Genomic DNA, 115,343 nt, shown 5'->3' on the forward strand with positions numbered 1-115,343 from the left:
TTACGGTGTGGAAAGAGCTGCGGATATAGGGCGATAGGCCCACTTCCGCCCTGAAAGGGGCGAAAGTTGTTGGAAAAAGCAGTATATGGTTGGGCCAAATGCACAATGGAGAGGGATATTGGGATAACTATGGGTTATTCAGAGGTTCCTTAGGTCTTCTAATATGTAGCCCATGTATTTCCCAAATTAGGTTTTATGAATGCTTTTATAATATTCTTTGACTGTATGCTTTAAAAATTGTTCTCTAGCCAAAAGGGCAGGCGGACTGGTGTGAGCCGAACATGGAAACCCAGGTAACTATGTGTTATGCTGAGGTTCTCTAAATTATGTCGTAAATTTTTTTCCACTACCACTACCAAGCACATTAGATATGCGCTACCATCTCTCCCTGTTTCCCATAGGGCTCAGTAAATTCATTAATCCCAGTTACACCGTTTGATTTTAAAGTATTAAACATAGTTCCGTTAATGTATAGAGCAGAGCCTACTGCATAGGCTTGGTCTATGTGCTTCCAGAGAGGAAGTAGCTCTATGAACTTACGGATGGAGGCGTTATGTTGAATAGAAGGGATAAATTCCTTCTCTTGCAGGGAAGGGGAAAAATCCACATCCATTAGTGATTTATGGTGATTAGTAATCGTCAAGTATCGGCGCATATTCATATGATAAAAAGGCGTATCTGTAACATTTTTTCCATTTTCTCCTAAAATTTCAATAGGCCAAAATTGATGGCCAAAAGGATCATTTTTTTCGATTAATAATTTAACTTTATCTGATACATATATGTGATCAATTAGCACTAATATGTCTGGTATGTCTTTTTCTGTTGCGTTTGTTTCAATAGGAACGTTTATTCGCCATTCAGAAAGTAAAGGCGCTTTATAAAGTTTGCAATGATGGCATTCGCTGGAGGTGAATTCTTCGAAGCTATATTTATACTCGCTGGGTCCTGGTCGTCTATCCATTTTAAAAGGCATTGGTTTTTCAGCAGAAAAATATATTCTTTCTGGTAGGTTATTGAAGTCTATTTCAAGTCTGTAAATCATTACATTTCGACCTTAAATTTGTGTTTGGCTATTGCTCGTTGATGGTTTCAAATAGCGCACAAAGACTCCTCTCCCTTGCCATACTTTTCGCTGTATAGATCCATGCCATTAATACCCTTTATATGAAATGCATCTATGAGGTTTTGATTTAAGTAAAGGACTGTGCGTGCTTTCAAATGCCGTTGATCAATATCAGCTATGCAATGTCGCCACAAAGGGACTTGTCCCAACTGCTCCCTTAACGTAGGGGAGTCCTTAACCCTGGCCATAAAGTCTTCTTCCTTTGGTATAGGATAAAAACCAAGCTCAGCAGCTGTGGCTACTCGATTAGACGGCGTAATAGTTAGAAAGCGTCGCTCATTAAACCAGTAATAAGCTTGTTCAGGAGCAACTGGCTCTTCCTTGTGGTTGAGCAATTGCACGGGAAAGTACTCATGCTCCATTGTGTCTATACTTTCGATCACAGTTTTTGCTCGCTCGGAGATAAATAGGTAACCACCAACACCCCACAAATCCGGTATTGGTTCCACCTCTTTTCCTTGGTGAAAACGTAAGCAGGCGATGATTGGACGATCAGATAAAAGCGGCGCTTGAAAAAAATTTACGCCAAGCTGCTGAAAGACTCCTGGGGTGGGGGTAAATTTTCTCTCGTAATGTATTAATCCCACTCCCCAGCGCTCTTTGGCGTCGCTTCCGGGGCGAGGAACAGGGAATGCTTCCAAACGATCTTGCGTCGCCAGCTTCGACAAAAATCTATAAAACATGATTTGAATTCATACAGTCTGTTTTAATTAATTCATAGTTTCCATTTTCATCGCCCAAACATCTGGCTGCGAATCATTGGCGGGAATTCTACGCATACTAAACGGTTTTGATCCTTCTATGCCGATAGTGTTACCTTCAACGAAGATAGGTCCGTTAGCCAGGACATAACCGACCATGCAGTATAAGTGCTTGGCGACCTCGGAGGGTTTGCATTCAAATGGGTCGATTTGGATTTCAAATCCTGATAAAGCCTCAAGTCCTTGCGTAACTGCTCCAACTTTGTTTTTCTCTTCCAGAGAAAAAAATCGAATACCAGTCAAGTAGGGAATTGGTAGCCCGTACAAGGCGATGGGGCCGTGATCATTGAAATCCGCCATTGCTTTGCCTGCACTGCTAATCGTCATTGCGTATTGTTCTCTGTCTTCCAACATATCAGAACAGGGCCAGTAGAATGCTAATGGAGTCGCGCATTGAGCTAGTAAGTCAGTTATCGTCATTACACACAAAGCTGAAAAGATTGCCTGTAATTGGTCATCAGCCGACAGTCCTGGCGATATGATCAGATGAGCTTTATGGTTACTAACTAACTGCTCTCCATTTACCAAGTTATAGCTTGTATGCAATGCCGTATCGAAAGTGTTTGAAGGAACTGGTTGGTCAATGGATAAGACAGTATATGGACGCTCATTCCACATTATAATGAGCCCATCACTAGCATTTTCTGCGCCATGGACTGTTATGTTTGAGTTGTCTATTTTATCTCTTAATAATTGCTCAAGTTCCGTAATTGGTAAGTCTATTGGGCGCTCAAGTAATATTATTTGCATGATAGGCGGGAAAGTGGCTTTCTGGTGCGACTCTTTTTTGTTCACGGTTTCCTCAATGAAAACGTTGTTATATGCTGTGAGATAAACAGCTGGATTGCCTTCAGTATGTATAAATGCTAGTGTCAGTCTTTTATCTATTAAGAAGGATGATCTTCTTATGTGAAATCATGAACGACTAGCACTCTCTTTAATCGGGTGCAGAAAAAGAAATGGACTTGAGCAAGAAGGCCTGCATACACTCCCGCTTCAACGAATCCAAGATAAGTGTACTCATTTCCATCACCACTATATAGAGAAACTAGCTTTTCATTTCCATTTTTATTGCCTGGTATTTCGGAAAGCTTATTTCTAACATGCTTCTTCAATTTATTATACCAGTTGCAATAGTTGGTTGTTTCATCACCTTTATTGAAAAGCATCTTATGCCCAGGCGCCCCGTTTTTGTGACAGATATGGCCGCTTTCTAAAAACTCGTCTCTTCTTTGGTTAAATTTTATTTTGGCTTCACTTAAAACGAGATCAAAGGGAAGCAGGTCGCTTGGCGAACAGTCTAATGACCATCTGCCATCTCTTTGGGTATAGGTGAGCCAAGTTTCACCGCATGTTTCTCCAAAATTATCGACGCCTATTAACCCTTCATCATCACCGATAGGGATCGCCAAAAGGATGTCATATTCTCCGTCGCTTTCTTCTAAGTGATAAATTCCTACAGGGAGGAGCAAGTCTTTTTCAATCTCCGAAGCGAAGACCGCGTCAGCATCCGGGAAGGCCGTAAAGAAGTCGCTGTTCTCATAAATTCCCCTTTCACCCATATATCACTCCTTATACTGAATGCGAAGTAGTTTCTCTGTTATAAGCGTTTTTCGATTTATCGTCAGCGTTTTGGCTTCAGCTAAATTCATGTACAACCATTACTCGTTGCTTTCCTGGATTGAAAAAGAAGCGTAAAAATGCCAAAAGTTCACCCGAATAATGACTTGCTGCTACAGCACCTAAATACAAGTATTCATCTCCGTCACTATCTAATATTGTTACAGCCTTTTCAGGCTCACTTTCTTTTCCTGAAATATGTTTAAGCATAAAAGGGACGCTGTTAGAGAAATCTGATGAAAACCAGTTTCCATAGTTAGTTGCTAGACCGCCATAACGAAATAGCTCAAATTGGATGGGATCGCTACCATGCTCAGGTGTTATCTCTATTTTTCCCGCTTTTAAAAATTTCTCTCTAGTTGATGCATAAGAGTAATGTGCGGAACCGCGCATCGCGCTAAAGGATTCAAGGTCTCGCACGCTGCAGTCGAGAGCCCATTTACCATTTTGATTAGAATATGTTAACCAAGTTTCTCCGCAAAATTCACCAATATTACTCTTTCCTAACATTCCTTCTTCATTGCCGATAGGTATTGCCAAAAGAACATCGTGCTTTCTTTCGTCTACTTCTAGGTGATAAACCCCTAAAGGGAGGAGAAACTCTTTCTCAATTTCTGATACGAATACTTCATCAGCACTTGGAAATGCGGTGAAGAAACTGCTGTTTTTGTATAACTTCTTCTCTAGCATGCTTGGCTTTTATAGTGAAAGTTAAGTTTGACTGTTTGATGGCCTCTTTAGATGAAAATAATCGCTACCTATCGTCCTGAAAATAATACCTCCCACGATTAAGCACGTCTAAGGCTTTAATTGCTTCAGACTTAACCCAATTCTTTTTCTCGTTGTCTTCGATTGCCAGCGGTTTAAGGGTGCGGGTCTGATATTCGGTTTCGAGGAGGTATTTTTCTCCATCTAAATATAAGAAAACTCTACCCACGCCCAACACATAAACAATCTCTACGGCATAGTGATTTCTCGATGTATCTGTTACCCAAGGATTGAGATGACAGACGGCTCCGTAGGGCGTTGCATATTCAAAGCTTATTCCAGGTGTTGGTCCTGCTGAAGTGGCCAAATGAGAAAGGTGTTCTGGCAAATCTTCGTTGAGATCACGTTGAATTTTTATGCAGTCCTCAGGTTTGAGGCGATGGAGTATGTAATTCATAGTAAAAGCCCAGTGGGTGCGTGATTAGCCATTCAGCTTCGCCCCACAGTTAAAACAACTTATCGCCCGAGCGCTGACTTTTCGTCCGCATTCGTCGCAAACCAGGGAGGTTTTCCCGCCTGAGGTTTGGGATTTCTTTTCAACTTCCGCCAGTTTGGCTTTTAGTCTGGCGCTGGAGCAGCCGTCTTCTTCCATGATTTCCCACATGGCCTGACAAAGGTGGGATAGTTTTTCCACTTTTTTCTCTAACAGGCGCACGTCTACGGCGATGCCTTCCGCCCTGGTTTTGGCATTGCGTGCTTCGCCATGGGCTCGGGAGATTTTGAAGTTTTGAAAAAGGTCATAGAGGTTCATGGGGAATTCCAACTGCCTGTTACTACTGTTTTGCTAACGATTATTGGGTCGGGGAGGCGAACAGGTCCGCGGCGTCAGGGAAGGTGTTGAATAAGGCGCCGTTTTTGTTGATGGGATGTTCGTCCATGGGGGTATCCGGATGGTCCTGTTGCTGGGCGATTGTGTTCCCGGCGAGGAGCCGGTTCGCTGATAGGGCGCTATCTTACTCATTTTGAGTCTCCAATCCCACTTTCTGTAGGCGTTCTTGTTCTCTAATCCTGCAAAGACTGGCGCATTGGCGCCCCAGTCTGGGTGAAAAATCACCCAGTGCGGGTCAGCGTTACTCCAATGCTGATTCTGGCTTGGCGAATCTGGCGAAAGTTGGGGCTGGATACTGATAGCTGTCTGGTTTTTGCGGGTCGGAATAGACCCGCTTTCCGCTCCAAATCTTTGCTTGGATTTAACGTGAAACGCGTGTGTCTCCCGGCGCGTTCGAACGTTGCTGATTGTCTGGAAAAGTGGAATGAAGCTTGCTCACGCATAGCTCACCGAAATCAGTGATCGTATGCGCAAGAATTCAGCGGATCGAATCTATAACAATGAAGAACCACGTGCGTATCAAATTGCGGCGGCCGGTGGCGGCGCTGGAGGATCTGCCTCATTGGCAGCAGTTGCTGGGCAATCGGCGGCTGGAGCATGAGCGTTTTCTGCCGGACGTTGATCGTATCTTTCATCGACATCGACTGTCCTTTTTCGCCACACGGGAATATCAGCCCGCCGGGCCGGACTGGTCTGAAGACGAGATCGCCAGCGGCTTGAACCGCGTCTATCGGTTGGTCCTGTCTCGCGACGGTGACATTCCTCCCGACATGATCGCGGAAATTCGTCTGCTGCCGGAGGTGGAGGAAGCCGCGCCCGGCGATATCGGGCAAATGGAGCTGAATCCACGCAGCGCAGCTATGAGCGCGCGCACTGACCGCGCCTCGCGGGAGGCCATCTTTCTGGAAGAGGCGCAGGCGTTCAGCCAGGGCGACAGCGACATTGTGGTGGCGGTATTGGATACCGGCGTCGAGCTGGATCATCCCGAACTGCGCCATGCTATCCGCGGCGGTTATGACTTCGTCAACATACTCGACGGGGCCAGTGAGTTTATCGGCGACTATATCGACGCAGACGCCATCGCCGATGACGAAGTCGGCCACGGCACCCATGTGGCGGGCATTATCGTGGGTAAAGGGCAGGGCATGCCGGGCGGTGTGGCGCCCCGTTGCAAACTGATCCCCGTACGCGTGCTGGCCGCCATGGAAAAACAGGGACGTCGGGTCGGCGCCGGACTCATCGAAAATATTAACGCTGGCGTTAAATATGCGGTGGATCAAGGCGCGCATGTGATCAACATGTCATTAGGCGTAAGACATGAGGGCGGCGGCCTACCTCACCAGGAAGTTATCGACTACGCTTATCGGAAAGGAGTCACCATCGTGGCGGCGTCCGGCAACGACGGGTTACAGGAAATGTATTACCCCGGCGCGTTTGAAACAGTCATCGCTGTCGGCGCAATGGACGCGCAAGGGCAAGTTGCGGACTTTTCCACCTACGGAGACCAGGTCTCCTTTATCGCTCCCGGCGTTGACGTCTACAGCGCCTATCTGGACAACGAATACGCGTTTTCAACCGGCACCTCCCACGCCGCGCCCTTCGTAACCGGCGCTGTGGCGTTGCTGAAATCCTATGCCCGCAAAGCCGGACGCACGCTGTCCGACGGGCAGATCAAACATATCCTCAAGCACACCAGCGACAAAATCGACAATCGCTTCAAACACCGCAAAGCCGGATACGGGAGACTGAATCTGGCGGATGCGATGCGTTATCTCGAGTTCAAGCTTGGCCAAAGGAGAGAACGATATGGCTACCACTGAAGAGAAGAAAGAGTCCTCCGCCCGCACTGCGGCGGGAACCACCGTCACGGCGTCGTCCGCTCTCGACTTCGGCGACTTGAAGAACGAGTGGAGCAAATTGCTGGAGAAGCAGCGGCCGGACGCGGAGAGCAACCTGCTCAAGGTGAACGTCCGCGCCGGCAAGATCGACCCGCTGGCGGAAGCGGCGCTCAGCAAGGTGAAAGAAGTCTATTCCACCAATGAGAACACGCTGCGCAAGCTTATCACCCGCAAGGGCTGGGCGACGGAGCTGGACCGGGTGATCAAACGCATCAACAGCCTGCGCATCAGCGAAAGCAAACGCGTGGTGTTGGCGGCGGTGTATCCGGCGCTGTTGAACAAGTTGCTGAGTTGCAACGGCGCGGATGAGGAAGTGAAGGACGAAATGGGATTCACCGATTCGGTGTTGTTCGAGCTGGAGCGCGAAGACGGCCCCCTCGACCGATTCGCCCAGGAGGTGGTGAAACTGGTGGGGGCCAAGCACCGCATCAATTTTGCCGAAGACAATGTATTGTGCGACCTGATTGCGCATCAGGTTCGCGCCGGCCTGTAATCAGCGAACGGGACGTCAACCATGCCTAGCAACACAAAAATCTCGCTTAACCCCGGCGCCTTGGAGGCCGCGGTATTAAAACTGATTAATTCGGTGAACGAGCAGGGGCAGTTGCCGGCGTTGCTCGAAATCTACATCGAGAGCAACGAGATCGAGAAGTCCCGGTTCACGCCGGAAGTTAAAGCCGCGATGATCGACTATCTGCTGGATCGGGGCGTACAGATCGACGACATCGACAAGCTCAAAAAGGGCGGCTACGACGAACATTTCGCGCTCGCCTATGATTACGCGCTGAGCACCGCCGGCGGCGAGGAAGATCCTCTGGACGCGGCGCGGCGTAAAGGCGGCGGACGTGGCTTCGGACAATGGGACTTCAGCGTCGATCACTTCGAGGACGTCGAAGAACAGGGCGTCGTCAAAGAGAACATTCTCGCGGCGGGCGCGCTGGATTACATCTTCGAATTCGGCGAGCGCCTCGGCGTGTTCCGTCTGGTGGATGCGCTGGTGCTGAATTGGGCCGCAGGCTCCATCGATGTGGTGGAGGGTCCGGCGGCCGCCCGTCTATACCGTTACTGGAAGCTGCGGGAAGAGCGCGCTTCGCTCGACGAACGCGGCATGGTGTATCGCCGGGTGTTGAGCAAGGGCTCCACCGAAGTGCTGTCGCGCATGGTGGTCAACGAGCCTTTCCCCTTGCTGTGGCGCAACCTGATGGCGGAAGTGGCGGAATACATCGACAAGACCGAAAAGGTCGACGATGGCGCCGGGGAGTTTTCTCCTGTGTCCCGCTCCCGTATCTACCAGGCTACTCGCGAGCTGCAATACAACCTGACCGAATACTGTACCGGCATGGCTCACGTGCAGGCGCGGGAGTTCTACGCGCAACTGCAGGAATGTTTCGAAATCCTGAAGGATGACGAAATCATGTCCTACTTCGGCGGCAATCGCCGTAAGAGCCTGTGGACGGTGATCGAACGGCTGTCCAAGGAAGAATTCGGCGCTTCCCCCAATATCGCCGCGCATCGTTCTCTGGCGGTGGACGGCAACCGCATCTTCCAGTGGATCGCCAACTTCAATGAAGCGGCGGTGCGGCAGGAGGATTTCATCGCCTTCCTGCAGGCGGCTGAGTCCTACATCCTCAATTTCACCTCCGCGTCGGATCAGGAAATTGACGAATTTTCGGAAGAGGATGACTTCGAGTTCGCCGACGAGGACGACGATTTCTAACCCAGGCCAACAGGGAGCCCAGTCGCATGAGTGAACAGGCTATCAAAGACATTGCAAGAGAATATACGCGCAGGACTTTGGCCCAGTCGGCCACATTTCACCAGTTGGGGATTGAAGACCAGAAGGCCTTGTATCTGGACGTTTACCGGCAGAACTATCAGCAGCTGGCGCTGAACGCCAATGGCGGCGCGCATCATCCTGCGCCCTATGGCCGTCAGCAAAGCCTGCAGAGTCAGGCCATGGCCGATCCCAAAAAAGCCAGCGACATGATCGACGACGATCGCCATAAAAACGAGCGCATCGATCAGGCTGGCGAACTGGCGGGCGGCTTTATTGACGAGGTGGATTTTCCCGGTTTTGTCAAAGATCTGCTGAAAGGCGTGTTCGACGCCAATCTGGAAGTCACCCTGGCGCAGATGGAGTCCTATCAGAAGCTGTTGAAGGCGGCGACCCAGTCGGTATCCAAATTCATCAACGCCATCGACGACACCGCTTCGTTTGGTTATCTGGCGGAGAATAATGGCGATGAATTCGGCCTGGATTTCAGCGATGAGGAAAACGCCGACGGCTCGCGCAAAGTGGTGTTGACCGACAGAAACGGCGATCCGGTGGACCTGGGAGATAATCAGGTCAAAGCCCGCATCATGGACGCCAAGATTCAAATGGCGAAAGAACAGCGCGCCATGCTGCGCGAGACCATCCTGATGGGCATCACCCGTCTTGTGGTGGAGCGCGGCAACGTGAAGGCCTCCGTGCTGTTCGACATCAAGGCCACCGAACAGGTGCAAAAGGCGGACAAGGCGGCGTTGCAGGAACTCAAGTCCTCCAGCAACAGCGTCAGCGCCAGCGGCGGCTTGATCGGCGCCATCTTCGGCGGGCCCAAGGGCGGTCATACCTCCAGCACGCGCAAAACCAAAATCTCCGTGGCCAGCGCCAAGAGTGTGGCGAATACGGAGCTGGCGGCGAAAGTGGCGGGCTCGGTGGATATCACCTTCAAATCCGACTACTTCAAGCTGGATAACTTCGCCGCGCTGTATCAGGGCGGCAATGACGGTGGCGCGCGCCTTGGTCCCTCGCAGCAGGTGGCGGCGCAACCGGGTGCGCAACCGGGTGCTGCGCCGGCAGCCGCTCCACCAGCGCCGGTAGCGGGAAGATAAACCGTGGCGCTGGCGCTGATCCTGGCGATACAGCCCGGACCCGAAGGCGTCGCAGTGCGGTTCGACATTGGTCATAACCGTTATCTGCGTTGGAGCCTGGGGGAGGGTGAGAGCGAGACCGCCAACGGACTGCCGCGTCTGACCGGCGCGGCCGGGCGATCCAGCCTGATCGGTCCGCTACGGCCGGAGGCGAGGGGGCGCGGCGAGTTCGTCATCCCCCGCGCCATGCTGTCGCGGGAGAAGCGCGCGCTGCAAATCACCAGCTACCGGGATGACAACGGCGCCGGTCCCGCTATCTCTGCGGTGGAGACCTTGCCGGTCTCCCTGCTCAGCGATCTGGGCGGCGAGCCGCCGCCACCGGCGGGACTAGCGTTAGGGGCGACACAGGCAAGTAAAAAGGACAGCATCATGACAGCCGTATCCCCTGCATATCAGAGACAGACAGCCATGGCGCGGCAAGTGGATAACGCGCCTTTTCATCTACGGGAAAGGCGCTTGAGCCGACCAATGTTCATCGATGCGATTGTGGGCGCGCTGCCCAGCCTGTTGCCTATGCTGGCGCCGGCGATCGGCTCTTTACTGGCCGGCGTGGCGCCGGCAGTGGGACAAGTGGCGGGACAGGTCGTGCGCAGCGTATCCGGCGGCGGCGCGCCGCGTGCGGACGCGGGAACCCAGACCGCGGTAGCGCAAATCGCCAATCTGGCGGAACAGGCTCTGCGTGCGGCGGGCCCTGCCTCGCAACAAATACTCACTCCCGAAAACATGCGCCAGATCATGCAGTTGATTCAGGCCGGCGCCGCAGCGCAAGGCGGGGCGACCGCCAGAGCCAGTGGGCTATCGCTGCATGGACCCAGACGCCGTCATCTGAGTCTGGCGCGCTCTCAATACAGTCAGGCTCAAGTCGCTCCGGCGTTACTGGCGGCGCTGCCTGCGTTGATGCCTTTGCTGCAACAGGTGCTGAGCCCGCAGACGGTGCAGAGCATCATTGACGCGCCGCAGCGCATGACCGGCCAGATTATCAACGGCATCACCGACTTCGCCCGCCTGGGCCTCCAGGCCGACCAGCAATTGCAGGAACACCTGCGCGCACTCAATCCGGGAGTGGACGATCCTGCGCTGCATCAATTGCTGGCGGGTTTGAGTCTGGGTATGACCGCCCGGCGCGGACGCGCCTATAAACGTGTCAGCAGCGTGCGTCTGATGTTGGATCATACGCCGACGCAAGTGGTGTTCGGGCGGGAAGTGTCCCTGTATCAGCAAGGCGCGCCACTGCAGTTTCCTCTGTCCGTGGAGACGCCTCAGTCTATTCGCGACGCTGAGCTGATGTTGCAGATCAAACAGGCGGACGACCTGCGCATTGTGCACGAGGACGCCGAGCCCATTGGCGACGTCAGTTCCGGCCCGCTGGAGATCATTCCTCGCGTGGAGGCGGACGTCTCGGCGCGCTTGTCGCCGCAGAAAGACTATATCGTCGTGCTCTCCCTGATCTGGCGCAACAGCAAGGGACAGAGCCGGGGAACCTCCGTGCAGCACAGCATCAGTCTGATGGGGGATTATCGTTTTGACAGGGTGGAGGAAACCGGCGAACTCATCCCCCTGAGCGACCGGGAAACCTATCGGGATTACTGGCATCGTCTGTGGGAGGCGCCGTTTGACAGCGATACGCGGCGAGTGGATATCCAAAGCAGATACTTCCTGACCCTCAACCCGGAACGCAATCGCAACGCCCGACTGGATTCCGACGTGCGCACGGAACAGGAAGGGCCGCGGGCTACTATTCGTTTGCGCAGCGGTTACGAATATAGCCTGTATGCGCTGAATCATTTGATGACGCGCCTGGCTCCGGATCAGGAAGCGCTGAGCGACGCGGCGCTGGAGGCGCTTAACGGCGCGGATTTCGTTGAGCGTTTCAATCAGGCGGCGCAGCATCAAGGTCAAATCCGCGGACGTCCCGGCGAGTCCGCCGCATTATGGGCGTTTCCCGTCTTCAAGATGCAGACCCTGGTGATGGTGAGAGCGGAAAATGTGGACGAAAACGGCGTGATCGGCGGCCTGTCGGAAGAGCGCATACGCTTCCCCATGCCCGCCATGGTGCATTTTGTGGGAGTGAAACAAGCATGAAGAACAACAATCCCCGGACACGCCCCCGGCTTCGCGCCAGGTCGTTATCCGAGCGCGATATCGCGGATCAATTCCAGGGACTGGAAGTGGAGTTCAACGACAAAGTGACGCTGTTTCCCGTGCAGGTGGAGCGAAATACGCCGCCGCAGCGCAGACGCTCACTAAGAAGCAGTCTGCACTAAGGCTGGAGCTTAATGGCGATGAATGACGCAATGACCCCGGACCCGAATGCGGCGACCAATGCCCCAGAGGAGACTCTGGAGTCCTGGCTGGCGCCCGATCAGCAGGGGCTGGTCGAGGAAGATCGGTTTCCTGGTCTGGCGGACATGCTGGAGGATTTTCTGACGCCGCAACTGGCGCTGGATGTCGACCCGACCCAGCCGGATCAGTTGCTGGGGTTGTATGTCGAACGCCTGGCGCTGGATCTGCCCATTGAGCTGCAGCCGCGACGGGATGAGCATGGTGTTCTCACTGTGGGCGTAGCGCCGCCGACCCAATGGATCGAAACCAGCGTGCAACCTGTGTTGCACAGACTTCGCGTCACTCTGGAGTTAAACGACGATGACGACGCGTGAAACCAAACCCTGGAATCTGGAGCAGTTTCTGGACTCCCTGATTCTGGAGCTGGACAAGGCGCAAGACACCCTGTCCCTGAAAGGGTTGACGCGCAAACTGACTTACACCGTCAAAGACGTGGCGCTGGACTTGAATATTTTCCCGGTGCTGGAGGACGGCAAGGTGAAATTCCAGATGGCGAAGCCCGGGGAAACCGGCGGCTCGCGCATCTCATTTCAACTTGGCTCCATTACTGATCGACAGATTCGCGAAAACGCCAATGAGCCGCCCAGCAAGGACGACGTGCAGCTGGATACGCTGGAAGATGTGGATGACGAGGTGAAGGAAAGCCTGCGCAAGGTGGGCGTCACCTCGACGCGGGATCTGGAGAAATTGAATCAGCGCAATGTGAATATTGAGAACGTGGTGAAGGAAAAGACCGGCGGCGAAAAAAGCCTCGACTATTCCGACCTCGCCAATCTGATCAACAAGGCGCGTCGGCGCAAACTGTCGCCGCAACTGTCGACGCTGAGCGCGAAAGAGCAGGAAGAAGCGGTGGAGCTGACCCTGCGCGGCAGCAACTTTGTTTTGCAGCAAAGCGCCAGTTATCCGGCCGCCATGGTGAACAACCAGAAAGCCGAAGTGCTGCATGCGGACGCCGGCGAGTTGAGGCTGAAAGTGCCGCGACAGGCGCTTAAAGACGGCGACAACGCCCTGGCCATCGCCCTGGACCCCTATGCGGTGATGCAACTGAATCTGCAGTCCTGAGGATAACGTTGCGTTCAGAGGAAAAAGACCAACGGAGGCGTGGTAGCAATACCCGCCAGACAATTATTGACTGGATACGAACCATCGGAGAGGACGCCTCTATGGGACGAAGTCTACGGTCACTGGAGCAATCGCTGGCGCGGGACGCCCATCCTGAACGCAGCGACGCCAGACGACTCAAACGTGAAGACGTACGACGGGGTGCTGGCATGTCAGCGCCGCCATCTGGGTATCGGGAGCAAATCGAGGTCGTGCGCGGTCAACGCGTCGCGCAGCCGACCCGTAGCCTCAGAGCGCTGGAGGATCGCGTGCTGGGACGCCGACCCGCTGCGCCGGCGATGACGGATAAACCGCCGCAACGCACCATGTTGCGAATGGATCAGGAGCAGGCGCCATCGCTTCCGCTTCCTGTGAATACGCCAGCGGCGCAGTCCTGGAGCGCTTCGCAAAGTTATCAGCCCGATTACCAGACAAGCTATCAAACAAGCTACCAGACAAGCTATCAGGCAGGCCATCCGCAGAGCTATCCGCAACCGGCGGTGAATTCTCTGGCTTACGCTCCCGAATTCTCCGCTCCGGATACCGGACGTTTTCGGGTCGAGCCTTTTGAAGAGCCGCAGGCGCTGTCTCAAAGTCGGGCATTGAGCGGACCCACTTCACCGGATGATTTGTTCCGGCCTGATCCCGCTGTGGCCTCGCCAGCGCCTTCCACCTCTACGCCTATCTATGCGCCGTCGTCCCAGCCGAGTTTAAGGACAGAGTCGCCCAATGGCGGTCAAGCCGCGCCTCCCGCTGTCGTCAGCCGACAGGAGGAAGAGGATGACCTTAACTGGCTGGCGGAGTCGCAACCGCAGCGGGTGACGGCGGCGAGCAAACAGGCGCTGGATGCGGGACTGGCGTTGGCGAAAGACGATTTTGAACGGGATCTGGCCGCCATCCTCGGGCAACCGGCGCCAGCCGCTTCCGCGCCTGCTGAACCGCCGCTGACGTCGCAGACGCAACCCCCATCGTCTCCGACGCCAAACGCTCCGGGGACGCCGCCAAACGAGGAGCCCGCGCCCGCCCATCCCACTCATGACGTTTTTGATCAGATGGGGCTGGCCATGCGTTACGCGAACAGCTTCGACCTGGGGGCGGTGCCCCTGAAGGAGCGTTTCGATCATTTTGAGAGAGAGCTGCAGGGAACGCCTCCGCAGCCATCGCAACTGTCGGCGCCGCCGACTGTGCAAAGTCCTTTTGTGGACCCCATGAATCTGGATGAGTTTGATCTGGTGGCGGAACTGGCGGAGATCGGCGCTGAGCGCCCACCGCAGCCCCCCATCACGGAAACCGAAACAGACAACAAGGCAAACCGCACTGAAGAAACAGCAGGTGACGACAATGAGCAACCGACTGGCTGATCTGGAACAAACACTGGCGCCGCGCGCGCCCGCTCGCTCCAAACCCAACAAGCAACAGAAAATGCGTAGCGCGCTGGATCGTATGCAGCAGCCACAACCCACTCCGCAAGCGCCCAGTACGCCGCCTGTGGGGCAGGGGCTCAGCGCCCGGGTATCCCGTTGGCCGGGGCGGGGACGTCACGCCGCGCGCAGCTTTTCCGCCATCAGCTATGACGTGCCCGGAAATTTCTGGGTCATGGCCCAGCCTTCCGGGATGACCTGTTGGGCGACGGTCTTCACCATGCTGAAAAGCTGGCGTTCGCAACGACAGTTGACCATTGAGCAGGCGCTGGCGACGGTGGGCGAGCGCTGGGTGAATATATTCCGCGCCAATGGCGGTCTGGCTGGCGACGATAAACCCACTTTTATCTCCACCTCCGGTCTGGTGGCGGAGCCGCCGCAAAGCTATAGCCTGGAGGGCTGGGAAGGTCTGTTGCGCAACTACGGACCGGTGTGGGTGACTACTGACGAAGCCCCGGGAGAGCCCTGGGCGATACACGCCCGCATCATTACCGGCATTCACGGCGACGGCACGCCGGAGAACACCAAGTTCAAAATTGTCGATCCGGCGGGCGGCAGACGCTATGAAGAATCGATCGCCGTGTTCATTCCCAAGTACGAAGAGGAAGTGCGCCGCACAGGTTATATGCGCATTCAGGTCGTACACTGGCAGGCTGACGCGGTGAGCGAACAGCGGGCGATGTCCTACGGTCGCAGTCTTCCAGCCCCGTCCCGCAGCTTCAGTGCGCCGGCGGCTTTTGGACACAGCCGCGCCTTTGACTATACCGACGCGCTGGCTGCGCACCGGCAGGCGATGGCGATGAACCAGTCTTTCGATGTGCGCTACAACGTGCAGCTGGTGCCGCAACAAACCGGTTTCTCATGCTGGGCGGCGGGTTTCGCCATGATAGTCGGCTGGCGCGAGCAAATGAGCATTGATCCCTCCGAAATCGCCAGAGCGGTAGGCTATTGGTCGCAGTATCAGAACGGCCTGCATCCCGAAGATCTGCGGGTGATGAACGTGTGGGGCTTCACCCCGGAAGCGCCGCAGTCCTACATGATCGAAGCTTTCGTCGACTTACTGCGCAACTACGGACCGCTATGGATCGCCACGGCGGAGCCCGGCCCGCATATCCGGGTGATCACCGGCATTCATGGCGACGGTACGCCGGATGGCACCATTCTGCATATCAACGATCCCTGGGAGCAGGGCATGAGCAGCTTCCGTCCGTCCAATCGCGGTTCTCAATACACGGAAACCTATCGCCAGTTTGAACAGAAACAGGCGACCCTGGCGGGCCAGGAGATGAGCTACAAAGCGCCCATCTACATCGCCCACTTGCCCAGTCTGCCAGACTGGATGCGCAACCCGGCGGCGCAGAGTTTCTCCGCCTATGTGGGCCACTCCATCGCCATGGAAGCGCCCAGCAATCCCGCCAATTATCGGCTGCTCACCTCGGGCACCTGGAACAGCAATACCTCGCTGCGCGTGCAGGGCGGGCAGGGCATGTGGTTCAAAATCCGCAACGCCAACGTATTGGGAACCACCATCACCATTACCGATCAGGCGGGACAGACCAAACAGTCCATCATCCTGCCAGCCTCCAGCGTCGAATTCGTCTTCGCCATCTTCGGCTCAGAACCCATGGGCTGGCGCTTCGACATCTCCACCAACAGCGACGCCTTCATCGTCACCTGGGAACTCTGGAGCACCTGGGTTCCTGGTATGCCGCCGAATGGGTGATGAGTAACTAGAAACAACCTGTTGGCTAACACCCCTCACCCCTCAAGTTCAATGCGCTGAATATCGATTAGAGACGAACATTCAGCGCATTGAGTACTTGGCGATCCCTGCTTAATGTCCATCCACACTCCGTACAGTTTTCCAGGTAAGTGCTAACCTGTTATTTTCTGTGCTTGTCAGATATATCGAACGAAGTATGAGTAGGCGAGAGTGACTGGACTGTACGAGTGGAACCCCATGCCTCATGTCGTGGATATCCGTTGTCCCGAATGTGGCGATAAAGCTCAATTTGAGTTTGCTGAGGTGGTTCGGATCAGAAAAAGGGAAGAGGTCGCCTTCTTCCAACAAAATAATGCTTTCGAATACCGCCAGTTCACGGATAGCTGTGGCCACAAATGGCATGCGGCGATCTATTACGCAGGTATGCATGGCGGCTCGGTGAATGCCATTACCACTCTACCAAATGGGTATGAACCCGATGACTGGTCTCATTCAAAATTTCTTGTTCGCGATCATGGAACGGATATGGGCTCAATATTCTGTGGAAACTGCCATCTGAATCGGCTGCATAACCTGAGTTGGCCGGGCGATGCATACTTCTCAATTGAGCATCGGGGTAATGTCTTATGGGCCTTTAATCAAGAATCTGCGGGCGATCTGTACCACTTTATAAGCAGCCATGAAAGAAAGGTCGATGCATACAAATGGAGTCACTTTTTGATGCATATACCGACAGTATTTAAGACGAAGGCGGCGCGTGAGCCAATCGCCAAGAAGTTGGCGAAACTATTGCGCCCTGACTAGAAACACCCGGTTTATTACATCGGCTCTGGTAAGAGGCAAATGGGGTGATATGACCGTCTCCGTGTGATGATAAATGAAATAGCTTCAAGGAGATATCGCATGTCTGGAAACATCGTCCGCCTCCACCGCGTATTACGTTCGACGCCGGAAAAAATCTATCGCGCTTTTCTTGATCCGGATGCGATGGCCAGGTGGCTGCCGCCGAATGGATTTGTGGGTAAGGTGCACGCTATGGACGCCAAGGTAGGCGGTGGCTACAGGATGTCCTTCACCAATTTTTCCACTGGGCATAGCCACTCTTTTGGCGGCGTTTACCATGAGTTGGTTCCTGGGGAGCGTATTCGCTACACCGCGTCTTTTGATGACGCTAATTTGCCAGGCGAGATGCAGACTACGGTTACTTTGAGACAGGTCGCCTGCGGTTGCGAGTTGCACATTGTCCAGGAAGGCATTCCTGACATGATACCCGTAGAGGCCTGCTACCTGGGCTGGCAGGAGTCTCTGGAGCATCTGGCGAGGCTGGTGGAGCCCGAGATACCGGACTGATCCTGATTCCCGTCGCCGGGGGCTCCTTTCCAACGAAATTGTCCGATATAGTGATTTCCAATTCGCGCAGGCTAGGTCGCGTCTGCAAACTCATTCAAGGAAACGCTATGTCGGAAAAGATGAAAATGCTGGCGGGTCAGCTCTATGACCCGACTGATCCTGAACTGGTGGAAATGCGCCTGAGCGCGCGCTTGTTGACGGAACAGTTGAATGCCGCCAGCGCAGTAGAGCCGGATGCGCGCAGGCGTCTGGTCAAAGAGCTGTTTGGGAGCACCGGGGAGAACATTTTCATCGAGTCTTCTTTCAACTGTGACTATGGCCGTCATATCCATGTGGGCGAAAACTTTTACGCCAATTTCGGTTGCGTGATTCTGGATGTGGCGGAGGTGCGCATTGGCGATAACTGTCTGATTGCGCCACAGGTCGGCATCTACACCGCCACCCATCCTATCGATCCCGTGGAGCGCAACAGCGGCAAAGAATACGCCTTGCCCGTCACCATCGGCCACAACTGCTGGATTGGCGGACACGCTACGATTAACCCGGGCGTCACTTTGGGCGATAACGTGGTCATCGCCTCCGGCGCGGTGGTGACTAAAAGCTTCGGGAATAATGTGGTGATCGCGGGAAATCCGGCTAGAGTGATAAGAGAAATACCGTAGGTTCGAGGCGCTACCTCGTCCCAATACAGTAAGAACAACATGCGCGCACAGGCGCTGGCGCCGGAGGGGGAATATTATGCTGGAATTGAATCGGGAACGATGGGCGCAGTTATCGCATGCATTCGGTGAAGCGGGGGATATCCCGGACATGCTGCGGGAGCTGGCGAAAATGCCGCCGTCGGATACCTTTGAGTCGGAACCCTATTTCTCGCTTTGGAATGCGCTGTGTCACCAGGGGGACGTTTATACTGCGTCCTATGCGGCGGTTCCTCATATCGTGGATATCCTGAGCCGGAATCCCCAGGAGGCGCCGATAGACTTCTTTCTGTTGCCCGTATCAATAGAAATCACCCGGCTTCATGGCCATGGACCTGATTTGTCGGCGGAACTGGAGGAGGGCTATCACAACGCCATCGCCATGTTGCCGGGTCTCGCCGCCAAGGCGAAACCGAAGGATGAAGTCGGCGTGAGAGTATTGGCCGCTGTCATGGCTGTGGTACATGGTGAGGCGGCTATGGCGGAAGCGATTATGGAATTAAGTCCGGAAGTGATTGAAGACTTTATGGAAGAGATATAACGGACTCTTATTGGTGGTGAGTTTTTTAAATATATATTTCTACTTGCCACAATTAAGACATTGTTGAGATAAATCGGCGCTTAGGCTTGAATACCGAAAAAGCAGAGACGAATATTATCGACTCTGCTTTTTTCATTTTATAGATCCAGTCTGGATCTAATCATTAATCCAACCAGTAAACGTCTTGTACTGTGATTAAAGTGCCTGCTTGAGAGTTCATGGAGCCTTCGCGCAGATACACTTTCTCACCCACGATTTCCACCCACAAACCGTCCAGCTTCATCGCGTCCTGTTGGTTGATGCTGAAGTTCAGCAGGTAGTTGCCGCCCTCTGGCGTACGCAGGCTGATATCGGCGAAACGAATATCTTTGGCGGGCTTGGTGACCACCAGCTTGCCGCTCAACGTAACGATGTTTGGCGTTACGTCAGTCACGCAAGCGCCGCTTTCTTCAGAGTAAACGCTGCCTTCCTCGCAAGAACAGTGGCTGGGAGCGCCCCAGGCGCCCAGGTCACGGGTGCAGACCTGAGGATAACGGCCTTGTCTGCCAAGGTCGTTGTAAGCAGTCTGAGTCAGACAGGTGCCAGTGACTTCGCTGTACACCTCGTCTTCAGGGCACTGACAGATACTGGCGTTGCCCCAGACGTTGATATCCATGGTGCAGATCAACGCATCGGTTTTACCTTCCGCAAAAGCGGGCAGAGTGAAAATACAAAGACATGAAAGCAGAGCCAGTTTAATTAATCTCATTGTTACCTCTAACCTGTAATTTTAATTTCCATATATTGAAATATTTTGGCAATAAATGAGCAGAATATAGTCTGATCAGAACAGGACTTAGAATATATAAAACCCATTGACTGCAACGGCGCGCATTGTAGGAAGGGAAAGTAACTCCGCCTATCGTATTTTCTACGAGTCGCCGAAAATAAATGACGAAAAATTAAAAATATGGGGCGATATAAAAGGCGAATTGATGTGAATCAATTATGAAAAATGATATGTGGTAATCATGTAAATATATCGGTTTTAACGTATTGTATATGGATGTTTAAATATTGATTGGCGTAAGTGCGCCAAAGAAGACGCGGCGCTCTGTGCGAGCGCCGAAAAGGAGTCGTTATTGTCCTGCTACGCCAATAACGGATTTGCCATTGCACTGGGCGCCGTCGGCGCCGCAGATCAAATTCGTGTTGGCCTGCTCATAAACCATTCCGAACAAAATCTGATTATTACCAATGGGAGAAGCCGCGGGGATATGGGCGGACTGGTCGGCGCGGAATTCGGTGAATCTCAGCTTTTTCGCCTCATTTGTAACCTGCAGCAACAGGCCGGCGGTGACGCCGTCAGCGGCGCCTGTCGCGCCTGCAAACAGGAACTTACCGATGTCCAGCGCCTGGAAGTCGATAGCTACCTCGTTCTGCTTATGGTCGATCAAGTTGTAATTACGCAGACTTCCATCTGGTGAGAACTCCGCCAAAAAGAAGTCTCTCTCAACGCCGCCGCCCGGTTTTTGCACGGCGGCGTCGCCGCCAACCCAAATTTCGCCATTTTGCACGACAACTCCGCCCAGGGACTCGTCAAACTGTTTATCCAGCAGCAGCGTGTCCAGATATTGGCCTTGAGTGGTCAATAAGGTGACGGCGATGTCTTCATCATTATCGCCTTCATTGTGGTTGCTTTGTTGCAGCATACGGCCAAAGTGCTGGTCATAGACGGGTATGAAGGCGTCTTTGGTCTCAAAGGCGACGGCGATGCGATCATCTCCTTCCGAGACCGCTATTCTGGCGTGCAGCGGTCTGACTCTTCTCCACATCGCGAAATGGGTGGGCATAATCTGATGATCCCAGGATTGGGATAAGTTCAGGTTCATGGCGTAAACCTTGATCCCGTATGTATAGGCCAGAAGATAAACGGAGTTAGCCTCCACTTTGAGGGAAAGTAATGCGTTATTGGGAAGTGTGGGGTTGTTTGCGTAGTACAAATCCGTGATGGGAAACGAGGTGATCGTACCGTCTTCATTAACGTCGTACTCAATCAGATCCGCTGCATCCGGCGCGTCGACCAGTCGGGTCTGCGCCAAGATGTCGCCCTGCATGGAGAACTTGCTGAGCACTACATAGCTGCGTTCGGGATTGGCTGGCAGCTCAGGACCGACAGGTTGCAGTCCCACCGCTATCAAGCTCCCAAGAGGGGTAAAAGCGATGTCTTTGAAGGCGGTCAGCCCATCTTGCTCTTTGCTGAACAGTAAGTCTCCTTGCGGGGCCAGGCACTCCAGCTTACTTTTCCATGTATTGTCAGCGGTGTTTTGGGCATAGGTGTAGCAGACGGAGCCGTCAGGTCCGTGCGCGACCTTCGTTATCTGATTTTTGAAATCAGAAGAAATAGTGCGGTAGTTCGCACGGCCGGACCACATGGCGCTGTCAGGAAACTGACCTGTCGCCGGACCGGGGTCGACCACTTCAGCGGGGTTTGGTGTATTTGTCTGACCCGAAGCTCCGCCTGAGCTTCCAGAGCCTCCGCCGCACGCGGTGAGCGAAAGCAGAGAGAGTAGGGAGGCGAAAGTAACGATGCCTTTTGTCACAGAAGTACTCCTTGTATTAAGCGGCGGCGATACAGGAAATGTATGGTTCTGTGGGCGCCAACCGCGATGGGAAGGCGCATCAATCTACCGTCTAGTAGCTTGAATAACAAGAAGAATGTCAAATAAATGACCTGTGGTCACTATGTGCGCAAGAGCTGTAGTTTCAGAAAAATAGAAGGAAGCTGTTTGTCTGTCTGGTTAATAAGTCAAGCGCCGGCCGCTGACACAATCAGTGTAAGTAGTAACGGAACGCCAACCAGCAGGGCCGGTAAAGTCAGCGCGTAAAAAACAGGCCTTGCTACGACTGATCTGGCGTTGGAGGCGAATAAAGCGGACAGGATCAGCAACCCTTCTGTCAGCAGTAAATTGCTCCCTATGCTTTTGGCGGCGCCGACGCTCTCGTCAAAAAATAACGCGTTTATGCTGTGGGCGGCGGTGACCAACGCGAGGCAGGTAAACCCAACCGCGATGACTACTCGTAACCTGGCCAGGATGGATAGATAAACGTTTGCTTTGGACATGGACAAAAGGGGCTCCAATTCGCTTAAGAGTGACTGTATGCAATGCATGCCTGGGATGGGGCGCATTCTATCGCGTGAGGTCGCGATCATTGAAAAAGAGATTATAATCGCTTCGCTTTTTCACTCATAAAGGAATGCCATGATGACCAAGGAAAAATTCGATGGTCTTGCAGAAGACTATGATCTGTATCGTCCCCGTTATCCTCAGGCGTTAATGGCGATTATCAGGGACGCCTTGCCTGAGCGTGACTCCTTGAACATCGCTGATGTCGGGGCGGGAACGGGCATCGCATTGGAAGGGCTGATGCCGATACTGGGTAATCAGCATTGTTATTATGCGGTGGATATTTCCGCTGACATGATTGCGCAAGGGCGGCGCAAGTTTCCTAATGTCGATTGGCGCTTAGGAAAGGCGGAGGAGGTCATCCCGACGCTACCAGAGCTTGATCTGATTCTGGCGGCGCAATCCTTTCAGTGGATGGACCGTCCCCAAATGCTTGCGGCGACTCGACAGGCGCTGTCTTCCGATGGCGTATTCGCCGTCATTCAAAACAATCGCCACTATCAAAACAGCCGATTCCTGGACGGCTACGAAAGTCTGCTGGAGACATGCAGCCCAGGCTACAGCCGCCACTACCGGAGCTTCGATTTCCAGGGCGAAATCGCCGACGCGTATACCCGTCCGCGGGAGGCGGTGACGTTCCATTCACATCATTGGACAATGTCCTTCCCCGCCTCAGCCTTCGTCGGCATGAGCCGCTCATCGACACAGGCGCAACGCGCACTGGCGGCGGACGAAACACGCTTTCTACAAAGGCTGGATGCGTTGCTGAACCAGTATATGCAAGATGGAAATATCGAGTTGAGCTATGAGAGTCAGTTGTTTCTTGTTGGGATGGGGTAATCGAGTAAGGCTTAGGTGGGGTAAATTAAAAGGAGCCGAAACAAATTTCGGCCCCTTTCTTTTTTACTTAAACGTCCATGCCCTGAGAGCGCAGGTATTCATCATAAGTGCCTGCGAAATTGATCACGCCGTTAGGTGTGATGTCGATGATTCGCGTGGCGAGTGAGGAGACGAATTCGCGGTCGTGGCTGACGAAAACGACGGTGCCTTCGAACTTCTCCAGAGAGAAGTTGAGGGATTCGATGGATTCCATGTCCAAGTGGTTGGTGGGTTCGTCCATAACAATAATGTTGGGACGTTGCAGCATGATCTTTCCGAATAGCATGCGGCCCTGTTCACCCCCGGAAATTTTGGTGACGGACTTTTTGATCTCATCGCCGGAAAACAACAACTGTCCCAGGATGCCGCGAATCACCTGATCGTCATCTTTAGGCTGGCGCCATTGGCTCATCCACTCGAATAAGCTCATGTTTTCAGCGAAATCAGCCGCGTGATCCTGGGCGTAGTAACCAATCGACGCGCCTTCCGACCACTTTACGACGCCAGCGTCCGGTTCGACTTCATTCATCAGGCAGCGCATCAGTGTGGTTTTACCCGCGCCGTTAGCGCCCAGAACCGCCACTTTTTCGCCAACTTCAACCATCATATCCAGCTTTTTAAACAGGCTGAGGTCTTCATAGCCTTTGCTGAGGCCTTCCACTTCCAGCGCCAGACGGAACAATTTCTTTTCCTGGTTGAAGCGGATGTAGGGGTTAACCCGGCTGGAGGCTTTGACTTCCGCCAGCTGGATTTTCTCCATCTGACGAGCGCGGGATGTCGCCTGCTTGGCTTTGGACGCGTTGGCGGAGAAGCGGGCGACGAACTGCGCCAGATCGTCCAACTGCGCCTGCTTCTTCTCATTCTCAGCCAGTAGCTGTGATCGGGCCAGAGTCGAGGCGGCCATGTATTGGTCATAGTTGCCAGGGTAGAGGCGAATCTCGCCGTAATCCACATCCGCCATGTGCGTGCAGACGCTGTTCAGGAAGTGACGGTCGTGGGAAATAATGATCATGGTGCTGTTTCTGGCGTTCAACACATCTTCCAGCCAGCGGATGGTGTTGATGTCCAGGTTGTTGGTTGGCTCATCGAGCAGCAGAACATCTGGATCGGAAAACAGCGCCTGCGCCAGCAGAACCCGTAACTTCCAGCCGGGAGCGACAGCGCTCATCAGACCATAATGCTGTTCGACGGGAATGCCGACGCCAATCAACAATTCACCTGCGCGGGATTCGGCGGTGTAGCCGTCCATCTCTGCAAAGGCGCCTTCCAGGTCGGCGACTTTCATGCCGTCCTCGTCGCTCATTTCCGGCAGGCTATAGATGCGGTCCCGCTCACGCTTTACTTCCCACAGCTCGGGATAGCCCATGATGACGGTGTCGATGACAGAGTAGCTTTCATAGGCGAACTGATCCTGACGCAGCTTACCTACGCGGGCGTTGGGCTCAATGGACACGACGCCGGCGGTGGGGCTCAAATCGCCGCCGAGGATTTTCATAAACGTCGACTTCCCGCAACCATTAGCGCCGATCAGGCCGTAGCGGCCGCCGGGAGAGAACTTGACGGAGACGTTTTCAAACAGCGGCCGGGAGCCGAATTGCATGGTAATGTTCGCGGTACTAATCACAGCATTGTCCAGGAAATAAACAGAAACGGTCGCGCATGATAGAGCAATCGCCGCTTAGGGCCAAGTGTGGCGGTGTGATATTAAGGGAAATCCGCTGACCACTGCTGGGTTTGGGCGTGAAATGTCGGTAATTTACAAGCTGCTGGAAATTGACGGGCGTACAATCAATTGCTGTCCGCTTGAAGTCCTGCTTTTTATATCCAACCAGCACTACGAGAGTTGAAAATGGCGCTAGGTAGTCATTCGAACGTACACAATACATGTCTAAATATTCTTAAAAAGCAAGGTTACAGGCTATGGCTTCACTATGACGATGAGGACCTCCCGCTTGCAGAAGCAGATCTTTCAATGTGTCTTTGGTGCGCGGAAAAAAATGGTTACAAGTTCATCGCCAGTAATCCAATCGAGTTATTAGGTTTAGCAAAAATATATGAGTTTAAAGGCGAGCCGAAGACGGATGAGATCCCGTATTGGTGGCGTGTGATTGATGAGAAAGTAAGAGATGAACTTATAGAAAAATTATTTCTCGATGATTGAGCATCAAGCATAGACCCCATGTAAACTCCATGGGGACATGCAAGTCTGCATGATTTGACCCAGGTCGCAATTCTCCCACCCTCAGCTAAAAAGCTTTTGCCTGGGTTCACGGCAAGGGTGCATGATCTCTTCTGAATAACGTTAAGTTAACTGTTTTTGTCGGCCTGCGTCTGGCCGGTCATAACCTGCAGTATTGCGGACATCCAGTATTCAGCCGCCGCGATAGGTTTTTTGAAGCTATCGATAACAACAATGGAAGGGGGCAGGGAGTACTGTGAACGCAATATCTAAGGAGTTGGAGCAGGGGTTTTTCACGCAGTCGGTGATCGGCGATCAGCCTTATCCCAGTTATGAGTTACGCAATATTCTGGCGTGCCTGGGGGAATGGGGCGACGTCGAGTTTGTGGAGTCTGTTTTGAAGCGGGTGGGGCTGGATTGGGAGCGCTTGTGGGAAGAGCCTTCCATGCCCACTCATAGATTGCTGCAAACGCTGGATCTGGTGCGAGAGCGCTACGCTACTCCCGGCCTGGGGTGCGCTATCGGGCAATCCTACACGCTGGCCAGTCTGGGAGAAATCGGAGTACAGGTGGCGACCTGCCGGACACTGGGTGAAGCCCTGGTGTTGGTGGAGCGCAACTATGATCAGCTTGGCGTTGTGATGGATAAATCGCTCACCTTACAGGGCGATCAGGTGGTGGTGCGGCACTACAACGTCAGCGGTCTGGATCATGAAACGCTCGATTTTCTGATGGAGATCTGTATCGCCGCTTTTTTCACCGTCGCCAGAGAAGTGGCGGGATTCGACTTTCCCTTGCGTTATGTGTCTTTTACGCGAGAGCCTCCGACGGACCAAAAAATATATCGTCTGGTATTCGGCGATCAATTACGTTTTTCCCAGCCCTTCATCGAATGGGCGTTTGACGTGCGCTTGCTGGAAGAGCCGGTGCGGGTGCATCTAGCCGACGCGACGCCGATGCGGGAACAGCCGACCTATCTGCAGTTCACCGCCTGGGATGAAACCAGTCTGGTGCAGCGCATCAGCGACATGCTATACGCCAGCCGCGGCTTCCCTGAGCTGCCGGAAATCGCCAAGCGGCTGAATATGAGTCCACGCACATTGCGGCGCCGGCTGGCGACGGCGGGGATCAATTATCAGCGGCTGCTCAATCGAATTCGGTGTCAGCAGGCGATTGCGTTATTACAGGAGGAGGCGCTGGCGGTGGATGATATCGCAGACAGGCTGGGATTTACGGAGGTCGCCAACTTTCGGCATGCGTTCAAGAAATGGCTAGGACTGCCCCCGGGGGCAGTCCGTTCGGTTTAGCGTCTAGGGTGTCGCAAAAGCTGGTTTAGCGACTGTTTTTATAAAGTTTTTTGTCGTTTGGCGCGTATGTGCAGCCTGTTGTCAGGTTGTAACCTGAATTATCGACGCGCGCAAGGGCTTAATCTACGCAGTCGTTGGTCGCCATCCGCGCAATCCATTCATGTATCAGGGCTTGTCCTTCCTGGTGCACAAGCTGCCGGCCGATTTCCGGCATCTTATCGCCAGGCTGGTCGGACGCCATTCTGAAGTTGATGATGGAGGCGTCCGGCGATCCCGGCTCTATGTCGTAACTCAGTGCGCCGCCGCCGTAAGCCACGGGTTGTTTGCAAATGCCGTGCTGACTTTGGTAGTCCGCGAAGCTGCGCCAGAACTCCAGGCTGAGGCCGGTGTTCGAGGCGCTGCCTTCAGGACGGTGGCAATGCGCGCAGTTAATGTCCAGGTAGCCTTTCGCCAGACGATGGATCTGATCGTCGGAATAGCCCGCCAGATTGGAAGCGTCCGCGTCGCTATAGTTGGGCACGCTGTCTATGCTGGACAGATCATCCGGCAGACCGAAAAGAATGCCTTTCTGGCGCCAGTAGGCAAGCTGGTTGGCGGCGCCGTCGGCGTAAGTGTAAGTCCAGTTAAGCTGACGCGCTTTGGGTCCCAGGGGAACAAAGCGGGAGCCGGACTCCGTCTTGAACTGGTGACACTGCTTGCACTTATTAGTGTCGGGAACCTGATAAGTGAAGCTTTGCTGCGCCCCGTTATGCACCACCGTTGCGGCGTAGTTGCCTCCCGCCACGCTCAGCTCCGCGTCGTCCTCGTTAGCGTCCCAAATATAGGGCAGCGCGACCCAGCCGCTGGCGCGCCGGATCAACAGGCGGGTTTCCAGTAAGCGCTCATTGTCCAGTCCGCGGTTCGCCGTGTCCGTCGGCAGCGCGAAGGTTTTGGTAATGACGGTTCCTTCGGGAAAGTCGATGATTTCCTGTTCGCTGTATTGGGCCTGTTTGCCTTCAGGAACGTACACCACCCGGTATTTGCTCGCATAATCCGTGAACAGTGGGGTGGCGAGATCATATACTATGCCGGCCCCGCCGGTGGTCTGCGTTGGGTCCGCACCGCTGAACAGACGATAGCTGGACAGGTAGCGGCAATTGGTGGAAGCCAGCGCGCTCCAGTTCACCCCATCGCCGCTTTCGCCGCACACGCCTGCTTCTTTGGAGGTGGAGCCGCCACTGTCAGCGGTTCCGTCGCCACCGCTGCTGCAGCCGGCGATCACTCCGGCCATTATCCACAGCACGCCGCCACAAATAGCGGCTTTTTTATTGTTTTGCATAAGCGCCTCAACTCTTTACTGATGTGTCTAGCCTTGGTGTTTACAGGCTGCAAGCCGCATGGGCGTCATCCTGACCGCATCCGTGCACTTTGCCGGCGACCGTGGCGGTGGCGGCGGGAAGCCGGTCCAGATCGCAGACCAACAGACTGGCGCCGACGCCAGTGGTGGCGTCAGGTTCGCCGTCGGCGGGATCTGCGTCAGTAAATGTGGTTGGGTCCGGGTTATAGAGGAAACCCTTGGTGGCGTCGCCATTGTTGAAGACGCAAATGTTCTCCGATCCATCCGAAGCGAATGGTTCCTCAGAAAATGGCGCGCCATAGCCTGCGCGGGCCAGTAACTCTCCAAAGCCGTCGTACAGCACGCTGGGCAGGGTGGTCTCCCCAATGGCCTGAAATGCGGGGAGCACACCCTGTATTAAATCGCCTCGCGGACTGGCGCCTGAGTCGCTGATGCTGTTGTCGTGAATGGAGATGTTACGAGGAACGGAGCGCCAGCCGTCAGCCATGATGCCGTCCATGACATATTGCGCCATCTCCGTCTGGGTGGCGGCGATGAAGAAAGAAGAGACGGTGACGGAGGTGGTGTCGTGATTGCTGATGGCGTTGTTATAAACCTCCACATCCGCGGTGGACAGCACGATCACGCCGGTGCCGGGAGGCACGATATGCACGCCAGCGGGATTGCTGCTGGCGTTGGCGAAGTTATCGGTATTGTTATCGCGGATGATGTTGTTGAACACCCTTACGGTGGAGCCGTATTTGTGATTGCCGATGGGCAGGTCGAACACGAGGATGCCGCCGGTGTTGCTTTCCGCCACATTGTTGTAAACATCCGCGTTGTGAGAGTTTTCGATTTCAATGCCCGCGACGTTCTCCTTGGCGATATTGCGCCGCACCACGATATTACGGGACTGCCCGACGTAAACGCCGGCGTCCGCCGAACCGCGCACATAGGAGTCTTCGATCAGGATGTTGGAGCATTCCACGGGGTACAGGCCGTAGGCGCCGTTGTCCGAGTTTAATTCGCCTTTCCACTCTGTGCGGGTGTATTGCAGACGAATGCCGTCGGAGTCCTTCAGCTTGATGCCATTGTTGGCGGCTTCCTCCACGGCGAGGTTGCGGACAGTGATGTCCTTCATGTTCTGAATGAATATGCCGTCGCCGCCCAGAGAGCCGGAAAAGTCCAGGATGGTCTTATCCATGCCGTACCCGGCGATGGTGATATTCTCCAGTGACGTCCCATCGCCGTCGGGATCGCCGTCCAGGGTCAGAGTGTCGGTGATTTGCAGGCGTCCTTCAGGCAACACCAGATAATCGCCGGACTGCGCAGTGATAAACGCAGTCTTGATTGCGATGGTGATGTCGCCGTCGGCGCTGATGAATTTTGCGTTGTCGGGAAAGTTGGCGCCGCTGGAGCTGTCGCCGCCAGTGGTGTCGCTACTGCATCCGGTCAACGCTGCGATAGAAAGACAAAGAGCCGGCGCAAGGCCGGCGGGGATGAAATTGGGTTGCATAGTGTCCCTCGCGTTCTTTTTATTATTGGGCGGCCAAATAAGAGGACAGGTTGTCCGCTTTTTGGGTGTTTTCTGTTATGCCGTAAAAGCGGGGAGGGTCACAATGTGCAAAGTGGCCAGCGGTAATTTTATTCTGATTAATGCTGGCGTAGAATCGACGTCCGGGAAGGCGAAGGCGGGTGATCGGCTGTAACCGTCTGTATAAAGTTATTTTTTCTTAACAATGTGAGAAAAATACCAGTTTTGGGAGAAAAGTCTTATAGCATATCCGCTGGCGATGGCGGAGATTAAGGCGATGGGCTCCCCGGAGGAAATACGCTTTTTAGCGCTATTGGAATTCCCCATAATGCCGTAGCCCCCGATTTTCAGGACACAGGACAACACCTAACAAGGACTTGATGGGCAGAGAAGGATGATCAGACGCCAGATTCACCCCCTTAGACCCTTTAAAATCGGAGACTGGTGGGTCGACCCGGAAGCCAACAAGCTGGCTGACCAGGATTGTGAAATTTCTCTTAATCCCAAAGCGATGGCGGCTCTACTTGCGCTGGTGGAAGCGCAGGGCCGAGCGCTGGGGGAGGCGCAACTGCAGGAAAAAATCTGGCCGTCGTTCGCGCAGCCGGATGCTTCCGTCGATCAGATTATTTCTCAATTACGCAAGGCCTTTGGCGACAATGGCAGACCGCGTCGTTACATAGAACGAGACGGCTCTACTTATCGTATTGTGGCGCAAATGTCGCAGCCGGATGTGGACGGTCTGTGTCCCCACACTGACGCCCAGGGCCGTCGGCGCGGTTTGTGTAAGTGGGGGATCAGTGTCGGCGCGCTCGCCTTGGTGTTCGCATTAGGGTTCGGCGTTTTTTATCCCAAACCCCATGCTCCCAGCCAAATCATTGTTTACCCGATTCAATTGGTGGACGCCTCCCACCATCGTGATAGCGCGTATCTGGCCACCAGCGTCACGGACGCCATTCGTTCGCGACTGGTTACCCTGCATGGCGCGCGGGTGGTGTTCAGCGAGACGGCGCCCTGGTCGCGGCCTGACCGGGGCAGTGCGGTCAGCGGCAGTTTGCAGGTCACCGGCTCCAGCTTGAGGTTGATTCTCAATATTACCGATCTGGCGGGCAGAGATTCCCAGTGGAGCGGCCTCATTGAAGGCGACGTCAGTAAGCTGTATGCATTTCACCAGGATCTGACGGAGACATTGATGTCTCAACTCAACGCGCCCAGTGACGAGTTCAGTGACCGCCGCGAGCCGGACCCGGAAGCTTACGATTATTACTTGCAGGGACGTCACTATTGGTCCCAGCGCGACGTGCTCTCGCTGCAGCGCGCGCTACAGAATTTTTCTCAGGCGATCAGCCTCGACGGACAGTTCGCGCCAGCCTACGTCGCCCTGTGCGACAGTTACCATTTCCTGAGTGTCTATTCGGATCTGCCCGCCAGCACGGTCTCGGAAAAGTGCGCGCCTCTGCTGGACCGGGCCTTCGCTCTGGACCCCGGCATGCCACAGGCCTATGCATCCCGCGCTTTGCAGTTTTCGGAGCAGGGCAGAGAGAGTGAGGCGGAAGGCTTCTATAAAAAAGCCATGGAGATGGCGCCGAATTACACGCCTGGCTATCTATGGTACGGGCAGTTGCTGCGCACCCAGGGACGCTATATTCAGTCTCTGGCCATGTATGAGCAGGCGTTAGAGCTGGAGCCTTTTTCCGGCGGCATCAATCGGGGGAAAGCCTATACTCTGCTGCGTATGGGGCGGCTTGAGCAGGCCCGCGACACTTATCAACGCGCTCTGGCGCTGGAGCCGGATTACCTGTACCGGCCTTTGGACCAACTGGAATTCCTGCCAATTACGGTGGACACGGCGACGGATTACTTCAACTGGTCGCGCATGTATCCCCATGTGATCGGGCGGCAACCCAACAATAAGGTAACCGAGGCGATTCTGTGGATGGCGCTTGGGGATATGAAGAAAGCGCAGGAATTACTGATTCAGGTGCCGCCGGGCATGCGCACCGGCGCCAACTATCTCTACGCGCGCGGCCTGCAGTACTCTATCAACCGGGACTATGAGGCGGCGTTGTCTGTATTTCAGCAACGGCGTAGCCAACAACCGGGGAATCGCTCCTACGCGCTGCCGGTGGCCGCCACGCTCATCAAGCTGGGACGGAACGAGGAAGCGCTGGAGGAGCTGGACCGCTATTATCCCAAGCTCGGCAATAATAAAACCTCAATCGATTCTGAAAACCGCTTCCCCTACCTGATCGCCTGCTATTTGCGGCATATCATCGGGCAGAAATCGCCACAGTATCTGCATGATGAACTCAAGCAATCCGTGTCCTATAAGATTGTCGAAGCCATGGATATACCGGAATGGTTTGTGTACGAGAACCCCGCCAAGTTGTTTGAAATCTTACGGGCGCAATTGATGTCGGGCTGGCTGCCGGATTACAACCAGTTCCTGTGGGCGCCGGAGCAGTGGCCGGAGTGGAGTTCCTTTACCCGGGATCAGCAGGAAGAGGTGACCGGTCTGTTGCGTCGCAACCGCCAATCGGTGCTGAGGGAGAGCGGGCGTGAGGACAAGCTCAATGCGTCTCTGGATAAGCGCAGCGTCAAAGAGGCGGCGGCGCTTAACTGATCCGTCGCCATAGTCTGTAAAGACGTTACCGCGCGCCCCAATCATAATCCTGAATTTGATGTACGCGCTCCCTTTGTTCCTCGGTGAGCACTTCCTGCATTTTTCTGCGCGCCTGCAATTGAATTTCCAGCATTTTGAGATGGGCGTCCGCCATGGCGCGATGGGCTTCCAGAATGGCTTTGTCGTCCATTTCGTCTTTGTTGAACAGGCTCTGCATGGCGGCGTGTTGTTTGTACATCTCATGAAAATGAGTCCACTGCTGTTCGCCCAACTGCTTTTGAATTTCTTCAATCTTGTTGCGCTGCTTATCATCCAGCCCCAGCAGGCCAGCCATCCGCGGTGTGCTTAAATCCATCATGCCGCCCATCATAAAGCCATCGCCCATCATGTACCCGTGACCGAACCTGTGATCAGACCCCATCATGGAATGGCGACCGTAGCCGCTCCAGTTGGATGCGCTCCAGTCGTCGCCTGTGAACATGCCGCCGCTTCCCATCATATGCCCGCTCCTCATCATGCCCTGACCGCCGCCGGCGCAGTCTTCACAATCGCTATCGGAAGCGCTTGAGCCAAAGAAACCGTGGCCAGAGGCGGAGGCGGCCAGGCTAAGCATCAAGGCGACAGTAAGAGGTTTTAGGGGAGCGAGGATATGTCTGTGGTTCATGGCGGCGTCTCCTTTTGGGTTGGAGTAGGTGATCAGTACCCCTGCTGCTCAAGGTGATTCATTGAGCCCTTGGAGTGTAGATAGTCTGGTTGAAACTCATCCAATTTCCATGACTATTTTTAGTCGGTTTGACAGTCATCAATTCATTTGGCTTTTATTGCGCCCCACTAAGGCAAAATCGCGGTCTTGTGCTAGTTTCCTTTATAAAAAAACAACAAAGCCGCTACTGGCGGACATGCGAAAACCTGGGAAGATTCCACAGCGTGCGCTTGATACATCTCAAAAGTCATATTCGTTCCTACCTCCGACGTTTACTCGTCTTCTCCTTGCTTGGCGCTGGCCTGCTCTCCACGGTATTTTTGTGGGCTGATTATCAGATGATGGAGGCGTTGCCCGCCGCGCAGAAAGCGGAACTGTCTCTGCAAAGCGCCATGTTGTATCTCCTGATCGCCTGTGTCGTTCTGATCGGCGCCGTGGTGGCCTGGATACTCACTTCCAATGAGGCTCGCAATGAGGCATTGCGCGAGAGCCGCAACAACCTGGATAAAGCGCAGCAAATCGCCCGGCTGGGCAACTGGCTTTGGGATCTAAAATGCAACGAGGTGTATTGGTCGGATCAGGTCTATCGCAATCTGGGCCTGTCGCTCCACAACAACAAGGCCTCCTATGAAAAGTTCCTGGAATGCGTGCATCCAGATGACAGGGCGCGCGTGGTCAAGCTCGTGGATGAGGCGTTGGAGAATAAGCAGGTGTACGCCATCGAACATCGCGTCATCTGGCCCGGAGGCGAGGAGCGCATCATGTGCGGGGCGGGCGAGGTGATCTTTGACGCTCAGGGACACCCTGTGCAAATGCACGGAACCATTCAGGACATCACTGAGCGTAAGCGCGATGAAAATCGCAAGAATGAATATGCGCACCTGATCTACGATCTCTATAACAATGCGCCATGTGGCTATCACTCCCTGGACCCTCAAGGACTGATCGTGGACATCAACGAGACGGCGCTACGCTGGCTGGGCTATTCACGTAATGAGCTGGTCGGCAAAGTTATGTTTTGCGATCTGCTGTCGGAAGACTGCGTGCAGTTGTGCTGGGATAAGCTGGGGCAACTGAAGAAAGGCGGCACGCTGAGCAATCTGGAGTTGAATGTTCGCTGCAAAGACGGCCGGTTATTCTGCGTTTTACTGAGCAGCACGGCGCTGCAGAGTGAGGACGGCGAGTTTCGGGGCAGCCGCTGCATATTGGTGGATTACACGGAACGTCGTCGCCACGAGAAGGAGCTGCAGCAGGCGGCGGTGGTGTTCGACGCCATCCGCGAAGCGGTCATTATCACAGACGACGCGCGCAATATCGTGGCGGTGAACAACGCCTTCACCGAGATTACTGGCTACACCCTGGAAGATGTCTACGGACGCAACCCCCGCCTGCAACAGTCCGGCCGCCATGACAAAACCTTTTACCAATCCCTGTGGCGCTCCATCACCGAGCACGGCCACTGGCAGGGCGAGATCGAGAACAAGCGGCGTAATGGCGAGATCTATCCCGCCTGGCAGAACATCAATGTGGTCTACGATAGAAACGGTAAAATCGCCAACTATGTGTCGGTGTTCTCTGACATCAGCGTGATCAAAGAGAAGGAAAAGCAACTGCGCCATCTCGCCAACCATGACTCGCTGACCGGGTTGCCCAATCGACTGCTGTTCTTCAACAGCCTTGAGATTTCCCTGGAGCGGGCCAAGCGGCGGCGTATGCAAGTAGCGCTGATGTTTATCGACCTGGATCGCTTCAAGATTATCAACGACACCATGGGGCATGAGGCTGGCGATATCCTGCTGAAAACCGTGGCGCGACGGTTGTCGGAAGCGGTGCGGGGCGAAGATATGGTGGCGCGCCTGGGGGGAGACGAGTTCACCATCAGTCTGGAAGAGCTGTCCAACACCGAGGACGCCGCCGCCATGGCTGGCAAACTGATCGAAACCATTCGTCAGCCCATTCACATCGGCGGCCATGAAATTGTCTGCTCCGCCAGTATTGGCATTGCTATTTTCCCTCATGATGCGGATAGCGCGCAGAATCTGGCGCGGGCGGCGGATGCGGCCATGTATCGGGCCAAAGAGCTGCACCGCAATACCTTTGAGTTCTACACCAGCGAATTGACGGAAAGGGCGATAGAGCACCTGACTCTGAGCAGTGAGATGCGGCAAGCCCTGGAGCGCAATGAGTTTGAACTCTACTACCAGCCGCAATTCAATCTGGCCAGCGGCAAGCTGGTGGGAGCGGAGACGCTACTGCGCTGGCGGCATCCCACGCGGGGACTGATAACCCCCTACTGTTTCATCAATATTGCGGAAGACAGCGCTCTGATCGACCCCATTGGCAGGTGGGTGATCAATCAGCTGTGTCGGGATGTGGCGGGCTGGTTGAAGGAGGGGCTGAAGTTGCCACGTATCGCTTTTAATGTCTCAGGCAAACAGTTGGAGCATTACGATGTCAAAGGGCGCATCGAACATGCATTGCAACGCTGGGGGCTGGAGCCGTCCGACCTGGATCTGGAGCTGGAAGTGACGGAAGGCGCTCTACAGTATGAGGAACGCAGCGTGGAGGTGCTCAGACAGGTGCGGTCGCTGGGCCTGAGCGTGGCCATTGATGATTTCGGTACGGGATATTCCTCTCTCAGCCGGCTCAAGCGAATGCCGATAGATACGCTCAAAATCGACCGCATGTTTATTCGCGACTTACCGGAAGACCCCAATAATCAAGCTTTAGCCAGCGGCATTATTCTGCTAGGCCGGGCGCTGGGCCTCAAAGTGGTGGCCGAAGGCGTGGAGAATGTGGAGCAGTTGCGCTTTTTGCAGGAGCGCGACTGCGATGAGGTGCAGGGTTTTCTGCTCAGCAAGCCTCTGCCTAAAGCGGCGTTTGTAAAACTGTTGAAAGGGGAGGGGCTGCCTGTGATTCCGCCGGCGTCGCTGACAGTGGTCAGGAAGCCGGCGGCGTCGGATTAGCGGATGACTCCGCTTTAATGCTCAGTAGATACAGCCCCCGTCAGGGCCGCAGGTGACGCTGATTCCATGGCTGGGGTCGGATGAAATAAACCCCGAGGTGGTTCCGTCGCTGATTACCGAACCGCCACGGCCACTGTGACCCAGGCCGCGACTGCCGCCGCCCCGGTTGCTGAACATCGGCGCCAGATTAAATAGCGCCGGCCCGCCTTCATAACCGCCGACGCCTGCGGCGTTGAGCCAGTAACGCCCGGGAATCGCCTGGCCGAAATAGTTTCTCAGAGCCATGGCTTCGCTGGGGTGTATTTCCCGACCGTTGATAAAAATGCTGGTGCCGCCGCCGGAGATATCCGCGGGCAGGGGAGCGGAGATGGGAAGTCCAGGATAGGTGACGCCGACAGTTGGGCCGCCTTCAAAGCCCCAGGCGCCGGTGTGCGCGTCGTACCAGTATTGGCCCGGTTGCAGACGAATCCCTTGCTGCGCGAAGTAGTTGGCCACTTGGGCGTCGAGGGGCGCGCGATTCACGATCACCCCCTCCGCCATTGCCGTGACTGAAATCAGTAGTGTCAGAAGAATCGTGCATGAACGAAACATCGTCGTCCTCCCGCCATCGCTACAAATGACTTGATTGCAAGGCTTTCGCCGATAAAACACCTATGAGGGGGCGTTAAAAACAAGTAGCGCGTTTTTTGATCAGTTTCCGTCAATAAATTTTCACTTCCTGGATTAGCCTGCGCGCAGGCCATCCAGACTCAAGCCGTCGCCCGCCACCGGCGCAGTGCGGGAAATAAACTGCACGAAGCCGGCCACGGCGGGTGAAGTCTGTTCCCGATTATATAAAAGACGCATTTGCACGCCTGGCAAGGCGGGCAGATAGTCGCTGCTCTCCACCACACGCAACCCTTCCGGCACGATGCTTTTGCCCAGGACCGTGACCCCCAGTCCCGCCAGTACGCCTGCGCGTATGCCGCTGAAACTGGCGCAGGTGTAAACAATGCGCCAGGGAATGCTCATGGAGTCCAGGGCTTCAATAATGCGATGACGGTAAACGCAGCCCCGCGGCGCGACGATCAACGGCACAGGATGGCGGGTATGGCAGGTGTGATGAATGCTGGTGGCCCACACCAGATCCTCCATCCAGCCTTCTTCCGGGGAGATAGTGCGCAGGCTAGTATGCAGGGCGAATACCAGATCCAGCTCTTTAGAGCGATAACGCTCCACCAGATTGGAACTGAGATCGCAGGTGACCTCCAGCGTGACGTTAGGGTGCGCCTGGGAAAACTTGCCCAACACCTCCGGCAACGAGCTGGCGAATTCGTTGGGAATTCCCAGGCGCAGGCAGCCGGCCAGCTCCGGCTGCGACAGTTTGATCATGGCTTCTTTATTAAGGGCGAGAATGTCGCGGGCGTACTGCAACAGAATCAGCCCCTCCGGAGTGGGAGCCAGCGCCTTGTTGTTGCGCACGAGCAGGGTGGTTCCTAYTRACTCCTCCAGTCGCCGGATCTGCAGACTGATTGCTGGTTGCGAGCGTCCCAACGCGTCGCCAGCCTGAGTAAAACCGCCATAATCCGCTACGGCGACAAAGGTTTGCAGGAGATCGGTGGGGAGATAATTCACAGCGTTACCATAAATATTTTAAATAAATGCATTTTAACTATTAATTTCACAAATCAATAGCCCGGAGTTATGGTTCAGCTATATAAAAACGATATCGCTGTAGTCCTGTTTCGGCGGCGTCTCTCTCTGTCGATACGTCCTGAGGCGGGCTCAGAAGGATAATTTATTCCAACCGGTTCCAATTGAGGAGTATGTTACGTATGAGCGGTCTGAAATTCACCGAAGATCACGAGTGGTTGTCCATGGAGTCCGATGAAGTCGGTGTTGTGGGCATTACAGATTACGCACAGGCGCAACTGGGCGATCTGGTGTTCGTTGAGCTGCCCGAAGTGGGCCGTGAAGTCAGTCAGGGCGAAGATATCGGCGTAGTGGAGTCGGTGAAAACCGCCAGCGATATCAAGAGCCCCGTCAGCGGCGTCGTAGTCGCCGTGAACGAAGCGCTGAGCGACGAACCTGGGAAAGTGAACGAAGACCCCACAGGAGAAGGTTGGATTTACAAAATCTCTCTATCCAATGCTTCTGAAGTTGAGTCGCTGATGGATGACGCGGCTTATAAGGCGCTGACAGGAGAGTAAGATCATGAGCGATACACGCGAAACTCTGGCTGAACTGGAGCAGCGGGACGCTTTCATCGGTCGCCACATCGGCCCGGATGAAGCGGAAAAGACCGCCATGTTGAACGCGCTGGGCGTGGCCGACATGGAAACGCTGATCAGCAAAACCGTTCCTGAAACCATCCGCATCCAGGAAGGTCTCGATCTCGACGGCCCTTGCACCGAAGCACAGGCGCTGGCGGAGCTGAAAGCCTTCGCTGAACGTAACAAAGTTTTCAAAACCTACATCGGCATGGGTTACTACAACACCCTGACGCCGACGGTCATTCTCCGTAACGTATTGGAAAACCCCGCCTGGTACACCGCTTATACTCCGTACCAGCCGGAAATCTCTCAAGGCCGTCTGGAAGCGCTGTTGAACTTCCAAACCATGATAGGCGACCTTACCGGTATGGAAATGGCTAACGCCTCTCTGTTGGATGAAGGCACCGCGGCGGCGGAAGCCATGACCATGTGTCGTCGCGTCAACGCCAAGAACAAGAGCAATGTGTTCTTTGTTGCGGATGACTGTCTGCCGCAGACGATCGAAGTGGTTAAAGGCCGCGCTGAGCCTCTGGGCATTGAAGTGGTTGTCGGCGATCCGCAGAAAGACCTGCAAAACCATGATTACTTCGCAGTGCTGTTGCAATATCCGGGCGTTAACGGCGATGTCCGCGATTACCGCGAACTGATCAAAACCGCTCACGCAGCCAATGCGTTGGCGATTATGGCGGCGGATATTCTGTCTCTGACCCTGTTGACGCCTCCGGGCGAACTGGGCGCGGATATCGCCATCGGCAACAGCCAGCGTTTCGGCGTGCCCTTGTTCTTCGGTGGTCCCCACGCGGCTTACATTGCAACCAAAGATGAATACAAGCGCTCTCTGCCTGGCCGTCTGGTGGGCGTTTCCGTAGACGCCAATGGCGATAAAGCCTACCGCCTGGCGCTGCAGACCCGCGAACAGCACATTCGTCGTCAAAACGCGACCTCGAACATCTGTACCGCGCAGGCATTGCTGGCGATTACCGCCTCTATGTACGGCGCTTACCATGGTCCAGAAGGGCTCAAGCGCATCGCCCGTCGCGTGCATCGCCTGACCACTATTCTGGCGGAAGGCCTGAAGCAGGCGGGACGCACCGTCAACACGGCGTATTTCTTTGACACTGTGTCCGTCGCCACTGGCGGCGATACAGACGCGGTCTACCAAGCCGCTCTGCAGCAGAAGATCAACCTGCGGCGCATCGATGATAAAACCCTGGGCGTTTCACTGGACGAAACAACTACCCGCGAAGATGTCGCCGCACTTTTACATGTATTCGCCTCCGGCAAGCCGGTTGCGGATGTCGCGACGCTGGACGCCTCCGCCAAGGATGCGATTCCCACCGAGCTGCGCCGTCAAAGCGCGTTCATGACGCACACTGTATTCAACCGTTACCACTCCGAAACGGAAATGCTGCGTTATCTGCGTCGTCTGTCGGATAAAGACCTGGCGCTTGACCGTACCATGATCCCGCTGGGTTCCTGCACCATGAAGCTGAACGCCACCACGGAAATGACCCCGGTGAGCTGGGACGGCTTCTGTGCAATTCACCCCTTCGCGCCGCTGGACCAGACTGAAGGCTATCGCGCTCTGATCTCTGATCTGGAGCGTATGCTCAGCGCCGCAACCGGCTACGCCGCGTTCTCTCTGCAGCCCAATGCGGGTTCACAGGGCGAATACGCGGGCCTGCTGGCGATTCGCGCTTATCATCAGAGCCGCGGGGAAGGTGATCGCGACGTCTGTCTGATCCCCAATTCCGCACACGGCACCAACCCTGCGTCCGCGCAGATGGTGGGCATGAAAGTCGTGGCGGTGAAGTGCGACGACAACGGCAACGTGGACCTGAACGATCTGCGTTTGAAAGCCGAGCAGCACAGCGCCAAACTGGCGGCGTTGATGGCGACCTATCCGTCCACTCATGGCGTATTTGAAGAAGGCATCCGCGAAGTGTGCTCCATCGTGCATCAGCACGGCGGTCAGGTTTACATCGACGGCGCCAACCTCAACGCGATGGTCGGCCTGTGTAAGCCCGGTCAGTTCGGCGGCGACGTATCGCACTTGAACCTGCACAAAACATTCTGTATCCCGCACGGCGGCGGAGGTCCTGGCGTTGGCCCGATTGGCGTCGCGGCGCATCTTGCTCCGTTCCTGCCTGGCCACAGCGCCATGGGCGAGACAGCGGACAAAGCGATTGCGCCTATCTCCGCAGCGCCCTGGGGCAGCGCGGGCATTCTGCCTATTTCCTGGACTTATATCCGCATGATGGGCGGTGAAGGCCTGACCGAAGCGACCAAGTCGGCGATTCTGAACGCCAACTACATCGCCAAGCGTCTGGAGCCGCACTATCCCGTGCTGTATACCGGTTCGCAAGGTTTCGTGGCGCATGAGTGCATCATCGACGTACGTCCGTTCAAAGACAGCTGCGGCGTGACCGTTGACGATATCGCCAAGCGTTTGATCGACTTCGGCTTCCACGCGCCAACCATGTCATTCCCAGTTCCAGGCACGCTGATGATTGAGCCGACCGAGAGTGAGTCTCTGGCGGAACTGGATCGCTTCTGCGACGCCATGATCGCTATCCGCGAGGAAATCCGCGCAATTGAGAACGGCGAATACGACGTGGATCACAGCCCGTTGCACCACGCCCCGCACACAGCGGCGGACCTGGTGGGCGACTGGGATCGTCCATACAGCCGCGAGCGTGGCGTGTATCCGTTGAAGGCGCTGAAAGCGGACAAATACTGGAGCCCGGTAGGTCGTATCGACAACGTGTACGGCGACCGTAACCTGGTGTGCGCATGTCCTCCGATGACTGAGTACGAGGACTAAGCAGTACTGCGGGGCGCACACGCGTCCCGCTTCATCTGCGCAAAATAAGAATCTGAAAGAGGAACACGAGCCATGTTTACCGAAGATATGCGGATCGCTGATTACGATCCCGAGCTGTCGGCGGCCATCAACGCGGAAAAGCGCCGTCAGGAAGAACACATTGAATTGATCGCCTCCGAAAACTACGTCAGCCCACGGGTGATGGAAGCGCAAGGCGGCGTCTTGACCAACAAATACGCGGAAGGCTATCCCGGCAAGCGTTACTATGGCGGCTGCGAGCACGTCGATGTCGCGGAGCAACTGGCCATCGACCGCGCCAAGCAACTGTTCGGCGCTGATTACGCCAACGTGCAACCCCATTCTGGATCACAGGCCAACGCTGGCGTGTATCTGGCCCTGGCCAAGCCTGGCGACACCATTCTGGGCATGAGTCTGGATCATGGCGGTCATTTGACTCACGGCGCCAAGCCCAACTTCTCCGGCAAAATTTTCAACGCCGTGCAGTACGGTCTGAACCCGGAAACCGGCGAAATCGACTACGATCAAGTTGAGCGTCTGGCGAAAGAACACAAGCCTAAACTGGTTATTGCTGGCTTTTCCGCCTACTCGCGAGTCGTGGACTGGCAGCGTTTCCGTGACATCGCGGACAGCGTTGGCGCGTATCTGATCGTTGATATGGCGCACGTCGCTGGTCTTGTCGCGGCGGGTCTGTATCCGAGCCCGGTGCAAATCGCCGACGTCACCACGACCACCACGCATAAAACCTTGCGCGGTCCTCGCGGCGGCCTGATTCTGGCGAAGTCCAACCCAGAGATTGAGAAAAAACTGCAATCTTTGATTTTCCCAGGTATTCAGGGCGGTCCTCTGATGCACGTGATCGCCGCGAAGGCGGTAGCGTTCAAGGAAGCCCTGGAGCCTGCGTTCCGCGACTATCAACAGCAAGTCGTAAATAACGCCAGAGCCATGGCGGACGCTGTAAAGGCGCGCGGCTACAAAGTCGTCAGCGGCGGTACGGACAACCACCTGTTCCTGATCGACCTGATCGATAAGGGCGTAACCGGTAAAGACGCCGATGCCGCATTGGGTCGGGCTTACATTACCGTCAACAAAAATACGGTGCCGAACGATCCACAGTCGCCATTCGTGACTTCCGGTCTGCGTATCGGTACGCCAGGCGTCACCACTCGCGGCTTCAAAGAGAAAGAAGTCGTGGAGCTGGCGAACTGGATTTGCGATGTGCTGGACAATATGGGCGATGAAAGCGTTGTAGAGAAAGTCCGCGAGAAGGTGCTGAGCATCTGTCGCGATTTCCCTGTCTACCGCGCCAACGCCAAATCCGGAGCCGCCCTATGAGGCGCTCCGGTCTCTCCGTCCGCTTAGCGGGCGGGTTTCTCAAAATTTCACAGCTCCGTTGCGAGTGATGATTTATGGCTGTAAGCGTTTTTGATTTGCTCAAAATAGGCATTGGTCCTTCCAGCTCCCATACCGTGGGACCCATGAAGGCGGTGCGTCAATTCCTGCAGGGATTGCAGCGGGACAGCCTGCTGGAGCAGGTTATCACTATCAAGGCGGAATTATTTGGCTCTCTGGCCGCCACCGGTAAGGGGCACGGCTCCGATAAAGCGGTGATGCTGGGCCTGGAGGGAGAAACACCTGAAGACGTCGATACGGATGACGTGGAAGCGAAGATCGAACGTATTCGCACCCGCCGCCGCATTCGTCTGTTGGGTCTGCACGAAGTCGACTTCGTGGAGAAAGAACATCTGCTGATGAACAAGCGCGCGACCTTGCCTTATCACCCCAACGGCATGCGTTTTACGGCGTTTAATCATGGTGCGGTGGCTTTGCGTACGCGGACTTATTACTCCGTCGGCGGCGGCTTCGTTCTGGACGAGGACGCGGTGGGCGAAGACAAGATCGTCCCCGACACCACGCCGTTGCCATATGCTTTCCGCACGGCGTCGCAGTTGCTGGAGCACTGTCGCGCCACCGGTTACAGCATCAGCCGCATCATGATGGAGAACGAAAAGACCTGGCGCAGCGAAGAAGAAGTGCGCAAGGGGCTTCTGCGCATCTGGCAGGTAATGCAGGATTGCGTCGAGAACGGCTGCCGCAAAGAGGGCATTTTGCCTGGCGGTCTGAAAGTGAAGCGTCGCGCGGCGGAACTGCATCGCGCGCTGTCCAGACGGCCGGAGTCCGCCATGAAGGACCCGCTCAACGTTCTCGACTGGGTGAATTTGTATGCGCTGGCGGTGAATGAAGAAAACGCCGCGGGCGGCAGAGTAGTGACGGCGCCGACCAACGGCGCGGCGGGCATCATTCCTGCGGTATTACACTACTATGACCGTTTTGTGGGCGGCGCCAATGACGATGGCGTCGTGCGTTTCCTGCTGACAGCGGCCGCTATTGGCGTGCTGTACAAAGAAGGCGCATCTATTTCCGGCGCCGAAGTCGGCTGTCAGGGCGAAGTGGGCGTGGCCTGCTCCATGGCGGCGGGCGCGTTGGCGGAAGTGCTCGGTGGAACGCCTCAGCAGGTGGAGAACGCCGCAGAGGTTGGTATGGAGCATAACCTTGGCCTGACCTGCGATCCTATTGGCGGACTGGTGCAGGTGCCCTGCATTGAGCGCAACGCCATGGGCTCGGTGAAAGCGATCAACGCCGCGCGTATCGCGCTGCGGGGAGATGGAAGTCACTTCGTTTCCCTGGACAAGGTCATCAAAACCATGAAAGCCACCGGCGCCGACATGAAGACCAAATACAAAGAGACCGCTCGCGGCGGTCTTGCGGTGAACGTAATCGAATGCTGATGCGCCGGTCCTTCGGGACCGGCTTCGGCGACTACAGAATTTCATGCGAACAACGGCGTCCCCGGTGACGCCTTTAGGGAGACGAAGCAATGGCTGAAAGTCATAACAACGCCGAAATGGCGAAAACCCCGTTGTATGACCTGCACGTGGAGTGCGGGGCGAAGATGGTTGAATTCGCAGGCTACGCCATGCCGGTGACATTCCCCGCAGGCATTATCAAAGAACATTTGCACACCCGCGCCAAGGCCGGACTGTTTGACGTCTCCCACATGGGGCAGGTGCGTCTGAAAGGCGCTGGCGCGGCGGAAGCGCTGGAAGCCCTGGTTCCCGGCGATATCGTCGGCCTGGAGAAGGGCGCGCAGCGCTACACGCTGTTCACCAATGACAAAGGCGGCATCCTGGACGACCTGATGGTCACCAATACTGGCGAAGACTTGTTCCTGGTGGTTAACGCGGCCTGTAAAGAACAGGATATCGCGCATCTGCGCAAGCACCTTGGAGACAAGGTGGAAATCGAAGTGCTGGAAGATCGCGCGCTGTTGGCGCTGCAAGGACCCACTGCGGCGGGCGTGATGGAAGAATTGGCTCCAGAACTGACCAAACTGGTTTTCATGACCGGCGCCTGGGCGACGCTGGAAGGCGCTGAGTGCTTCGTCACTCGTTCTGGCTACACCGGCGAAGACGGTTACGAAATCTCCGTGCCTGCGGATCGTGCGGAAGCGCTGGCGCGCAAATTACTGGCGCACCCGGACGTCGAGGCTATTGGCCTGGGCGCGAGGGACTCTCTGCGTCTGGAAGCGGGCCTGTGTCTGTACGGCCATGACCTGGACACGGACACCAATCTGGTGGCGGCGAACCTGAAGTGGGTGCTGTCCAAGCCACGTCGCGCCGATGGCGAACGCGCAGGCGGTTTCCCCGGCGCGGATGTGACCCTGAGCGAGTTTGCTGAAGGTTCTCCCCGCAAGCGCGTTGGTTTGGCTCCACAAGGTCGGGCGCCAGTGCGTGAAGGCGTTGAGATCGTCAACGGGGAAGGGCAAGTGGTTGGCGTCGTGACCAGCGGCGGCTACGGCCCCAGCGTTGAGAAGCCCGTGGCGATGGGCTACGTCAACACTGACTGCTCCGCCATGGGTACGGAGCTGAAAGCCATCGTGCGTGGTAAAGAAGTGCCGGTGACTGTCGTATCAGCGACCTTCGTTGAGCATCGCTACTACAGAGGCTGATTCGCCGCTGTAGGGCACGCAGGCGGGCAGGGAGCGGCGGTAGCTGCTTCCGCCCGCTTTGTTTGATCTGCTTTATTGCGCCTGTCCGTGTAACGGGCGAAAACCTGCTTATAATCCTCACTGCCTTTAATCTGTCGGACTCTCTGCGTCACCATGTCCCGCAATTCTGGACTGGCCTGTTTACTCAGACTGAGATAGATATCGTAGGGTGGTATCACCGCGTCCATATTGACGAAACGATAGCAGTCCGAAGGCGGTTCGCTCTCTTGCGCCAGGTTGTAGCGCAGACGAATTTCCATCTCCACGAATCCATCAACGCGCCCGACGGCGGTCAAACGAAAGCCCTGCTCGTATTTCTCTACGCCTGTTAGCGTGAGCGCCCTGCGAGCTTCCATGCGGCGTAGTTCGGGATAGTTGAAATTATCGAGAATGACCAGGGTCATGCCCAGTAAATCCGCCTCTCCAGCAATGCTTTTAGGGTGATCATTGCAGGTCAGTAGCGCATGATTAACGGTAAATAAGGGCTCTTCCACAAAATCCCCTACATCAGTCAGGGAATTCCAGACCTTGGCGTCGTAGGCCAGCCAGACTGTGCCCGTGTCTTCCCTGATAACGCGGTGCAGGCGATTGACCGGGAGCGGTTTGGGAACTAGCTGTAAAGGCGTGTCTCGAAAAATGATTTCAACCAGGTCGGTGATCAATCCGCCTTTGTTGACGCCTTCAGATGCGATCTGAAATGGGCTGGTCAAGTCTTCAACGATGTAGTAGGTGATCTCTTGCGAGGCGAGCTTGTCGGCATGGGAGTGCAAAGTAAAAGCGGCCAGTAAGCAACTCAGAGACGCCAACAAAACGAGCTTGGGTGCGAACATCTTAGGTACCGGCTACACGCTTTCAAGTATGCGGGATGGCAAGCATCGGCTCTGGTTGAAAACCTGGGCGTATCAGTGCGTTGCTTTCTATTAGAATTAGCATAGCCGGCCTAAAAGGCAAGCGGAGGGGCGATAATCCTGAAATAAATGGGCGCGTCAGGCTTGTTACCGACCGAGCTTGTCGTTGCGAGGAGCGAATAGGTATTATTGGCCGACCTGGAACGCGCGTCACCCGACCGCTTTAGGGTATTTTATAGCGCAAGAAAATGACAAACAGGGAGCCGTGGGACGACGGACTCGCCTGATGACTGACACGAGCCAGAGGAACCGCTTTGAAATTACATATCGCTGAATCTTATTCGTCGCAGGGGGCGTCGAATAACGTCAGGGTAAGGTTGCATGATGCCGGATAAGTTCAACGACCGGCTGCAGGCTGAAGCGATTCGGCATATTCAGGAAAACGAGGCGTACGCGGAGCTTGCGTTGCGGGAGCCTGCGCGCACATCGGGTCAGGGGCTGGAGCAACATGTGTTGGACCGGGCCCGGCAGATGGGGGAAAGCGTTGCTTTGGGCGCGCGTCTGCAAAAGACGGCGGAGGCGGCGAAAAAAGTCGCCTTTGCCGCAACGGCGCTGTTGTTTTGCCTGGGCGCACTGGCGGCCCGGCAGGCCTTTGACGGCGCACAGCAGGGCAGTGTGAATTTCTTCTGGCTGCTGCTGGCGCTGTTGGGCGTCAACACACTGATGCTGGCGCTATGGGCGGGCGGCATGGCGCTGGCGTCACGCAAGGCTAAAACAGGCATGCTCGGCCAGACGCTGGAATGGGCGGTGGCCTACTGGATGAGCAAGCTGGGCGGTAAGAACAGCGCGGACGCCGCTGCGGCGCAGGCTTGGTTCGCGGTCATGAACGCCGGGGCGGTAGGCCGCTGGAATCTCAGCCGGCTGTCCCATGCGTTATGGCTGTCCTATTTACTGGGCGGATCGACGATGATTCTGCTGATGCTGGCCGCTCGCCAGTATGACTTTATTTGGGAAACCACCATCCTGTCCGAATCCTCTTTCCAAACTCTGACTCAGGCCCTGGCGGCTCTGCCGCAATGGTTTGGCTTCTCTGCGCCGACGCCGGAGCAAATCGCAGCCAGTCGTATTGGCGGTTCGCCAGCTAACGCTGAGGCGGCGCGTCAGGCATGGTCTGGCTTATTGTTGGGCGGCATGTTGACTTATGGAATCATTCCGCGTCTTTTGTTGCTGGCGGCGTCCTGGATCGCGTACGGGCGTGCGCGCTCCGCTTTTCGCCTGAATCTGGCGCGTCCTTATTACGTTCGTTTGAAACAGAAGCTGATTCCGGCCACGAGGGTGCTGGGAGTAGTGGATGCGGATGAAGACGATCGTCCTCAGGCGGACCCCGAGCCTCAACAGGCGCAGGAGGAAACCCCTCCGACCCAAAGCTACTGGCTCGGGGTGGAATTGGACAGCGCCCATATGGCTGCGGGAGATGGCGTTTCTGAGGCGTTTAATCTGGGCAATGTGTTGGATCGGGAAGGCCAGCATGCAGCGCTACAGCGCGCCCTGGCGCTGAAACAGACGCCGTTGGTGCTGGCGGTGTCACTGCAACGCTCGCCAGACCGCGGCTTGAAGCGGTTTCTGGCGCAACTGACCGAAGGGCGTAAATCGCTGACTTGGCTGGAGTTGTGCGAAACGGCGGGGTATTTCAATCAGGATCAGCAAGGGCGTGACATACGCATCTGCGACTGGCACCAATTGGCCGCGGAATGCGGAATAGAGCCACAGCGGGTGGCGCACCGGGTGATCGGGACGCATTCCGAAGGGGAGATGAAGCATGGATAACGCCACGCCGTCTAAAGCCCGCGCCGGTATCGGCGGCGACCCGATTTCCGTGGCTGTGGTCGGCCACACCAACGCGGGTAAAACCTCTCTGATGCGCACTCTGTTGCGCGATCTGAAATTTGGCGTTATCTCCAATCATCCCGGCGCCACCCGACATGTGGAGGCGGGGCAGATTCTGGTCAATGAAACGCCGGTCATCACGCTGTTCGATACGCCGGGGCTGGAGGATTCCATCGAACTGCTGGAGGCGCTGGAAAAATTGCGTCCGGGGCAGGATAACGGGCTGGGACGGCTGCGCGCGTTTATCCAGGATCTGGATCGCTATCCGCAGTTTTCACAAGAAGCCAAGGTAATCCGGCAGCTGCTGCAGGATGAACTGATTTTTTATGTCGTGGATGTCCGCGAGCCGGTGCTGGGTAAATACCGGGACGAGCTGAAAGTGCTGAGCTTTGCGGCGCGTCCGGTGATTCCCGTGCTGAACTTTATCGCCGCGCCGCGCTCCAATCTGGCGCAGTGGCGTGAGCATCTGGCGGCGTTGAACCTGCATGCCCAGGTGGAGTTCGATACCGTCGCTTTCAATTTTGAGGACGAGAAGCGTCTCTATCAGAAGATGCAGGCGTTGATGGCCGCCCGCTATGACGATCTGCAACAGCTAATCGAAGAGCGTCAGAAGCAATGGGAGTCCCAGATGGACAGCGCCGCGCAGCGCATCGCCGCTTTGTGGACGGACGTGGCCAGTTTTCGACTGATGACGGCGAACGAGGAGGCGGAAATTCAGACGGCGGCGGAACGGATGCAGGAGCAGGTGCGTAAGGCGGAATCGGATTGCGTCGCCGATTTGCTGCAGATTTTTCGCTTCGCCGACGAGGACGTGACTGTCGCCGCCTTGCCGGTTCGCGATGGCGAATGGGAGCTGGATTTGTTTGATCCGGACAATATGAAGCGCATGGGCGTGGAAGCCGGCAGCGGCGCGGCCGCCGGCGCGGCGGTGGGCGTCGGCGTGGACCTGATGGCCGGCGGCGTCACCTTGGGCGCCGCGGCGGCGCTGGGCGCCCTGGCGGGAGTGGTGTGGCAGACAGGACGCCGTTATCGTGAAGATTTGACCGCGGCGATACGTAAACAACGCAAGTTGTGCGTGGACGAATCCACCCTCAAAGTATTGTGGCTGCGGCAACAGTATTTATTCGAAGCGCTGCAAAAGCGGGGACATGCGTCGCAACAGCCGATGGCCCTGGCGGATGGCGGCTCGCCGGAACTGCCGGGGGACTGGTCGCGCTGGTTGCGCAAGGCGCGAGGCAATCCTGAATGGTCCAGTCTGCGCCCCGGTTGCGACCTGGATGACCAAGAGCGTGTGGCGTTTATCAAGACAATAGGTTCTAATTTACCGGGTGTTCTGGTAAAAAGTTGAAAATCTTTTTAGTAAAACACTCTAACATTCTGAAAAATATGGAAGAGAAGATGAGAAAAGCAACGTTAGTATTGATTGCGACAACCTTAATGGCCTCCGGGTGTTCGTGGGTTTCTCTGACGCCGGAAGGCGAAACCGTCAAGGTGGCCAAGAGAAATGAAGTGGCGAACTGTCAGAAACTGGGCACGACTACCTCCAACGGCGTCAGCCGCGTGGGTATCCTGAGCCGCGACGAAAAAGTCATTTTCGAAGAGTTGTCCACGCTGGCGCGTAACGAAGCAGCGTCTCTGGGCGGCAATACCGTCGTTCCTGATAGTGAAATCTCCATCGACGGACGTCAGCGTTTCGCTATCTATCAGTGCCCTTACTGATCCGTATTCTGACGCCGGTCGCAGAACAAGCGGCGTCCGGCGGGTTTTGAACGGATAATTCCGTCAGGATTGCGTCTTATGAACCTCAGCGGCGTTAAAGGATTTATCTTCGATCTGGACGGCACCTTGGTGGATTCCCGTCTGGACTTTGACGCCATGCGGCGAGAACTGGGTTTTCCTGAAGGAAAGCCCATTCTTGAGCATCTGGAGACGCTGGATGACCCTGACGCCGTCGCCAGGGCCTGGGCGGTGGTGGAAGCTCATGAAATCGCCGGAGCGCGTGCGGCGACCTGGATGCCGGGAGCGAAAGAACTGCTGATGTCGCTGCGGGAACTGGATATTCCGGTGGCGATTATGACCCGTAATATGCGGGAAGCCACCCGGATCGCTATTGAGGCGCTGGGCATTCCCGTCGAGCTGGCCTTGACCCGCGAAGATTGCAAACCCAAGCCGCATCCGGAAGGACTGCTGCGTATCGCCGAGACCTGGGGGTTGGCCTGCGGAGAGCTGATCTATGTCGGCGATTATATCTTTGACCTGCAGGCGGCCCGCAACGCCAACATGATCGCCTGTCTTTACCTGAATGAACGTAATCATATCTATCAGGAACACGCAGACTGCGTGATCCGCGCCTTTGACGAATTATCGCCCCATCGCTGACACGCCCAAATAATCCTCTCCTCAGGCCATGACGGTTTAGACTCCCTGACGTCAGGCATTATTTTTGTTTAACCCGCTCGTGGCGCGCCGCTTGCCTCGCCAGTAACGCCATTACGTCTCACTATACATAGCGGTCCGCTTCGTACCGGGCTTCGCCGTCCGCCGCCCCTTTTGCTATGGAGTTATGGCGCTAAATACGCGCGTTCCGGGTTTGGTAAATACGCCTGGAGAGGTCTATTGTTGATAAGACAGTGCAGGGAGAATTGCTATGCAGGGCGGGGAGGACATTCAGCTGCTGGTCTTTCGTTTGGACGACAGGCCTTACGCAGTTGAATTGGCGCGAGTCAGGAAAGTGTTCAGAGCGGCGGCGATCAATCCGTTGCCATCAGGGCCGAGGGTGATATGCGGCGTATTGAATATGCGCGGTCGCCCGGTGCCGGTGGCGGATCTGCGATTACGTCTGGGATTGCCATCGCGGGCCACGGCGCTGGAGGATCGCTTCCTGTGGGTGAGCGCCGACGCCATGGACCTGATTCTGACCTGCGATAGCGTTGACGGCGTCAGTGTATTTCCTCGCTCCAGCATGTTGGACGGCGCAGAGATTCCGGAGCGACCTCCGGTCTTGAAGGGCGTCGTCTGCCTGCCTGATGGCGTGCTTTATATCAACGATCCAGACACCTTGCTCAACCTCAGGGAAAAAGAGGAACTGGCGTATGCGCTTGCTGAGCATGATGAGTGACGCCGTGACCCTGCCCAATGCTCTCAGCCCTGACCTGTTGTCGGCCTGCCAGTGGAAGATCAACGAGCTATGGGGACTGCATTATCCTCAGGAACGCTGGTCCGATCTGGAGCGGCATCTCAAACTGGCCGCCCTGGACCTTGGCTACGATGAGCCCGCCGCCTTCGCCCGCGCGCTGCTGTATGACCAGATCGACGCAGCGCAAAAAGTTCGACTGGCTACAGAGCTGGCGGTGGGCGAGACCTATTTTTTACGCGATCCCGCCTGTTATCAGCATCTGTTTCATCACTTTCTTATTCCTTTGCTGGATCAACGTCGCCGCAATGGCCAGAAACGTTTGCGCATCTGGAGCGCAGGCTGCTGTAGCGGCGAGGAAGCCTATAGCCTTGCGATTCTGTTGGAAGGCTTGCTGCCCGACATGCGTGATTGGAAGGTTGACCTGATGGCCACGGATCTGGTGGCGGAGTTTGTGGAGAAAGCGCAAAGCGGCAGTTACAGCGCCTGGTCGTTTCGACAGGTCGACCCGCAGTGGCGCGCCCGCTATTTCAGTCAGAGCGGCGCCAATCAGTGGACGATTCATGATCGCTTCCGGCGGCGTGTCGAATTCTTTCAATTGAATCTGGCGCAGTCGGTTTTTCCCGACGAGAAACGAGGACTGTGCGACTGTGACGTGATCTTGTGTCGCAACGTGCTGATGTATTTCTCCCCTTCGCAGGCGGCGGCGGTGCTGGATCGTTTGCAGCGCTCCCTGAGTCCGGGCGGGGTGTTGCTGTTATCGCCAGTGGAAAGTGTGATCTGCCAATGGGCGGGCAAGAAAGTGCACAACTGGCCAGAAGCGGTATGTCTGCGGCGGCAGGGAGATGAACCGCGATTGCGTGAAGCCCCATCAGAGCCCGCCTACCCAAGCCCGCAAGCGGCGAATGCGCTTTCGGGACGGATTGAGCAGCACGCCTGGCGCGCCACCGCCGTGGATATCTCGGTGGCGGCGTCTGTTGTATCAAATACTCCGGAAAAGAAAGTCGTCTCGCGAGAGCAGCAGGCCTCCGATGCGGACAATGACTGGCTCCGGGGACAAGAGGCCTATAGCGAAGGCGACTATGATTCCGCCGTGCAACACTTGCAACGCTTTACCGCTCGCGCAGGCCTGTCGCTGCGTCAGCAGGCGGACGCCGCTATTCTCATCGCCCGCAGCCACGCTAACCGTAATCGTTTGCAGGATGCGGAAGACTGGGCCAATCAGGCGATTCGGCTGGATCGTTTACAGCCGGCCGCCTATTGGCTGCTGGCGTCTCTGCATATTGGGCGTTCCGAACGTCGCCAGGCGTTGGAGGCGTTGACCCGGGTGATCTATCTGCAACCGGATTTCATTATGGCTCACTATCTCAGCGGCATTTTGTGTCTGCGATTGGGCCAACCTGAGCGCGCTGTGCGCTGTTTACGAAATTGTAGGGAGCTGCTGGCGTCCGTGGCGCCGGAGCAGCCACTGGAGGAAGGGGAAGGACTGACGGCGGGAGACCTGCTGGAACTGGTGCGAGGGGCGTTTGACGATATCGCCGGCGATATCAAGTGAAACGCATTGCGCCCGAAGGATTGTAAGGAAGGAGAGCAGAGTTGAAAGGTTCAACATACACCGACTGGGAAGCGTTAAAACGTAATCTGCAGCAGGTGGAGCAGTTTCTGGCGAATGAATTCAATCCCTCGCCGGATTCCGCCAGAGCGCGGCTGCAGGAGCGTGCGCGGGAGTTGGCGGAGCCGGAGAAGGAAGAAGACGAGTCGGATCGTATGGAAGCGCTGGTGTTTGAGCTGGCTCAGGAAATCTACGCCCTGGAGCCGGAGTTTATTGCGGAAGTCGTGCCGCTGAAGCCGCCGACGCCCATTCCCTGTACGCCTCCTTATGTATTGGGAGTGATCGGCGTGCGTGGGCGCATCGTATCAGTGTTAGACCTTCGCGTGTTTTTCGATCTGCCGTTGAAAGGCCTTTCGGATCGTAACTCTGTCGTTGTGTTGTCCCAGGAAGGCCGTGAATTTGGACTGTTGACCGACCGGGTCGCCGGCATTCGCGTATTGTCACGAAAGCGCCTGAACACCCGGCTTGAACACCTGAGCGGCGTGCGCAAAGAGTATCTGCTGGGGGTGACCCCCTCCCACTGGGCGGTGCTGGATGCGTACAAGTTACTTCACGACGCCCGACTGATCGTCAACGACAGGATATAGGATATGTTCTATCGCAACCTGAAGACCGCCAACAAGCTGATTCTGGCTTTCAGCTTCATTGCAGTAATTGTTGTGGGGGCCTTGATCATTGCTTTTCAGGGGCTGCAGCAGATTCATCAGTCGCAGCAGCAAATTTTCGATGAACAGTTCACCCAGCACATGCGCATCAAGGACTTAATGATCAATATCAACGAGAACCGGGCGTTGATGTTGAAAATGGTGGTGCAACGTGGCGCGGGAGGCGGGTTGCTGGATGAGGTGAAGCGCAGCAGTCTGCAAGGGGAAAAGCTGCTGGGCGAACTTAACGGCGCTGCGGTGCGCGCCAGTGAAGCTCAGGATTTGCTGCATAAGCTGCGGGATCAGTGGATGGCCTTCGCCAGCGCCAGGGAGAAAACGATCATTCCCTTGATTGCGTCCGGCGACTTTGACTCTGCTGCGACCATATTGACCAATGAGCAGGCGGAGCGCATCGGCCAGATACGAGAACTGGGCGATCGGATTATCAACTTGGGCGAGCACAGTATTCAACAGGCGCTGGCTCAGTCTGAAGCCACGGTGGAAGGGCAGCGACAGACCATTATGGTCGTCATTGCCGCCATACTCGCGCTAATGACGGCCGTCGTGTGGTTGACCTCTCGATCAATTGCAGGCCCTCTGTCTGATTTGACGCAATGGGCGGAACAGATTGCGGAGGGAGACCTGATGTACGGCAGGGAGTTCGAAAGGCGGGAAGACGAAGTGGGCATGCTGAGTCAGGCCTTCAGTCGTATGGGGGAAAATCTGCGCGAACTGGCGAAAACTTCCGAAGCCATCGCCAAGGGAGATTTGACCGTGACGGTCACGCCGCGTTCCGAGCGTGACATTTTAGGCAATGCGTTTTCCGCCATGATCGGCAATTTGCAGAGCCTCACTGCAGACCTGAAAGAAGGGGTGGCGGTGCTTTCCACCGCCAGCCGGGAAATTATGGCGTCAACCGGGCAGGTCGCCTCCAGCGCCCAGGAAACCGCCACCGCCATCAGCGAAATCACCACCACCGTGGAAGAAGTCAAACAGACGGCGAGCGTCTCCAACCAGAAAGCCAAGCATGTCACCGAAGCCGCGCAACGCACCCTGCAGGTGTCCCAGGACGGACGTAGAGCGGTGGAGGCGACCCAGGGCAGCATGAGCCAGATCCGGCAGCAGATGCACGCCGTGGCGGAAAGCATCGTGCGCCTGAGTGAGCAGAGTCAGGCTATTGCGGAGATCGTCGCCACGGTTAACGATCTGGCGGAACAGTCCAACCTTTTGGGCGTAAACGCGTCTATTGAAGCGGTTAAGTCCGGCGAACAGGGGCGCGGCTTTTCAGTGGTGGCGCAGGAAGTGAAAACCCTGGCGGATCAGTCTAAACAAGCCACCGGTCAGGTGCGCAATATCCTTAATGATATCCAGCGGGCCATGAATAAGGCCGTTATGGTGGCGGAGCAAAGCAGCAAGGCGGTGGATGGCGGTTACCAACAGGCCCAGTTGTCAGGAGACGCCATTCGCATGCTGACGGACAGTATTGAAGAATCGTCAGGCGCAGCGCTACAGATTGCAGCCTCCAGCCAGCAGCAACTGGTGGGAATGGACCAGGTGGCGAGCGCCATGGAGAGCATCAAGAAGGCCAGCCAGGACAATGTGGAGGGCACCAAGCAGGCGGAACAGGCGGCGCGCAATCTGCATCAATTGGGGTTGCGCATGCAGAACCGGATTGCGCAGTTCAATGCCTGAGCAACACTGGGGGCGCGCTGAGTTGAAGCTTTGGAAAAGACTTTTTCGTGGCGGAAGTTTAGGCGACATAGCGGAACGGAGTTTTCCGTCGGCCATGCAGGGTGGAAAGAAGTATGCAGGACAGAAATGAGGCGCTGAAGAAGCGGTTGCTGGAGGCTTTCCGGATGGAAGCCGGCGATCGCATGCGGATTCTGGCGGATGCTTTCGCCATGCCTGCTGACGCCTATGACGCCGCGCTGGTGGAAAGCGTATTCCGGGAAGTGCATAGCCTGAAAGGCGCCGCCAGGGCGGTATCCCTGGGAGCCGTGGAGAAACTCTGTCAGGCCTGGGAAACCCTGCTCGCCGATATCAAACGCAGCGGCGCTGGCGTCAGCGAGACGCAGCTCAGCGTCAACCGAAAGTGTCATGGTCTGTTGCGACAGTTAATGGCGGACGCGGCAGCCATCCCTAATGATCAACTTTCGGACTTTTGCCGACGCATTGAACGGGGCGAGGATTTGGCGGGCTCGGCTCCCACTGAGAGTTTGGCTCAGGACTCGGCGTCGAGCGACGCTGAGCCTCCGCCCGTACAGGAAGAACCCCAAGACATCCCTCCTCAAATTGAAACCACTCCCATTACCCCTACAGTTTCTTCTGATCTGTCAGAGGAAGAGGCTGCGCAGACAAACGAAGCTGCATCGTCGGATGAGACCACCCAGCCAACGCTGCGACAGCGGCCAGCAGAGCTGACCGGGCTGGCGGGAAGCGGAGGCATGCTGCGTATCAAGGCGGAACATCTGGATGAGCTGATGTATCAGGTCGAGGACTTGCAGCAAGCCAAGCTGGAGGCGACGCAAGCCTGTTTAATGTTGAAAGAAGCGGTAGCCGGATTCACGGAATGGCGTAAGCATCGCCACGAAATCACCACTGCCGCCCGTCAGTTGCGTACGCATATCGAGCACGAAGCAGAACGGCAGGCGAGTCACGACCAGCTGCTGTTATCGATAGAGCGAGAACAGCAGACCCTGATTGATTTCAGCGCCTGGGCGTCAGACTTCCTTGGGCAGTGGGAATACCGGCTCAGTCAGTTAGCGAAAACCTCCGAAAAAGTCGCCAGAGGCGTGGCTACAGTGGCGGACGGCATGCATGCGCAGATGCAGGCGGTACTGCTGTTGCCCTGTTCTGTGTTAGTGGAAGGCCTGCCGGCTATGGTGCAGGAGATTGCGGATTCCCTGGGCAAAAAAGTACAGATGCGCTACTCGGGAGAAAGCCTGCAAGTGGACAAACGCGTGCTGGATGAGTTGAAGAGTCCGCTACAACACATGTTGCGCAACGCTGTCGATCATGGCGTGGAGACGCCTGCGCGTCGCCGTGAGATGGGCAAGCCGGAATGTGCGCAAATCGAACTGGATTTCATGCAGGAGAACGCCGGCCTGTTTGAGGTGCGAATTCGCGATGACGGACTGGGTTTCGACCCCGCCAAGCTGAAGGCTAAAGCCATCGCTCAGAAAGTATTGGATGAAGACAAAGCCGCCGCGATGAGCGACAAAGACGCGGCGCAACTGGCGTTCTCTTCCGGTGTGTCCACCAGCAGCATCATAACGGACCTGTCCGGACGCGGTTTGGGGCTGGCCATCGTTCGCGAGAAAGTCGAGCGCCTGGGCGGCCGCATTCTCTTGGAAACGACGCCCGGAAGCGGGTCCACCATCACGCTGCAGGCGCCGACCAGCATGGCGACCTACCGGGCGTTGTTGGTGCGGGTGGAAGACCAGTTGATGGCGATTCCAGCGCAGGCGGTGGAGCGGGTGCTGCGTCTGCCCCAGGAAGAAATTAAAAGCGTGGAGAACCGGCTGTCCTTTACCTTGCATAACGAAGCCAATCCGCTGTGGCGGCTGTCGGATATTCTCGGACTGACGACCTCCGTTTCCGCGCCGGACAAGGGCGTCTGCGCGCAAGTGGCGGTGATGAACGTCAACGGCGACCGCTTTGGTCTGATGGTGGATGAGGTCATCGGCGATCACGAAGTGATTATCAAACCGTTGGGGTCGCAGCTATTGCGCGTGCGCAATATTCTCGGCGCCACGCAGATGGGGGACGGTCGCATCGTGCCTATCCTGCATCCGTTTGATCTCTATAAAAGCGCCTGCAATACGGATTCCGCGCCGCTCCAGGTGGGGGACATGGAGGAGCTGCGTCGGCGCAAGCGCATTTTAATTGCGGAAGACTCCGTCACGTCGCGGGGATTATTGAAAACCATTCTGGAAAGCGCCGGCTATGAAGCCGTAACCGCCAACGATGGCGTTGACGCATGGGAAGCGCTAAAGCACGGGGCGTTCGACCTCATGGTGTCGGATATCGAAATGCCTCGCCTGGATGGGTTTGGATTGACTGCGAAGGTGCGCGCTGACCGCCGCTTCGCGGAGTTGCCGGTGGTGCTGGTCACCGCCTTGCAGAGCCCTGAGGACAAAGAGCGGGGCATGGAGGCGGGCGCTAACGCCTATATCGTAAAAAGCGGTTTTGATCAGGCCAATTTGCTGGAAATTATCCGCCAGTTGCTCTGATTACAGGGGCGGGCGCAGGATGGCCCGTCGACAACGGAGAAGAGGTGACAACGATGGATGTGTTGATAGTGGATGACTCGCCTGTTATCAGACAGTTGCTGCGCCACATCATTGAAGAAGGCGGCATGCGGGTGATCGGTGAAGCGTCGAATGGCGCGGAAGCGCTGCGCAGCATCGCCAAGCGCAAACCGGATGTGATCACTATGGACATTCACATGCCGGTCATGGACGGGTTGGAAGCGTCGCGAAGAATTATGGAGGAATATCCGACGCCAATCGTGGTGGTGACCGCCAGTTACAGCCTAGGAGACGCAGTGACCGCCATGCAGGTACTGGAGGCTGGCGCTATTACCGTTACGCCGAAGCCGCAGGGCCCCGGCCACCCGGATTATGAGCGGGATGCGGAAAGTCTGGTGAGGACCATCCGCCTCATCAGCGAAGTCAAGGTAGTTAGACGGTATCGCCGCGAAGAAAAGCGCGTCGCGTCACGGCCGCCTCCCTCCGTGGGGCTGGATCAGGATCACGAGGGCATACAGCCGGGCGTGATCGCAATTGGCGCCTCTACAGGCGGTCCGGTGGCGTTAAAGGAGCTGCTGCATGGGATGTCGCGGGATACACCTTGTCCGGTGCTGGTGGTGCAGCACATATCTCCTGGCTTTCTGACCAGCTTTTGCGAGTGGCTCAACCAGGTGTCGGCGCTCCCGGTCAGCATTGGCGAATTCGGCGAGCGCGCTGAGCGGGGACGGGTTTATCTGGCGCCGGACGGTTGCCATATGGAGGTGGACCGATCCTGTCGCATCAGTCTGGTGAATGGTAATCGCGACGAGACGCTTTGCCCGTCCGTGTCGCATCTGTTCAGCAGCGTCGCCAAAAACTTCGGCAGGAACGCGGTGGTCGTGTTGCTGTCGGGGATGGGGCGCGACGGCGCTGCGGAAATGGCGGAACTGCATCGGCTGGGAGCCCTTACCATTGCGCAGGACCCCGCCACGGTCGTAGTGAACGGCATGCCTGGGGAGGCGGTGAAGCTGGGCGCAGCCCGGCATGTGTTGAGTCCCCTGCGCATTGCGGCGCTACTAAACGAACTACCGGTACAAAGCTGCGTCTGATTTGTGTATGCAACAAGGTCGCGGAGATTACAACAAGAGAGTTGAAGTGATGTTAACAGGAACAGAAATTCTCATTGTCGAAGACAGCCTGACTCAAGCCCTGCAACTGCAAATGCTGCTGGAGCAGAATAGCTGCTCCGTCACGGTTGCGGAGAACGGCGTACAGGCCCTGAAATGCATAGCTGAACGCAGACCGACCATCATCGTGAGCGACATCATGATGCCGGAAATGGACGGTTACACTTTATGCCGGACGCTCAAGTCGGACCCCAAGACGGAGTCCATTCCGGTCATTCTGGTCACCACGCTCACCGACCCGAAAGATGTGGTGCAGGGGCTGATCGCCGGCGCGGATAACTTCATCACCAAGCCCTATGATGAGAAGTATCTGCTGTCGCGCATCCGTTACTTCCTGGCAAATCTGGAGCACCGAGATCACCAGCGGGTGAAGATGGGCATCGAAATTATTCTGGATGGAGAGCGCCACTTCATTAACTCCGCCCGCCAGCAGATTCTTGATCTGCTGATCTCCACCTACGAAGAGGGCATTCGTCTCAACCGGGAGCTGAAAGCCAAGCATGAAGAGCTGAGTCATACTCACTCGCTGATCAACAGTCTGTTTCATTTTACGGCGGGCTTGAGCGCAGCCAGCACGGAAAGTGACACCATTGAGCAAGGGCTGGGGCAGGTGCTGTCGTTCCCGAATGTGGTCGCCTCGTGGCTATTGCTGGTGGACCCGGATGCAGGCGAGGGTGGCTGGAAGTTGGCGGGCTTTCGCAGCGGCTCCATCAACGCAGACCAGCTGGATACATGCAGCCGTGAATGTCCCTGCCGGCACGGGGTTCTCAACGATGGGCTGACCAGCGCGGTGGATATCGCCGATTGTCCCGCGATGAAGGGGAGTTTCGTCGGTAATCATCATGCTACGATTCCGCTATTGTTGGGCGGGGAGTTGATTGGTTTGCTCAACGTCGCCCGCACCCGGGGCGAGCGCTGGGTGGAGGAGCCTTTGCGGGCGTTGCAATCCCTGGGGCATCAGTTTTCGGTCGCCTTGGGCCGGGCAAGGTTGTTTGACAGTCTGGAAAGTCTGGTGGAGCAGCGTACATTCGCCCTGAAAGAAGAAATGCTGGAAAAAGAAAGGGCGCAGGAACAACTTAAGCTGCGCAATCGCGCGATAGAGGCGAGCGTTAACGCCATTATCATCGCAGATAAAAGCGACCCTGAGCATCCCATTGTATATGCTAACCCGGCTTTTGAGCGTATTACCGGTTACAACCTGGAAGATGTCACGGGACGAAACTTTCTGTTCCTGCTCGGCAAAGAAACCAGTCAATTGGGCGTGGCGAATATCAAACGTGCGCTCAAATCCAATACTGAAGGCTACGCCTTGTTGAAGAACTTCCGTAAGGACGGCACGTTGTTCTGGAATGAATTGAAAGTCTCTCCGGTCACGGATGTTAAAGGCGAGGTCACTCACTTTGTCGCCATTATGAACGATGTGACGGAGTCCATTCAGTACCAGGAACAACTGGAATACAAGACTAACTACGACAATCTCACCGGACTGCCCAACCGCAACCTTCTCGATGATCGTATTCAACAGGCTATCGCCTTTGGGGCGAGGCGCGAAAAGGGCTTCGCCCTGGCGGTGTTCGACCTGGATAATTTTAAATACATCAACGACAGCATGGGCCATGAGACCGGCGACCAGTTGCTAAAAGAGGTGGCGGAATCACTGCGCAGTTGCCTGCGGGAGGGTGATACGCTGGCGCGGCTGGGCGGCGATGAGTTTGTCATTCTGATGAATAAAGAGGATCACGATCATCCTTTAGGACTGATGTTGAACCGTATACAACAACTGGTGTCGCAACCCCGTCGTCTGAAAGATAAAGACATTCTGGTCACACCCAGCATTGGCGTCTGCCAGTATCCGGAAGACGGCGAAGATGCCTCTACGCTGCTTAAGAACGCCGATACGGCCATGTACAAGGCCAAGGAGCGAGGACGTAATCGTATCTGCAGTTATACCCAGGAAATGAATGAATCGATCCAAAAACGGGTGCAAATGGAGCAGGACCTGCGGCGCGGCATCGAAAATGGCGAGTTGGAGTTGTACTACCAACCGCAACTGGACCCTCATGGCGGCGGCGCGGTCGGACTGGAGGCGCTGGTGCGCTGGCGCAAGGGCGACCGCATGGTGCCGCCTCTGGAATTTATTCCCATCGCGGAAGAAACCGGCCTGATCACCAGTGTAGACGCCTGGGTGTTGCGGGCCGCCTGTCTGCAATTGAAGCTGTGGCGGGATCAGAAACAGCAGCTCGTTCCCGTTTCGATCAACTTGTCATCGCGGCAGTTCCAGGACGCTAATTGTGTTGAACTGGTCCGCAGAGTGTTACAGGAATCCGGTGTTGAGCCCGGTTGCCTCAAGATTGAGGTGACGGAAAGCATGGTCATGCACAACACGGAAGAGGCGCTGCGCACCATGACCCAACTCAAGGCCATGGGCGTGCAATTGTCTATGGATGACTTCGGCACAGGATACTCCTCCCTGAGTTACCTCAAGATGTTTCCTTTCGATCAGCTCAAGATCGATAAGAGTTTTGTGCGTAATGTCACCGATGATCCGCAGGAAGCCGCCATCATCCGCGCCATCATTGGCCTGGGCAAAACCCTGGGCATCAAAATCGTGGCGGAAGGCGTGGAAACCGTCGAGCAATACAGCTTCCTGGTGCGCGCCGGCTGTGACCTCATCCAGGGCTACTTCTACTCGCCGCCATTACCTGTCGCCGCCTGCATGCACTTCCTGCAGGAAGATCATTTGTGGGGGAAAAAACGCAAGGAAATTGAAGACGGCCCGCAAGCCAGAAGAATACTGATCGTCAACGACGACGAAACCATTTTACGCGCCGTCTGCGGTGAACTTGGCCACGAAGGCTACGACATCTTTGAAGCCCGCACCACGACGGAAGCCTTGCGCCTTCTCGCCGCCCACGAAATGCACGTCATCGTGACCGACCAGTGCATGAAGGAAATTAAAGGCGTAGACCTGCTGCGCAAAGTCAAAGCCATCCACCCCGGAACCGTCCGCATGGTGCTCAGCGGCTACAGCGGCTTCAAAGAAGTCCTCGAAGCCATCAACGAAGGCGCCGTCTTCCGCTTCATCACCAAACCCTGGAACTCGGAACACCTCCGGGAAAACGTAAAACAAGCCTTCCGCGAAAGCGACCTGGCGCGGGAAAACCAGATGTTGAGAGAACAGTTGGATATATTGCGGAGTGGGAGTTGATATAGATTTAAAACAATGAGGTACGTCAGCGCAGTGTGTTTCAATAGCGCTGACGTATCGCGCCTGCTGCACGTCAGCAATAAGCCAGTTCTGTTACGATGCTTGGCCTGAGCCCGAAACTGAACTAACATCCCGCCGCGGACAATGCTCGTTTCACCGCAATCTTGAACGCTACGTTCAAACTTGGCCGGTCCGATCAGCCTGATGCTCACCCCCTAAGTTGTATAGAGATACGAAATGAAAAAGTTTGTTTGTACCTTTCTAATGATGATTTGCGTGACGGCGAAGGCTGACGTAACCGAATTTGTGCGCATGTTTCAAGCTGCTCCAGAGACTGAAGCGGTTCAATTGATGCACTACAGACCGAAAGATAAAGCAAAGAAAAAGTTAAGGATGAGCTGGGATATTAAAACGCTTCTTCAGAGCTGGGGAGGAGTCTCTAATTGCAGGCCTACAGAAAATTCAGAGTATATTTATCTCATTCTAGAGTCTGACAATATTGTCGATAGTCTCTCAGAGACCTCCAGGTATTACTTTGAATGTGATTCAAGCATCTTGGGCAAGGCTGGAATGTACGTGGAAGAGGGGAGGTTATCTGGCGAAGTAAAGCCATACAGAGTCGCTTTGGGGCCAGCGATTAGCCCTGAGAACATAGACGAAGCGAGGCGTGTCTTCGCCAGACTGTTTGGCGTCCAGAATGGCGGCATGGTTGATATATTGGAAAGCGGGAGACCTGTTTATATTGACAATATATATCGGGATAAAACAAGGCCGGAATTAGTACATGTTATTTATAGGACAACGCTGAACTTTGTAGATGATCGCGATATAGTCGGCGCTGAGGCGATAGCAGTGGTTAAGGAACTGATAATGAAAGACTCACCGGAAGAAGTGAGATACGTGAGACTGGTTGCAATTGAATTGGATACACTGCTAGAAGAGAAAAAGACTAAGATAGCGAAAATATCACTGAAGAACAGTGAAGGTCATTGGGTTGAAGCTAAGGAAGAGATGAACGAGAAGTTTGGTGAGTTTCCAGAAATTAAGATAAATATTAATGGCTCGAAATAAAGGTTTAAACTGGTTTTTTATGGGGTCTATATCCATATCAAATGCTGTTTTAAATAATAACTGTACGAAATTCTGTTGTTGCAGGCTCCTGTCAAAATGAAACATTAAGTTCTTGTGCGTTGCCTATTTTAACGTTGTTGATATTAAAATTTGATGGTGGAAATAGAGAGCAATATGGATCTTCAGGCTATTTTTGAGCTGGAAATATGGAGCCAGCCGGGAGGTTGTTGCAACGCCACTCAAGGTTTGGAAATAGAAAAATTACTAAAGAAGGAGCTTCCGTCTTCGATTGACTTTATAGTCGGACACGATTTCTCGCCAAATAACATAGATGTAGAGAACCTTTCCATCTCTATGCAAGAGAAAGAGCTAAAAGAGAGTAATTTTAAGAGTTTTTGTATTCAGAGAGGGCTGTCGCCAGACCTTAACGATAGTGAGAGCGCTGCTAGATTTCTCGAGTATAGTTATGGGAGGCTTTTGGCATGGGTGCATTTACCCCATGACGAGTTGGGGAAGGAAATATTTATTAAGCTCGTAAAGTGGCTTTCAGATAAGAGATATAACCTACAAGGAGCAGATGCAAATTACTGTGTGAATTTATCACATGCTGGAGATGCTCCTCTATTTTGGTATGAATAATAAAGCGCGAAAGTTGAGCTTCATACGGATGTTCCGCTTTACGCAACTGTATGGAGATGTTTGTCTGTATCGGAATTATGTAAGGAGTAGAAGTGATGAGTATCGTGAAAAGAATTCGGCTGCGATTATTTAAATTAAAGAAAGAAAGTGTTGTAAAAGATTTTGGTGTAATCTCCGTTAATAATGCAGGGATTTTTAAAGAGCGAGTGGAAGCATTGCTCGTTACGAGTGGAGGCGAGAAGAAGTTGATTGTAGCGTCTTGGATTATATCTCCTCTACTGTTTACAGCTACAGAAATCCAAGAAAAACACTTTTATAAGATTAAGGAAATTAGCGACTTTATTTTTATAGATAGCGAAAGCTAATGGTGAATGACTTTTTTCGAGTTGGTATATGAGTGGTATATCGAAAGGCCTTATGCTGTTGGCGCCTATTGCATTCAGCTTGCAATGGGTGTTTTACGGTGGGATTGTATTGGTGATGTGCTTTTTTGAGGGAGAGTGTTATAGTTTTATTGAAGAAGTGTTTTTCTTTTGTGGATTTATTATGAGTACATTGTTCCTGTTTACAAGTATATTTATAAAGTGTGCTAACTGCGGCTGGATACCCTTTTTTGATCGGCGGCATCATGATCCGTTAAAGGCCTACGGTGAGTGTGTGTCAGGAAGAAAGTTTGCTTGTCAATTCTGTGGTGAGATGAATTATATATAGCGAGCGGCGACTCTTTTGGTTGAAAGTTGGTCTGGTTGTATTGATGTTAAGTCCAATGTGCTTGGAAGTCTGTGAAAAATATGAAGAATGAAAGAGTTGCTTTAAAGGAAGTGTTAGTGTTTCTGCTTGTCATAGCAGGATACTTTCTTCTCTCAATGATAAGTTTTGAGAAGATTAGGCATGCTGTTACCTGGAGCGCACTAACACTAATTTATCTGGTAATGGTCAGGCTTGCATATGGGGTTAGTCTTGTAAATGTATATTCAAAGACCTCTAAAGCAGACAAAATACAAGCTGCAACGACCTTCTTTATATTTGTTTTTTTTAATGTCTATGAGGGGCTTGCTGAAAGGTTGTTGTTAGCGGCCAGTTTTTCAATGTTTGTGTTATCGTTTCATGGATGGATTAGTAGAAGAAAGCTCGAAAGCAGTTGCTAACCCGTAAATAATCATTCGATCACTAAATTATAATATATTTAAATTATGGATGCTTAAATAAACTTTGAATCAATGATGGTGTTCTTTTTATGCTCCGAAGGATTTTTAAAGCTATCTTTCTTAATTGGTCTGGACCTGCAACCTTCATCTTTCTCAATCGCTGATGTTTCATGTAGCTCCACACGGACTCATCTGGATTGAGTTCAGGGGAGTAAGGCGGCAGGAACAGGCTTGGCTAAAGTGAATGAGATAACTGCTAAAGGAATACCATTGGAAAAAGCGGTTACTGAGACATGGACCGCAAAGAAGGAAGCGAAATATGTTTATAAAAGGCTACCCTCTAAAGAGCTGATATAAAGCTCGAAAAGGCGCAAGATGCAGTTACAAAAAGTATTGATTGACGAGTTAAAGAGTATGCATGAAATTGGTTCTTCAGTTTCAGATATGCTGGCTCGAATAAAAGAAAAAGAGAGTGAGGAAAATATTAAGATGAAAAGCATCATGTATTTCAGGGTGGCCTTTAATCTCTCTATTTCTGAAGTTAGCGCTATTCCGGGATGGGAAGGGTTTGGTGGAGAGCTAAGTAGTGATCGGATTAATAGATTTGTGGTGATCAAAAGGCTGGGACAAGGTTCATGAGCGGGGTTGACTCGAATACGCCACCGAAGGTGAAAAGTTTATGCATGATTGGACGCTGGTAGCGTTGGCGGTCGATTGGGAAAAGGGAGTTGTCACGATCACCCTAAAAAACAGTCGCTCGGAGGATGTTTTCATTGTGGCGGATGGACTTGTGAGCTTGATCGTTCCAAGAAGAGAGGCGTGGGGCGGGAGTGTCTCGGTTAATGCGATGGAAGGTCCCAGGTTGCTTACAAACGGGGATTATTATTTGGCCCTTGAGATGCAGTCTGGCGATAGAATAGAACTTGAGGCCAGAACTATCACGCTGCCAGTGTCCCTGAGTGAATAGGGACGTTAACGGGAAGGCCGCGCGACTTGCGTGAACGTCGCTCAACCCCTGGCATTTTCCCGAAAACAGGATTTATTATGTTGAGTTCTCCGAAATTTCCTGTATTTTATGCAACCTTTTTTCCGGCCTAACGTCTTCCTCAGATGGTTCGCCGGGCTTCCACCGGCTTATTCGGGAGTTAATTTGTGGAAAAGACTTTCATCAGCGCTCAACAGCTATTAGACGATTCCTTCAAACTGGGCCTGAAAATTTACGAGAGCGGCTATCGACCTAACTACATCGTCGGCGTGTGGCGCGGCGGCGCTCCGGTCGGCATCGCGGTGCAGGAACTGCTCGATTTTCTGGGCGTGGAGTCGGACCACATCGCTATCCGCACCTCTTCCTACACTGGCATCGGCGAAAGAAGTCGTCATGTTACCGTTCATGGTCTGAACTACATGGTTAAGCGCGTCAATGCGGAAGACTCTGTTCTGATCGTGGATGATGTGTACGACACCGGCTTGAGCGTACAGCAGGTGGTGACGGATCTGAAAGCGGCCTGCCGTAAGAATACGCCGGACATCAAGATTGCGACGCCATACTTTAAGCCGTCCAACAACAAAACCGACAAAGTGCCTGACTACTTCGTACATGAGACGGACCAATGGTTGGTTTTCCCCCACGAATTGCACGGCCTGACTACGGAAGAAATTCTGGAGCACAAGCCAGAGCTGGCGGTCATTCACGACAAGCTGCTGAAGCTGCGTGAGGGCGAAAACTCCTAAATTGAGGGACTGAGCGCCTTTCAGCTAAATGAAAATCAGGCGTTGGTTTCTTTAGATGCGGTAGCCCGGTGATGTGTCAATAAACCGGGCTGCTCGCCGCCTCACTGGATACGTCCTTATGAGACTCCTTTTCCCCTCCCATCCTCTTCACTCTCAGCAACCAGATGATTCCTACCTGGAAGAATTTACGGCGTTTCGTCAGGTTGGCGTGAGTTGTTCCGTTGTTGATATTGATGCGTTGGGCAACGGTCTGTGTGATGTACGCCCTGCAATAGGGGCGGGTGAGCCGGTGCTTTATCGGGGTTGGATGCTTGCTCCTGAGCGTTACCGCCAGCTGACTCAGTTGATTGAGGGAACAGGCGGGAGGCCGGTAACGTCTTTTGAAAATTACCTGCGCTGTCATCATTTACCGGGCTGGTATGAAGCCTGTCGGCCCTTTACGGCGGAAACCCGATTCTTCTCGGACGACGATGAGCTGCTACACAAGGTCTCCTGTTTGAGCTGGGAACGCTTTTTTGTAAAAGACTTCGTGAAATCCAACTCGACCGGGCAGGGTTCTATTGCACGCTCGCCGGAGGAAGTGGTTGAGATCGTGAGTCAGATCCGCTCTCATCGCGGCGGCATAGAAGGCGGCGTAGCGCTGCGGCGGGTGGAGGACTACGACGAAGCTTCGGAGTAGCGGTACTTTGTCCTCAATGGCGTCGCCTATTCTTCCCATGGCGAGCCTCCCGCGCTATGTCGGGAAATAGCGCGTCGCATTGATGCGCCGTTTTATTCCATAGATCTGGCGCTTCGCCAGGACGGGGGCATGCGCTTGGTGGAGATTGGCGACGGTCAGGTATCGGACAGAAAGAACTGGCCATTGGACGTTTTTGTGAAGATGTTGGCGCAGTAGTCATAATCAGATTCGTGTCACATTCTCACGTTTATTTGTGAACAACTGTATATTAAATCGTATTGGCGTCGGTATACTCAGCCAGACCACCTCTTCATATGGACGCCGCCATGACATGGATTCCCCGTCGTCTCCCCACTGCGCCGAGTATCGGCTTTGCGCGTGACATAGCGTCTACTTGGCTAACCGGGCTTTTCAAAGCTGAGTTGACCGAGTTTTATATTTCTCATTTATCTCCCCTATGGTCCGGGCGTCAGGTTAAGGCGCGGGTCATTGAGATTGTCAGAGAAAGCGCTGACTGTAAGTCTTTTATCCTGCAACCGAACAGCTTGTGGAAAGGGTTTCGGCCCGGTCAGTTCGTGATGGTGACGATTGAAATAGACGGTGTACGTCAGCAGCGATGCTACAGCCTGTCTTCGGATTGGCGTGATTCGCAGCGCATTCGCATCACTGTCAAAGAGAAAAAAGACGGACATGTTTCCACCTGGTTGCACAGGAATCTGCAGAAGCAGGATGTGCTGTTGCTGAGTCAGGCTCAGGGAGAATTCACTGCGCCGACGTCACTGTCTGAGTCGCTGTTACTGATCGCCGCTGGCAGCGGCATTACGCCGATTCGCGCCATGTTGTATGAGCTTGAAGAACGCTCTCGGAACCTGGTGCTCATTTACTACGCCCGCACTCAGGATGAACTGATTTTTGCGGAGGAAATTCGCACCGCCGCTGCGCGGCGCCCCGACCTGACGGTCCATATCTGTTATACGTCGGGCGGGGGAGACCTTCATACGCAGGGAGGGCGTTTTCATCCCGATCAGCTTAAACATCTGGTTCCTGATTACCATGAACGACGGACGCTGGTATGCGGTCCTGAAGGATTAATGCAGCGACTGCGACAGCATTGGCGCGAAGAGGGCATCGAAGCGCGTATCTGCTTTGAAGACTTCACCGGGGCATTTAGCGGTTTAATCAAACCGGAGCAAACAGCGCCCCAGCAGACAGCAGCCCATCGTGTGATCTTTGAGCGCTCCGCCTGCGCCGTCGACGCTGACGGTCGGCAGAGCCTGCTGGATGTGGCCGAATCCGCAGGATTGCGACCTCACTGTGGTTGCCGGATGGGAATCTGTCATAGCTGTACGGCCAGAAAACGGTCCGGCGTGGTTCGTAATCTGCTCACCGGCAAAGCCTCCAGCGGCGGTAGTGAAGAAATCCAGTTGTGTATTTGCGTTCCCATAACCGATGTCTCTCTTGAAGTGTGATATCTGATGATTCAGTACGAACAAGGAGATTTGTTATGCGCGATTCCCTCAGTCGGGCGTTAACGCCTGCGGAACTGGCGTCATTTGAGAAAGAGCTGGACGACTTGCGCCAGCAAGTCATTGACGATCTGGGACAACGGGATGTGGACCATATCCGCGGTGTGATCAACGCGGTCAGGTATTCAGAGCTGGCCGGACGGGTTTTGCTGCATGTCAGCTTTACGCCGTTGGGCGTGGTCGCCGGCGTGGCCTGCCTGTCGCTCTCCAAAATTCTGGAGAACATGGAAGTCGGGCACAACCTGATGCATGGTCAGTACGACTGGACCCATGATCCCGCCTTGAACTCAAAACGTTATGAATGGGATCTCGTATGCGCCAGCAACGCCTGGCGGCACTACCATAACTATGAGCATCACACATTCACCAATATCCTCGGTAAAGACCGTGACTTTGGTTACACCATCACCCGCCTGACCGCGGAGCAGCGCTGGCGGCCCATTTACCTGCTGCAGCCCGTTTACAACGTGGCGCAGGCGCTGACTTTCGAATGGGGCGTGGCGTTGTTCGGACTGGAGCTGGAGCGCGCGGTGACTGGAAAAATGAGCAGACAGGAACTGGTGGGGCGGTTAAAGCCTTTTCTGCGTAAAGCGGGCAGGCAACTCGGCAAAGATTATGTGTTGTTTCCTGCCTTGGCGGGCATTGGCGCGCCCAAAGTGTTGGCGGGGAATCTGGCGGCCAATGTCATACGCAACGTCTGGGCCTACGCGATTATTTCCTGCGGGCATTTTACAGCGGACACCCGGGTTTATACCGAGGAGGAAACCCGTAATGAGAGCCGGGGACAGTGGTATCTGCGGCAACTGCATGGCTCCGGTAACATCGAGGGCAGTCGTCGCTTTTACCTGCTGAGCGGTCATCTCAGTCATCAGATTGAGCATCACCTGTTCCCGGATATTCCCGCCCATCGTTATCCGGAAATCGCTCCCAAAGTCAGAGCCATCTGCGACAAATACGGGCAACACTACAATACCGGACCTTTTCTGCGACAGTTCGGCTCGGTGCTTAAACGTATCGTGAAATATTCGCTGCCGATAAAAAGCGTCAGGGGTGATACGCCACAATCAGCGCCGCCGCCAGCTTTGAAAACAAAGAGCATCGTGGCGCGCCGGACAGAACGCGACAAGAAACTGGCGGTAGCCTGAGTAAGGTAAAACGTTCGAGAACGTGCGTCAGGGTTGAATCGATTATAATAGTGCGTTATCAATCAAGCCTTTGAGCAAGATCAGGAATCTCTGGTCAACATTCGGTCCCAACACAGAAGTAAGTGATATGTTAGAAAAAATTGATTCCCAGACCCTGGATGCGTTATTGGGCCGGGTTCGTACCTGTGCGCAAGATATGATGGAAGATTTTGGCGACGAAGTCAGGGAGCTGGTTGCTGATGCGGGCAACGAGAGATCCGGCGCTATCCAGGCGGAGGAATGCATTAGTAATTGTTGGGATATTTATGTTTGTGGGGAGATTCAGGACTGGGTTGACGAGGCCATGGAAGTACAGGAAGGGGATGAGGAAAGTGAGTACCTGGATTCCTTGCATGAAGAGGTTCAAGAGCACTTCACCAAATCCTGTTATGAAGCGCTCGGCATGATGCATTTATATTACTGATACCTACTGAACGCGCGGCGTTTCCTTCCACACGTAAATTTCTATGTCTCCAGGGTCGCATTGGGTGCAGCCGCTACAGGGCGTACCTTGGGGCAGCTTTTCCACCCGGCCTTTGGCGATCCACTTATCAAGCATCCCCCGCAATGCGTCCGGCTCCGTGTTGAAACGGTGGGCCATATCTTTAAGCGCGGCCCGTTTGTGGGTTTGCAGGTAGTCGCGTATTTCTGACAGGATCATTGGGACACCGCCGGCGTCGGACTTTGCCTGTCGCCGACGTACCGTAGCGCCGCCAGGGCGGCAATCAGGCTCGCCAGCATGATGCCGATAACGGTCAGGGCATGCGCAGGTTGACGGCTGAGCGTGGCGGCTTGATAGAACACCGTGGCGACGACGTAGGCGACGCCCGTTGTCCAGCCAGCGATAAACAGCGTCCAGTTCAGGTTGGTCTCACGATAGACGGCGGCCAGTGTGGCGGCGCAGGGCATGTACAGCAGAATGAATAGCAGATAAGCAAAAGCGCCCGCCGCGCCGTCGAATTTCGCCGCCATGGCGCCGAACGTGTCTGTGTCCACGGCTTGCTCCTGGGCGGCGCTTTCTACATCCAGACCCAATGGATCGCTCCAGGAACCCAGCGCGTCAGCGAGGTTGGCGGGAATGGTGGCGAAGGACGCCATCACGCTTTCCAGTAAGTTGAATTGGGGAGCTGGCTCCAGTTCTTCGCCAGCGGCTTGCGCTTCTATTCTCGCCAGGTCGCTGTACAGAGAGTCCAATGTGCCGACGACGGCTTCTTTCGCCAGTACGCCGGTAAAGATGCCCACTGCGGCGGGCCAGTTATCTTCGCGCAGTCCCATGGGCGCAAATGCGGGAGCGATGACGCCGCCGATTTCGCTCAGCAGGGACTTATTACTGTTTTCATTGCCGTAGGAGCCGTCTGTGCCCACGGAGTTCAGCACGTTGAGGGCCAGCACCATTGGTACGATTACTTTGCCAGCGCGGAACATGAAGCCCCGGGTGCGCTCCCAGGTGCGAATGCCAACGCCTTTCAACGTGGGAATATGGTAAGGCGGCAGCTCCATAATGAAGGGCGTGGCCTGACCCTGCAGCAGGGTGGTTTTCATAACCAGACCGGTGAGCACCGCGATGGCGACGCCAATAATGTAGAGCCCGAAAACCACGTTTTGTCCGCCGATGGGAAAGAACGCGGCGGCGAACAGAGCGTACACGGACAAACGTGCGCCGCAGGACATAAAGGGCGCCATGATGATGGTCATGATGCGGTCGCGCTGTTTCTCCATGGTGCGGGTGGCCATGACCGCCGGCACGTTGCAGCCGAAACCGACAATCAGCGGTACGAATGCCTTGCCGGGAAGACCGATGGCGCGCATGGCGCGATCCATGACGAATGCGGCGCGAGCCATGTAGCCGGAATCCTCCAGCGCGGACAAAAACAGATACAGAAAGCCGATGATCGGAATAAAGGTGGCCACCACCTGCACGCCGCCGCCCATGCCGTCCGCCAGCAGCAGACGCAGCCACTGCGGCGCTCCCAGTGAGGTCAGCAGTGCGCCGAACCCGTCCACGAACAATGCGCCAGTGAATTGATCAAAGAAATCGATGAACGCGCCGCCGATATTGATGGTGAACATGAACATCAAATACATGGCGAACAGAAATATGGGAATGCCCAGCATCCGGTTCAGGACCACGCGGTCGATTTTGTCGGATATGCTGCGCTGCACTTCATGGTTGCGTTTGACGCTGGCGCTGGCTACCTGATTAACGAAGCCGTAGCGGGCGTCCGCCAGACAGATATCGATGTCGTCCTCCAGCTGTCGCACCACGTCCTCTTGCAGTTCCTCTACGCTGGCGCGCAGTGTCGAGTCCGCCAGTTTCAGGGCGGAGGCGTCTCCTTCCAGCATTCGCGTCGCCAGCCAGCGTGGATCGCATTTGCCCTCGGCGTGCGCGGCCAGCATGGGAGTCAGGCTGTCCAGCGCTTTGGCGACAGGGGAGGGATAGGTGATGACGGCATGGGAAATATGCTTGCGACGCGCGGCGTCCAGAATCGCCGCCTTCAGTTGCGGCAGCCCGGCGCCGGAAGCAGCCACAATAGGGACGACTGGGCAGTCCAGCAGGTTGGCGAGCTTGTCGTGAGCCACCGCATGGCCGCGCTCTTCCGCCACATCCATCATGTTCAACGCCGTCAGCAAGGGCGTCTTCATTTCCAGGAGTTGGCAGGTGAGGTAAAGATTGCGCTCCAGGTTGGAGGCGTCGACGATATTGATGATGAGGTCCGCTTCACGCTCGGCGACAAAATCTCTGGCGATTTGCTCATCCAGGGAAACGTCTTCTTCGCAGACATCGAGGGAATAGGTGCCAGGCAGGTCGATCAGTTCAAAGTCCACGCCCTGAAATGAAAAGCGGCCGCTTTTGCGCTCCACAGTGACGCCGGGCCAGTTGCCCACCCGTTGCTTGGAGCCGGTCAGCGCGTTGAATAAGGTGGTTTTGCCGCAGTTGGGGTTGCCTACCACTGCGATGACGTATTTTTCCGTGTTGCGCTCCGGACTGGCCATGATCGACTTACTCTCTCCAATAAAACTGCTTGGGATCGGGCTGATTGCGTGTATTTCAGAGGACGCTAGATTTTCTCAATAAGAAGACTGCCTGCTTCGTCTTTACGCAGGCTGAGGCGAAACCCGCGCACCAGAATTTCCACTGGATCGCCCATCGGGGCGTAGCGGGTGACGCTGAATTCGACGCCGGGGGTCAACCCCATGGATAACAGTTTGCGGCGATAGCTTTTGCCGCCTTCGCCGAAGCCCATGACGCGGCCTTGATCGCCGACTTTAAGATCTTTCAGACTGACGCTGCTCATTCTTGGGAAGGCTCCTCAATGACTGCTGGTTGTGGCGCACGCGCGCACCACCATGATTTTTTGCGCCATGCCGGCGCCCAGCGCCAGACGCGTATCGGCGCGCACGACCACCAGGTCAGCGCCCTTGCGGTGCAGCACAGTTAACTCGCAGCCCACATTGAGCCCCAGAGAAGTTAAACGCATTTCCAGGTTTTTGCCCCCGCGTAACAGGTGAACTTTCACTCTTTCGCTCTCCTGCGCCAACGCCAGAGGGAAAGGCTTCTGTTCGAACGTGCTCATACGACCGCCTTTAAATGAAAGTGAGATTGAGAAACCTTCTTATTATTAACGCTATTACTGAGTGAATCCAGTAGACCTTGGGGGGAATCTGACCCAGATCAAAGGCATGTGGGACCAGAAACCCGGGATGGATTTAAATGGAGGTGAAGCGGTCGGCCAGATAATCGATAAAGGCTTTGGCGCAGGCGGTTTGCAAACGGGATGACGTGACCGCCTGTACCGGCAGACGAGGGACAGCCCAGTCCGTCAGTATCGGAATTAAGCGCCCTTCGGCCAGCGCGTCGCGAGCCAGGACTGTGGCGAGGCTGGCGACGCCGAACCCGCATTCCGCCAGCACGCGCATCAGGCTTACATTGTTGACCGCGAAGCGACCTTTAACCGCAACCTCTACGGTTTCGTCGGCGCGCTGCAGACGCCAGACGGCCTGAGCCTGCGCGCCGATGATGATGCAATCGCGCTCGCTGAGCTGATCGGGATGGGAAGGCGCGGATTGACGTTGCAGGTAAGTCGAGGAGGCGAACAGGCCTTGCTCAATCCAGCCAATGCGTCGGCTGACCAGGTTCTGATCCTTCACCACGCCGAGCCGAATCGCCACATCGATCTGCTCGCTGGCCAGGTCGCGATGCTGCGGCGACAGGTCGATTTCGAAGTCGATGCCCGGATAGCGGCGAGCGAATTCCGGCAGTAAAGGCGCGATATAGTGAACGCCCAGGTCTACCGGCATGGACAGTCGCAGTGTACCTTGCGGGCGTTTGGCTTCCTCAAACAAGGCTTCCTGCGCATTGAAAGCCTCGTCCACCAGACGTTCGCAGCGTTCAAAGTAACGGCGCGCCGCCTCCGTCAGCTCCACCCGGCGAGTGGTGCGGGTGAACAGGCTGATGCCTGAGTCACGCTCCAGCGCGCGGATACGTCGGGACAGGGTGGCTGTCGACAGACCCAGATTCTCCGCGGCGCGGCTGAAGCTGCGGGTGCGCGCCACCTCCACAAACAGGGCGACATTTTGCAAGGCGGACAGGTCTTTCATAGTGGCTAGTTATTGTTGTAAATATGAAAAAGAGAATAGCAATCGCGGCCATTATCTTTCAAATGGATCAATGTAGTATCTCACTGACTCCACTAACGAGGTAACTGAGATGCGGCGCTTTAACATTGACGACACCGCTATGATTTTGATCGATCACCAGACCGGCACTAACACCTGGGCGTCTACGACTCCCCTGGAGCTGCTGCGACGCAATGTGATCATTCTGGCGTCATTCGCCCAGGGCGTGGGCATGCCTTTGGTGCTCACCTCCAGTCAGGAAACCAATGTCGACGTGCAGGGCCCTCTGATGCCTGAACTGGAAGCCATCGCCCCGGATGCGTTCGCGGCGCGCATCAAACGCATTGGCGTAGTGAACGCCTGGGATGATCCTGCATTTGCTGAGGCCTGTCGCCGCACAGGTAAGCGCAATTTCGTGATGGCCGGGGTGACCACGGACGTGTGCATGGTGTCTCCCGCCATCAGCGCGGTGGAGGAAGGCTTTAACGTACAGGTCGTATGTGACGCATGCGGCTCCACCAACCAGATTGCCGAAGAGATGTCCTGGCGTCGCATGGAGCGCGCGGGCGTGCGCCTGACCAGCACCAACGCCATGGTGGCGGAGCTGGTGCGCAACTGGGCGTCGGCGGCGGGCGAAGTGGCGTTTCCGTTGCTGCTCGGCTAATTCGCGCAACAGAGCGGAATCTCTCAGCAGATCGGCGTTCGGCGGGCCGTTCTGCTTTTTCTGCGTCAGGCTCACGCAACTGCGTGTTGGCTCAATAAGGCGCAAACACGATATAGCTGCTGGCGCTGGCGTAGAACACCGAGTAGGTGAAAATGGCGAAGGAGGGTGTCTCGTAGTCGCCGCTGGTGAAGCACAGGCAGGTCATGTTGTCTTCGCCGTAGTCGCAGGTGGGAATCAGGGCGGACGCCACGCCGTCAATAATCGCCTTCTGTATATACCAGCGGTTGCCGCCGCCCATGGCGTAGTAAAGCGTCACATCGATATGCCGGTTGGCGTCGCCAATCAAAAAGCTGATGGCGGCGCTGTCTTCATTGGGTTCGAATTCTTCGTTGGACGAAATCTCCCAGGTGGAGGATTCGCCCGATCCCAATGGCGAAGGGATTTTGTCGATGTACACGCCGCCGCCGAACGTGTTGACGTCATAAGCCACCACCGGCATGGCGCTGAGGTTTCTCACATCGAATACGACGAGGTCTTCGCTGCCTTTTTCGCCCAMCCCCAGTCCCGCCACACCGGCGATAGCGCCGACCACGCTGGCGGTGGCCCCCAGTTTATCCCAGCCGCTGGCGCCGCCTTCTATGTCCCGGGACAGGGATGAGCTGGTGAAACTGCTCAAATAGTATTTGTGGAAGGAGCTGACCGCCTGCTGCCCGGTTCCGTGGCCTTGGGTGATGGAGAAGGAGCCGTTGGTCGTGGTGTAGTTCAGATTTGCGTCCTTGATGTCCATGGGGGATTCCTTGTGTTGGTTGGGATGATGGGAAGCTCACACGTAATCCGAGAAAAACAGCGAGACTTTGCCTTTCTGCTGGTCCGCTCCCATGTCGCTGAGGCTGAAGGAGGCGTAGTCGTCTTTGCCGGCGAAGCCCAGGTAGGCGCGTCTGTAGCCATCCTCGTTGAACCAGAGATCGCGGCCGTCGATATAAAAATGGTTCAAGCGCCACACGCCGGAGCTGCGCAACTCAATGGTGGTATGCACGTCCACGCAGTTGCTGGCGTTGGAGCCGATCATAAAGGTGAACTCGTAATGGGACTTGCCGGGTTGAAAGCCTGAGGTTTTTGCTTTGATCGACCCGGTTTCTCCTGGCACTAACGGTCGCATCGCCTGTTGAAAACCGAAGTTGTCGGATTTGCTTTGAAACGGCGCTATGGTGTAGCTGGAGTGATTAATGATCTCCAGCTCGAATTCATTGACGACGCCTTTCTTCTTCAACCCGATGATTGACGACATTGTGCCGACAGTGGTGGCGATCGCGCCGACTGCGCCCCACATGCTCAGGGTTTCGGCGTAAGACTGGGTGGGCGTAAGGTTGTCCGCGTAACTTTCCATTTCTCTGATGAGTTGAAGCGCCGCATCTTTGCCTTTTTTGACGTAGACATCGCCATGTTCCGTAATGAGGGTGGGGGATGAGCCTGATTCGTTCGCCATGTCGTTAAGTCCTTTTATCGGTGTGTTGATGAGCGCCAGTCAGCGCTTGGCGTTTGGTTCGCGCAAAAATTCGCACTGGCGCCAATGTACGGCCGCAAACAGCCACTATAGAACGCGGCTGCGGCATGGAAACAGGGGATGTTTTAAGGAGGGAGGAATCCCTAGGCGTTTAATGGTCGCACAGCTGTTTTGTCTAGGCGCGCAGGACTGAAAGCGCCGATGAGGAGATACAGTGCGTATATGTGACCTGTGGATATAAAGTTATGATTTACATGCGAAAAGGGTACACTAACCGCGCCTGTCACAACGCCGCGCGCCGGCGACTTCATCCCCTTCAATCACGGCAAGAGGAAACCCCATGGAAGACATCGTGGAAATAAAGGCATTCGTGCCGGCAAAAGACTATGAGCAATCCAAAGCTTTCTACCGGGATATCGGCTTTACCCAGGCTTCCGATGGCGGCGGCGTTGCTTATTTCCATCATGGGAATAGCAGCTTTTTACTGCAGGACTTCTACCGTAAGGAACACGCTGAAAACTTCATGATGCATGTTCTGGTCAAAGATATTCACGCCTGGCGGAAGAAGGTAGTGGAGTCGGGCGTAGTGGAGAAATACAAGGTTCGTCTTTCGGAGGTGGTGGAGCAGCCCTGGGGCATGCTGGATTTTACCCTGACGGACCCCAGCGGCGTTCTGTGGCGGTTTGGAGAAAATATTTAGATCGGTTTTCAAGGAGTAAACCATGTTGAAGTTTGATGTTGGCGACAATCGCTTTAATTTCCGCAGCGCCGCGGTGATTATCCACCAGGATCATGTGCTGCTGCACAAAGCGGTGCAGGATAATTTCTGGACCCTGCCGGGCGGCCGCGTGGAGTTTTTCGAGTTCTCCAGCGACACCGTGGCTCGGGAGGTGGAAGAAGAGCTGGGTATGTCGGCGCGCGTGATTCGCCCACTGTGGTATGTCGAGAATTTTTTCCAATATCACCAGACGCGTTTCCACGAAATCGCCACGCTGTATCTGACCGAGCTGGCCAATCCTGACGCCATTCCTTTTAACGAGGATGTTCCCGGTGCGGAGGAGGATGTCGACCTGATCTTCCGCTGGTTCAAAATCAGCGAACTTGAGGCTTTCGAAGTCGCTCCCTATTTCCTCAAAACACGACTACGCTCACTGCCTGAAGGCGTTGAGTTTCTGACTTTGGATGAAATCGGAAGCTGACACTTGGCTCCCCGACGTTTTCGCTCATGCGCCTGCTAGTGAGCGAAAGTGCGCTGGAATCGGCTTATAAAGAGGAGAGGGACGTTGAAATTCGAGAGCGGCGATAAGCGATTCAAATTCCGCAGCGTGGCGGTGATCATCCACAATGACCACGTTTTGCTGCATAAAGTCGTCAAAGGCGACTTCTGGGCGCTACCGGGAGGTAAAGTGGAATTCTTCGAATTCTCCCACACCACCCTTATCCGCGAACTGGAGGAAGAACTCGGCGTCGCCGCCAACATCCTCCGACCGCTCTGGTTCGTGGAAGACTTCTACGCCCGCGGCGGCGTCAAAAGCCACGAAATCGCCACCTACTACCTGACCACACTGCAAAACCCCAACGCCATCCCTTTCGGCCAGGACATCAGAGGACTAGAGCAAGACGTCGACATCCTATTTCGCTGGGTCAAACTGGCGGACGTCGCCTCGCTAAATCTATGGCCGCAGTTTCTCAAAGAACGACTGACGGCGCTGCCGCAGGAAGTTGAATTCATCCACATCAACGAATTGAAGTAAGCGTTTATGAATGAAATACAGCCGTTGAATATCGCCCCTGAACATGACATTGATTGTCAGCCTATGCTGTATACATTGAAGGGTGAGTTTGAAAAAACTGTATTGCTGATGCGTTTTTCCGGCACCTACGGATATGGATGTAAGGGCAATACTGACGCCAGATACCTGACCGCAATGACCCATGCCGCCATTGCCTTTGCTGATCCAGACGTGCTGGTGTTTGACTTTGCACAGCTCACATACGAGTGGGGAGATGCGATGGCGGGCGTCATCGCTGCGGGTTGCGAGCGGGAATTAGAGACGTTAGTGATTGCCGACGAAATGTCTCAAGAGGGCCTTATATCACTTGTAGACTCTGAAATGATGATGGAGCCGAGCGAGGTGGTTTTCACATCATTGGAGAGCGCGAATGAGCGGCTTAAACATCTCTTGAACGCGCGTTAGGTTCTCCTGAGCCTGTCGAAAGACCTCCCCGGGCGGCAAAGGGCAAAGTTGTGCTGTTCCTTCAGAGCACTCAATGGAGACTAGGTTTCCCGTATGTGGATTAACGCTCTGGAAAGCCCTTCGACAGGCTCAGGGCGAACGGGGAATGGGAGCAGGGAGGTTCCGGGTACGATTGATAGGAGATTGGACTTTCCCTTTCTGAGAGGTGTAAGTCGAACTCAATATTCAAGGTGCGCAGATTTGCCCCTAGGACATGCCATACTAACGCTCAGCATCCTGCCCTGTAACTCAACAAAATCCACTTCCAGCCATCTAGCCAAAACTGACTCCACCACCGTTCGCCCTGAGCCTGTCGAAGGGCCTCCCTGGGCGACAAAGGGCGAAGTTGTCCTCCAATTTCAGTATTCAATCCGGGGACTCAACGTAGGCTAGGGTTAACCATCTATGAATTAACACTCTGGAAAGCCCTTCGACAAGCTCAGGGCGAACGGGGAAATGGGAGCAGGGGGGCGGATACGATATTTGGTAGCAGAGTACCTGCTGAAAATTTCGTAACGTGTACTATGGAGCTTTGGTGTTAGTCCTTGATTTTCACCTGCCAAAAAACTTCCACCATGGCTTACTTTTACTTCTTTTCGGGCCTTCAAATGCAGGTAGGTCCTTTAAAGAGTTATCAAATTCAATATCGTCGAAAATCTCTTTCAAATATTCCCTAGTTCTTGATAAAGGGTGTTCGGAGAATTTTTCATCGTACTTGGGGTTATCGGCTCTATTCGCCATGAAGTCTGCTTTATAGTTCGCGTCATACGGGTCCGCTTCCCAACCGATTAACTTTCCGGTTTCTTCATCTGCTTCTTTGCAGTCCTCAATCAGCAAAACAGCGCACTCTCTCATCCCTGTTATCCCTGACTCTACAGCTTGAACTTTAATTACGTATGAGCAATTGGCGAATGGGAGTGTATAAGAGCCCAAAAACGCAAACCCTGTTGGGTCCATTCTTATTTTGTATAAGGTTTTAACCGCTCTTAATCCTTTTAAGTCTTCCAGCTCTATTTCAAGAGGGGCCAGGCCATTGGCTTCGGCCACTGAGCGATAGAATCCTCTCAGACTGTCTATATCGTCTAATTCAGCCCCTATGTCGGGAACCATCGGGTAATAATTTACGGATAAGATATCTCCGAATTCGTTGCTCCACAGAGCCACTCCATTGTTTTCATCCGCTTCGTGAAAGCTCCACCTTTCACTGAATTTGAATACATCTTGTATCATGCTGCTTCCCATTTCCGAGTGCTTTTAGCGTAGTCGCTATCGTCCTGCAATTATCCACAGTCTGGCGAAGTAATAAATCTGTTAATCCTCTCATTACAGTAGAGCAGAGGGCTGAGGCGTCGAAGGTTTCGGGCGACTCAATAAAAAAAGGGTGAGCATAGCTCACCCAAAAACAGACTTTGATTGCAGGTTTGCAGCTGCAGCCATCCTTGGCGGTCTGCTGCGCTCTAGGGTAGGGTTGAGCGCAGTCTCACTCTAGAGTCGGTAGTCGACCACGATGCCCGCTGTGCGGGGTGGTCCGACCTGGGCTTCGGTGGAGGCCCAGGTGGTTGTCTGGCGGTAGAGGACTTCTTCGTCGAACAGGTTTTTCACGTAGAGGCGCACGGTGAAGTCGTCATTTTCGTAGCCGGCGTTGACGTTGGTGATCACGTAATCGCCGGCTGTCAGGTCGTTGTTGTTGGTGACGTCGGAGTAGTATTCGCCTACGTAGCTGACGTCGGCCCCGGTGAAGTAGCCCTGGTCGAAATATTTGGTGAAGCCCAGGTTGGCGTTGACGCTGGGGGCGTAGCCGAATTCATTGCCTTTGATGTCTGGACTGCCGTCAACGGCTTTGGTGACTTCCGTTTTCAGTAAGCCGACCGAGCCGAACACTTCCAGACCCGCCGCCAATTGCACGTTGGTCTCCACTTCCAGGCCGTAGCTGCGGCCTTCTGGAATATTCACGAAACGGCGATTGAGAATGGATTGGTAGCCATTGTATTCATTGGCGAACAGCGTGACGCCCAGGGTCATGCGGTTATCCCAGAGGCTGGAGCGGCTGCTGGCTTCATAAGAGATGACTTCTTCTTTCTCGTATTCATAGAAGCTGCTGTCATCCCAGTCCAGGGAACCGCCGCCAGGGTTGTAGCCTTTGCGCACCACAAAACCAAGCAACGTCTGCGGCGTGGCCTGATAGCTGACGCCGGCTTTGGGCAGGAACATGGTTTCGCCGATATCAGTCAGCAAGCGGCCTTCATAGCTGGTGCCCGGCCAGGCGAGGATATTTCGTTCCTGGCTTTCCCTTTCCACACGGCCGCCCACAATCAAGTCCAGACGTTCCGTCAGCGCGAAAGTGGCGTCGCCATACACCGCAACGGTGCTGACATCGTCATCGCCACTGAAAGTGGCCGGGTCCACCGCGAGATCCTGAGTGCGCTTGAACAGGTAGACGCCCACCACGCCGCTTAGTGGGCCGGACGCCGGGTCGTACACCAGACGACTTTCCAGCGAGTTGCTTTTTTCCTCCAGATCCAGTGTCAGATCTATATCGCCAACGCGGGAGGCGTATTCCTCAAACTTGGCCTGAGTGTTGGCGTGGTTCAATGTCAGGTAGGCGGTCAACGCATCGTTGAGGGCGTATTGCACATCCAGGGCGTAGCTGGCGCTGTCCGAATCCTGATAACGGGTGTTGGACACGTCCCCATTCAGCTCATAGTCAAAGAAGTCGCCGTTGACGAAATTGAGATACTCACCCTCCTGGCTGCGGTGTGTCGCGGTGAACTTCACCGACAGGCCAGACAACGCGGAAGGCTCCCAGAGCAGCTTGCCGCGCAGGTTGTAACGCTTGGACTCGGACGGGTCCCAGGGCCAGTCCTGGCCGCTGATAGGGTAGTCAATATAACCCTCTCCCCGGGACGCGCTGGCGGCCAGTCGGAACGCCAGTTCATTATCGATCAGAGGACCGGACGTCATCAGGGCGAGCTGTTGTTTGCTGTCAGCGTTCTCATAGCCGGCGCGGACCGCGCTTTCCCAGTGATAGGTGGGGTCTTTGGTCAACACGACAATCGCGCCGCCAATGGAATTGCGACCCTGGGTTGTGGATTGCGGTCCACGCAATACTTCCACCTGCTGCACATCCCATAAATTAGCGTCTACATACTCCTGGCCGAACCAGGATTCAGAGACGCCATCGACGCTGGTGCTGACCTTGGGGCGCGATCCCGCCACCAGCGCGAAGCTGCCGTTGGCCGCGCCGGAGCCTTCAACGCCCCGGATGTTGGGAACGCCGTAGGGGTTCGCAATCATGTTCGGCACTTTATCCACCACCTCAAAGACGGACTGGGTCTCGCCGGTGTCCACTTTCAAGTCGTCCAGCACAGTGACGGCGCTGGTGGACTCCTGCAGGTCGCGGTCGATCTTTTCACCGGTCACCACCACCGGCGCCAGGGTAGTGCTTTCCGACTGCTTGACGCGATCCGGCTGCGCTAACGCAAGGCTTTCCGCTGAAGCATGGGCGGCCATGCCTCCTGCGAGCGCAGCGACGGCGACTTTGGTGGTGAACGCCAAGGGATGCAGGCGTGGATTCGATCGTTTATCCCGAAACAGGAACATCATTGTCTCCCCAAATGGTTGGTTTTTGCAGTGCGCCGCTGGCGGGCGCGCCCAGTGCTTGGCTCCCTGTTAATGCGATCGAAGAGGAGGGTGGATGACGACCTCGGGGATGTCCGCAGGTATTCCTGACTAGCTGCATCGGAGACCGGCGCAGTGCGGACGGATGATTATCTAAATGAGAATCATTCGCAAATAACTATTGAACGCAAATGATAATCATTATTATTATGTAAAACAACACTGATGCAGACAGAGCGGAAATTTCGTTAGCCGGCGCAGCTTTACCGTTAATAAGCGGGAGAGAAAAGCGTTAGAGATCGACGTTGCCGTTCCTGACTACCGCGAGTCCATCGCAGAAGAAATGAACGCCGGGCGCAGTCCCGGGAAGGTGAAAACCATGTCAGAGATCATTGGCCGCAGAATGCCGGTCCCCATCTCACACGAGTCATCGACGACACAACCGTTAGCGTCCATACAAAAACAATTGTCCGTAAAACCGTCCTCGTCCGTGCAGCAGCCATCGTCCCTGAAGCAAACGTCGACCCTTGCGTCCTCTGAATTCAGCGCATTCGAGCTAGGCGACGACATTGGCGACGAACACTGGTGGCGCGCTTTGCAACAGAAAGGAACGCCGCTGGTGGAGCCCCTCGCCAACGATCAGGCGCGGGTGACCTTTGTCTGGCGCGATCCGCATGGCGATGAACATCGCTCGCCCATCCGGCGCGTGTATATCGACGTCAACTCCGTCACTAATCATCGCAGTCGCAACCCGCAAAGCCTGGAGCGCATCGCGGGAACGGATGTGTGGCGCTGGCGCACGACCTTACCGGCCAACTGGCGGGGAACTTACACGCTGGCTCCTGTCGCCAAAGATTACCTGCCGCCGAATTGGAGCGGTAGCGAAGAGCGTCAACGCATGAGCCAGCGCGTCTGGTGGCGGGATGTGATGAGTCAGGCCATCGCCGATCCGCTCAACCCCAATCAACCCTATAGCGCCAGCTGGGGCGGCGCAGCGTCCGCCCTGCATCTTCCGCAGGCGCCGGAGCAGAGGGCGTGGTTCGGTCTGGACGCCGGGGAAAACCGGCCGGGCGACGACAGCGGCGCGCTGTCGCAGGAGCTGCACTGGAGCAGTCAAACGCTGGGAAATCGCCGCAAAGTCTGGGTATTCAGCCCGGAAGAGGCGCAGGGCGACAACCTTGATCCTCGTCGACGTCCCCTGGTTATTCTGCTGGATGGTCAGCACTGGGCGACCCGCATGCCGGCGTTTTCCGCCTTGCAATATGAAACCCGCCAGGGCGCGTTGCCTCCCGCCGTGTATGTGTTGATCGACGCTATTGATGGCGAGCGTCGCAGCGAAGAACTCTGCTGCAACCCGCGTTTCTGGGAGGCGGTGCAGGACGAGCTGATCCCGCTTGCGGCCAGCGTGACGCCGTTTTCCAGTCGCGCCATGGACACCGTTGTCGCCGGACAGAGCTTTGGCGGACTGGCGGCGATGTACGCGGGGCTGGCGTTTTCCGAGCGTTTCGGCTGCGTGCTGAGCCAGTCCGGCTCTTTCTGGTGGCCTTATGTGGAGTATCTGCATGCGCCGCTTGGGCAGTGCGCAGTGCGTCGCCCCGGAGAACGCGGCGCGCTGGCGGAGCAACTGGCGCAGGGCCGCCTCAGCGCCCGGCCGTTGCGCATCTATCAGGAAGTCGGCGCGCGGGAGGATGTGATGATCGACCTCAATGAAACCCTGCGCATAGAGCTGGAGCGCGCCGGCCATCACGTGAATTACCAATTGTTCGAAGGCGGTCACGACTGGCTTTGCTGGCGCGGCGGACTGATTGAAGGCCTGCGCTGGCTGCTGGAACAACCTGGCTGACGGATTAATCAGACGCCGCTGTAACGGCGCGATAGCATTTAAAGGAGTCTCATCTATGAATACAGAACAGCCCAACCCGTTTGACGACGAATCCCTGCCATTTCTGGTGCTGATCAACAGCCGCGGGCAATACAGTTTATGGCCGCAATTCACCTCGATTCCGCCTGGTTGGCGCAACGTCCTCGGTCCGGCCAGGCGCGCCGATTGTCTGCACTATATCGAGCAGAACTGGACCGATATCCGTCCCCGATTATCGATTGATCCAGCAGACAAGTAGCGTCCTTCTATTTGTACGCAAACGGCAGGTCCTGCCTGGGTCAGGCCCTGTCTCCCGCGGCTTATCGCCGCGCCGGCGCATTCATGCGCCCGCTTATTAACACGTCAATACCCTTGCCATGTTAATAACGACGCCTGAGCGCGTCTGTCCCAACACTCCCGATTCGAATTTATCCGGCCGACAAGAGGGAAGGCATTGTGTTAGAAACTTCAGGTAAGAACTCTCTGGCTCCAGAGGAGGTGGAACTTCCTCTGATTGGAACCCAAATGGGCATATGGCTCGCCGATCAGATTGCGGTAGGGCGCAACAGCTACGTAGTGGCTCATTATGTGGATTTACAAGGGGCGCTGGACGCGCCTCTGTTGCAGCGTGCGATACGCATGGGGCTGGCGGAGACGGATACTCCCCACGCCCGTTTTATTGAAGACGACAACGGCGTTCTGCAGCGCCTGCCGATGAGTCGCTGTGTCGATGACGTGGACGTTCCGGACCTGCTGGACCTGACTGCGGAGCAAGATCCCAAACGACAGGCGGGCGTGATTATGTACGACGACCTGGGTACGCCCTGGCGCGGCGAAGAGGATCAGCCGCTGTATCGGCATATGCTGATTAGAGTCGGGGCGGAGCGCTGGTTCTGGTATCAGCGCTACCATCATGTGAGCGTGGACGGCTACAGCTTCGCCGCCATCACTCGCCGCATCGCCGATATCTACAACGCCCTGCGCAAAGGCCGCGCGCCGGAAAAGAGCCGTCACACTTCCTTCGCAAAGGTCGTGCAGGAGTATCAAAGCTATCAGGCGTCCGACGCCTATGCTCAGGACCGCGCCTTCTGGTGGGATTACGCCGCGACTTTGGCGGACCCGGTGTCGCTGGCGGCGGGAGAGCGTCAAAAGGCGGGCGGATTCGCCAACGCCAATACCCTGAAACGCAGACTGCGTCTGCCGTTGCAACGCTTCGACATACCCGCCGAAACACGTCTGAACCCCAATGAAATCGCCATGGCAGGGGTTTTCGCCTATCTACGTCGAATGACCGGCCAAAAGCGAATTGTCGTGGGCATGCCGTTCATGCGACGTATGGGATCGGTCGCCCTCAACGCCACCGGTCCGGTGGTGAATATATTGCCGGTGCAGCTGGATATGGAGGGCGCGCCGGATATCGTCAGCCTGGCGCGCCGCCTGACCTCTGAACTGGCGCGGATTCGCCGTCGTCAGCGTTACGACGCCGAGCAATTACAAAGAGATGTGGGCGTGGTGGGCTCCGGCCGAGGCCTGTACGCCGCCACGATTAATCTGAAAATATATGATCAGGGACTCGATCTGGACGGCGTGCCCGGCGTCACTCAGGTGCTGGCGGCCGGTCCGGTGGAGGATCTGGAGTTTGGCTTGTGGCTGGAGCAGAACGCATTGGTGATCGAGCTTACCGCCAACCCGGAACGCTATGCGGATCAGGAACTGCGCCTGCATTGCGAGCGACTGGCGCATTTTCTGGAATACGCGTTGCGTCATCCTCAGGAGTCGATTGAGCAGCTTCCTTTATTGGGTCCGGGAGAACTGGCGCGCCTGCGCAACTGGTCCACCGGACCCCGTGTGGATGCGCCCGCCCAGGCGCAAACCATTCTGGATATATTTCACGCCTGCGCCGGTCCGTTCGAACAGGAAATAGCGCTGCGCTGCGGCGATGCGTGTCTGACTTTCGCCGAACTTTCCGCCCGCGTTAACCGCCTCGGCCGTGAACTGATCGCCCAGGGATTGGCTCCGGACGATCTGGCGGCGATCGCCTTGCCCCGGGGCGTGGACTATGTGGTGTCAATTCTCGCGGTGCTGTCGGCGGGCGCGGCGTATCTGCCGCTGGACCTGGATTATCCTCCTGAGCGTCTGGCGCTGATGCTCGAAGACGCCCAGCCGAAACTGGCGGTGACGCACGGCGTCTTGGCCCAGCACGCCCTGAAGACTTCTATCCTTTGTGTTGTACTGGACGACTCAGCGTTGCAACAACGCATCAACGCGAGGTCCGGCGCTACGATTCGCGATGAAGAGCGCGCCGAGCCGTTACGCAGCGGTCATCTGGCGTATGTTATCTATACCTCCGGCTCCACCGGCGCGCCCAAGGGCGTGATGGTGACCCACGGCAGTCTGCTCAACTTATTGCTGTCCCATCAGGCCACGCTCTACGGCCCCGCCATGGCGCAATTGCAGGGACGTCGCCTGCGGGCGGCGCACAGCGCCTCATTTTCCTTCGACGCGTCCTGGGAGCAGTTGATCTGGCTGCTGCTGGGGCAGGAACTGCATATCTGCACGGAAGAGCAGCGACGGGACGCTCAGGCGCTGGTGGAATTGGCCCACAGCCGAGGTATCGACGCCTTTGACGTGCCGCCTTCCATGCTGCAGCAGATGCTGGATTGCGGACTGATGCAGGACGGAGCGCCTCATCCCAGTCTGGTGCTGATCGGCAGTGAAGCCGCCCCGCCCGCGTTGTGGCGCAGGGTGAAACAGTATCCGAAATTGCATGTGCACAACTTCTATGGCCCCACTGAGTATACGGTGGACGCCCTGGGCGCCGGCGTCGCCGCGGCGGACCAGCCGGTGATCGGACGCCCGGTGGCCAATACCCGCATTTATGTGCTGGACCCGGAACTGCGCGACGCCCCGCAGGGTGTGACCGGCGAGCTCTATGTCGCTGGCGCAGGATTGGCGCGGGGCTATCTGGCGCGCCCTGGCATGACAGCGGCGCGCTTCGTGGCGAATCCGGAAGGGGAAGGCGACTTGATGTATCGCACCGGGGATCTGGTGCGCTGGACTCCAGACGGACAGCTGGAGTTCGTCGGCCGCAGCGATCGACAAGTGAAAGTGCGCGGCTTCCGTGTGGAGCTGGGTGAGGTGGAGCATGCGCTGGAGGCGCTGCCGGGCGTGAGTGGGGCGGTGGTGACCGCGGCGACGGCGGGCGCCAGTCATCGGCTGACGGCCTATTGCACCGTTAATGAAGGCCTGCGTCACGATGACGAACAACTGCGCGATCGACTCTATCGTCAGCTGTCCGAAATGCTGCCGGACTACATGATGCCCTCCGCGCTGGCTGTCCTGCCCGCCTGGCCGCTGACGGTAAACGGCAAGATCGACAAACAGGCGCTGCCGACGATTCGTCCGCCATCGCGGCAGGGAGGAAAGGCGCCGGTTACTGACGCGGAAAAACGGGTCTGCGCCGCCATCGCCCAAGTGTTGGGGCTGGAGCAGGTGGCGGTTGATGACGACTTTTTCAATCTGGGCGGCGACAGTATTTCCGCCATGAGCCTGGGGACCGAACTGCGGCGCAGCGGCTATCAGTTGCGACCGAAGGAGGTGTTCACCCAGCGCACCGCGGCGCGTATGAGCAGAGCCATGCAGCCGCTCAAGAAACAGAGCGGAACCGCCAGCGGTTTGATCCAGGGGCCGGTAGGCGCCTTGCCGGCGCCGAGCTGGTTTGCGGAGCATTACGGCTGGGAGCGCCGATTTGCGCAAGGCGTGCTGCTGCGTATTCCGGCGCAGATACAACCGGCGCATTTAAGGGAGGCGCTGCAGGCGCTGCAACGGGCTCATCCTGCATTACGAGCCTATATCGGCGAAGAGGGGCTGGCGATAAAAGATATCAGCGCCGGCCTCGACAGCCGAATACTCACTCGGGTTGAGGTGGCCCATGAGGCCGACTCAGAGGCCTTCGGCAAACTGACGGATGAATTGTTCGAGGCGTCCGCGGCGGAGCTGAATCCCGCCGCCGGCGTCATGATGCGCGCCTGGCGCATCGCCGACAGAGACAACGGCGTCTGGTTAATGCTGACCTTGCATCACCTGGTGGTGGATGGCGTGTCCTGGCGGGTGCTGCTGCGCGAGCTGGAAACCGCCTGTGAAGCAGTCGCGGCCGGCGCTACGGCGATCATCCCGGCTGAGGAAACTTCTTTGCGCGATTGGTCGCGGACCTTGCATGAAGAGATTCCCGCGCGACGTCAGGAGCTGGCGCTGTGGCGGGAAATGTTGCAAGGCTATTTGCCGTTGCTGTCCCGACGACCTCTTGATCCAGCAAAGGATACTTACAGCGCGGCGCAACACTGGCGCACCCTGGCGGACGCGATGCTGACCAGGGCGCTATTGCAATCGTTGCCGGGCGCATATCGGGCGTCGATTGACGAGATTCTTCTGGCGGTGGTAGCGAAAGCGTTTTGTGAAGAGCGCGCGGCTTCCGGCGTACGTTTTTCTCTGGAATCCCATGGGCGTGAAATCCTGCAGGAGCAGGTTGATCCCGCCCGCACCATCGGCTGGCTGACGGCGGAGTATCCGGTCACATTCGATCTGACGGCGGTCATATCGGGTCAGTATGACGCGGCGGAGCCGGTGCGGGCGGTGAAACGCAGCTTGCGGCGAATCCCGGATCATGGTCTGGGCTATGGCGTGTTGCGGTATCTGGACAAAACGAGTCGGGATGAGCTGGCGCAACTGGAGGCCGAGCACCGTCCTCAGGTGTTGTTCAATTATCTGGGGCGCTTCAATGTCGGTGAGGATTACTGGACGCCGCGTCATCTCGGTGAGCGTTTCAAAGACGCCTTCGCTGTGGACATCGATGGCGACCTGTCCATGCTGTACGGGCTGGAAATCAATATCTTCGTGGATGAAGCCAGAGGCGAGCCCCGACTGGCCATCAACTGGACCTGGGCGGAAGGTTTGTATGATCGCTGGCTGATCGCCCGTCTGCATCAACGCATCGTGGAAAACCTGCGTGAGCTGGAACACTTCGCCGCCTACCGTCCCGGGGCGGCGGCGGATACCTTGATTGCTGCGGAGACGGTGGTCGCTGGGGTCAGCCTGGACGAAGCCATGTTGTCCGAGTTGCGTGATCGCTGCGGTCCTCTTGCGGCGGCGTTGCCTGTGTTGCCGTTGCAGCAGGGTCTGTTATTCCATGCGCAATTGGGGGAGGCGGCCAGCAAGTATAACTCCACCACACGTCTGGACTTTCGTGGAACTCTGGATGTGGAGCGGATGCGGGATGCGCTGGAGGCGGTGTTGCGTCGTCATCCGCAAATGGCGGCGGCGTTTGATGCCGAGACTGCGACGCAACCGCTGCAATTGATTCCCCTGGTGATCGACGGCGAGCGCCGTTGGCCCTGGTCGCAATGTTATCTGGGCGACTTGCGCGGGGAGGCGTTGGAGTTGGAACTGTGGCGTCTGGAGCAGGAAGAGCTGGCGCGTGATTTCGATATCGCCGCGACGCCGGCGCAACCTCTGTTGCACGCCAGATTGATTAACCATATCGACAACCGTCACACCCTGTTCTTAACGGCGCACCATTTGGTGGTGGACGGCTGGTCCACGCCGATTTTGCTGCGAGACTTTCTGCACGCCTATGGCGATGGCGCGGACACCTTGACTCCTACGCATTCCGATTACGCCCAGGTGGTGCGCGACCTCTGCGCCAGAGACACGGAGGCCGCCGCCACCGCCTGGCGCGAGGCGCTGAAGGATGTCCGTCCCACCTTGTTGTTTGAAGGCGCGTCCGCGCAAGCACAGGTGAAAGAGCTGGAGCTGACTTTGCCGAAGGCGTTGGAGCAGGCGCTGCAGACCTGCTGTCGTGAACAGGGGCTGACCCTTAATACCCTGATGCAAGGCGCCTGGGCCGCCGTACTGGCGGTGTTGAGCGGCCGCGATGATGTGGTGTTCGGCGCGCCAGTATCGGGTCGTTTCAGTCCGGTGGATGGACTGGAGGAGCATGTCGGGCTGTTCAGTAACACAATACCGGTGCGCATGCGCTTCGATCCTGAGCGGCCGTTACTGGCGCAATTGCAGGGGCTGCAGGCGCAACAGGTGGCGTTGCTGGAGCACGACTGTCTGGGACTGGCGGATATTCAGCGGCTGGCGGGGACGTCGACCTTGTTCGATACCCTGCTGGTCAGTGAGAACTATCCCGATGACGATGGGCTGACCGAGCGGGATTATCTGGGCGCGGGCTTGACCCATATTCGCAATCGTGGCTACACCCATTATCCGCTGACGATTATGGTGCTGCCTGGAGACAGCCTGCGATTGATTATCGAATATCGTGAGCCGGTGACCCAGGCGGAGGACATCGCGCAGCGGCTGCTGAGCGTGCTGGAGCAATTCGCCTATCACCCGGCGACGCCCTGGAGCCGGATGGATCTGCGCACCCAGAGCGAACGCTGTCTCATTGATAGCGTCAACGCCACAGACGCGGTTGTCGCCGACAGCACATTGTGCGAGTTACTGGCGGAGCAAGCGCGCAGGACGCCAAACGCGGTGGCGCTGGAAGACGAAACGCTGCGACTGAGCTATCGGCAGATGCGCGCCCAGGCCCTGGCATTGGCGCAGAAAATGCGTCGGGCGGGGGTTAATACAGGAGATATCGTCGCTGTTGCCTTGCCCCGCTGCGCGCGCCTGAGCATTGCGCTGACTGCGGTGCTGGAGAGCGGCGCGGCCTATCTGCCGCTGGATACCGGTTATCCCGACGAGCGCCTGGCCTATATGGTGCGCAACGCCGCGCCGCGTTTGATCATCACTTCTTCGGATCAGGCATCCCGTTTCCGCGCGATGGGGGAGCTGATGCTGTTTGATCAGCTGACGGCGGAAGTCGCGGAGATTGAGGAAGGTGGGATGGAAAATGAATCAGAAGCGCAACCAGCCTTATCCCAGCGGCTGACGCCGGATCATCCCGCCTATCTGATTTATACCTCCGGCTCCACCGGCAATCCCAAAGGCGTGTTGGTGTCGCACCGGGCTATCGTCAATCGTCTGGTCTGGATGCAGGCGGAGTATGGCCTGCAATCCGACGATGTGGTGCTGCAGAAAACCCCCTGTAGTTTCGACGTGTCGGTGTGGGAGTTTTTCTGGGCGCATATGGTGGGGGCGTCGCTGTATATGGCGCCGCCGGAGGCGCATCGCGACCCGGATGAGCTGCTGGCGCTGATCGAGCGCCACAAGGTGACGACGCTGCATTTTGTGCCATCCATGCTGGCGGCGTTTGTGAACCGCCTGCCAGCGGCTATCGCCAGTCAGGGGGAGGTTCCCTGTGGCGGATTACGTCGTGTTTTCTGCAGCGGCGAAGCGCTTTCCCGCGAACTGGCGGACTTGTATTCCGTCTACATTCGCGCCCCATTGCACAACCTTTATGGGCCCACGGAAGCGGCGGTGGACGTCACTTATAAACAGGCGTCCGGACTGCTCGATAAAGAGCGTGATAATACGGGGTTGAGCGTGCCGATCGGACGCCCCGTCTGGAATACGCAGTTGCGTATCCTGGACCCCTTGCTGCGTCCGGCGCCGGTCGGCGTGGCGGGAGAGCTGTATCTGAGCGGCGTGCAGTTGGCGGATGGCTATCTGGGACGTCCAGACCTCACCGCCGTGCGTTTTGTCGCTGACGCTGCAGGCGAGGGCGCGCGTATGTATCGCACCGGAGATGTCGCTCGCTGGCTGCCGAATGGCGATGTGGAGTATCTGGGACGAAGCGACGATCAGCTCAAGATCCGCGGCCAGCGTATCGAGCTGGGTGACATCGAGTCCGCCCTGCGAAGCCTGCCGCAGATCAAACGGGCGGTCGTTCACGCCCGGGTGATCAACAACGGCGACGCCGCCATGGCGGGCGCGGATAACCGCCAGCTCGTCGGCTATGTTATCCCTCATGCTGACGACATTGACGCCGACGCCATACGCCGCCAAGTAGCGGAAGCCCTGCCGGCCCATATGGTCCCTGTCGCCATCGTGCCAGTACGCGAGTTTCCGCTGAGCGCCAATGGCAAACTGGACCGCAAAGCCCTGCCGGAACCTTCTACAGTGAAGAGTGAGACTCAGGGCAGGGCGCCCAGGCCGGGATTGGAGGCGCAGATCGCCAGTGTGTTTGCGCGTATTATGAATGTGCCGACAGTCGCTGCCGATGATGACTTTTTCGCTCTGGGAGGCCACTCACTCCTGGCGATGAACCTGGCGGCGGAACTACGCAAGAGCTTGGCGCAGCCCATATCAGTTGGCGCTATCATGACCTCGCCAACCGTGGCCCAGTTGGCGGCGTTATTGGCTGATGAGAACGCGATGAACGATCCCGCCAACGCTGGATTTGGCGAAGTCTTGCACCTGCGCGCCGGGCGCGGCGCCCCGTTATTCTGCGTGCATCCCGCCTCTGGATTCGCCTGGCAATACAGCGGACTGGTGCGTCACCTGCCAGCGCATATTCCATTGATTGGCTTGCAGTCGCCGGGCGCTCAAGGCGCAATCGCCACCAGCGACGATATCGATGCGGTATGTGAACGTCATCTGCAAACGCTGCGACGCATTCAACCCCATGGCCCTTATCATCTGATCGGTTATTCGCTGGGCGGCACTATCGCTCACGGCCTGGCTGCGAAGCTGCGTATGCTTGGCGAAGATGTCGCCTTCCTCGGCCTGCTGGATGCATATCCCCCGGAAGGCCAGGATTGGAGCGGCCCGACGGAAGAAGAGGCGCATGCGGAAGTCGAGCGGGAGAAGGAACAGTTCATGCTGGACGCCGAAGCCGCGGCGGATGATTTCGTTGAGAAGGAGAAGGCGGTGATGTTCAAACAAATCGTCGCCAACTACGAAGCCTCCGTAAAACTCCTCTCCACTGCGCAAACGCCGATCTATGACGGCGACATCCACATGTTCGTCGCCACCCGCACCTTACCGGAAAACTGGCAAGTGGAAGGCAGCTGGAAGCCCTACATTCGCACCATGACCCGTCACGACATTCACTGTAACCACGAAGACATCGTCTCCCCCGAGACATTGAAAACGCTGGGACCGCTGTTAAATAAACTGCTGACGGAAATGAGTGAAGGAGGTGGCGAACGCTGATTTGGATCTGGCCTTGGGGTGGAAGCCTCAGGGCCTTTCCCTGGTCCATGGAGGGAATCTTGGAGCGTTTACAAAATGCGGAAAAATCCTCTCGTATCTCAAGTAGGTTGGAAAAGCGCAGCGCCTTCCAACATGACCAATGCCGAAACTCATCTAACAGGCGTTTCGTAAATCGAGATAACTAGCTTATTCAATTTGAGAGGGTGCTGCATACATCTGCACATAGTTCCAAAAAAGCACACGCCTTCAAACATAATCAGGGTTTTGAGCCATTAGCTGGCATATTTCAGATTGGGCATATCGTGTTTGAACCCCATGTCTACTTGACTTGAATTTTGATCGGGGTGCCAACAAGCTCAGCAAAAATAAGAATAGGGCGCGCAGACCAAAGCGCCATCGCGCCACTCCTCCGTTCGGCCTGAGCTTGTCGAAGGGCTTCCCAGAGCGCTAACCCAAACCCACTAACCACTCTCAGCCGTGAAAATGATCCCCCTCTGCCCATGGACTTGTCGCCAAATTGCGCGTTTGGTGATTCCTCGGCCTGCTGGATGCTGAAGCGGCGACATTCACATGTTCGTCGCCACCCGCACCTTACCGGAAAACTGGCAAGTGGAAGCCTCTGGGCACTTTCGTGCCTTAGCTAGCCTTGAGCCTCATTCGTGCTGATGAAGCTCACGCCTGTCAACTCATGGTTTTCAACCAACTGCTTAAGCTCTTCAGTGCAATAAAGGCTTGAGCAGTTGTCATACTTGGTTTTGAATACCAATTTGTCCCTCACGTCCTCCGAATTGAAGGCTACCGTGAAAGGTTCCGAGGGCTCCTCTCCTAACTTATGGGGTTTGCTGTTAATCTCGTCGATTCGTCCTTCGGTTAAACAGTTAAATAAATAATAAGTCGAGCCACCGATTTTCAACGGAAGGAGTTCACCACACCTTTCAAGCTTCTTTCCTAAAGCCTCAAACGCTCTTGGAGAAAGGACTATTGAAGCGCCAACCCATTTGGATAAATCAGGTATCTCCCCATCAGGATAATCTTCAACTGGTTCAAAGGCAGTTTCTAAAGGTTTCCACCAGCCAGACATTTTCAGGTTCGAATCTGAGAAGAGATAAAGCTCGTGGCGGGATATGTCCGCTGGCGCGTGCTGCTTTAAATCAAATTGTGTTAGCAGAATCTGTTGAAATTCATATCCGTCGTCGTCGATGAAAAAAGTGTTCATGAACCAACTCATTAAAAAGTTGGGGAGTTTAGGTTCCCGTTGAAAAGGGTGTCAATGGCCATGCGGTATACTTTTACGTCAGCTATTTGATAGCTAACAGTATGTTTTATATGTACTTAATTACGGTGATGTAGAAGATGGTTGATGCAAGGAGGCACACATCTGGGAGTGGGTTTCATGTATTTTCAAAGTACATTCTCCCTGGGAAATTATTCCAGCAGCACGTCCTAAAACGCGATCAAGGTCTTACCGTACGGGCTTTTTCGCTTAAATAGCCGTCTTCGGGGTTGTCGTCAGCAGCCCTCTAAACAGCACAAATATGGAGAGGCTAATGGCGATATTTGGCAGGTTTATTTACTGGTTGATCCTAATGTTGGGTATGGCGTCGGGCTGGGCTGTGATGGCTGCGGATTATGTGGGGGTGCGGCATCTCAATGTGGCGTCGGAGCAGCGCGCTGGCGATCTTGATGTGACGGTATGGTATCCGGCGACTGAGGGCGGTGAGCCGGTGTTACTGGGTGACAGTATTTTTTTCTCTGGTGTTCCCGCCGCGCTTAACGCACCTATGGCTACCGGAAAATTTCCGCTTATCCTGCTTTCCCATGGCGCAGGACTGGGCGGAAGTGCGCAGGCTATGAGTTGGATGGCGACGTCTTTGGCGCAGCGGGGATTTATCGTCGTCGCGCCGACTCATCCCGGTAACACAGGGCCGAATAGATCGGCTGCAGAAACGATGAAGCTCTGGTTGCGGCCCGTTGATCTGACTGACGCCCTTGAAGGGATGCAGACGGATGCGTTTTTCCGCGAACACTCGCGCTTCGACAGGGTGGGCGCTCTCGGGCTCTCCATGGGCGGCGGCGCGGCCTTGCTGATGGCGGGCGCACGCCTCGACCCTGAACTACTTGCGTCATACTGTGATACCGACCAGCGTAATGTGTCTCTATGTGAGTGGGTAAGGCAAAGCGGCGTGGATCTCCATAAAATTGACCTTCAGCCAGCAGGCCGTGACTATCGTGATCAACGCATTCGCTTCGCAATGGCTATCGACCCCGTGCCCATAGACGTTATTGCAGGCGACTCTTTCAAAGACATAACGACCCCCGTCGCACTGGTGAATCTGGGACCACCAGGAAAAATCCCGCAAACAGCGTTGGCTTCTGACATAGCCAAGGCCATCCCTGACGCCACCTACACACTGATCAGCGACGCCAGTCACTACAGCCTGTTTGGCGAATGCAAACCTCATGCGGCGGACATCGCCGAAGAAGAACAGATTGGAGAACCCATATGCACTGACGGTGGCGGGCGCTCACGGCCTGCGATTCATGAGGAGCTGGTTCAGTTGGTTTCGAGTGCGTTTGAACGGGCGCTGCATGGGGTGCAATAGCGGGGAGCTTCCTTGAATTGGCAAGCGTGGTTGGTAATAGAGACATAGCCTCGATCCCGAGTGGAGTAAAAGGCATACTTAATCGCACCCTGGAAGGGAATACTGTTAAAGGACGCATGTAGCGGTGGTTGAAACGATGCTAGGCGACGATGAAAGAAGATTAGTTAACGATATTAGACGGACTGTCATCCTCCATGATTATATTTCTCATTGGGGGCAGCCCATCTCTCGTACATTGTGTTCGAATAAAAACAGTCAAGTTGACGTTGAAGTCTATGAGTTTTCTTCGAAAGAAGACGGCGTATACCGTTTAGCGACAATAGGGATTTCCGGTCAGGTGCTTGAAGGCGGGGGCTTGGCCAACTGGGAGTTTCTGCTATCTCTCCCAGCAGAATGGGAAAAAGAGGAAACCACAGAGGTAGTCAACTATCTGCTTGATATTATGGCGTATTCGTTGCGCCCTGATGTTGAAGTTAAGGTAGGAAACACAATTCCTGAAACGTCCTTGGCGCCAGCTTCATGGACAACGAAGGCTGTTTTATTTGATGAGCCCCGTGGTGAACCAGAGGAGATGTCCAGCTTTAAAGTTGGAGATCAGGTTGTTGACTTAATTTGGCTGGTTCCGATCACAGAAAAAGAGCGCCAGCTTATAAAAAATAGCGGCATAGAAGAATTCGACAAATGGGAAGCTCATTCCGACAACTCATTAATCGATGTAAAAAGAATGAGCATAGTTTAGCCTGCTCAGTACAGGTCTACTGTTGTGTGCAAGGTCTCGTCCTCGAAGTCTCTAAACTGAAAAAACGTATATATGCGGTTTTCAAATGTCACGCACATCTGGATGCTTCTGGTGATGCGGCTGCAATTGCAAATATAGAAATTTAAGTAGTAGGGAGAGCCAGATGTTGGTGCTTTTGTGTGGAAAAATGGGCGCCGGTAAAACGACTAAATCCAAAGAACTGGCAAAAGAGAGGGGGGCGGTTCTGCTCTCGGAAGATATATGGCTTGAATCTCTATATCCCGCCCAAATTCGTAGTGTTGAAGACTATGTAAAGTATTCAAATATGATAAAGCCGTTGATTAAATCGCTTGTGCAAGATGTGCTCAGTACGGGCTCGGATGTCGTGATGGATTTTCCTGCCAATACAATCGGGCAAAGAGATTGGCTAAAAAGCATATTCACCGAAATTGGCGCTGATCACGAGCTAATATACATAAAAGCGCCTAACGAAATTTGTCTGAATCAAATAGCTAGAAGGCGCATCGAGCAACCGGAACGAGCTGCAACGGATACTCAGGAAATGTTTGTGCAAATAACCAAATATTTTGTCGAACCCTCTCCCGATGAGGGCTTTAACGTCACAGTTATTGAGCATAACTATTAGCGGCAACGGACCCACCCTCTTATGGCTCGCAGCACTCACTCGGCCACAAATGGGCTCCACTCCATCCACCGTTCGCCCTGAGCCTGTCGAAGGGCCTCCCAGAGCGCTAATCCAAAACCACGAACCAGCCCCTGCGGTGAAAACGATCCCGACTTCAACTTCCGTGTCCACCCCAAACCCGGGCTTTTACAACATGCTACGGATATTGCTCAAGAAGAGGTCGCGGAGCATATTTGCTTAGACGCTGGTGGACGGCGATAGTTGATCTATAGGCCTGCTCACTCTTGCAGGCCCTATAATCAACTTTGCTTCAATCTATCTGGCAATGAAAGCGGCTATAAAGGGTATTTCCCTGGTAGGAACCTTTTAATGACGGTGATCTGGAGAGAAACAACAGCGCCAAACCCAATTAACGACATTGCTGATAGATGAAGTTTAAGGTAAGGATCAAAATCGACGGCCTTGGAGATTTGATAAAAGCATATGAGAATGCAAATGAATAGTATGTCGCTCGCATGTTTTCGTACAAACTCGAACTTACCGAATAGTCGCCAAATTTCAAAGTACAATTGCATAATAAGTACGCCGACGACAGTGAATATTGCAGCCTGCGTTAAGCACAAAAGGGGTGGGATTCTCCATAGGCATAGAAGGATAGCCGCAATAATCGAAATAAGGAGCACGGCAAGCACTTCATTAATAGCCTGAATGGGGCGCAATGATTGGTAGAATTGCTTTTCACTGATATCAAGATTTGAGTTAGTGAAAACCTCTCCCACTTGACCGAGAGTTGGCGACTTCCCTGGTTTTTGACGTTCAAGCTCATTGATGGCTGCGTCAATCATCCTCAAGTAGCTTCTGTCGATCAATTTACGTTCAGCGATATCGGCGGCAAACTCCCGCGCTGGTGTCGATTTATCGATACCAAACACTCGAAAGGGAAGGAGTGTATTCAGTACGTGGTCATACCAAGAGCGATAGTGTTGCTTTAACCTGTCTTTTCTCGTTAATGGAGCTTGCTTAGGAGGGGAGAGCTGCTTCTTATTGGTAAACAGAAACCACTCAAACTTGTCCAAATGGTGTTTGTAGTTGGAGAATTTCAAAAACGCATGGAGCTCCTTTGCGGTGAGGTCTTCTTTAGCCCCTTCGCGTCGCTTGGCGTAAGCTTGTATGATCTCGATAACTTCAGATAGAAGCGCCTGAACCTCAATATTGGAAGTCAAGTCGGGATTTTTTTCCAGCATTCCCTCCAGGTCTCTATCTATCGGCCTGGCAAAGTTTGCAAACAGGATAGTCTTTCCGCCGCGCAACGACAGGTAACGCCGAGCTAACGCGCCGTCGCTATCAAAACGCTCCATAAATTCCTGGTCTTTCTCAAGGTGCTCATAGTAGGACTGTAATGAGTCGCCTTTAAAGCCCTTTGGTGTATCAGGTTTTGCTGATTGTCCGGGCGCTGCTTGTTTTTGAATAGAGGGAGGCAATATGACTCTGTTTTCTTTCGTATCGTAGCGCCATAATTTGGCTTCTTCGTATGAAATGCGGTGCTGCGCATCCACATTTGACCGGAGTTCAGGCTTGTCTATCCACGCAAGCTGTTGGCCAGTTTGAAGGTCTCTCAGCTCCAACGCATCCTTGTAACATGCCACAAAGCGCATCCCTTTGGTCGTTTGAACCTTTAATAGTCTAAATGGTCCATCGCTGTAGTAGATTGAGCTGTAACTCATATAGCGTTCGTTGGCCGCATGGAGAAGTTCTTTAACTTCCGTAAAAATGGAGCCGCTGCTTTTAATACGCTCCCAGTAATTGGGGATAGCATCTATCTGTTCGATCAGCCAATCGTTAAGTTGTTGCTGGCTACTGATAAATAGAGGCGGATTTTTCCAAAACAGTTCCTGTACCTTCTGAGATAGACGTTCACTGCAAATTAATTCGCACACCTTATTGTCCCAGACGATAGCGTGGATGGCGTCCTCAATTTTTTTATTATCAATTATGGCGCGGTCATGTGACGCGATATCACTCTGATTAAATTGCTCTAACTTTCTTTCACAGTGCTTTAAAGCCGCGAGCAACTCAGGCTCGTCTATATATTCGATGAACCTGATGAGATGCTTGATATTGAGGGTTGATCCATTGTATGGCGTGTAACAGGTATACGCGCCTTTAAACCCTTCACTAGCCATACCAAAGAGCATGGTCCCATATAGTTGAATCGGTAAGTCTGCAGGGCTAAAAAGATAGTTGTCGGTATAGTCTTCGGCTATGTAAAAGACCGCTTCATAAAAATAGGCGTCTTTTGAAGCTTTAAGCGATTCAAAGGTTGTTTCCAGCACTGGAACGGCGTTGAGTTTCATTTACTTTACATCCCTAATTCGGCGGGCGGATTCTACACAAAACTTATTCCTTGTGTCTGCCCTGATTAAAGGGACGTGTCAGCTTTTTGGATCTGTTTTGGACTTGGGCTTTCTGACTGTGGAAAGCAAACACTTAGATAGGGCGTGCTAACTACACTAGCCAATTACCCATTGAGGAATGGCACGGACTGATCGGTGACGCGACCCTCGCAGATGCCTTCTGGATTGTCTGGTTCACAACGCCTACAAGATCAATCTCAGGGTCGAGTCCATGCGAAAACAGCAGGCAAAGTTGACGGGCGCCGAGACTTCGGAGTAAGAAGAGAAACCCCGCGTCGCTACGCTCCGATGGGTGGCAGCCTAGCTCCGCTCCGGGTGGCAGGCTTCACGTGGAATGGGTGGCAACCTTCAGCGGTTTGCGCACTTGTCCTTTGATGGGGTTTCAGAGCTTGCTAGTAAACACATTTCAAATATAGGCAAATAACTCAAGCCAACTACCGGTGGCGGCTTAGTCGGGCGCTAAATTCTCGAATATCATGAGCATATATAGTCTGAAAGATGTTATTAATTGTAGAAGTTCAGATCTGACCTGACAGACACCTCCTAAGAAAACGGTTACTGTCAGATCAGATCTGAACTTCTACAGTTTAATGTCTATCAAATCAGATGATCGAATCGACCCTTTTTAAAAGCGGATTCGACGTAATATATGGTTTTCTCATATATTCCCATTTGTATGTCATCGAACCCTTTTTCATGCTCCTCATTGAAGAGCGGGTGCTCATCATCATAGTACGGGAACATAAGCCTAGCTTTCTTCTTTTCAATAACCGCCAAATCAATTAGCGCCTCAGCTTCCTCGTCGCTAAGAAATATTGGTGGCTTAGTATCAAGGCCAGGAAATGCGTCTTTTAAAGCAACATAACCTTCCTCGTGCACAATTCGAGCAATATCTTCTATAAGCTCAATTGGCATCAATACTTCACGTTTAATCATGCATTTTCCACCTTTAATAGTGCGCCAGGATACCCCTCTATTATCCTCCCGCTTCTATCGATTTTAACATCGCAGGCCACCATTAAATCCGCTAGCTCGGTAAGTAACGCTGTGAGCTCTAGAACGGACATTGGCTTAGAAACGTTTAGCAGAGGGTGGTCTTTGTCCTTAATATTGAACACCAAATTCTTAGGAATTTTACTTCCCTTTGGAAGCAACCAGACATGCCCCTCTAACGACTTTCTGGCCAGCGTATCAACGCTATCAGCAAAAGAGAGCCCCTTGATTGGGTTTGGGTACACCATCTCTAGCCCTGAATCTGGGTCAATACGCACGTCCAAATCTTTCCTTCTTGGACCATCTGCGCGAACCAATTTTGGAGACTTTGAGTTGCCGCCACCTCTAAATATTCCATGCAGGTTATTATATATTTTCCAAATCTCATCAGGCCCAATGGTCGTGAATTGACCTTTCTTTAGTCGGGTTGACATATTAGAGCAGTCCTCCTTTTCTTGTGCTGTACATTATTAGCCCGTTAGTGTGGTGGGCTTGCTTCTTTACCAAGCGGAGTTTTTTCTCCACCGGTTTATACTCTTCTAGTTCAACTGGGAAGAGTTCTGAATCGGACTTTAAAAAAATGAATCTGGAGATCCAGAAAGCACTTGAGGCTCGTCTTCCATTGGTGGGTAGGATCTCTGCGCTAATTTTTGGGTATTTTGATTTCGTCGACATGTGGGATAGGCTTTTATAAGTCGACATAGTCTAAAGTCCATATTAGGGGCTGAGGTAAGAGAATGTTACTACAGGTCGGGAGATTCTAACCATTTTGGTAATGGTTAAAAACCGTGAGTTTTATCTAATCCAAAGGGCCCGTTTAGAGGTGGTGCGAGGGCAATCATTAGGAAGACTAACATGGACCGGTGATAAGCTCTGGCTCGACTTTCTGGATGAAACCTATCAATGAAGTCGTCTGAAACTATTACCTTAATTACCTGTTTGGGTTCTCTTACAATGAGAGAGGAGACTATTGCTATAGGAAATTGTCATGAGTAATGAACTTCCGAAACCTGGAACGAAAGAATTCGACGAATGGGTGCGCCAAGAGACTCAATCCGTTGTTGATGATATGTTCAAACACGGTCCTGCTGATTTCGATGAAAGCGGTGTTATATTCGGCGGAGAAAAGCCTTTAAATTCCAGTGATGCTGAAGCGTTTCCTGACGAAATCGAAGAGTATCGTCCCGAGGAGAGAAAGCCTCGCTTGGTTCACAATAGTGATAAGAGCAGAAAGCTTAATTACCCTCACACTACTCGATAAATTAATAGCCTTATAGGTTGTTGTTTGTGCAAATAACCAAATATTTTGTCGAGCCTTCTCCTGAAGAGGGCTTTAACGTCACAGTAATTGAGCCTCAGCACGAATAAATCGCTAACACACCTGCAGCAAGCTTGGAGCCTGAAAAGCAAAAGGCGCGCGAGCCAAGACTCAAACGCGCCACTCCATCCACCGTTCGCCCTGAGCCTGTCGAAGGGCTTCCCAGAGCGCTAATCCAAAACCACTAACCAGCCCCTGCGGTGAAAACGATCCTGCCCTCACTGACGCTGACTTCAACTTCCGTGTCCACCCCAAACCCGGCTTGCTCCAGCCAATAACCCTTAATCAACATCCAGGGAACGGGTTTGAAACCGCCATAATCATAACGGCTGGAGGAGAGGTGATAATCGTAATAACCCTTGCGGACCTTGAGACGGCGCTGGTGGGGAAGGGCAGATTTTCCTTTAGCCGAGCGACGCTCTGGCTTATCATGCGGCTTAGCCATGATTGACTCCTACGTAGTCTTTTGTGGTTAGCTGCCTCTGGGTGTTGCGAGCACTCAGGGGTAGCGCTTCAATTTAGATATTTAAATCGAGATATTTAGTTATATTTTCCTTGGGAAACGGTCGGTTTCTAACGTGGGAAATACCCTCCTATCATTAACTGGAATGCTGGTTAAATCAACAGTTTTTGTGATGTATATGCCTAATCATTAATATTGATATTAAGCATTTTTACCAAGACCCGGTGAGCCACCTTGCACCAACTTAACCTTCTTACGGTTATATCCAGATATCTTATGAGTGGCTTCAATTTTCTGTTTTCTTTTCTGGATATAGTTTTTCGGGGGATTAGAGAGCTTTGGCTTCTTTGAAGCCATGCTACGGCCTCGGGAACGACGTTTTTTACGTGGCTTATCATGATGGCAAACATTTTCCGCAGGTCGAAGCTTTATATTTTGATCCATCAGGATAACGGGTTTAGAAGAGCCTAACCGATAGGCTTCACCTTCCGACAGGTTAATGTTATGTCTCATTTTGAAATGACGTGCGATGGCGAAAGAGTCCCTGGTGACATTTTCTCCACAATGGCTGCACTTTAACCAATGTTTCTTATGCATCGGCATAGCTTGGCTCCTCTCAATAGTGATGATTTCTTTTGAGTAGCCGCCCAAGTGTTTATTATTATGAAGGTATTTTCAGCTAGGCCCTGACGCCAAACCCCAGGCCGCGCATAAGCCATTTTGTCGTATTAATATCTAATGAATCGGCTCTGCCTCTGAACCCGCGCATATCGCCAAAGGGTCTGAATTTCGCCACGTTATACACTTCGTCGTATGTGGTCGAAATGTGATCTGACTTCTTCGGGGCTATTGTTGTAAATCCATAAGAGCGTTTTGTATGTAGGAACCCTGGACATTGCTTTTCCTCCTATAAAATATGCGAGCGATTCAGTTTCCTTGGTCTATCCCAACCGATCCCAAGCCTCCAACACCAACCGCCGGGTGCGGTATTCGCCAAACGCTTTCATCTCATTCTTTTTCAGTACCCGAAATGTTTCGGAGGGGTAGTCTTCGCCCATGACGTCTGCCGGGTCGAGGATGTAGCGTAGTTCGTCGCGGGTTAGGCCGTAGAGTTTGGCGTAGTAGGCGTCCAGTTCGCTTTTGAGGAGGTGGCGGCGTTCTGGGTCGAATTTGAAAGGAGGGCCGTTGTAACCGAGGTCTTCAGCGAACGGCTTTAGGTCGTATGCTGTATAAACGAGTTCTAATACACGGGGCCTTATGTAGCCGATATCATCTCTATCATATCGATCTGGCGGCAGAGTCACGATCTGCTTTTTCATATTGTATTTGAGATGAGTGCCGCCAATTTTTTGCCTGGCTATGAAATCATGGGGTAGAGAGGTTTGATCAGCCAGTAGACAAGCAATCTTCTGTTTATCATCAACTTCTGGATACATCAGCAAAAATGTATCTCCCACGGCACTCAACGGAATCACTCCGGCAATCACAGTGCGCTCATTCGTAGCATTTGTAATATCTCGCCAACCCAGCAGGTATTTTGGCCGGCGGGCTTCCAGCAGTGGCCAGATGTATGCAAACGGGTCTTGTGAGCGGTTCAGATTGGCGACGAGGTGGTCAACTTCCTGATCGTTCAATATAGACTCATTCGCTAACTGGCGGGCGGCATTTATTGATGGCTCAAACGTGTCGGAAACCAAATCTTCATCACCACTGGACACTGTGCTTTGTAGAATATCTCTAACAAATATTCTGTCTGTTCCTTCTGGATGGGTTTCCATGTATGAGCCCGCAGCCCATAGTCTGAGAGTGTGATCCAGCTTTTCTGTGTCTTGCTTTTTAATCGCATCCAGGACGGCTTTTGGCGCTCGGGTTGTGCGGAGTGTGACTTCATTTTCCGCTACCCAGTAACGGGGCAGGTTGTGGTAGTTGGGGTTTTGTTTTTCCGCGAGGGCGCAGTCGCGACTTGTCTCGCCGTCTATCTCATAGGTTGCCCAGCGGTGGTCGTAGTGGTGGACCATTTTGGCTTCGTAGAGGGGGAGAAGAGGAGCGTCGCCGTTTTCATTTCTGTGCATACAGTCAATGAATAAACCGCTATCAGCCGACATATGGAACATGGCCTGGAACTTTATTCCCCAAGGGTTTATCTCTGGAGAATTAGCCCTCGCTTCCTTAATCAGGATCGGTGCATTTGAATAAATCTTCTTAGTTAGCTCCGCGTCTTTATTGGAGCGAAATACCGGGCAAGTATTTGTGTTTGGGTTTATTAAAGCGAAATCCTTGCTATCCAATGAGAAGCTTCGGTTTCCGTCGGCAAGCTGTGTGGTTTGAGTGAGATAGAAAGCCAGCGTAGCTTGCGGAATATCCTTTCCAATAGTAAGTAGACAGAACTTCATACGAGAGTCTACGTCAGCAAATATTTTTTCCCGATTTTCAAAGTCAAAAACGCTAAACAAACGGTGGTCTTTATTCAGCCATGAGAAAAAGTGCTTGGTTGAATCATCGGTTACTATTCCCGTTGGACAAATAAATCCAACTCGACCACCTGACCTGATTGATTTTGCATTGTGTTCTGCAAAGGCCGCATAGAGGTTAACATCACCGCGGCCGGTTAATGGGTATCTTCCAGACAGACGAATAAAGGCGCTGGAGCCCTCCGCATCCCGTTTGGCTACCTGAAATTCCTGATACAACCGTTGATCAGCTGGGGAGGCGCTCTCTGATAATGCATTAATTAAACGAGCGCGCGCAGCGGTATTGGGTGCGTTGGCGATATCCTCATTTCTCGCCGCAAAGAATTCTTTCTCCTGAAGTTTGATGCGCTCCCAAGGTACATTTCCCAGCATCACGTCAAAACCACATTCGCCATCCTCTTTGCTCTCAAAGATGTGAGGAAACTTTAGAGGCCAATGGAAAAACTTATGCTGTTTCGCCAGTTTGCGTATTGATTGCACGGTTTCGTCAGAAACGCTTTCACCGTGGGCAAGTAAATGCAGGATGTCATTGGTAGGAACGGTGTTTTTGGTTTGCCTTGTTTTGGGGGCGAAGAAGGCGGCAGTGAAGGCATCCTCCTTCAGTCGCTCTTGGCAATACTCCTGTCTCTCTTTGAACGCGTCATAAGCCCGTTGTTTAGCCGATACTTCTTCCAGTGTTCTCTCATGCAGTCCTTCGATTTCATGAAAAGCCTGAACAATAGTTCTGAGCGATAGCGCAATTTTCTTTCCTGTTTTTTTATTCGCTTTGCGCAAGTCCGAACAGATACCTTTGTCATCGCCAGTCAGCGCTTTGAAAGCGTCGTCAGGTATCCCATTTACTATCAGTGTGGGATCATGAATACCTACCAGTGAATTGCCGCACTTGATGTGAGTATCAAGGAAACTTAAGGGTTTGCCAGGCTCCACCGATTCCAACCATAGGGCGATTTTGCAAAGTTCGATCGCCATATTGTTAATATCCACACCATAGATACATTTTTGCACAACTTCGCGCATGGCTTGGCGATAGGTCAGGTTTGAATCCAAACGAACCAACTCGGAGGCTAAACGTTGAGCAGCCGAAATGAGACAGTGGCCGGAGCCGCATGCAGGGTCGCACACTGTGATCTTGAGGATTGCCGTTTTTGGATTTTCTGGACTTTCTTTTAAACGGTTTTCAATGACAGGATTAAGAGCGGACTTGATCAGTTCTTGCACCAGACTGTCTGGTGTGTAGTAGGTTCCCAATGACTTACGTGTGTTAGGGTCGTTAATAAAACCATACCGCCAGGCGCCATTCACCTTAATCTGCGGTGTCAGCTCTAACAGAGATTCATAAACAGAACCAAATTCGGTGGTATTAATATCCCGGTAATTAACCGGCCGTAACACGTCGTTTTGTACAAAAAAGCAAAGATTGAATAACGCTTCGTGCAGGTATTTGTTTTCAAGCTCGCACTGGTCCAAGTCAGGACACTGATCGAGCGCGAAAATACCGCCCAGCGCAGGCTGCGCCAGCAGAGGTTGCCCCACGGCAAAGCCTTTGAAAGTGACCAACAGTTGCCGCCATGCATCGCCGTATGAGTCCCGGCATGAGCGCAGGCGCGCTTGTTTCCTGAAATGGCTCACGCTGTACCATTTTTGATACAGCTCCCGGGCGCCTCGGTAGTCCTGTTGTTGATAAAACTGCGGCAACAGGGCGATGTCTCTGTCTTCCGCAACCAGCAGAAACAGAAACCGATACGCCAGGCGTTGAATCTGATTATGGAAGCCTTTTTCGTCCAGTTCCCCGTTGGTGAATAGATCACGTAAACGTTGATTTTTGGGATGGGATAGAAAGCCCGTTCCCAGAGACTCCATGGCATGCTCCACGCCATAGCGAAGAGACTCTTTCGCCCTTTCACCTTCTTCTTTGCCTTTCTCGCGCCACTTCTCCAACCAGCAACGCTCCACGGAAAGAACGGAGACATTTTTTGATGTCAGTGGTCTGGTGCGAGACTGGTGCAGCAAAAGCCAGACGATAGTGAACTCTGCATAGTCTTCTTCTTCGAATATGCGGGCAAAGTCGACTTCGATATATGCAGGGCGGGTGATCGCTGGATTATCGCGCAGTAAGCGAAGATAGAGCCCATTGGCCACGATCGCCCACAGGCATTGCTCTTCTGCATTCAGGTACTCCTGCGCCAAGGCAGTCGGGGAACGCTTCTTATCGCCTTTTTTGTCTTTTTGGCCAAACTCCGCATCGGATTTATCCAGGTCCTGGTCCGCACCGCATAACACAAAGGGAAGGGTGTGCTCGTTAGCGAAATGAGTGATGGGGAAATAACGTTCTCCAATGGTTATCGGGTCGGTTGGCTCCGGGCGATAGCAGAAGACGTGCTGCAGCAGGGGAAGCAACCATTCTTCAAGGGCTAACCTTTTCTGGCTTTCGTGATCAGCGTAATCCTGACGCTGGGCCAGTTCCCGATAGTTCTGCCACAAGGATTGTGCAATACGCCAATAGCGCCCCAGTTCTTCATTGAACTTCAGGCCTTTGGGAATGCCGTATTCCGCCTCGGATCGCCCTGGCAGTGCGTTGCGTCCGGTCTCTCGCAAGCGGGTTAAAAGCTCCGTACTCAATAACCCGCCAATGACATGTGTTGATTCAAAGGGCTGCTCGATCTGCCTTTTTAACGCCATGTTCATCCCTCCTACTGCGATTGACCGAAGTCGACTTCAGATAACTTGAGGTGAGGGCCTGTATCCGGGGGCTTAGAAATATTTTTGGTCCGGCTTCAGCACGTACACGCCCAACACATCCACAGGAAATTGTGGTTTTACTTCATAGCTGCCTTTGGCTTGCGCCGCCTCGCGGGTGCGGCGATGATCCGCTAATAACTGTTTGGCCCGCGCTTCCGCCAGGCTTCTAAACATTGGCTGCTTTTCTTCCAATTGGTTGAGTTCCTCAGCCAATTCGCGCTCTTTAGCCTCTTTACACATATTCTTGCTCACGGCCGCCTGCATCAGTTTTAAGGCCTGATCTTTCGGCATGACTGAGGCTTGGTTATCAGCATTGATGGCGATGGCCAGCGCTTCCTCCGCCAGCAGGTCGCACTCATGCAAGGTTCTTTTGAGAATCAACCGTGATCGGATGCGTAGCAAATAGATGACTGTGCGCGTTTCTACGTCCTTCGTGTACAGAGCGCCAGCTCTTGCGATCAGGTCTGTGTCTTCGCCGCTCATCGCCAGTTCCGCAAGGTAGTCCGCCAAGTGTGAGACCAGAGGGTGGGTGCGATGTATAAACTCCGCTTTGAGGGCGCAGGGATAGTAGAAATCGATGTGCTTTAGAGTGAGTAAGCCGGCCGCATCCAGGCGGTCACGAAGGCCGGGGTGCTTTTCGCCGAAATGGGTTAATGGGGCTTGATAGCCGCCATGCTTCAGACTTCTCAACGGTGCGCCCAGGCGCTCGCAGGCGTTTAAAACAAAACGCTTTACGTCTTCCTCTGTTCCCAGCACGGCAAATGCCTTTTCCCATTCCGGCAGGACGTCTTCCGGTTTTAACCGGTTTTGCGCAAACAAGGTGCGGTGTCGTCTGGCTTTTTCGCGAGCCGATTCCCATTTGGCGTCTAACGCCTGGAGGTCAGCGTCCTGGGCAAACAGGTCGTCCATGCCTTTACTGCCGATATAGTTGCCGCTGCGCAGGAGTACGGCTTTCATCAGGGCTTGTTCTGCGCGGTCGCCTTCTTCGGGCATGGGAACGGTAACGCCAAGGGCTTTGCGAATACTTTCCGCTTTTCTGAGGATGACCTGCAGGACAGCCCCGTCCACAGGATTTTCCTCGCCGTAATACATGAGCGCCTTAACGGTTTTAGCCTTTTGGCCGAAGCGATCAACCCGGCCTTCACGCTGTTCATGACGGGTCGGGTTCCAGCTCAAGTCATAATGGATAACGGCATTGAACTGCTCTTGCAGGTTCACGCCCTCTGATAAGCAATCTGTTGCGACCAGTAATGGCGCTTTGTCGCTGTCCTTAAGTTGCTCAATGCGTTCAAGTCGCTCTGTCGGCGTTAAATCGCCAGTGACATGAATGACCTCCCGTTGGGGAAAAGCGGAGTTCAGTTCGTCCGCCAGGTATTCCGCTGTGGCGATATAACGGCAGAAGATGACGGGGTTATAACCCTCATCCAACACGGGTTTGATAATCTGTTTTAAGGTTTGCAGTTTAGGGTCGTTGCCGCTTTTCAGATGTTTGGCGCGCTCAATTAAACGCTTCAGTATTTCAACATCTTCTTCCTGGGCTGCGCCGGGCTCTACATCGTCCAACGTCAGGTTGTCATCAGACCCGTCCAGCACGCTAATGGCGCCTTGCTCGTTCAAGGCGTCAATATGGCATCGTTGGTCTTCCTCGTCAGGCGACTTGCCTTCGGGGGAGAGAGTGTTGTCGAGACGCGTATTGAGCGCGCGTATCGCCGCTTGAGGCGATGAAGAGATACAGCGGAGGAGCGCCAGCGCCGCCCACCAGTTCATTCGAGCCTTGAATGTTCCTTCCGACTCTCTACTGACCAGCTCGCGCGCGTATTCAAGCACATCATGGAAAATGGCGTTCCATTCTCCCGTCAGTTTGTAAGTCGCTTCACCGGTCAGTCTGTCAGGGAACAGGTTGCCTTCTTTCCACTCACCAATATCCTGCCGGCGCCGTTGTACAAAATGGTTGGCCAGCGCCTGGCGAAGAGGATGCGCCGCATTGTCTATGGTTTTCAGATCGACGAACTCAGGCTTCAACAATGAGAGCAGGTTATAAAACGCTTCTTCGTCGCCACTGTGCGGCGTCGCTGTCAGCAACACCATGTGTCTGGTTTCCTTCGCTGCGAGGTCTTTTAATAGTCCATAACGTAAATGAGGACCCATACCAGTTCTGGCGCAGGTATGAGCTTCATCCACAATGACGAACTCGGGGCAATGAAGCAGGAAGGCGTCGCGGCGGGTTTTATTCTTGATGTAATCCAGGGACACAATCGTAAAAGGATGCTCTGTAAATATTGAACGGTCCTGTAGTAGACCTCTCTCCAGGCGTGCCGCGGTGGTAGAGCGCACGATAGTGGCGTCCAGATGGAAACGTTCTTTCAGCTCTTCATGCCATTGCTCGCACAAATGGGGCGGACATAGCACGGTAAAACGGTTTATTTCCGCACGGTCCAGCATTTCACGGACAATCAGGCTCGCCTCGATGGTTTTGCCAACACCTACATCATCCGCGATTAACAGACGAATGGTTTCCAGTTTTAGCGCCATCATAAGAGGAACTAACTGATAAGCGCGGGGCTCTATTGCGATGGAGCCAAAGCTGCGGAATGGCCCTGCGCCAGCCCGTAACTTCAGCATTAACGCATCGCGCAACAGCAGGCCTGCGGCTTGTGTGCCAGAGTGCGCCACCTGTGGAGGCGGAAAGGAGGCGGAGTGTATGGGCTCCAACTCTGGAAGCAGCGCCGTGATGGCGTCATCACCGCCTCCGAGAGGGCGTAAATGGAGTAACCTTGCGTCGCTCTGCGGCAGTACTATCCACTCTCTGCCTCTCGCCGTGACGACAGATCCGGGACTGAAAGTTTGCTCGTTCATTTCGTCGCCGCCCCAAAAATATCTGGGTACTGAGCGAGGATAGATGGCCAGCGCTCACGTTCTTTAGGGAAGCGGATCACGGTTAATCCATGCGCGCGAAGCCGCCTCGAAAGCTCTTCGTCCAGCTTTTGCCGTTGCGGCATTTCATGGTGAGGACCGTCTATGTAAATGGCGGCGTTGTGATCGCTGTATACAAAGTCCGGTCGGGTTCTGAACTTTTCTATGACAACCTGCGCCTGATCCGGCAACCGGTGGCCGTTTGTCTTGAGATGATCCAGAAAGGCGCTTTCCAACGAGCTGCCGGAAAGCTGTTTTAAATAGTCTTCCTGCTCAGTGTAGGGTTTTGAACCTGCGCCGACTTGTAGTTCAGAGTGGACCAGCTTGAGAAGCGCGTTGACCGCTTCGCTGTTTTTGCGGTCAATCAGCTTGTGATCAATCTGGTTGTAGTAACTGAGCAGGCAGCGATAGCAACCGGCGTCACAGTCGGAATTGATATCTTCAGGCAAGCTGGCCCAGCCGTCGTTTGTCGAGTAATGACAGATTCTCAGTGCGCGCTCTGCAATGCTCGCAAAGGCGTATTTGTTGCTGGTCAGCCGGGTTAGGACGCCTGCGCCGCCTTCTGACGCCTCATAAAACAGTATGGTATTCCTGTCATCCCGGCTGGGGAGCGGTTCAACCACCAGCTCCGCTTCTTCAATCTGGAACTCTTCTTCAATGCCGCGTTTCAAGGCGTATTGCAGTGTGGCCAAGGCATGTTCATCAAGTTTAAGCTCCGCCTCCGGCCTCAGTATCAGAATGTTGCGTCGGTCTTCCACATAGGGCGTGATACGTTCTACATGGTTTTCTCCTTGCGCCAGATCATCGCTGTTTTCCTGGGCGGCTTGTTCGTCGGCGCTCCATTGGCCGGAAACGGCGTCGATGTTGAAACCGTAGATGGATGGATTTTTTCTACGCCGCCATCCCAGGTTCAGCCGCCAAACCGTGGCGGTGGGCGCATACTGGACCGTAAACAGGCGGCTCCCCTGGCTGAGTAGCTCGCCTTGGGTGACGCGCAGGCGACCGTCAGTCTGGTGAAACTGGACGGTGGTCTGCATTTCGTAACCTTGCCTTTGTCGCTCTTCTTCGTCGCAGGTGATGCGGTAGGCTCTCTTGGTGCTGACGTTGTCGATACGGTAAAGATTGGACACACGCTTTCCTCCCTCAATGGGAGCGCCGCAGGCGTTACAAAGTTCATCCTCCAGTTGAGTATGAAAATGTCCATATCCGCAGGCTGGGCAGAGTCTGGCTTCTTCTTTGACTAAACCGGGCTGATCCAGTGATTGCTCTGGACGCACGCCCAAGATGACTTTTTTGACCCGATATTGACTGCCTTCATGATAAATAAGACTTAAAGGTCCGAATTCGGAAATGGCCAGAAAGCGCGGTCTGGCGAGAAAACTATCGCGACCGATGTTGCCGCGTCGGCCTTGAATGTAGGCCAGCAAAGGCAGGCGAGGGAAGTTATAACCAGGCAAGAAGCCCTGACTGGCGAGATAGCGATAGGTGGAGAAGTCCGAGCTTGTGTCGCTATGCGCATCAAGCAATAAATCCATTTGCGTTCGCGCTTCGCCGTAACGTTGGCCAGCCGCTTTTCGCTCTGTCTCACTGGCCGCTGGATTGGTATTGATCAGGTGCGCTTTCTGCATTTGATCCTGAGTTGAGGCGTACAGCTCCCTCCAACGATCCAAGGAATCGCAAAACTCTCTGTAAGCGGCATTCACCTTGCGCTTCATCCACTGGCTGATGGCTTCCTCTAAAGAATGCTCTTCACTAAGCCAGGCGCCTTGTGCGACTGCTATATCGCCAACCAGCATTCTCATAATATCCAAACCCCGTTCTATGGTTCGGCTGCGAACTTTATCGCTGTTCATCTGCATGTCGAACTCATCCAAAACCGGCATGTTCGAGGGCTGATTCATGTCGAGCATCAGATTGACGGTCTTAGGTAATACCTTTTTGGTTTCACTCAGCCAGATGGCATGTAAGTGGCTGGCGATAAGGTCTTCGTTCGCCAGGTCCAGGGTGGGCGGGCTGACATGACCGTGCACCATGCGGGCGGGATCGGAAAAGAAGTACTGATCATGGGGACTTAATGCGGCGCAGTAGGTGATGACCAAGGCAGGCTGCCCGGAACGACCCGCTCTGCCGGAGCGCTGTGCGTAATTGGCTGGCGTCGGAGGGACATTGCGTAAATAGACGGAGTTCAGGGACGCGATATCCACGCCAAGCTCCATAGTAGGGGAGCAAAATAATGTTTTTAAAGTTGCTTCGCGGAACTGTTTTTCCCGCTCCTCCCGTTTATCTATGCTGACCTGGGCGGTATGTTCACGAGCTTCAAGCTCAAAGAATGTCCTGTTTCCAGCAACTAAAAATTCAGCGATGTTTTGATATAGGTTTTTGAAGTACTCGTTTTCTGAGCTGTAAGGGGTCGTCGGATCAGTTGAGGATACGCCTGCGCTGGGCATCCATTGTATAAACTCCCCAACAAGTTGATAGCCTTGTATTCCTCTCTCTTCATTTACTTCTTCGACCAGACCATAACTTTGAAGCACTCCGATTAAGCTTAAGATGAGATCAGGGTAATTGGCGTCATTTATTCTGGGAAGAAGTGAAAGATCGTCGCCCCATATGTTGGACCTTTTTAAGGTTTGGCCCAATGAGGATCGGCTTGAGGCAGTGATAAGATTGTAGCTGTTCCTGCCTTTGGGTTTGCTTGTCAGAATCATGGTGCAACTTGGTTGAAGCTGCTCTTCTTCCGTGAAAGCCCAGGGCTCTATAAGGTGTGCGTAGCTTTGAGACTTGAACTGCTCTTGCTGATAAGCATCCAGGAACCTGCTTTTGATACACAGACCTCGGCGCATTGTATCTAGAACGGCTTTGAGGGCTTTAAATCTGCTTTCTACCGAAACATTCTGCAGCTCAGGAAATTTTAAATTTTCCCACTTGCGTTGGTCCTGACTGAGATCAGCGAGCCCTTCGTATTCGATCTTTAATAATCCCAGTTGCTCCAGGTTAGGATTATTGAAGCGCCAGCCTCTTCTTAAATCAAAATAGAGCCGATAGGAGAGCACATTCCTTAACGCTTCCTCCGCTTTCCTCAAGCCTGGCCCATCAATGGCTGGGTTGGCGAGATACTGTGTCCTTTCCTCAACTCGGTCGAACCCGAGACATTGGAATACTGATTGTGACAAAAGACTGTCCGTGAGGTAGCCGTTTGGCGCGCTTTTAACCGCCGCAAGTAGGCTGGATCGGAGTAACAGTATCTGAATAAAGTCGTTGTAATGGCCTGCTTGCAGTGAAGCATCCTGTCGGTTATCGGTAAAGCCCAGCAGCTTTTTGGCGTCGTCCTTCAACTCTGTATCGCGCTCAAGCAAGTAGCGTAATGCAGAGATAGTTAGCACCGTTGTTGCGGAAGAGCGGCCTTCGCCACTGAGAGAGGTGAGTCGGCTCGCTTCTCGGCTTTTCCCGCGGTGTACAAAGCCGCAGTTAAGACAGAATCTGAAACTACCAGGGATGAACCATCCTCTTTCGCCCTGAATATCGATGGTTCCATCAGGCTTTACAAAGGTTTCGGTTGGTTTGAATTTTTTGTAGCTGCTGCGAAGACGGTAATCGCCGTTTTTTTCCTCTAACCAGTGTTCCGGATAACTGCTTTCGTAATTGCCATCGTCCCATCTACGCTGTGGATCGAGCATGAAATAGCCCCAATCACTGGATTCCTCATCGTTATTCTTGTCATCAATACCCCGGGGCTTTAACGCGCCTTCGCCGCTTTCATTCTCATACCAAACAGGATGGTAATCCTGTCCACATTGGCGGCAGAAATAGAGGGTGTAGAACAATTTTTCCCGATTGCTGCCAGGCAGAAACTGCTGGCCGCTAAGATCCACCACTCTTTTTCCTTCCGGCTCCAATGTGGAATAAGCATGGCTGGGCCCAGAAATAAACTGATGCAGTCTAAATGCAAAAACGGGCTTTCCTGACGGACTCTTGCAGCGATATGCCGCCAGCAAGAACCGACGGAGATAATCCTGACATGATTGCCGGTCTAAACCCGAGTCAGCGGAAAGTCGCTCCGCCGCCCATGCTAGATTCTGGGGTTTGGCGCGAACCCAGCGGTCCTCTTCCCACACCAAACCCAGAGTAGACTCAACCCAGACTGAGATGGGATGTGCGCAGAATGCATGGAAATCAGAAGCAGAAGGAATGGGTTGTTGCAGGGCGCGGGCCAGTGTTTCGGGAGTTGGGTCAATGTCTTGTGTCGTTATACGCTGCAGCGTTTCGGTCACAATATTTTCCGGCTTAACTTGCGCGCCGAACAATTTGCTGGCCACGGTCGCCACGGCTGCGTTCTTCGCCGCCAGCGACCCTTCACTGGCCATAGTGGCGGAGGTGCCTATACATAACACTTCTGGGTTTAGCGCCTCGCGAACGCGACGCACCAACATTGCTACGTCCGCTCCTTGCCGCCCTCGATAGGTATGGAGTTCATCCAGTACGAGGAAGCGTAAACCTTTCGCAGACTGGATTACGAGGCGATCAATCTCGTCCTGCCGCGTCATAAGCAGTTCAAGCATCATGAAATTGGTCAGGATAATATCCGGTGGATTGGCCGACATAGCGTGGCGGGCTTCTTGGGACTCCTGACCGGTATATCTTCCATAGGTCACAGGCTTGTTGTCGCCATAGTGGCCAAGAAACTTTTCCAACTCTTCTAGCTGTGAGTTCACCAAGGCGTTCATGGGATAAATGATGATCGCTTTGATGGAAGGGCGGGAGTTATGTTCTTTCTCTTTCAGTATCGCGTCGACAATCGGCAAGATATAGCTA

At 54.5% G+C, this 115,343-nt stretch carries 92 protein-coding genes and 4 pseudogenes (1 of these 96 running past the window's edge); 60 read left to right on the forward strand and 36 right to left on the reverse strand.

The window, feature by feature from the left end; all coding sequences use genetic code 11:
* Positions 1–364 precede the first annotated feature (364 nt).
* The 7 genes from KP814_RS19535 to KP814_RS19565 form a co-directional block, all read right to left on the reverse strand.
* On the reverse strand, positions 365–1,045 hold the full coding sequence (locus tag KP814_RS19535) for an imm11 family protein (protein WP_216738344.1): 681 nt from the start codon (positions 1,043–1,045) through the stop codon (positions 365–367).
* Between the two features lie 47 nt (positions 1,046–1,092).
* Complete coding sequence (locus KP814_RS19540; protein WP_216738345.1) at positions 1,093–1,809, reverse strand: imm11 family protein; 717 nt, start codon at positions 1,807–1,809, stop codon at positions 1,093–1,095.
* 27 nt (positions 1,810–1,836) lie between these two features.
* Positions 1,837–2,682 carry a DUF4261 domain-containing protein gene (locus KP814_RS19545; protein ID WP_216738346.1) on the reverse strand — a complete coding sequence of 282 codons (846 nt, stop codon included), beginning with the start codon at positions 2,680–2,682 and terminating at the stop codon, positions 1,837–1,839.
* 110 nt (positions 2,683–2,792) lie between these two features.
* Positions 2,793–3,449, reverse strand: a complete 657-nt coding sequence (locus tag KP814_RS19550; RefSeq protein WP_216738347.1) for a hypothetical protein — start codon at positions 3,447–3,449, stop codon at positions 2,793–2,795.
* 76 nt (positions 3,450–3,525) lie between these two features.
* The gene (locus KP814_RS19555; RefSeq protein ID WP_216738348.1) at positions 3,526–4,197 is read right to left on the reverse strand and encodes a hypothetical protein; all 672 of its coding nucleotides are present in this window, start codon (positions 4,195–4,197) and stop codon (positions 3,526–3,528) included.
* 64 nt (positions 4,198–4,261) lie between these two features.
* Entirely contained in the window at positions 4,262–4,672 is a 411-nt protein-coding gene (locus KP814_RS19560) for a hypothetical protein (protein ID WP_216738349.1), read from the reverse strand.
* A gap of 24 nt (positions 4,673–4,696) precedes the next feature.
* The gene (locus KP814_RS19565) at positions 4,697–5,026 is read right to left on the reverse strand and encodes a zinc ribbon domain-containing protein (RefSeq protein ID WP_216738350.1); all 330 of its coding nucleotides are present in this window, start codon (positions 5,024–5,026) and stop codon (positions 4,697–4,699) included.
* 590 nt (positions 5,027–5,616) lie between these two features.
* Here KP814_RS19565 and KP814_RS19570 point away from each other — a divergent pair.
* From KP814_RS19570 to KP814_RS19635, 14 genes are all read left to right on the forward strand, one after another.
* Complete coding sequence (locus KP814_RS19570; protein WP_371824072.1) at positions 5,617–6,924, forward strand: S8 family serine peptidase; 1,308 nt, start codon at positions 5,617–5,619, stop codon at positions 6,922–6,924.
* Entirely contained in the window at positions 6,911–7,495 is a 585-nt protein-coding gene (locus KP814_RS19575) for a hypothetical protein (RefSeq protein WP_216738352.1), read from the forward strand. The genes KP814_RS19570 and KP814_RS19575 overlap by 14 nt, the downstream gene beginning before the upstream one ends.
* Positions 7,496–7,516: 21 nt before the next feature.
* Positions 7,517–8,719: a hypothetical protein gene (locus KP814_RS19580; RefSeq protein WP_216738353.1), complete on the forward strand. Its 1,203-nt coding sequence runs from the start codon at positions 7,517–7,519 to the stop codon at positions 8,717–8,719.
* Positions 8,720–8,745: 26 nt separating this feature from the next.
* Positions 8,746–9,876, forward strand: coding sequence for a hypothetical protein (locus KP814_RS19585; RefSeq protein ID WP_216738354.1), 1,131 nt, complete (start codon positions 8,746–8,748; stop codon positions 9,874–9,876).
* 3 nt (positions 9,877–9,879) lie between these two features.
* Positions 9,880–11,997: a hypothetical protein gene (locus KP814_RS19590; protein ID WP_216738355.1), complete on the forward strand. Its 2,118-nt coding sequence runs from the start codon at positions 9,880–9,882 to the stop codon at positions 11,995–11,997.
* Complete coding sequence (locus KP814_RS19595) at positions 11,994–12,179, forward strand: hypothetical protein (protein WP_216738356.1); 186 nt, start codon at positions 11,994–11,996, stop codon at positions 12,177–12,179. The genes KP814_RS19590 and KP814_RS19595 overlap by 4 nt, the downstream gene beginning before the upstream one ends.
* 18 nt (positions 12,180–12,197) lie before the next feature.
* Positions 12,198–12,572, forward strand: a complete 375-nt coding sequence (locus KP814_RS19600) for a hypothetical protein (protein ID WP_216738357.1) — start codon at positions 12,198–12,200, stop codon at positions 12,570–12,572.
* Complete coding sequence (locus KP814_RS19605) at positions 12,559–13,320, forward strand: hypothetical protein (RefSeq protein ID WP_216738358.1); 762 nt, start codon at positions 12,559–12,561, stop codon at positions 13,318–13,320. The genes KP814_RS19600 and KP814_RS19605 overlap by 14 nt, the downstream gene beginning before the upstream one ends.
* 101 nt (positions 13,321–13,421) lie before the next feature.
* Positions 13,422–14,720, forward strand: a complete 1,299-nt coding sequence (locus KP814_RS19610; RefSeq protein WP_216738359.1) for a hypothetical protein — start codon at positions 13,422–13,424, stop codon at positions 14,718–14,720.
* Positions 14,701–16,503, forward strand: a complete 1,803-nt coding sequence (locus KP814_RS19615) for a papain-like cysteine protease family protein (RefSeq protein WP_216738360.1) — start codon at positions 14,701–14,703, stop codon at positions 16,501–16,503. Before KP814_RS19610 ends, KP814_RS19615 begins: the two co-directional genes overlap by 20 nt.
* Positions 16,504–16,740: 237 nt before the next feature.
* Complete coding sequence (locus tag KP814_RS19620) at positions 16,741–17,307, forward strand: hypothetical protein (protein WP_216738361.1); 567 nt, start codon at positions 16,741–16,743, stop codon at positions 17,305–17,307.
* 99 nt (positions 17,308–17,406) lie between these two features.
* Entirely contained in the window at positions 17,407–17,853 is a 447-nt protein-coding gene (locus KP814_RS19625; protein WP_216738362.1) for an SRPBCC family protein, read from the forward strand.
* A gap of 107 nt (positions 17,854–17,960) precedes the next feature.
* Positions 17,961–18,515: a sugar O-acetyltransferase gene (locus KP814_RS19630; RefSeq protein ID WP_216738363.1), complete on the forward strand. Its 555-nt coding sequence runs from the start codon at positions 17,961–17,963 to the stop codon at positions 18,513–18,515.
* 76 nt (positions 18,516–18,591) lie between these two features.
* Positions 18,592–19,092 (forward strand): hypothetical protein, encoded by a 501-nt coding sequence (locus tag KP814_RS19635; RefSeq protein WP_011397673.1) that lies wholly within the window; start codon positions 18,592–18,594, stop codon positions 19,090–19,092.
* A gap of 163 nt (positions 19,093–19,255) precedes the next feature.
* Here KP814_RS19635 and KP814_RS19640 read toward each other — a convergent pair whose 3' ends face one another.
* The 3 genes from KP814_RS19640 to KP814_RS19650 all read right to left on the reverse strand — a co-directional run bounded on the left by KP814_RS19640 (position 19,256) and on the right by KP814_RS19650 (position 22,195).
* Positions 19,256–19,840, reverse strand: coding sequence for a hypothetical protein (locus tag KP814_RS19640; RefSeq protein ID WP_216738364.1), 585 nt, complete (start codon positions 19,838–19,840; stop codon positions 19,256–19,258).
* A gap of 370 nt (positions 19,841–20,210) precedes the next feature.
* Complete coding sequence (locus KP814_RS19645; RefSeq protein WP_216738365.1) at positions 20,211–21,674, reverse strand: hypothetical protein; 1,464 nt, start codon at positions 21,672–21,674, stop codon at positions 20,211–20,213.
* A gap of 206 nt (positions 21,675–21,880) precedes the next feature.
* The gene (locus KP814_RS19650) at positions 21,881–22,195 is read right to left on the reverse strand and encodes a hypothetical protein (protein WP_216738366.1); all 315 of its coding nucleotides are present in this window, start codon (positions 22,193–22,195) and stop codon (positions 21,881–21,883) included.
* A gap of 142 nt (positions 22,196–22,337) precedes the next feature.
* On the opposite strand from KP814_RS19650, the gene KP814_RS19655 reads away from it, so the two are divergent.
* Positions 22,338–23,099 carry a trans-aconitate 2-methyltransferase gene (locus tag KP814_RS19655; RefSeq protein ID WP_253938494.1) on the forward strand — a complete coding sequence of 254 codons (762 nt, stop codon included), beginning with the start codon at positions 22,338–22,340 and terminating at the stop codon, positions 23,097–23,099.
* 67 nt (positions 23,100–23,166) lie between these two features.
* Here KP814_RS19655 and KP814_RS19660 read toward each other — a convergent pair whose 3' ends face one another.
* Positions 23,167–24,762 (reverse strand): ABC-F family ATPase, encoded by a 1,596-nt coding sequence (locus tag KP814_RS19660; RefSeq protein WP_216738368.1) that lies wholly within the window; start codon positions 24,760–24,762, stop codon positions 23,167–23,169.
* A gap of 225 nt (positions 24,763–24,987) precedes the next feature.
* Between KP814_RS19660 and KP814_RS19665 the strand changes: the two genes are divergently transcribed.
* Positions 24,988–25,299 carry a hypothetical protein gene (locus KP814_RS19665; RefSeq protein ID WP_216738369.1) on the forward strand — a complete coding sequence of 104 codons (312 nt, stop codon included), beginning with the start codon at positions 24,988–24,990 and terminating at the stop codon, positions 25,297–25,299.
* Positions 25,300–25,573: 274 nt separating this feature from the next.
* Complete coding sequence (locus KP814_RS19670) at positions 25,574–26,623, forward strand: AraC family transcriptional regulator (protein ID WP_216738370.1); 1,050 nt, start codon at positions 25,574–25,576, stop codon at positions 26,621–26,623.
* A 118-nt stretch (positions 26,624–26,741) separates the two neighbouring features.
* On the opposite strand, the gene KP814_RS19675 is transcribed toward KP814_RS19670, so the two are convergent.
* On the reverse strand, positions 26,742–27,941 hold the full coding sequence (locus KP814_RS19675; protein ID WP_216738371.1) for an SO2930 family diheme c-type cytochrome: 1,200 nt from the start codon (positions 27,939–27,941) through the stop codon (positions 26,742–26,744).
* A gap of 40 nt (positions 27,942–27,981) precedes the next feature.
* On the reverse strand, positions 27,982–29,454 hold the full coding sequence (locus KP814_RS19680; protein WP_216738372.1) for a parallel beta-helix domain-containing protein: 1,473 nt from the start codon (positions 29,452–29,454) through the stop codon (positions 27,982–27,984).
* Between the two features lie 412 nt (positions 29,455–29,866).
* Between KP814_RS19680 and KP814_RS33455 the strand changes: the two are divergent.
* Positions 29,867–31,255, forward strand: a pseudogene (locus KP814_RS33455) (tetratricopeptide repeat protein); the annotation flags it as partial.
* Positions 31,256–32,117: 862 nt separating this feature from the next.
* On the opposite strand, the gene KP814_RS19690 reads toward KP814_RS33455, so the two are convergent.
* Positions 32,118–32,756, reverse strand: a complete 639-nt coding sequence (locus KP814_RS19690; protein ID WP_216738374.1) for a Spy/CpxP family protein refolding chaperone — start codon at positions 32,754–32,756, stop codon at positions 32,118–32,120.
* Positions 32,757–33,019: 263 nt separating this feature from the next.
* Between KP814_RS19690 and KP814_RS19695 the strand changes: the two genes are divergently transcribed.
* On the forward strand, positions 33,020–35,761 hold the full coding sequence (locus KP814_RS19695) for an EAL domain-containing protein (protein ID WP_216738375.1): 2,742 nt from the start codon (positions 33,020–33,022) through the stop codon (positions 35,759–35,761).
* A 21-nt stretch (positions 35,762–35,782) separates the two neighbouring features.
* On the opposite strand, the gene KP814_RS19700 is transcribed toward KP814_RS19695, so the two are convergent.
* Together KP814_RS19700 and KP814_RS19705 are read right to left on the reverse strand one after the other, a co-directional pair.
* Positions 35,783–36,352, reverse strand: a complete 570-nt coding sequence (locus KP814_RS19700) for a hypothetical protein (RefSeq protein ID WP_216738376.1) — start codon at positions 36,350–36,352, stop codon at positions 35,783–35,785.
* 132 nt (positions 36,353–36,484) lie between these two features.
* Positions 36,485–37,375: a LysR substrate-binding domain-containing protein gene (locus KP814_RS19705; protein ID WP_216738377.1), complete on the reverse strand. Its 891-nt coding sequence runs from the start codon at positions 37,373–37,375 to the stop codon at positions 36,485–36,487.
* 200 nt (positions 37,376–37,575) lie between these two features.
* Between KP814_RS19705 and gcvH the strand changes: the two genes are divergently transcribed.
* From gcvH to gcvT, 5 genes are all read left to right on the forward strand, one after another.
* Positions 37,576–37,950 (forward strand): glycine cleavage system protein GcvH, encoded by a 375-nt coding sequence (gcvH, locus tag KP814_RS19710; protein ID WP_347815430.1) that lies wholly within the window; start codon positions 37,576–37,578, stop codon positions 37,948–37,950.
* A 4-nt stretch (positions 37,951–37,954) separates the two neighbouring features.
* Positions 37,955–40,837, forward strand: coding sequence for an aminomethyl-transferring glycine dehydrogenase (gene gcvP, locus KP814_RS19715; protein ID WP_216738379.1), 2,883 nt, complete (start codon positions 37,955–37,957; stop codon positions 40,835–40,837).
* A gap of 72 nt (positions 40,838–40,909) precedes the next feature.
* On the forward strand, positions 40,910–42,190 hold the full coding sequence (gene glyA, locus KP814_RS19720) for a serine hydroxymethyltransferase (RefSeq protein ID WP_011397654.1): 1,281 nt from the start codon (positions 40,910–40,912) through the stop codon (positions 42,188–42,190).
* 74 nt (positions 42,191–42,264) lie between these two features.
* Positions 42,265–43,644: an L-serine ammonia-lyase gene (locus KP814_RS19725; RefSeq protein WP_216738380.1), complete on the forward strand. Its 1,380-nt coding sequence runs from the start codon at positions 42,265–42,267 to the stop codon at positions 43,642–43,644.
* 89 nt (positions 43,645–43,733) lie between these two features.
* Positions 43,734–44,864: a glycine cleavage system aminomethyltransferase GcvT gene (gene gcvT / locus KP814_RS19730; RefSeq protein WP_216738381.1), complete on the forward strand. Its 1,131-nt coding sequence runs from the start codon at positions 43,734–43,736 to the stop codon at positions 44,862–44,864.
* Here gcvT and KP814_RS19735 read toward each other — a convergent pair.
* A complete protein-coding gene (locus KP814_RS19735; RefSeq protein ID WP_216738382.1) occupies positions 44,852–45,733 on the reverse strand; it encodes an ABC transporter substrate-binding protein in 882 nt (293 codons plus the stop codon). The genes gcvT and KP814_RS19735 overlap by 13 nt on opposite strands.
* Before the next feature lie 399 nt (positions 45,734–46,132).
* On the opposite strand from KP814_RS19735, the gene KP814_RS19740 reads away from it, so the two are divergent.
* The 15 genes from KP814_RS19740 (at position 46,133) to KP814_RS19810 (ending at position 64,509) form a co-directional block, all read left to right on the forward strand.
* On the forward strand, positions 46,133–47,578 hold the full coding sequence (locus KP814_RS19740) for a DUF2868 domain-containing protein (protein WP_216738383.1): 1,446 nt from the start codon (positions 46,133–46,135) through the stop codon (positions 47,576–47,578).
* A complete protein-coding gene (locus tag KP814_RS19745) occupies positions 47,571–48,986 on the forward strand; it encodes a GTPase/DUF3482 domain-containing protein (protein ID WP_216738384.1) in 1,416 nt (471 codons plus the stop codon). Before KP814_RS19740 ends, KP814_RS19745 begins: the two co-directional genes overlap by 8 nt.
* Positions 48,987–49,036: 50 nt before the next feature.
* On the forward strand, positions 49,037–49,357 hold the full coding sequence (locus KP814_RS19750; protein WP_164887258.1) for a DUF4156 domain-containing protein: 321 nt from the start codon (positions 49,037–49,039) through the stop codon (positions 49,355–49,357).
* 78 nt (positions 49,358–49,435) lie between these two features.
* Positions 49,436–50,017, forward strand: a complete 582-nt coding sequence (locus KP814_RS19755) for an HAD family hydrolase (protein ID WP_253938495.1) — start codon at positions 49,436–49,438, stop codon at positions 50,015–50,017.
* Between the two features lie 268 nt (positions 50,018–50,285).
* Complete coding sequence (locus KP814_RS19760; protein ID WP_216738385.1) at positions 50,286–50,756, forward strand: chemotaxis protein CheW; 471 nt, start codon at positions 50,286–50,288, stop codon at positions 50,754–50,756.
* On the forward strand, positions 50,731–52,326 hold the full coding sequence (locus KP814_RS19765; protein WP_216738386.1) for a CheR family methyltransferase: 1,596 nt from the start codon (positions 50,731–50,733) through the stop codon (positions 52,324–52,326). The genes KP814_RS19760 and KP814_RS19765 overlap by 26 nt, the downstream gene beginning before the upstream one ends.
* 41 nt (positions 52,327–52,367) lie before the next feature.
* Complete coding sequence (locus KP814_RS19770) at positions 52,368–52,970, forward strand: chemotaxis protein CheW (RefSeq protein ID WP_216738387.1); 603 nt, start codon at positions 52,368–52,370, stop codon at positions 52,968–52,970.
* 3 nt (positions 52,971–52,973) lie between these two features.
* Complete coding sequence (locus tag KP814_RS19775) at positions 52,974–54,719, forward strand: methyl-accepting chemotaxis protein (RefSeq protein WP_216738388.1); 1,746 nt, start codon at positions 52,974–52,976, stop codon at positions 54,717–54,719.
* Between the two features lie 113 nt (positions 54,720–54,832).
* Positions 54,833–57,259 (forward strand): response regulator, encoded by a 2,427-nt coding sequence (locus tag KP814_RS19780; protein WP_216738389.1) that lies wholly within the window; start codon positions 54,833–54,835, stop codon positions 57,257–57,259.
* Positions 57,260–57,312: 53 nt separating this feature from the next.
* Positions 57,313–58,365, forward strand: coding sequence for a chemotaxis-specific protein-glutamate methyltransferase CheB (cheB, locus tag KP814_RS19785; RefSeq protein ID WP_216738390.1), 1,053 nt, complete (start codon positions 57,313–57,315; stop codon positions 58,363–58,365).
* Between the two features lie 49 nt (positions 58,366–58,414).
* Positions 58,415–61,651 carry an EAL domain-containing protein gene (locus tag KP814_RS19790; protein WP_253938496.1) on the forward strand — a complete coding sequence of 1,079 codons (3,237 nt, stop codon included), beginning with the start codon at positions 58,415–58,417 and terminating at the stop codon, positions 61,649–61,651.
* 237 nt (positions 61,652–61,888) lie between these two features.
* Positions 61,889–62,722, forward strand: a complete 834-nt coding sequence (locus tag KP814_RS19795; protein WP_216738392.1) for a hypothetical protein — start codon at positions 61,889–61,891, stop codon at positions 62,720–62,722.
* A gap of 174 nt (positions 62,723–62,896) precedes the next feature.
* Positions 62,897–63,361, forward strand: a complete 465-nt coding sequence (locus KP814_RS19800; protein WP_216738393.1) for a hypothetical protein — start codon at positions 62,897–62,899, stop codon at positions 63,359–63,361.
* 95 nt (positions 63,362–63,456) lie between these two features.
* On the forward strand, positions 63,457–63,726 hold the full coding sequence (locus tag KP814_RS19805; RefSeq protein WP_216738394.1) for a hypothetical protein: 270 nt from the start codon (positions 63,457–63,459) through the stop codon (positions 63,724–63,726).
* Between the two features lie 417 nt (positions 63,727–64,143).
* Positions 64,144–64,509 carry a hypothetical protein gene (locus KP814_RS19810; protein ID WP_216738395.1) on the forward strand — a complete coding sequence of 122 codons (366 nt, stop codon included), beginning with the start codon at positions 64,144–64,146 and terminating at the stop codon, positions 64,507–64,509.
* A gap of 43 nt (positions 64,510–64,552) precedes the next feature.
* On the opposite strand, the gene KP814_RS33460 is transcribed toward KP814_RS19810, so the two are convergent.
* Entirely contained in the window at positions 64,553–64,738 is a 186-nt protein-coding gene (locus KP814_RS33460; RefSeq protein ID WP_216738430.1) for a transposase, read from the reverse strand.
* A 146-nt stretch (positions 64,739–64,884) separates the two neighbouring features.
* Here KP814_RS33460 and KP814_RS19820 point away from each other — a divergent pair, with 146 nt between their 5' ends.
* The 8 genes and pseudogenes from KP814_RS19820 to KP814_RS19855 all read left to right on the forward strand — a co-directional run bounded on the left by KP814_RS19820 (position 64,885) and on the right by KP814_RS19855 (position 70,053).
* Complete coding sequence (locus KP814_RS19820) at positions 64,885–65,148, forward strand: hypothetical protein (protein WP_216738396.1); 264 nt, start codon at positions 64,885–64,887, stop codon at positions 65,146–65,148.
* Between the two features lie 40 nt (positions 65,149–65,188).
* Positions 65,189–65,476, forward strand: a complete 288-nt coding sequence (locus KP814_RS19825; RefSeq protein ID WP_216738397.1) for a hypothetical protein — start codon at positions 65,189–65,191, stop codon at positions 65,474–65,476.
* Positions 65,477–65,661: 185 nt separating this feature from the next.
* On the forward strand, positions 65,662–66,240 hold the full coding sequence (locus KP814_RS19830; protein ID WP_011397635.1) for a phosphoribosyltransferase: 579 nt from the start codon (positions 65,662–65,664) through the stop codon (positions 66,238–66,240).
* 118 nt (positions 66,241–66,358) lie between these two features.
* Positions 66,359–66,919, forward strand: coding sequence for a hypothetical protein (locus KP814_RS19835; RefSeq protein ID WP_216738398.1), 561 nt, complete (start codon positions 66,359–66,361; stop codon positions 66,917–66,919).
* A 12-nt stretch (positions 66,920–66,931) separates the two neighbouring features.
* Positions 66,932–67,135, forward strand: a pseudogene (locus KP814_RS33465) (ATP-grasp domain-containing protein); the annotation flags it as partial.
* Positions 67,136–67,245: 110 nt separating this feature from the next.
* Positions 67,246–68,388, forward strand: coding sequence for a ferredoxin reductase (locus KP814_RS19845; RefSeq protein WP_216738399.1), 1,143 nt, complete (start codon positions 67,246–67,248; stop codon positions 68,386–68,388).
* A gap of 35 nt (positions 68,389–68,423) precedes the next feature.
* On the forward strand, positions 68,424–69,590 hold the full coding sequence (locus KP814_RS19850; protein WP_216738400.1) for an acyl-CoA desaturase: 1,167 nt from the start codon (positions 68,424–68,426) through the stop codon (positions 69,588–69,590).
* Positions 69,591–69,717: 127 nt separating this feature from the next.
* Positions 69,718–70,053: a hypothetical protein gene (locus KP814_RS19855; RefSeq protein ID WP_216738401.1), complete on the forward strand. Its 336-nt coding sequence runs from the start codon at positions 69,718–69,720 to the stop codon at positions 70,051–70,053.
* Between the two features lie 3 nt (positions 70,054–70,056).
* Here the strand turns inward: KP814_RS19855 and KP814_RS19860 are convergent, their stop codons facing one another.
* From KP814_RS19860 to KP814_RS19880, 5 genes are all read right to left on the reverse strand, one after another.
* Positions 70,057–70,290: a FeoC-like transcriptional regulator gene (locus KP814_RS19860; RefSeq protein ID WP_216738402.1), complete on the reverse strand. Its 234-nt coding sequence runs from the start codon at positions 70,288–70,290 to the stop codon at positions 70,057–70,059.
* Positions 70,287–72,623 carry a Fe(2+) transporter permease subunit FeoB gene (gene feoB, locus KP814_RS19865; protein ID WP_216738403.1) on the reverse strand — a complete coding sequence of 779 codons (2,337 nt, stop codon included), beginning with the start codon at positions 72,621–72,623 and terminating at the stop codon, positions 70,287–70,289. The genes KP814_RS19860 and feoB overlap by 4 nt, the downstream gene beginning before the upstream one ends.
* 65 nt (positions 72,624–72,688) lie before the next feature.
* On the reverse strand, positions 72,689–72,925 hold the full coding sequence (locus tag KP814_RS19870; RefSeq protein WP_216738404.1) for a FeoA family protein: 237 nt from the start codon (positions 72,923–72,925) through the stop codon (positions 72,689–72,691).
* 15 nt (positions 72,926–72,940) lie between these two features.
* A complete protein-coding gene (locus KP814_RS19875; protein WP_216738405.1) occupies positions 72,941–73,204 on the reverse strand; it encodes a FeoA family protein in 264 nt (87 codons plus the stop codon).
* A 133-nt stretch (positions 73,205–73,337) separates the two neighbouring features.
* Positions 73,338–74,228 carry a LysR family transcriptional regulator gene (locus KP814_RS19880; protein ID WP_216738406.1) on the reverse strand — a complete coding sequence of 297 codons (891 nt, stop codon included), beginning with the start codon at positions 74,226–74,228 and terminating at the stop codon, positions 73,338–73,340.
* Between the two features lie 109 nt (positions 74,229–74,337).
* Here KP814_RS19880 and KP814_RS19885 point away from each other — a divergent pair, with 109 nt between their 5' ends.
* Complete coding sequence (locus KP814_RS19885) at positions 74,338–74,910, forward strand: isochorismatase family protein (protein ID WP_216738407.1); 573 nt, start codon at positions 74,338–74,340, stop codon at positions 74,908–74,910.
* Positions 74,911–75,001: 91 nt separating this feature from the next.
* Here the strand turns inward: KP814_RS19885 and KP814_RS19890 are convergent, their stop codons facing one another.
* Positions 75,002–75,697: a hypothetical protein gene (locus KP814_RS19890; protein WP_216738408.1), complete on the reverse strand. Its 696-nt coding sequence runs from the start codon at positions 75,695–75,697 to the stop codon at positions 75,002–75,004.
* Between the two features lie 36 nt (positions 75,698–75,733).
* Positions 75,734–76,396, reverse strand: coding sequence for a hypothetical protein (locus tag KP814_RS19895; RefSeq protein WP_216738409.1), 663 nt, complete (start codon positions 76,394–76,396; stop codon positions 75,734–75,736).
* 358 nt (positions 76,397–76,754) lie between these two features.
* On the opposite strand from KP814_RS19895, the gene KP814_RS19900 reads away from it, so the two are divergent.
* The 4 genes from KP814_RS19900 to KP814_RS19915 all read left to right on the forward strand — a co-directional run bounded on the left by KP814_RS19900 (position 76,755) and on the right by KP814_RS19915 (position 78,612).
* Positions 76,755–77,114: a VOC family protein gene (locus KP814_RS19900; RefSeq protein ID WP_216738410.1), complete on the forward strand. Its 360-nt coding sequence runs from the start codon at positions 76,755–76,757 to the stop codon at positions 77,112–77,114.
* A gap of 22 nt (positions 77,115–77,136) precedes the next feature.
* Positions 77,137–77,613, forward strand: coding sequence for an NUDIX hydrolase (locus tag KP814_RS19905; RefSeq protein WP_216738411.1), 477 nt, complete (start codon positions 77,137–77,139; stop codon positions 77,611–77,613).
* An 84-nt stretch (positions 77,614–77,697) separates the two neighbouring features.
* Complete coding sequence (locus tag KP814_RS19910; RefSeq protein WP_216738412.1) at positions 77,698–78,168, forward strand: NUDIX hydrolase; 471 nt, start codon at positions 77,698–77,700, stop codon at positions 78,166–78,168.
* Positions 78,169–78,174: 6 nt separating this feature from the next.
* Entirely contained in the window at positions 78,175–78,612 is a 438-nt protein-coding gene (locus KP814_RS19915; RefSeq protein WP_216738413.1) for a hypothetical protein, read from the forward strand.
* Between the two features lie 591 nt (positions 78,613–79,203).
* On the opposite strand, the gene KP814_RS19920 is transcribed toward KP814_RS19915, so the two are convergent.
* Positions 79,204–79,881, reverse strand: coding sequence for a hypothetical protein (locus KP814_RS19920; protein WP_216738414.1), 678 nt, complete (start codon positions 79,879–79,881; stop codon positions 79,204–79,206).
* 255 nt (positions 79,882–80,136) lie between these two features.
* On the reverse strand, positions 80,137–82,254 hold the full coding sequence (locus KP814_RS19925; protein WP_216738415.1) for a TonB-dependent receptor: 2,118 nt from the start codon (positions 82,252–82,254) through the stop codon (positions 80,137–80,139).
* Positions 82,255–82,648: 394 nt separating this feature from the next.
* Here KP814_RS19925 and fes point away from each other — a divergent pair, with 394 nt between their 5' ends.
* The 3 genes from fes (at position 82,649) to KP814_RS19940 (ending at position 93,232) form a co-directional block, all read left to right on the forward strand.
* The gene (fes, locus tag KP814_RS19930; RefSeq protein WP_216738416.1) at positions 82,649–84,112 is read left to right on the forward strand and encodes an enterochelin esterase; all 1,464 of its coding nucleotides are present in this window, start codon (positions 82,649–82,651) and stop codon (positions 84,110–84,112) included.
* A 55-nt stretch (positions 84,113–84,167) separates the two neighbouring features.
* The gene (locus KP814_RS19935) at positions 84,168–84,389 is read left to right on the forward strand and encodes an MbtH family protein (protein ID WP_216738417.1); all 222 of its coding nucleotides are present in this window, start codon (positions 84,168–84,170) and stop codon (positions 84,387–84,389) included.
* Positions 84,390–84,586: 197 nt separating this feature from the next.
* Positions 84,587–93,232 carry an amino acid adenylation domain-containing protein gene (locus KP814_RS19940; RefSeq protein ID WP_371824073.1) on the forward strand — a complete coding sequence of 2,882 codons (8,646 nt, stop codon included), beginning with the start codon at positions 84,587–84,589 and terminating at the stop codon, positions 93,230–93,232.
* A 640-nt stretch (positions 93,233–93,872) separates the two neighbouring features.
* On the opposite strand, the gene KP814_RS19945 is transcribed toward KP814_RS19940, so the two are convergent.
* Entirely contained in the window at positions 93,873–94,448 is a 576-nt protein-coding gene (locus tag KP814_RS19945; protein WP_216738418.1) for a hypothetical protein, read from the reverse strand.
* 331 nt (positions 94,449–94,779) lie between these two features.
* On the opposite strand from KP814_RS19945, the gene KP814_RS19950 reads away from it, so the two are divergent.
* From KP814_RS19950 to KP814_RS19960, 3 genes and pseudogenes are all read left to right on the forward strand, one after another.
* The gene (locus KP814_RS19950; RefSeq protein ID WP_253938497.1) at positions 94,780–95,835 is read left to right on the forward strand and encodes a dienelactone hydrolase; all 1,056 of its coding nucleotides are present in this window, start codon (positions 94,780–94,782) and stop codon (positions 95,833–95,835) included.
* 124 nt (positions 95,836–95,959) lie between these two features.
* Positions 95,960–96,574, forward strand: a complete 615-nt coding sequence (locus KP814_RS19955; RefSeq protein WP_216738419.1) for a suppressor of fused domain protein — start codon at positions 95,960–95,962, stop codon at positions 96,572–96,574.
* 157 nt (positions 96,575–96,731) lie between these two features.
* Positions 96,732–97,220: pseudogene (locus KP814_RS19960) on the forward strand (AAA family ATPase); the annotation flags it as partial.
* Positions 97,221–97,555: 335 nt separating this feature from the next.
* Here KP814_RS19960 and KP814_RS19965 read toward each other — a convergent pair.
* The gene (locus tag KP814_RS19965) at positions 97,556–99,574 is read right to left on the reverse strand and encodes a hypothetical protein (RefSeq protein ID WP_216738421.1); all 2,019 of its coding nucleotides are present in this window, start codon (positions 99,572–99,574) and stop codon (positions 97,556–97,558) included.
* A gap of 155 nt (positions 99,575–99,729) precedes the next feature.
* Here KP814_RS19965 and KP814_RS19970 point away from each other — a divergent pair.
* A pseudogene (locus KP814_RS19970) lies at positions 99,730–99,893 on the forward strand (ATP-binding protein); the annotation flags it as partial.
* A 338-nt stretch (positions 99,894–100,231) separates the two neighbouring features.
* Here KP814_RS19970 and KP814_RS19975 read toward each other — a convergent pair.
* Together KP814_RS19975 and KP814_RS19980 are read right to left on the reverse strand one after the other, a co-directional pair.
* Positions 100,232–100,570, reverse strand: a complete 339-nt coding sequence (locus tag KP814_RS19975; protein ID WP_216738422.1) for a hypothetical protein — start codon at positions 100,568–100,570, stop codon at positions 100,232–100,234.
* Positions 100,567–101,061, reverse strand: coding sequence for a hypothetical protein (locus tag KP814_RS19980; RefSeq protein WP_216738423.1), 495 nt, complete (start codon positions 101,059–101,061; stop codon positions 100,567–100,569). Before KP814_RS19980 ends, KP814_RS19975 begins: the two co-directional genes overlap by 4 nt.
* 554 nt (positions 101,062–101,615) lie before the next feature.
* Between KP814_RS19980 and KP814_RS19985 the strand changes: the two genes are divergently transcribed.
* Positions 101,616–101,888, forward strand: coding sequence for a hypothetical protein (locus KP814_RS19985; protein ID WP_216738424.1), 273 nt, complete (start codon positions 101,616–101,618; stop codon positions 101,886–101,888).
* Between the two features lie 241 nt (positions 101,889–102,129).
* On the opposite strand, the gene KP814_RS19990 is transcribed toward KP814_RS19985, so the two are convergent.
* The 5 genes from KP814_RS19990 to KP814_RS20010 all read right to left on the reverse strand — a co-directional run.
* A complete protein-coding gene (locus KP814_RS19990; protein ID WP_127970216.1) occupies positions 102,130–102,390 on the reverse strand; it encodes a SymE family type I addiction module toxin in 261 nt (86 codons plus the stop codon).
* Positions 102,391–102,609: 219 nt separating this feature from the next.
* On the reverse strand, positions 102,610–103,011 hold the full coding sequence (locus KP814_RS19995) for a hypothetical protein (RefSeq protein ID WP_216738425.1): 402 nt from the start codon (positions 103,009–103,011) through the stop codon (positions 102,610–102,612).
* Between the two features lie 338 nt (positions 103,012–103,349).
* Positions 103,350–107,558 carry an Eco57I restriction-modification methylase domain-containing protein gene (locus KP814_RS20000; protein ID WP_216738426.1) on the reverse strand — a complete coding sequence of 1,403 codons (4,209 nt, stop codon included), beginning with the start codon at positions 107,556–107,558 and terminating at the stop codon, positions 103,350–103,352.
* A 72-nt stretch (positions 107,559–107,630) separates the two neighbouring features.
* On the reverse strand, positions 107,631–110,474 hold the full coding sequence (locus KP814_RS20005) for a helicase-related protein (protein WP_216738427.1): 2,844 nt from the start codon (positions 110,472–110,474) through the stop codon (positions 107,631–107,633).
* Positions 110,471–115,343 carry the 3' portion of a DEAD/DEAH box helicase gene (locus tag KP814_RS20010; RefSeq protein ID WP_216738428.1) on the reverse strand. 365 nt of this gene lie beyond the right edge of the window, so only the last 4,873 of its 5,238 coding nucleotides appear in the window; its start codon lies beyond the right edge, outside the window — the gene reads right to left on this strand; it ends in the stop codon at positions 110,471–110,473. The genes KP814_RS20005 and KP814_RS20010 overlap by 4 nt, the downstream gene beginning before the upstream one ends.

Source organism: Hahella sp. HN01 (genome assembly GCF_018986435.1).
In the GTDB taxonomy this organism is placed as follows: Bacteria; Pseudomonadota; Gammaproteobacteria; order Pseudomonadales; family Oleiphilaceae; genus Hahella.

Coding starts and splice junctions, on each gene's coding strand:
- KP814_RS20005 (WP_216738427.1), bottom strand. CDS start 110,474: ATGAACGAGCAAACTTTCAGTCCCGGATCTGTCGTCACGGCGAGAGGC.
- KP814_RS19620 (WP_216738361.1), top strand. CDS start 16,741: ATGCCTCATGTCGTGGATATCCGTTGTCCCGAATGTGGCGATAAAGCT.
- KP814_RS19760 (WP_216738385.1), top strand. CDS start 50,286: ATGCAGGGCGGGGAGGACATTCAGCTGCTGGTCTTTCGTTTGGACGAC.
- feoB (WP_216738403.1), bottom strand. CDS start 72,623: ATGGCCAGTCCGGAGCGCAACACGGAAAAATACGTCATCGCAGTGGTA.
- KP814_RS19540 (WP_216738345.1), bottom strand. CDS start 1,809: ATGTTTTATAGATTTTTGTCGAAGCTGGCGACGCAAGATCGTTTGGAA.
- KP814_RS19850 (WP_216738400.1), top strand. CDS start 68,424: ATGCGCGATTCCCTCAGTCGGGCGTTAACGCCTGCGGAACTGGCGTCA.
- KP814_RS19535 (WP_216738344.1), bottom strand. CDS start 1,045: ATGATTTACAGACTTGAAATAGACTTCAATAACCTACCAGAAAGAATA.
- KP814_RS19780 (WP_216738389.1), top strand. CDS start 54,833: ATGCAGGACAGAAATGAGGCGCTGAAGAAGCGGTTGCTGGAGGCTTTC.
- gcvH (WP_347815430.1), top strand. CDS start 37,576: ATGAGCGGTCTGAAATTCACCGAAGATCACGAGTGGTTGTCCATGGAG.
- KP814_RS19765 (WP_216738386.1), top strand. CDS start 50,731: ATGCGCTTGCTGAGCATGATGAGTGACGCCGTGACCCTGCCCAATGCT.
- KP814_RS19980 (WP_216738423.1), bottom strand. CDS start 101,061: ATGTCAACCCGACTAAAGAAAGGTCAATTCACGACCATTGGGCCTGAT.
- KP814_RS19860 (WP_216738402.1), bottom strand. CDS start 70,290: ATGATCCTGTCAGAAATACGCGACTACCTGCAAACCCACAAACGGGCC.
- KP814_RS19750 (WP_164887258.1), top strand. CDS start 49,037: ATGAGAAAAGCAACGTTAGTATTGATTGCGACAACCTTAATGGCCTCC.
- gcvP (WP_216738379.1), top strand. CDS start 37,955: ATGAGCGATACACGCGAAACTCTGGCTGAACTGGAGCAGCGGGACGCT.
- KP814_RS19655 (WP_253938494.1), top strand. CDS start 22,338: ATGACCAAGGAAAAATTCGATGGTCTTGCAGAAGACTATGATCTGTAT.
- KP814_RS19990 (WP_127970216.1), bottom strand. CDS start 102,390: ATGGCTAAGCCGCATGATAAGCCAGAGCGTCGCTCGGCTAAAGGAAAA.
- KP814_RS19945 (WP_216738418.1), bottom strand. CDS start 94,448: ATGAACACTTTTTTCATCGACGACGACGGATATGAATTTCAACAGATT.
- KP814_RS19625 (WP_216738362.1), top strand. CDS start 17,407: ATGTCTGGAAACATCGTCCGCCTCCACCGCGTATTACGTTCGACGCCG.
- KP814_RS19870 (WP_216738404.1), bottom strand. CDS start 72,925: ATGAGCAGCGTCAGTCTGAAAGATCTTAAAGTCGGCGATCAAGGCCGC.
- KP814_RS19675 (WP_216738371.1), bottom strand. CDS start 27,941: ATGCAAAACAATAAAAAAGCCGCTATTTGTGGCGGCGTGCTGTGGATA.
- KP814_RS19855 (WP_216738401.1), top strand. CDS start 69,718: ATGTTAGAAAAAATTGATTCCCAGACCCTGGATGCGTTATTGGGCCGG.
- KP814_RS19895 (WP_216738409.1), bottom strand. CDS start 76,396: ATGGCGAACGAATCAGGCTCATCCCCCACCCTCATTACGGAACATGGC.
- fes (WP_216738416.1), top strand. CDS start 82,649: ATGTCAGAGATCATTGGCCGCAGAATGCCGGTCCCCATCTCACACGAG.
- KP814_RS19555 (WP_216738348.1), bottom strand. CDS start 4,197: ATGCTAGAGAAGAAGTTATACAAAAACAGCAGTTTCTTCACCGCATTT.
- KP814_RS19600 (WP_216738357.1), top strand. CDS start 12,198: ATGAATGACGCAATGACCCCGGACCCGAATGCGGCGACCAATGCCCCA.
- KP814_RS19885 (WP_216738407.1), top strand. CDS start 74,338: ATGCGGCGCTTTAACATTGACGACACCGCTATGATTTTGATCGATCAC.
- KP814_RS19915 (WP_216738413.1), top strand. CDS start 78,175: ATGAATGAAATACAGCCGTTGAATATCGCCCCTGAACATGACATTGAT.
- KP814_RS19820 (WP_216738396.1), top strand. CDS start 64,885: ATGCAGTTACAAAAAGTATTGATTGACGAGTTAAAGAGTATGCATGAA.
- KP814_RS19615 (WP_216738360.1), top strand. CDS start 14,701: ATGAGCAACCGACTGGCTGATCTGGAACAAACACTGGCGCCGCGCGCG.
- KP814_RS19560 (WP_216738349.1), bottom strand. CDS start 4,672: ATGAATTACATACTCCATCGCCTCAAACCTGAGGACTGCATAAAAATT.
- KP814_RS19740 (WP_216738383.1), top strand. CDS start 46,133: ATGATGCCGGATAAGTTCAACGACCGGCTGCAGGCTGAAGCGATTCGG.
- KP814_RS19610 (WP_216738359.1), top strand. CDS start 13,422: ATGGGACGAAGTCTACGGTCACTGGAGCAATCGCTGGCGCGGGACGCC.
- KP814_RS19565 (WP_216738350.1), bottom strand. CDS start 5,026: ATGAACCTCTATGACCTTTTTCAAAACTTCAAAATCTCCCGAGCCCAT.
- KP814_RS19845 (WP_216738399.1), top strand. CDS start 67,246: ATGACATGGATTCCCCGTCGTCTCCCCACTGCGCCGAGTATCGGCTTT.
- KP814_RS19805 (WP_216738394.1), top strand. CDS start 63,457: ATGAGTATCGTGAAAAGAATTCGGCTGCGATTATTTAAATTAAAGAAA.
- KP814_RS19920 (WP_216738414.1), bottom strand. CDS start 79,881: ATGATACAAGATGTATTCAAATTCAGTGAAAGGTGGAGCTTTCACGAA.
- KP814_RS19985 (WP_216738424.1), top strand. CDS start 101,616: ATGAGTAATGAACTTCCGAAACCTGGAACGAAAGAATTCGACGAATGG.
- KP814_RS19630 (WP_216738363.1), top strand. CDS start 17,961: ATGTCGGAAAAGATGAAAATGCTGGCGGGTCAGCTCTATGACCCGACT.
- KP814_RS19925 (WP_216738415.1), bottom strand. CDS start 82,254: ATGATGTTCCTGTTTCGGGATAAACGATCGAATCCACGCCTGCATCCC.
- KP814_RS19700 (WP_216738376.1), bottom strand. CDS start 36,352: ATGTTTCGTTCATGCACGATTCTTCTGACACTACTGATTTCAGTCACG.
- KP814_RS19640 (WP_216738364.1), bottom strand. CDS start 19,840: ATGAGATTAATTAAACTGGCTCTGCTTTCATGTCTTTGTATTTTCACT.
- KP814_RS19575 (WP_216738352.1), top strand. CDS start 6,911: ATGGCTACCACTGAAGAGAAGAAAGAGTCCTCCGCCCGCACTGCGGCG.
- KP814_RS19875 (WP_216738405.1), bottom strand. CDS start 73,204: ATGAGCACGTTCGAACAGAAGCCTTTCCCTCTGGCGTTGGCGCAGGAG.
- KP814_RS19965 (WP_216738421.1), bottom strand. CDS start 99,574: ATGAAACTCAACGCCGTTCCAGTGCTGGAAACAACCTTTGAATCGCTT.
- KP814_RS19795 (WP_216738392.1), top strand. CDS start 61,889: ATGAAAAAGTTTGTTTGTACCTTTCTAATGATGATTTGCGTGACGGCG.
- gcvT (WP_216738381.1), top strand. CDS start 43,734: ATGGCTGAAAGTCATAACAACGCCGAAATGGCGAAAACCCCGTTGTAT.
- KP814_RS19665 (WP_216738369.1), top strand. CDS start 24,988: ATGGCGCTAGGTAGTCATTCGAACGTACACAATACATGTCTAAATATT.
- glyA (WP_011397654.1), top strand. CDS start 40,910: ATGTTTACCGAAGATATGCGGATCGCTGATTACGATCCCGAGCTGTCG.
- KP814_RS19550 (WP_216738347.1), bottom strand. CDS start 3,449: ATGGGTGAAAGGGGAATTTATGAGAACAGCGACTTCTTTACGGCCTTC.
- KP814_RS19905 (WP_216738411.1), top strand. CDS start 77,137: ATGTTGAAGTTTGATGTTGGCGACAATCGCTTTAATTTCCGCAGCGCC.
- KP814_RS19900 (WP_216738410.1), top strand. CDS start 76,755: ATGGAAGACATCGTGGAAATAAAGGCATTCGTGCCGGCAAAAGACTAT.
- KP814_RS19595 (WP_216738356.1), top strand. CDS start 11,994: ATGAAGAACAACAATCCCCGGACACGCCCCCGGCTTCGCGCCAGGTCG.
- KP814_RS19635 (WP_011397673.1), top strand. CDS start 18,592: ATGCTGGAATTGAATCGGGAACGATGGGCGCAGTTATCGCATGCATTC.
- KP814_RS19825 (WP_216738397.1), top strand. CDS start 65,189: ATGCATGATTGGACGCTGGTAGCGTTGGCGGTCGATTGGGAAAAGGGA.
- KP814_RS19650 (WP_216738366.1), bottom strand. CDS start 22,195: ATGTCCAAAGCAAACGTTTATCTATCCATCCTGGCCAGGTTACGAGTA.
- cheB (WP_216738390.1), top strand. CDS start 57,313: ATGGATGTGTTGATAGTGGATGACTCGCCTGTTATCAGACAGTTGCTG.
- KP814_RS19880 (WP_216738406.1), bottom strand. CDS start 74,228: ATGAAAGACCTGTCCGCCTTGCAAAATGTCGCCCTGTTTGTGGAGGTG.
- KP814_RS19975 (WP_216738422.1), bottom strand. CDS start 100,570: ATGATTAAACGTGAAGTATTGATGCCAATTGAGCTTATAGAAGATATT.
- KP814_RS19835 (WP_216738398.1), top strand. CDS start 66,359: ATGAGACTCCTTTTCCCCTCCCATCCTCTTCACTCTCAGCAACCAGAT.
- KP814_RS19775 (WP_216738388.1), top strand. CDS start 52,974: ATGTTCTATCGCAACCTGAAGACCGCCAACAAGCTGATTCTGGCTTTC.
- KP814_RS19690 (WP_216738374.1), bottom strand. CDS start 32,756: ATGAACCACAGACATATCCTCGCTCCCCTAAAACCTCTTACTGTCGCC.
- KP814_RS19725 (WP_216738380.1), top strand. CDS start 42,265: ATGGCTGTAAGCGTTTTTGATTTGCTCAAAATAGGCATTGGTCCTTCC.
- KP814_RS19680 (WP_216738372.1), bottom strand. CDS start 29,454: ATGCAACCCAATTTCATCCCCGCCGGCCTTGCGCCGGCTCTTTGTCTT.
- KP814_RS19605 (WP_216738358.1), top strand. CDS start 12,559: ATGACGACGCGTGAAACCAAACCCTGGAATCTGGAGCAGTTTCTGGAC.
- KP814_RS19995 (WP_216738425.1), bottom strand. CDS start 103,011: ATGCCGATGCATAAGAAACATTGGTTAAAGTGCAGCCATTGTGGAGAA.
- KP814_RS19755 (WP_253938495.1), top strand. CDS start 49,436: ATGAACCTCAGCGGCGTTAAAGGATTTATCTTCGATCTGGACGGCACC.
- KP814_RS19580 (WP_216738353.1), top strand. CDS start 7,517: ATGCCTAGCAACACAAAAATCTCGCTTAACCCCGGCGCCTTGGAGGCC.
- KP814_RS19745 (WP_216738384.1), top strand. CDS start 47,571: ATGGATAACGCCACGCCGTCTAAAGCCCGCGCCGGTATCGGCGGCGAC.
- KP814_RS19950 (WP_253938497.1), top strand. CDS start 94,780: ATGGCGATATTTGGCAGGTTTATTTACTGGTTGATCCTAATGTTGGGT.
- KP814_RS20000 (WP_216738426.1), bottom strand. CDS start 107,558: ATGGCGTTAAAAAGGCAGATCGAGCAGCCCTTTGAATCAACACATGTC.
- KP814_RS19790 (WP_253938496.1), top strand. CDS start 58,415: ATGTTAACAGGAACAGAAATTCTCATTGTCGAAGACAGCCTGACTCAA.
- KP814_RS19735 (WP_216738382.1), bottom strand. CDS start 45,733: ATGTTCGCACCCAAGCTCGTTTTGTTGGCGTCTCTGAGTTGCTTACTG.
- KP814_RS19800 (WP_216738393.1), top strand. CDS start 62,897: ATGGATCTTCAGGCTATTTTTGAGCTGGAAATATGGAGCCAGCCGGGA.
- KP814_RS19585 (WP_216738354.1), top strand. CDS start 8,746: ATGAGTGAACAGGCTATCAAAGACATTGCAAGAGAATATACGCGCAGG.
- KP814_RS19935 (WP_216738417.1), top strand. CDS start 84,168: ATGAATACAGAACAGCCCAACCCGTTTGACGACGAATCCCTGCCATTT.